Consider the following 115,343-nt stretch of genomic DNA (forward strand, 5'->3'; position numbering starts at 1 on the left):
TGTTACAGAAAAATCTTCTGGGGAAAGTATTCCAAATGAATCTTTAATTGGTAGTGATAGATATGAAACTGCCATTAAAGTTAGTCAAAATGGCTTTAGTTCTTCAGAAAATGTAGTTTTAGTAAATGGAAGTTCAATAGTGGATGCATTGGCAGCAACTCCTTTTACATCTGCTATCAATTCACCAATACTATTAACACAAAAGGAAGCTTTGAATTCAAAAACTAAAGCTGAAATACAGAGATTAGGTGCAAAAAAAGTATACTTAATAGGTGGAGAAAATTCCATAAGTAAAGAAACTGAACAACAATTAAAAAACTTAAATATATCAACTGAAAGAATATCAGGAAGTGACAGATATAAGACAAGCTTGCTATTAGCTCAAAAACTAAATAGTATAAAAAATGTTTCTCAAATAGCTGTTGTAAATGGTGTAAAAGGTTTGGCTGATGCAATTAGTGTAGGTGCAGCCGCAGCAGAAAATAATATTCCAATTATACTTGCAAATGAAAAAAGCGAATTACAAGGAGCAGATGAATTTTTAAACTCACTAAATATAGAGAAGTCTTATATTATTGGCGGTACAGTATCTTTATCAACTAGTTTGGAAAGTAAACTTAAAAATCCCACTAGATTATCTGGTAGTAGCAGAGACGAAACAAATTCAAAGATAATAGATAATTTTTATAAAAAAGATACTTTGAAAAATGCATATGTAGTTAAAAATGGAATCAAGAGTCAAAATGATTTAATAGATGGATTAGCAGTTGGCCCTTTAGGAGCAAAAAATGCGTCACCAGTAATTTTGGTTGGTGATAAATTAGCTGATAGTCAAAAAGATGTTCTTAAAAATAAAACTTTAGAAAAAGCAACTCAAGTTGGTGGAGGTGCAAATCAAAACGCCTTTAAGGAGTTAGTAAAATTAAAAAGTGCTAAATAAGATAGATACTAGTAGATTAATATATTTCTAGTAGAGAGTGTCAAATGTAAGCTGTAAATAGTTATTTTAATTATTGATAACTGAAACAATCAATAATTATAAGATTCTATTTACAGCTTTAAATATATGTATTAATATTTTAAGTGTATAAATAGAAAAGGGTTATTTTTATATAGAAAGTCTTACATCCTATATAAAAACAACCTGTATTTAATTAACTTTTTTATATAGTTCTAATAGCTATTATAGAGCTAAGTGGTAAATATAGTGTGTAAGTCTCGTTTAAAGATGGATTAGATTCGTCTATATATCTTGAACAAAGTGTAATTGATAAGCTGTCTGCTTCTATAATTTCCCCATATAAAGGGCAACTGCTAAAATAAGAATTTACTTCAACATATTTATTTAAGTTTTCTTGAACAAAATCATAAAAACGATTTTTTGTAGTAGTAGTCATAAAATCAACTCCTTCATTTTTTATTAAAAATGGAACTTTTAAAAAGATAAATATGATTACTGCTATTAGAAACTAAGTTAAAAAATAAGCAAATAGATATGAAAATAGAATAATATATTATTTATACTTTAATTATAACATTATAGCATAAAAAAAGCTATATAAAATTCAGAATTTTCGAAGATTTTTAATGGAATTAAGAAATTTATTGACATTAAAGTGGAAATGAATTATATTGACTGTAAAGATTAATTTAGTCAAATAGGAGGTGAAAGGATGCCTAAATCATATTCTGATAAAGAAAGAGAATACATAGTTAAAAGACTTAAAGAAGAAGCTAGTTTGTGCATTGAGCAATATGGCATTAGAAAAACTACTGTTGATGAGCTTGTAAGACGAGCAAATATTCCAAAAGGAACTTTTTATCTGTTTTTTAAATCTAAAGAATTACTTTTTTTTGAAGTATTGAGAGATATACATGATTCAATACAAAATCAAATGTTATATGAATTAAAAAAACTTGATGACAGTGTTACATATGAGCAGTTGACAGATATATTTATGAAATTTTATAAGTTAGTTGATGATACTTCAATTTTAAATCTGTTAATTAATGGAGAATTTGAAATACTAATGCGAAAATTACCAGATTCTATAATTGAAGAACATTTTAAACATGATGATTTTGAAATTAGTAAGATGATATCTTATATTCCAAATGCAAAAAATAAAAGTGTAGAAAACTTTAGTGGTGCGTTTAGAGCAGTATTTCTTACTATGTTATACAAACATGAAGTTGGTGAGAATTGCTTTGATGATGCTTTAAGATTGATGATAAGAGGTCTAGTTATACAACTTATGGAATAAATTCTTAAACTTGTTTGCTAATATTTTTACTAAAAAGTATTAACAAACAAAAAAATTGATTTTTATTGACTATATAGTTAAAATAGTCAAATATATAAAAAGGTGGGATAAAAATGATTAAAGTTGATAATTTATCATTTAGTTATACAAATAAAAAATTTTTACAAAATATTAATTTTGAAGTAGGGAAAGGAGAAATACTAGGATTTTTAGGACCATCTGGAGCAGGTAAATCAACGTTACAAAAAATTCTAATTGGTATGATAACCAATTATGAAGGAAGTGTATTTGTAAATGGAATAGAAAGCAAAAAACATTCAAATAAATTTTATGAGAATATAGGCGTTGATTTTGAATTTCCTAGTTTATATGAAAAATTAACTGCAATAGAAAATTTAAAATACTTTGGATCTTTATATTCTAAAAAATTCTTACCAATTGATGAACTACTAAAATCAGTAGGATTAGAAAGTGAAGCAAATAAAAAAATATCAGAATATTCAAAGGGTATGAAATCAAGACTAAATTTTATAAAAGCTTTATTACATAATCCAGATATATTGTTTTTAGATGAACCAACAAGTGGACTTGACCCATCAAATAGTAAGATTATGAAAAATATGATTTTGTCAGAAAAATCTAAAGGTAAAACTATTATTTTAACAACTCATAATATGTTGGATGCAACAGAACTTTGTGATAGGGTAGCATTCATTGTAAATGGGAAAATATCTGCATTAGATACACCACATAATCTTATTATGTCAAAAGGTGCTGTTAAAATTAGATATACATATTTTGATAATGAAGATTTTGATAATGAAGAAAAAACTTCTGAATGTTTTTTAAATGATACTAGTAATGACAAAAAATTAAATATGCTTATTAAGGAAAATAAGCTCTTATCAATACATAGCAGTGAACCGACATTAAATGATATTTTTATTGAGATAACAGGGAGGAATTTACAATGAGATTAAAAAATCTTATCTTAGGAGATGTAAAGTTTCAATTTAAATATGGATTTTATTTTTTATATGTTACTTTAAGTATTGTATATATTTGTTTGCTTAATGCCTTTCCACCATTATTGAGAGAAAAGGTAGCTATAATTATGATTTATTCTGACCCAGCAGCAATGGGACTATTTTTTATGGGAGCAATTGTACTTCTTGAGAAGAGTCAAAGAGTTTTAAATTCCCTAGCTGTATCTCCCACAAAAATATCAGAATATATTTTATCAAAAGTGATTTCATTGTCAATAATATCTAGTATTGTATCTATGGTAATTGCAATTACAGCAAATTTAAATAATATTTTGATAGTAATTATGGGAACTTTCTTTGCATCCATAATATTTTCATTACTTGGGCTTATACTTGCAAGTAGAGCATCAAGTTTAAATCAATTTATTGTTTTAACTATTTCTATTGAGATTGTCTGCTTTGTGCCACCAATAATTAATGTATTGATGGATTTAAGTGTATTCACCAACTTGTATCCTTTTAATATATGTATTTCTCTTATTAGTGGAGATAAAAATTCTTTAGTAACTAATATATTAATTTTAATATTGATGACTATAATAGTTTACTTTATAACATATTATTTTGTTTGTAGTATTTGGAAAAAGGTAGGTGGTATAAAGTTATGATAAAAATTATTAATGCTTTTAGACAAGAATTTGAGCAAATAAAAGGTGATGCTATGCTTTTTGTAGTATGTATTTCTCCAATATTATGTGGAGGACTTATAAAATTTGGAATACCATTAATTCAAAATATATTAATTGATAGTTCTTATTATAAATTAACTTTAGAACCATATTTTTTAGTATTTGACTTGCTTTTAGCTTTTATAACACCTTTTATGTTCTTTTTTGTTTCTACTATGGTTATGTTAGGAGAAATTGATGATAATATTTCAAAGTATTTGATAATCACTCCTATTGGAAAAAGTGGTTATCTTATTTCAAGACTTGGAATACCAGCTATATTAGCCTTTGCCATTACAGTAATTTTATTATTAACTTTTTCGCTAACTAAAATTTCTTTTTTATTAAATTTGGCAATTTCTTTAGTATCTTTGACTCAGGGAATTATTATATCAATATTAATAATTTCTTTATCATCAAATAAATTAGAAGGTATGGCACTTACAAAGTTATCAGGACTTTTTATGTTAGGTATTCCAGCACCATTTTTTATTTTAAATAAAATACAATATATTTTACTTTTCTTACCATCATTTTGGTTAGCAAAGGCATTTAAAGATAGTAACTACATATATATTTTTATCTCATTTATTGTATCATTAATTTGGATTGTTTTATTACTTAAAAAATTCAATAAAAAAATATCTAGTTAAATAGATTATCAAAATAAATGTAAGGTTGACTTGACATAAAAATTAGAAAATGTTACAGTTTAAATGTAAGGTTAACATTACATGAATGGAGTATATATGAAAAATAAAATCAAGGTATTAAGAGAAAAATTGGGGTTAACACAAGAACAACTAGGAGAATTAGTTGGAACATCTAGGCAGGCTATAAATGCTATAGAGACTGGAAAAAATGAACCTTCAATATGGTTAGCATATGATATTTCAAGAGTTTTTAATGAACCAATAGAAAGTATATTTTTATTTGAACAAAGTGAGAGAAAATCAAGAGCTCAGATAAGTAGGGGGGAATATTATGGCTCTAAGAGAGATTAGAACTTTTGACGATGAAATTTTAAGAAAAAAGAGTAAGAATGTAGAAAAAGTAGATAATAAGATAAGAGACCTATTAAACGATATGGCAGAAACCATGTACAATACACCAAATGGTGGGGGTTTAGCTGGATGCCAAGTGGGAATATTAAAACGTTTAGTTGTTATAGATTTAGGAGAGGGACTTATTAAACTTGTCAATCCTGAAATTATTAAAGAAGAAGGAGAGCAAATTGTTGTTGAAGGTTGTTTAAGTTTTCCTGATGTATGGGGAAAATTAAAAAGACCTAAAAAAGTTACAGTTCAAGCTTTAAATGAGAATGGTGAGAAAATAATAATTAAAGGTTCAGGACTTATGGCAAAATGTCTTTGTCATGAAATAGACCATTTGGATGGCATAGTTTTTACAGATAAAATTATTGAACGTGTAAAACTATAAGGTAATTTAAGTACTAAATTTAGATAATATTTTATAGTGAGGAGTTAGATTATGAGATTATGGCATAAAGATTTGATTGATGTATTACCAAAAAATCAATTAGTAAGTCAATGGAGAGAACTATTCGCTATAAAAGGTTCTATAGAGAAAAAAGGTACTCCAAATCATCTATTAGTAAATAAAGTATTAAATTATAGTATTGATGAATTTAAGTTTTATGCTAAAGTTGTACATGATGAAATGGTAAAAAGGGCTTATAGACCTAATGAAACTAAGTTTATAGAAATGCTAAAATGGAACAATAACAATTTCTCAATGGATGTATCTGTAGTATATAATCTAAATTTAGAAAATTTATATAGAGATTGGCATAATGAAATATATTTAAAGCAATGTCTATATAATTTAGAAGAAAAAGCAGTGTGTGGAGGAATATCCATGAATGAATGGGATATATTACTTTGTAAATACGGTGATGACTATGAATTATGGCATGGTAATAACTTACTTTAATTACTATAATTTAATATTATGATATTATTAGATGTAAAGAGGTGATTGTTTGTATAATAAAGTAAAATATATTCCAATAAATTGTGAAACTGCTTGCAATAAACTAAAAAGAAGTATTCCATATAAATGGGATTTAAATATTTATCGTGGATGTGAACATGCATGTAAATATTGTTATGCTATCTATTCACATAAGTATATTAATTCTAATAATTATTTTGAAGATATCTATGTAAAAACAAATATAGTAGAAATGCTTGAGAAACAATTGAGTAGCAATAAGTGGAAGCGAGAAGTAATTAATATAGGTGGAGTGACAGATAGTTATCAACCTATAGAAGCTGAGTATAAAATTATGCCAGAAATATTCAATCTATTAATCAAATATAAAACCCCAGCAATTATTTCTACAAAATCGGATTTAATTTTAAGAGATTATGATTTGGTTGATAAATTATCTAGAATTACATATATTAACATAGCATCTACAATTACGACTGTAGATGAAAAGACACAAAAGCTCATTGAGCCAAATGGAGTAGATTCAATGAGAAGATTTGAAATGTTAAAAGAATTTAGAAAAACTAACGCTTCAGTTGGTCTTCATATTATGCCAATCATACCTTATATTACAGATAATTTTGATAACATAAATTCATTATTTAGATATGCAAAAGAAAGTAATGTACACTATGTGCTACCTGGAACTCTGTATTTAAGAGGTATAACTAGAGGTGTTTTTTTTGAATTCATTAAAAAAGAATTTCCTGATTTATTTGATAAATTATCAGTATTGTACAGTACAGGTTCAGCTAATAAAGAGTATAAAAACCAACTTTATAAAATGGTCAATCAACTTAGAAATAAGTATTCTTTATCAAGTAGTTATGACAAAGTAATGAAAGAAAAATTAAAACATTCAAGCGATATTCAGTTGTCTTTTTTTGATTAATTTTAGATACAATAGTGTACTTTTTAATTTAATATTATAAATTATTTAAACTGAAATTTATTGACAAATAGAGATAGTAAGTATACAATAAATCTATAAAATAAAAATATGAAAGGATGATGTTGTTCGGGGTACTTGATATCATAAAATCGTTGATGTAAGTATTGCTGGAAAAGAGTAAATAAAATCAAATTTAATAAGTAAACAAAATAAAGCGATAGTTTTATTGTTGTGCTTAAAAATATTTGATTCTATTTTACTCTTATTTAAACTCATCTTTTTGAAGTTAAACCACAGAGTAAAATCTGTGGTTTTTTTTATTTTATAAATAAATTTTAAGGAGTGGTATGTTTTGTTAAACAAATTATGCATGTATTTAGAAAAACCAGAACTTTATAAGGAAAGTAAAGTTAATTTTTGGGATGATGAATATATCTCAAAACAGTTATTAAAAGCACATTTAGATGTTGATTTTGAAGGAGCAAGTAGAAGTCTAGACTTTATTAATGATTCTGTAGATTGGATAGTTAAAGTTGCATCTCCAGATAAGTATCCAAATTTAATCGATTTAGGATGTGGTCCAGGATTATACTCAGAAAGATTTGCACAGAAAGGTTATAAAGTAACTGGAATTGATTTTTCAAAACGTTCTATTAATTATGCACAAAGTAGAAATGAAAAGAAAAATCTAAATATAACATATTTATTTCAAAGTTATTTAAATATGAATTACAGTGAAGAATTTGATATAGCTACTTTAATTTATTGTGATTATGGAGCTTTATCAACTAAAAACAGAAGTCTATTGATGGAGAATATTTACAAGAGTTTAAAACCTGGAGGAAAGTTGATATTAGATGTATTTACAATAAATAAATACGATGATTTTAAAGAAGTTAAAACATGGGAAATAAATGAAAATGGAGGCTTTTGGAGTAGTGAAAGATATATGTGTATACAAGATAATTGCAAATATAGTGATTACAATACATTAGAACAAACTCTTGTTATAACAGAAGGAAGTGAAAATGTATTTTATATTTGGAATAAATACTTTTCAAAAGAGAGTTTTTTTACAGAAATTAAAGATATTGGCTTTAAATCTATTGAAATTTTTAATAATGTCAAAGGTGAAGCATATTCTGATGATAGTATGACTATGGGATTGGTTTTACAAAAATAGTAAAAAAATAATGAATATATTTAAATGAATAAAAACTTGAAATCTACAATGATATCACATAAGAAAAGTATATATATTGAAAGATGGACATTTTTATGTTATTTTTAATACATTATAAATTTGATTATATAAAAATAAAAGCAATATTTTTGTTATTATTTTTTATATAAAATTTATTTGAATATATTTTTTTAACAGAATATGATATTAAAATTAATATATAGTTTAGAAAGATGTGGTATTAGTGCTAGAGATTCAAGGAAAATACAATAAAGCAAAAATATTTACAGATAATGTAGATAGTACAACAATAAGTCAAATAATAGAATTATGTAATCAGGAATTTACAACAAAATCTAAGATAAGAATAATGCCAGATTGTCATGCAGGTTCTGGCTGTGTAATAGGTACTGTAATGACAATACAAGATAAAATAGTCCCAAATCTTGTTGGAGTAGATATAGGGTGTGGGGTTATATGTGTAAATCTGGGTAAAGTTGATTTGAATTTGAAACAGATAGATGATTTTATAAGAAAAAAAATACCTCATGGATTTAATATAAATAAATATAGTAAAGCAAACTATAAAAAAGAGATAGAATCATTATATTGTATAAAAGGTATAGGAAAAGCTACAGAGGAATATAATCGAGCTATTGGAAGCCTTGGAGGGGGAAATCATTTTATTGAGTTAAATGAAGATAGTGAAAAAAATAAATATTTAATAATACACTATGGTAGTAGAAATCTTGGCAATAGGGTAGCAAAATACTACCAAAAAAAAGCTTATGATTACTATGTCAGAATTAGCAATAGCTTTGATGAAGACAGTAAAAGACTTGTTGAGCAGTACAAAAAGGAAAATAGAGAAGAAGAAATTCAGGATGCATTGATAACGCTTAAAGAAGAACATAATTTTACCCCTAAAATACCAAAAGATTTATGCTATTTAGAAGGAAAATTGATGGAAGATTATCTTCATGATATGGATATTATACAAAAATATGCTGAATTAAACAGAAATACAATGGCTAAAAGAATAATTGAAGAATGTATAGGTCTTAAGTTCAATGATTTAGACCATTTTCAAACTATACATAATTATATAGAAATTGAAAACAGAATACTAAGAAAAGGAGCTATAGCATCGTATGAAGGAAGAAAGTTATTGATTCCTATAAATATGAGAGATGGTGTTATCTTGGGAGTAGGAAAAGGAAATTTAGATTGGGTTAATTCTGCACCTCATGGAGCAGGACGTATACTTTCAAGAGGAGAAGCCAAAAGAAGTATAAATATGAAAGATTATGAAGATTCTATGAAAAATGTATTTACAACGAGTGTAAATATTAAAACCATTGATGAAGCACCTCAAGCGTATAAGCCAATTGATGAGATTGTAGAAAATATAAGAGAAACAGTTGACATAATTAATATATTGAAACCAATTTATAATTTTAAGTCAAATTAACAATTTGGAAGATTAAGATAATATAGTAATCTTAATCTATATAAAAAATAAAATTTATAAAAAAGGAGTACAAAAAATAGTACTCCTTTTTTATATGGAGGTTCAGAAATAAGGATTCATTCAATTATGAAAATAAATCCTTGGATATTTCTTAAAGAGAAACTTGACAATTGATAAGTAAAGATATAATATGTATAGTAACTAAACAGTAATGAAACTAAACAAATAGAGGTGAAAGTATGAGAGATTATTCTAAACTAATTACATTGATGGAACGTATTATTCACAAATACAATCAGTGGGAAGATAAAAAGCGAACTTATGGAACAGAGATTCTATTATCAAAATCAGAAATTCATACAATATCAGCTGTTGGTGATAATCCTGGAATAAACATTACATCTCTTGCAGATGTTTTGGGTATTACAAAAGGAGCAGCTTCTCAGATGATTTATAAACTAGTAGATAAAGGAACTGTAGTAAAAAAAGTATCTCCTGATTCTGATACAGAAGTAGTTTTGAGCCTTACAGATGATGGAATGAAAAATTATAAAGCTCATCAAGAATATCATAAGCAAACTAATGATGAATCACTCAAACTGTTAGATGATATGCCAGAGCCTTTTTATGAGTATATGTTGAGTTATTTTTCTGCTTTTGAAGAAAGTATTGATAAAAAATTAGAAGAAAAGTAATGGCTGTGTGTGAAAAAATTGCTATCGTAGAGGGTAGCAATTATTTTTAAAAATATGTTTAGTAACTATACTGTATTGAAACAAAACATTTGAAAGGATGATTGATATGAATGGAAATCAAAAAAGAATCTATCTTTTAGAAAAAGAAGATGTAAGGAAATCACTGTTAAAATTAGGAATGCCTACTATGATGGGGATGATAGTATCAGCATTATATAATATTGTTGATGCTTTCTTTGTAGGTCGTTTGGGGACACTGCAAACTGCTGCAGTATCCTTAGTATATCCATTAACTATGGTTGGTACTGGAATAGGATTGCTTTTTGGAAGTGGTGCAGGTTCTTATATTTCAAGGCTTCTTGGTAAAAAAGAATATGAGGAAGTAAAGGCTTGTAGTAGTATAGCTTTCTTTTCAGGTATATTTTTAATCACTGTTTTGGTTACAATTATGCTATTATTTTTTAATCCTCTTATGAATATTTTAGGGGCAACAGATAGCACACTTTATTATGTAAGAGAATATGGTTTGATATATATTTTGGGGCTTATATTCAATGTTTTAAATATAATGATGAATAATATGATAGTTGCAGAAGGGAGTTCTTCATTTAGTATGACTGCTATGTTGCTTGGTGGATTAACAAACTTCATATTAGACCCAGTTTTAATATTTGGATGTCATATGGGAGTTTCTGGTGCAGCTATTGCAACATTAATTTCACAACTTGTCTCTACCTCATTTTATGGATTTTATATTTTAAAAGGGCATACATTTTTGAAAATTTCTTTTAGTTATTTTAAAATCAAGCGTACTATTTACACAGAGATTTTCAAAATCGGTCTACCAGTTTGCTTCTTCCAATTTTTGACTGGTGGGGCAGTGAGTTTAACTAATATTGTTGCTAAACCATTTGGAGAAGCTGCTATTGCAGCTATGGGAATTGTTAACCGCCTTATGTCTTTGGAATCAAATGCTTTATATGGTTTTTTAAAAGGTTATTCTCCTCTGATTGGATATAACTATGGTGCAGGAAAAATAGATAGAGTTGAAAGAGCTACTAAGACAGCAATATATTGGAGTACTGTTGTAAATTTATTGTTTGGAGCTTTGTGCATTTTATTTTCAAAGCAATTTATTTATATATTTAATCAAGAATCAGTTAAAGTATTGGAAATTGGAAGAACTGCTTTAATTGTTGATGCTATTTCATTTATGACATTAGGGGTTCAAATTGTCATAGGAAATTACTTTTTAGCAATTGGAAAAGCAAAACAAGGTGGTATGCTAAGTATATGTCGTCAAGGTTTGCTGTTCATTCCATTTTTGTTGATCTTCACAAATTTATGGGGTATGAAAGGTCTTATTGCAACTCAATTGGTAGCAGATGTATGTGCAACAATTATTACTGGCATAATGTGGTTTAAAGAAAAGTCACTACAATTAGTATAGAAGAGATTTATAGAAGAGATTTTATCAGAAAAGAAAATATTATTGAAATATTGATAAAGAAGTATTCTAGTTTTGTATTTCAATAAATACTTGTCGAGAGTAAGATATTGAATTATATAAATTCATAAGAAATAGTAATTTGTTTTGATTATTTAAATATGGGATAATATAATATGAATGTATTCCTAACTTTAAATTAGAAAGAAGGTGTGAATAATGAAATATTATGTAGTTGATTCATTTACAAATAGATTATTTAAAGGAAATCCTGCTGGTGTTTGTGTTCCTGAAAAGAGATTATCACTAGAATTAATGCAGAAAATAGCAACAGAGAATAATCTTCCAGAAACAGCTTTTGTAGTTAAAAATAATGGAAATTATGACTTACGATGGTTTACACCTAAAGAAGAAATTGATTTATGTGGTCATGCAACTTTAGCTGCAGCTTATGTTATATCCAATTTTATTGATATAGATATTAAGAAACTTTGTTTTTTTACTCAAAGTGGAACTCTTGAAGTTACACTAAATGGGAATCTATATGAAATGATATTTCCAAACAGAGAACCTATTGAAATTGAATTATCAGTACAACAACGTAGTTTACTGGGTTGTACACCAGTGGCTATCTACTCTTCAAGAGATTTAATATTGTTACTAAGTAATGAACAAGAAGTTATAGACTATACACCTAATTATCAAGATTTACGTAAATTAACAGGTTGGCTAGGTGTTATAATTACATCACAAGGAACTGATACAGATTTTGTATCTCGATATTTTTGTCCAGAATTAGACTCAGAAGATTCTGTTACAGGTTCATCTCATTGTAGTCTTATACCATATTGGGCTGAAAAGTTGGGAAAAGATAAAATGATAGCATCACAACTTTCTAATCGTGGTGGCATTATTCAGTGTGAATTATTAAAAGATAATGATGTAAAAATTTCTGGAGAAGCAGCTTTGTTTATGCATGGAGAAATAATGGATAATATTTAAAGTTGTTAATAGCAATAGTAAGGAAGATAAATTTATGTCAACATTGACAAATTAAAATAAAAAAGTTAATATTTAACTGATGAAGATAAAAACACAGTCTGGTTGGTAGTCCAGACGCAGCAATTGCTGTCAGTAACCTGCCTCCTTGGTTGTCCATTCTTTAGAAATAAAGCAAATAAATAGGAGGAACTAGCAATGGATAATGTTAGTGGAAAATTAACAGTCTTATTTGAAGAACCGTTTTGGATAGGTATATTCGAAAGACAAGATGGTAAAAAATATGAGGTGTGTAGGGTAGTTTTTGGAGCAGAACCTAAGGATGTAGAAGTATATGAATTCATACTTGAAAAGTTCTTTTCATTAAATTTTGGAAGTATCAAATTGGATAAAAATGTATCTAAAGACAATATTGGATACAAAAGAATGCAGAGAAAAGTAAAAAAAGAACAGTCTAAAGAAACTATAGGAACTAAAGCGCAAAATGCTCTTAAGCTTCAACATGAAGAAAGAAAACAAGATAAAAAAATACTAGCTAAGTCTAGAAAAGAAGAAGAAAAAGAAAGACTTTTTACTTTGAAACAAGAAAAAAGAAAAGCCAAACATAAAGGTCATTAATTTAATTGGTTAGATTTTTATGAATTGCTAGATAAGAGGTGTATAAAATTAAAAAATTTATACACCTTAAATTATTAATAAAAATAGAATTATTATATTTAAAAATCACTTTAAAGCATATAAAAATAGAATAATAACAATTGTAGTAATATTATAAATGGTATCCCAAGTGTAAATTTAATATGTTTAGTTTTATGTCTAAAAGAATACATTCCAATGATAGAACCGATGCTACCTCCAATTATTGCTATGGCAAGAAGGGTAGCTTCTTTTATTCTCCATTTATTTTTTATTGCTTTTTTCTTATCAATATACATTGAAGATAAACCAATAATATTAATAATTATAAAATATATAGAAATCAAATTTTTCACAATATTACCTCCATAATATGTATAATAAAAATATATTATACATTATAAAGCAAGAATATTTTTTTTAAAAGCCTAATCTATAATTACTATATATAAAAAAATATTTCATAAGAACTAATATTGTATTAATTGGAAAATTTAAAAAAATTAAACAATTGCTAAAATAGGGGGTATATTTATAAGACATAAAGTGATAAAATTTACTTAGAAAATAATGTAAAATAACAGGAGGACAAGGCAAAATGAAATTCATAGTAGAAAAAGAAGTATTTGATAAATTAGAAAATGTATGTTTTGGTGTAGTAGTTGCAAAAGGAATAGACAATACTAAAGAAATTGAAAGAATAAATAATCTTTTAGATATAAGCATAGACAGAGTAGAAGAGTACTTTAAAGATAAAAAGGTAAAAGAAGCAGAAGAAATTATACCATACAGAGAAGCATTTAGAAGTTTAGGGATGAATCCAAATAAATTTATGAGTTCGATAGAAGCGATGACAACAAGAGTTGCTAAAAATAAAAAGCTTCCACATATAAATCCTATTGTAGACTTAGGAAACTCTGTTTCTTTAAAATATCTACTTCCAATGGGTGCACATGATATGGATTTTAGAGATGATGATGTATTTGTTAGATTTTCAAAAAAAGGGGATAAATTTATTCCATTTGGAGAAACTGAAGTTGAGTTGATGGAAGAAGGAGAATTAATTTATTCTGTTGGAGATATGGTAAAAACTAGAAGATGGATATGGAGACAAGGTGAAGAAGGAAAAATTACAAGTAGTTCAAAAAATATATTTTTCCCTATAGATGGTTTTACTAATGCAAATTTAGATCAAGTAATGAGTGCAAGAGAAGAGTTAGCAAAATTATTAAAAGAAATATTTGATTGTGAAATTAAAGTAGGGTTCATAGATAAAGATAACTTAGAAATGGAGATATAAGAAACTGTATCCAATACTTATTTTAAAGTATTATGTCTATAATTACTTAAGGATATTTAAATAAAGAGAGGTCGTAGTAAATTTGAAAAAAACTATAATAAAGAATATAAATCCATTGGTTGAAAGTAAGTTTATGGGACTTTTTGAAATTGAGTATAAAAATAAGCTAGATGAAGATAAGATATGGATGGTAGCATCAAGAAAAAGCAGTGAACAACTAAAAAGTATTTATCTTGAAAATAAAGAAGATAGTGCAGATGCAGTTGCAATAGTAGGTCTTCATAAAAGTAGTAAAAAATTAATTTTAATAAAACAATTTAGAGTACCCATTAATGGATATATATATGAATTGCCAGCAGGTCTTATCGATAAGGGTGAATCTATAGATATTTCTGTTGAAAGAGAACTTAGAGAAGAAACTGGGCTTACTCTTTTAGAAATTCAAAAAAATAAGAGTAATGAGAAAGTATATCTATCTCCTGGTATGAGTGATGAATCGATTGCATTTGTTTACTGTATATGCGATGGTAATATAACTGATGAATTCTTAGAACCAGATGAAGATATTGAAGCTATTTTAGTTTCACAAGATGAAGCAAAAAAAATTTTACAGAGTAATCATAAGATAGATACAAAAGCATTTTTAATTTTACAAATGTTTGTAAGTTTAGGAACTAAATTATTTGAATAATTATACAGAAAAGAGATTGTATTATGTAAGTGAGTAAAGTATAAAAATTTATTTTATTCATATAATGATATAATCTCTTTTTTGTTTTATTTTTTAAGATGTAAATTAATCAATACAAAAATTTAAGGGTTATTTTTAGGTAATCTTTAGATGTTTTTGTATTGAGAGATAATCTTTTAATGCATATTGTATTTTCAAATATAGATATAGTTTAAAAATTCAAAAAAATAGTGGTGAAATATGTCCCAAGGGACATTGGGCAAAATACGTCCCTCCAGCCTCTTTATATTAAAAAGTATATACTAAATAAGGGTTAAAAGAGATAAAAATGATACACTAATTGTCTTTTGATAATAAAAAAACACAGAATTTAATTATTTAATCTAGAAAAAGTATTGAACAAATGAATTATTTAGTGTACAATAATCATGTAAAAACATAGTAATGGAGGGAGACATTTCATAATGAAAATTAAGGTAGGAATGAACGGATTTGGAAGAATAGGAAGAGCTGTGTTGAGAATAGCTCAAGAAGAATTAGGAGATAATATAGAAATTGTAGCCATAAATGCAAGAGCAACAACAGAGTCTTTGGCACATTTATTTACATATGATTCATGTTACGGAATTTTTAGAGGTGAGGTAGAAGCAAAGGATGAAGATACACTAATAGTAAACTCTAAAGAAATAAAAATACTGAGATACAATGACCCGGAAGAATTACCATGGAAAGAGTTAGGGGTTGATATAGTTATAGAATCAACAGGATTATTTACACAAAGAGAAAAGGCAGAAAAACACATTAAAGCAGGTGCAAAAAAAGTAATAATAACAGCTCCAGGAAAAAATGAAGATATAACTATAGTTGTTGGAGTTAATGAAGAACAATATGATAATGAAAAGCATAATATAATCTCAAATGCATCTTGTACTACAAATTGCCTAGCGCCATTTGCTAAAGTATTGGACGAAAAATTTGGTATAGTAAAAGGTTTAATGACTACTGTACATTCATATACTAACGATCAAAGAATATTAGATAAGAGCCACAAAGACCTGAGAAGAGCGAGAGCAGCGGCTGAATCTATAATACCTACCACTACAGGAGCAGCAAAAGCTGTGTCAAGAGTATTACCACAATTAGAAGGAAAATTAAATGGTTTTTCACTTAGAGTGCCAACACCAACAGTTTCACTTGTTGATTTAGTATGTGAACTTAAAGAAAACGTTACAATTGAGCAAGTGAATTCTGTATTAAAAGAAGCTGCTGAAGGAGAATTAAAGGGTGTTTTAGGATACTGTGACAAACCACTTGTTTCTATAGATTATAGAGGAGATTCAAGATCATCTATCATAGATGCTCTGTCCACAATGGTTATAGAGGATAATATGGTCAAAGTTGTTTCATGGTATGACAATGAATGGGGATATTCCTCAAGAACTGTTGATTTAGTAAAATATATAGCTGAAAAATTAAAATAATACATAACTAAAAAAAAATTTTTGAAAAAAATTTATAAAAATAGAAAAAAAGATTATGAAAAATATTGAAGGAAAAAATTTTTCATAATCTTTTTTGATTAATATAAAAGTTATAAGTTACAACTTGTTATTAGATATTAGGTCGTTAGAGGAGGTTATATCTATTTAGTAAGAAATTGTATCATTTTATATATGAAAGATAATATGTCGAAAACTTGCAGAAATCTGAAAAATTTTTATTATTGGAATACTGGTTTTCATTTTATTTATGATAAAAAAATGACAAATAAAGTTGCAAAGAGTAATATTTATAAGTATAATTAAAAAAGAGAAAAGGTTTTGTTAAGCTTTACAACAAAAGAAAAGAAGGGATGATTCAAAATGGAGAAGTTAACAGACAGGAGACAGGTTAAGGCAGTAAGCATGGAGACATTTGTTTTCATAATATTACTAATAGTTGGATTTGGATATGTTGGTAGTATTATGGGCGCAGGAATGATGTTTAAAGTAATAATGAGTACAGCACATGCTTTACTATTAGAGACAGTTTTCTTAATTATGGCTATGGCAGTTCTTGCAGGCGCATTAAGCGCACTACTTTCAGAGTTTGGAGTAATAGCATTAATTAATAAAATTTTCGCTATATTTATGAAGCCTTTATACGGATTACCTGGTGCTAGTATAGCAGGGGCTATAACAACTTATTTATCAGATAATCCAGCTATTATACCTTTTGCTAAAGATAAAACATTCACACAGTATTTTAAACAATATCAAGTTCCAGCACTATGTAATTTAGGAACAGCTTTTGGTATGGGACTTATCTTAACAACGTTTATGATATCTCAAGGTACAGAATATGTATTGCCAGCATTGATTGGTAACTTAGGTGCAGTAATAGGTAGTGTTGTAAGTGTTAGAATAATGTTGACATTTACTAAGAAGTTCTATAACTATAATCCAGAAGAAGATAAAGCAGCAGGAACATTAGAGAAAAAAGCTGAATTTAGAGAAATAAGAGAAGGAAATGTATTCCAAAGAGGTCTAGATGCTATTCTTGAAGGTGGTAAGATGGGTGTAGATATGGGAATGGCTATAATCCCTGGTGTCCTAGTAGTATGTACATTGGTTATGTTATTAACTTTTGGACCATCTACAGACCCTGCTACAGGTCAAGAGGTTTATACAGGAGCTGCATATGAAGGAATAAAATTACTTCCAGTTCTTGGGGATAAGCTTGGATTTATATTAGAGCCATTATTTGGATTTACATCACCAGAAGCAATAGCATTCCCTATAACTTCATTAGGAGCTGTTGGAGCAGCAATGTCTTTAGTTCCAGAATTTATAAAATCAGGAGCTATAACTCCTAATGATATAGCAGTATTTACAGCAATGGGTATGTGTTGGAGTGGATATTTAAGTACACATATTGGTATGATGGATGCATTAAATGCTAGACAATTAGCTGGAAAAGCAATTCTTTCTCATACAATAGGTGGTTTATGTGCAGGAGCAGCAGCTCACTTTATATTTATGCTCGTATCATAAATATGATAAATAGAAGTAATTAAAATAAAAATAATATACAAAAAAATGGTTGTCTATATGCAATAAGGAATTGTGTACTGACAACCATTTTTTTTGAATGAAGATATTTTATAATATATGAACATTAAATTGGTATTAGAGTTAAGTTATATTTATGTAAAAAGTAACAAAAATCTGTAGAAATTTATGACAAAATTTAGTACACTAACTATATGTTCTTATTTAAAATTTAAAGGTATTATTAGAAATTACCTAGTAGAGTAAGCTTGGTTAATAAAAGAATCATAAAATAAAAATATTAATCATAAAAATTATAAAATAACTTACTTAAAATAAAGCCATAGAACTTACAAAAATTAAAAAAGCATATAAGTATGGAGGGGTACAATGGATGAATTATTTCATATAGGAATTGATGTAGGTTCTACAACAGTAAAGGTTGTGGTACTTAATAATAACAATATAGTTCATAAAGAATATAAAAGACATTATTCTGATGTGAAGAAATCAGTTAAAGAAGTACTAAATGGAATATACGAAAAATTGGGAGATATAAATGCAACCATTATAATAACTGGTTCAGGAGGAATTGGAATCTCAAAAAAACTTGGGGTAAAATTTGTCCAAGAAGTTATATCTAGTACAAAATCAATAGAATATTTCCATCCGGAAACTGATGTTGTTATAGAACTTGGAGGAGAAGATGCAAAAATAACCTATTTAAGTGGAGGAATAGATCAAAGAATGAATGGTATATGTGCAGGTGGCACTGGAGCATTCATAGACCAAATGGCTTCCCTTTTAAAGACAGATGCTAGTGGTTTAAATGAATTAGCTAAAGGCTACAATGTTATTTACCCAATAGCCTCAAGATGTGGTGTTTTTGCTAAAACAGATATTCAACCTCTTATAAATGATGGAGCTAAGCAGACTGATATAGCAATGAGTATTTTTAATGCAGTTGTCGTACAAACAGTAAGTGTTCTTTCTTGTGGAAGAAAAATAGAAGGCAATGTTGCATTTTTAGGTGGACCATTGTATTTTTTATCTGAACTTAGAGAAGCTTTTAAAAGAGTACTAAATTTAAAAGATGAAAATGTAATTTTCCCAGAAGATGCACAGCTTTATATTGCTATTGGAGCAGGATTATTATCAGTAGATGAAGATAGTATAAAACTTAAATCTCTAATAGAAAAACTAGACAATATAAAAAATATTGAAGATGGAGAAGTAAATTTATTAGAACCTTTATTCAAAGATAAAAACGAGTATGAAGAATTTTTAAGAAGACATGAAAAAGAAAAAATAGATTATGTAGATATAAATTCAATTAAGAAAAATTGTTATCTAGGAATTGATGCAGGTTCTACTACTACTAAGGCTGCGCTTATTGATGAAGATGGGAATCTAGTATATTCTTACTATAATAGTAATGAAGGGAATCCACTAAAAACAACAATCAAGGTCATAAATGAAATATATGATATATTACCAAAAGACGTTAAAATCTTAAGTTCAACTGTAACTGGATATGGAGAGGGACTTATTAAAAAAGCATTAAAAATAGATAATGGAGAAATAGAGACTATAGCACATTATAAAGCTGCTAAATTTTTTAATAAAGATGTAGACTTTATACTTGATATTGGTGGTCAAGATATGAAGTGTTTAAAAATAAAAGAGGGTGTAATTGATAATATAATATTAAATGAGGCTTGTTCATCAGGTTGTGGTTCATTTTTAGAGACATTTGCAAGTTCTTTATCTATGACAATCGAAGAATTTGCACATGAAGGTATCTATTCTCAAAGCCCTGTCGATTTAGGTTCAAGATGTACTGTGTTTATGAATTCGAGAGTAAAACAATCTCAAAAAGAAGGGGCAAGTGTTGGAGATATATCAGCAGGCTTATCTTATTCTGTAATAAAGAATGCTTTATTTAAAGTAATAAAAATCAGAGATTTAAATGAGATTGGAAATAATATTGTTGTACAAGGTGGAACATTTTACAATGATTTAGTACTTAGAAGTTTTGAAAGGCTAATTGGCAAAAATGTAATTAGACCTAATATTTCTGGAATTATGGGTGCTTTTGGTTCAGCTCTTATAGCTAGAGAGAAGTATGAAAGTGGATATCAAACATCTTTATTATCCAAAGAAGAATTGAATAGTATAAAATTAGAATCAAGTGTAATTAGATGTAAAGGATGCTCAAATCATTGTCTTCTTACAATAAACAAATTTTCTGATAATGAAATTTTTATTTCAGGAAACAGATGTGAGAAGGGAGAAGCCATTTATGGCGATAAAAAGATAGGTTTAGAAAAGAAAAACCCCATAAATCTATTTAAGTATAAATATGATAGGATTTTTAAATACAAACCATTAGAAAAAGATAAGGCAAAAAAAGGAGAGATAGGAATACCAAGAGTATTAAATATGTATGAAGATTATCCATTTTGGTTTACATTTTTCAATGATATGGGATTTAGAGTTGTACTTTCAGATAGGTCATCAAAACAATTATATGAAACTGGTATAACTAGCATTGCTTCTGAAACAGTGTGTTATCCTGGAAAATTAGTTCATGGTCATATAGAAAATTTAATTTCAAAAGGAATAAAGAATATATTTTATCCTAGTGTAACCAATGAAAATAAAGAAGATTTAAGTGCAGATAATTATTATAATTGTCCTGTCGTAATATCCTATTCTGAAGTAATAAAAAATAATGTGGAAAATATAAGAAACAAAAATATAAATTACATAAATCCATTTATAAGTCTAAATGATAAGGAAAAGTTGAAAAAGAGACTTCATGAGGAATTATCAAGACGTTTTAATGGTATAAATATAACTAAGGAAGAAATTAATCATGCAGTTGATAAAGCGACTGATGAACAAAATTCATTTAAGATGGAGATGCAAGCAGCAGGTGAAAGAGCACTTAAGGAGATAAAAGAGAGAAACTTAAAGGGAATTGTATTATGTGGTAGACCATATCATATAGATCCAGAAATAAATCATGGAATGCCAGAGCTTATAAATTCTTTAGATATGGCAGTACTTACTGAAGATTCTATATGTCACTTAGCAAATATGCAAAGACCACTTAGAGTTGTAGACCAATGGGTCTATCATTCAAGATTATACAAAGCAGCTAGTTTTGTAAGAGATAAAAATTATTTAGAATTAGTTCAACTTAATTCATTTGGGTGTGGTTTGGATGCAGTAACTACAGACCAAGTTCAAGAAATACTTAATGAAAAATCTAAAATATATACTATTATAAAAATTGATGAAGGTAATAATTTGGGAGCTGCAAAGATAAGAATGAGGTCTTTAAAAGCAGCTATGTTTGAGAGAGAAAGTAAAAATATAGATGTAAAAAATATGAAAGTAGATAGAATACAGTATGCAAAGAATAATCAAATAACGAACAAACATACTATATTAGCACCACAAATGTCACCTATACATTTTCAATTCCTTGAAGAAGCTGTAAATCTGAGTGGATATAAGATAGAAATTTTAAAAGATACAGATAGTAGTGTTATTGAGGAAGGTTTGAGGTATGTAAATAATGATGCTTGTTATCCAGCTATAATAGTAGTAGGTCAATTAATAACAGCATTAAAGTCTGGAAAATATGATTTAAATAATACATCTGTTGCAATAACTCAAACTGGTGGCGGTTGTAGAGCTACAAATTATATTGGATTTTTAAGAAAAGCTATGTATGATGCAGGGTTTAAAGATGTTCCAGTTATTGCACTTAGTGTAAATGGAATAGAAGATAGTGGGATAATGGATAATGTATCTCTAAAATTAATCAATAGACTTTTTATGTCTGTTGTATATGGAGATTTATTGATGAAAGTACTCTATAGAGTGAGACCATATGAGAAAGTTATTGGAAGTACAAATACTCTATATGAAAAATGGGTTGATATATGTAAAAAATCTCTAGTCAAAGCTAAAATTTCTGTATTTACTAAAAACATAAAAGAGATAGTAAATGAGTTTGATAACCTAGAGATATTAGATATTAAAAAACCTAAAGTAGGTTTAGTTGGAGAAATATTAGTTAAATTTCATCCAATTGCAAACAATAATCTAGTGAATATATTAGAGCGAGAAGGTGCTGAAGCAGTTGTACCAGACCTTACAAATTTCTTTTTAAGTTGTGCGTTTAATACTATTTATAAACACACTCATTTAGAAGGAAGTAGAAAAAGTAGAATGATAGGAGAAGCCTTTATATACATAACAAGTATATACCAAAGAGTATATAAAAAAGCACTTGATAAAAGTAAAAGATTTTACGCTCCAGGAAATATAAAAACAGTTGCGAAAAATACAGAACCAGTAGTATCATTAGGAAATCAAACTGGAGAAGGATGGCTTTTAACAGGTGAGATGGTTGAATTGTTGAATGAAGGTGTGGAAAATATCATTTGTATGCAACCTTTTGGATGTTTACCTAATCATATAATTGGTAAAGGTTCTATAAAAGAATTAAAAAGATTATATAAGAATGCAAATATAATTCCTATTGATTATGACCCTTCTGCAAGCGAGGTGAATCAGCTTAACAGGATAAAACTTATGCTTTCTAAAGCTTTTAAAAATATAGAAGATTAATGTTTCACATATTGAAAATTTATAGCTATCTAAATAAATTACTATTGTATTAACAATTATAAAAAGAGTTACTCTATTTTTTAGGGTAACTCTTTATTACTTGAAAAATTATATGTATACTAATATAAAAGGGGGGACGTTATATGAATTTAGTATATGATGTTTATGAGTCTAAAATAGGAAATTTGTACATATTGAGTGAAGATGGTTTTGTAGTTAGTTTAGATATAGGAGATGAAAAATTTAATAATTTAAAAGAAGAATATATTAAAAAAGGAATAGATATAAAAAGAAGTGAAGAAGATTTAAAAGAGGCAATAAATCAGATAGATGATTATTTTAATGGAAAAAGAAAAACATTTGATTTGAAAATACGTGTTGATGGTACTGAATTTCAAAAGTCCGTCTATGAAGAAATGTTAAAAATACCTTATGGAAAAACACTCTCATACTCAGAAATAGCAAAAAATATAAATAATCCAAAGTCTGTTAGAGCAATTGGACAAGCAAGTAAAAGCAACAAAATTCCAATAATAATACCTTGTCACAGAGTTGTTGGTAAAAATAATATTGGTGGATATATGGGGAATCATTCTGACTTAAAAAAAATACTATTAGATTTAGAAGAAAATAGTTAAATTGGTTAAAAGTGATTTTTTTGTTAATATTTGATATAATTATGTTAGAAGAGATTTTTAATTTACATTGATAAGGGGGAGTTTTAATGTGCAATAAAGTTATAGCATCAAAATACCATGAAAAAGGGTTTAATTGTGCAGAGTCAGTTATAAAAGCATATAATGAAGAGTTTAATACAGATATACCAGTTTGTTTAGGTAGTGGATTAGGTTCAGGTTGTGGAGTTGCTAGTTTATGTGGTGCAGTAAATGCCTCAAATATAATAATTGGATATGTAAGAGGTAGAAACCATGAGGGTGAAAGTACTAAAGCTAAAGCATATGCTAAAGATTTGACAACAACAGTAAGAAATGAGTATGGTTCAGAGTTATGTATAGACTTAAAGAAAGATTTAGTTGCTTGTAGAGAAATAATGGATTTTGCATATGATACTTTAAAAGAAACTTTAAAAAAGGAACTATAATAAATATAAGTTATATAATATATTTATTAAGTCTATTTATTATATAACTTATTAATTACAAATAAAACGCAATGAACTTTAAAAGAATATTAGATTTTTATATTATGAAGACGCTCAGAAAGGAGCGTCTTTTTGCTAGTATAATTTAGAAAAAAATTATATTACTTATTAACAGAATTTAAATGACAATTGAGTATTAACATGCATTGATGTAAATCAGATTGATTAACAGATAATATTTATATAGGTATCGCAATTATTTCTATTTATTTTTTGTTATGTTATACTCAGCTTAAATAAATATTTGTTACAAAGGAGATGAAAATATTGGAAAATATTGATTTACTTATTAAAGAATTATGTTCAAAAAATCATAATGAAGCATATAAAACTTTTTTATTTCTAGAAAATGAAAGTAAAAAATCAAACATTACATACTGTTTTTTTGATTATTTTCTAGAAATGATTAATAATGAAAGTTCATATATTCGTACAAGAGGATTGTTGTTAATAGTTGCAAATGCTAAGTGGGATACTGATAATAAAATTGAAATGAATATAGATAGTATACTAAGTCACATTGTGGATAAAAAGCCTTCTGTATCGAGAAATTTTATTCAGTCATTACCTAATATCATAAAGTATAAGAAACAACTTATTCATCGTATAAGAGCGGAATTAAGTAATGCAGATATAAATATTTATAATGATAATATGAAGTCATTAGTAGAAAAGGACATAAGAAATACCTTATCTAACCTTGAGTAAAGATATATTATCCAAATTTTACGGGTTGCCATCATTATTAGTGATTAATTTTTTTTGACAATAGCAAGAAATGTGAAAATAGCTAAGACAGAATTAGGTACAATCAGACTAGAAGGTTACTAATTTTTACAGATAAGCCAATTATGGAAATTTCACTATTTGCTGGATATGAAACACAACAATCATTTACAATTGGATTTAAGGCTATGCTTAAATGTAGCCCACAATCATTTAGAAAAAAAGGAGATTTTCATCCTGTACAATTAAAGTTTACTGTTGATGGAAAAGAAACTTTGAGAGGTGATAGAATAATGGAAGTTAAAATGGTTGAAAATGACAAAATTCTTTTAGTAGGCTATAAAGGAAATACACGACTAGGTTTTTCTGTTATAGGTGAATGTGCAAAATATAGTTTTTACCTTTAAAGCAAAGAGAGAAGATAGCTTACAACCTGTTGTAGATTATGCTTATAAAGAATGGTTACCTCAGTCAACATGCCAGTTAAATGAAAATGCTAAATATGATTTTGTGAGATATGGAGAATTAGTTGATAAGGATGGTAAAAGTTTGATTGAATTTTGGGTTCCAATTTTATGAGTGCCATAATATTTTGAATATATAGACTAAATAAACGTAGTAAAAATCGTTGTAATGAGTAAAAGCTTTATATGTTAAAAGAAAATATACATAATCTAATGGTAGTTTTGAAATAACAAATTAAAGCTACCATTTTTATTTTGAAAAATCATTTAATGAAATAGATTCAGTTTATTAAATAGATTATTTATAAGATTATAATAATATATTGTTAAAGAAAATATTTAATAAATTAAATGTTTTCTTTGACAATGTACATATATGAATGATAATATCTAAATGAATAAAAGCTATGGTAATAAAATGATTTCTTAAAATCTATTTTAGGTATTATTAATAAATAAAAAATTATAAAATACATAATGTCTCTAACAAACGATGATACTAGAATGATACTGTTTTTATAAGAAATTATAAAATACATAATTAATAAAAATAATATATTGAATTATATAATAGATTGGGTTTTACTAAATAAAAAAGAAATGAAATCCCCATGTTATTATACAAAAGCAAAGGTGGGAATAAAAATGAAAGAAATTGATGATTCTATAACATCAGAATATTTAAGCTATGGTATCAATGAAGATATTAGTATCTATGAAGGTAGATTTTGTATATATTTAGATAAGAAATATAGATGTAATGGAAAAGTTTATTATAAAATGACACCTCCAATATCCATAAGTTTTAAAGCAGATATAGGTTGCATTGAAGATATAGAAAATGAAGATGAGAACTTAGTTTTGGACTATGATAATGCTATTCTTGAAGTCTATGGTTATAAGATTATTTCTATAACAATAAACACTCTAAGTGATTTTGTGATAGAGGGATATATCAATGATGATTGTATAAAATCTAAAAACTCTTATGTTGAACATGTAGATTTTAATATAATAAACTTAGATAAAATACCTGGAAAACTTATAAAATACAATGATAAGGTATATGCAGGTAGAATTGAATTTGATATAAATGATTATGTTGTTACTATAGATAAACGGTATGATTATAGAAAAGAATTGAAGTCAGATTTAAAGTCTAAATCTGGTGCAATAATAACTCATATAGGTAGGATTAGAAGAAAAGATGGTAAAATTTTTAGAACTAATAATACAATAAATCTTTTAGATAGAATATCAACAGCCTTGAGTTTTATGTGTGGCAGATATGTTGGATTTTGTTTGGCAAAAGGATATAGAAATGGGAATGAAGTTTATAGAATTTGGAATGAAAATCAAATAACACCTTTTAGATATGTACCAACATGGTCAGATACGCTGTCGAACTATCATAATATAGAAAAATATATAAGTCTCATGTGTAAAAAATTAGAAGATTTTTATTATGGCTCCGCGATAAAGAGTGTCGTTGATTGGTATATAGAGTCTCTTGGAAGTGTGACTATGGAAAATAATATAATATCTGTACAGATTGCACTTGAAACTTTGTCATATGTAGTGCTGGTAGAGCAAAATAAGGTGCTTACAGATGAAACTTTTGACCATAATTTGGCATCTAAAAATATCAGACTTCTACTTGATATATGTAAGATACCATATGGTAAATATGAGTTAGACATATTTGATAGCATGATAAAAAAGAAGTTTGATGATGGAATAGATTTAGTTATTTATTTAAGAAATAGTATAGTTCATCCAAGTAGAAAAGCTCATAGAGCTACATTAGAAGTTGAAGACATTTGGAATATCATTTCAATAGGAACAAGATATATTGAGCTTGTTTTGCTTTTTATTTTGGGATATAAAGGAGAGTATTCTAATAGATTGGTAGAACGATGCTATGGTGAGGTAGAAGTTGTACCTTGGAATTAGATTTTTATATTTATTTTAAAATATATATTGACAGATATTGCCTTATGATATAAAATCAATATCATAAATAAGAATTCAAAACAACATTAAATGCGATGAAAAGAAATAGTAAAAGTAGGTAATCTTAAACAGAGAGTTTCCGATTGGTGAGAGGAGCAATAGATTTTACTTTGAACACATCTTTGAGCAGGACTCTGAAAGAGTAAAAATACTTTACTAGGAGTTTCCCGGTATCCTTGCATCCGTTATAGTGCTAGAGTATAATTTTTATTGTACTTAAAGAGGTTAGTGTCGTGAGGCATTAATGAACAGAGGTGGAACCACGAGATTTAACTCCCGTCCTCTAGCAATAGCTAGAGACGGGAGTTTTTTAATATAATTTTTTAAGCGCGCAGAGAATTATATTGCAATAGATACATTTTTTCTGAAATAATCAAAATATTTAAAATTTAAAAATTTAAAAGACGAGGGAGAATATTATGAAAAATATATTAAAAAAATTAGGATTATTTACAATTATGTTAGGTTTAGTAAGTGGAATGGCAGGTTGCTCAAAATCAGATAATGAAAAGGATAAAGATGCTTCAAATGCATCAAAAAAAGAGGTAATTGTAGGATTTGATAATACATTTGTACCAATGGGATTTTTAGATGAAAAAGGAGAAACAGTGGGATTTGATGTTGATTTAGCAAAAGAGACATTTAAGAGACTTGGAATGGAAGTTAAATTTCAACCAATAGATTGGTCAATGAAAGAAACAGAGTTAAATGATTCAAAAACTGTAGATGTATTATGGAATGGATATTCTATAACAGATGAGAGAAAGAAAATAGTATCATATACAGAACCTTATTTACAAAATAAACAAATAATAGTTACTTTAAGTGATTCAAAAGTAAATACAAAAGCTGATTTAAAAGATAAAGAAGTTGGAACTCAACAAGGTTCAACAGCTCTTGATGCAGTAGAAAAAGATAAAGATTTTATGAATAGCTTAAAGGGTGGAGCACCAGTTCTTTATGATACTTATGATAAAGCACTTAGAGACTTAGAGATAGGTAGAACTAGCGCAGTTGTTGGTGATGAAGTTTTAATTAGATACTATATGGGACAAAAAGGTGAAGATAAATATAAAGTATTAAAAGAAGATTTTGGATTAGAAGATTATGTTGTAGCAACATCTAAGGAAAATCCAGAACTTTGTAAAAAAATAAATGAAACATTAAAAGAAATGAAAAAAGATGGAGCTTTTGACAAAATTTATGATAAGTGGTTTAAATAAGAGATAAGTTAGCTGTTAAGAAGGGGGCACTAAAGGCATGTTACAAGGTTTAGAAATAGTTATAGCAATGTTTTGTATAACATTAATAGTATCAATTCCATTGGGGATTGGAGTTGCATTTTTAAGATTATCAAAAAATAAATTAATAAGTGGTATTACACAATGTTATATATTAATAATGAGAGGAACACCTTTACTTTTACAAATGATAGTTATATTTTATGGTTTACCTCTTATAGGAATTGTATTTGACAGGTTTACAGCTGGAATAGTAGCTTTCTTCTTAAATTATGCAGCATACTTTGCAGAAATATTTAGAGGTGGAATACAATCAATAGATAGAGGTCAATATGAAGCTTCAAAAGTACTAGGGTTTGACAAATTTACGATGTACAAGAGAATAATATTTCCACAAGTTTTTAAAAGAATACTAGCACCTATTTCAAATGAAGTAATTACATTAGTAAAAGATACATCTTTAGTATATATATTAGGATTAAATGATATTTTAAGAATATCTCAAATAGCAATGAATAGAGAAGCAAGTTTGTTACCACTATTTGAGGCAGGAGCAATATATCTTATATTTGTAGCTATACTTACTAAGGGATTTGAATTACTTGAAAAAAAATATTCTTATTACAGATAAAGCTACAATAATTATAGGAGGAGGTTTTTTATATGTTGAAAATCAGGAATTTAAATAAATCATTTAAAAAAAATAAAGTGCTTAAAGATATTTCTTTTGAACTAGAAGAAGGTCAGATTGGAGTTTTGCTTGGTAAATCTGGTGCAGGGAAGACCACAATATTAAGATGTATAAATGGTCTTGAAGAATTTGATAGTGGAGAAATTATAATAGATAATGAAATAATAAAAAGCAAGAAAGACATGGCAAAAATACGTGGTAAAATAGGTATGGTTTTTCAAAACTTTAATCTATTTCCTCATATGACTGTCCTTGAAAATATAATTGAATCTCCAGTTAATGTTTTTAAAGTCCCTAGAGAGGAAGCTGAAAATAGAGCTAAAGAACTTTTGAGACTAGTTGATTTGGAAGAAAAATTGAACTCATATCCATTTGAGTTGTCAGGAGGACAGCAACAAAGAGTTGCAATAGCTAGGTCTTGTGCATTAATGCCAAAAGTTCTTTGTTTTGATGAACCTACTTCTGCACTTGATATTGATACTATTCAAAAAGTAGTAAATATAATGAATAGGCTTAAAGATAAAGGCATGACTATACTGATAATTACACATGATGTTGTATTTTCAAATAGTGTTGCTGATAAGATTATAAGTATAAAAGATGGTATAGTTGAGGATATTCAAATAAAAGAAAAAATTGTTTAAATTTTTAAAAACGAAATTTATATTGAAATTTTATAAAAAAATAAGAATTGTTTGTCTGACTTTTACAATGAAAAATATAAATTTTGATATATTAGAGCAGTTAAAATTTAATTTAACTGTGTGGTAAAAAAGTCGTGATATCAAACTGTCACGGCTTTTACATGTATACAAATTCAAAAAATGTATAATGTAAGATTAAAATTATAAAAATGCCATACTTCACACCAAAATAGCTAAAGAAAAAGTATGAGGAGGAAGAATTTATCATCAACAGTAGCAATTATAAATTTAATGAAAGCAAATATGGAGATTTTAATATAACTAAGACTGTATCTATTGATGCTAGAAAATTTGAACTGTTCTATCGTATTTATGATAAAACTTGATTATAATATACATATTATGGGTATAAAAATGTAAATATAGAGATAAAAAATTAGAAAGGAAGTTTTACTATAATGATTAAATTATATGGATATACAAAATGTTCTACAGTTAAAAAAGCAAAAAAATGGCTTAAAGAAAATAATTTGGAATTTGAGGATATAGATATGGTTCAAAATCCACCAACTAAAAATGAATTAGAATTAATTTATAATATTAGTGGATATGATATAAAAAAGTTTTTTAACACAAGTGGAATGAAATATAGAGAATTAGGTCTTAAAGATGTAGTAAAGACTGAGTCAGATGATAAACTGCTAGAAATATTAGTAAGTGATGGTATGCTTATTAAAAGACCACTACTATTTGATGGTAAAAATGTACTATTAGGGTTTAAAGAAGATGTATGGAAAGATATTTTATTAAAGGAAGAATAGAAATCAATGGGTGTATTAGTTAAAATTTTTAATTGGTACACCTATAAATTTATGTATTAAATTTACTTTTGTTATACATAAATAATAAGAAATACACATGAATATACAACTCTAATAAATTTTACAGGTATATTATTCTACTATTTTCTCAATGCAGTTAAAATTTATACATAGTAATTATTGTTAATTACAAGTTAGAAAAGTACATTTCTAGTCGCTATGTAAGTGTTTTTAGTATTGGGATTAAAAGCACATCAATAGAATTATTAGCTATTAGATAGTAGAATCTTGTACTTTCTGAATTTAATATATTAAATAAATACATATCTTTTCACATAAAAGTACTATTAAATCTAAATCTTGATTTTAACCTATTAATTCTTGCAAACATGCATGTGATTTATTAGAATTTATACTATACATAAAGTCTAATATTATTTATTATTTTGGGGATATTTGTTACTATTAAAAAAATTCACATTGACCTTGTCTCAAATAAATTTAATGTGAATAAATATACCCTTTCTTATACAAATTATATCATTTATTTTATTTAAAATAACATAATATTACAACGAATTATTACAAAATTACTTATTATTAACCATGAACATTTGTTTTGTGATATTATATTTATATGAGGATATTGTCATAAAAACGTTATATTTATACAAAAAATTAAATGAAAATTTATTTAATATGAATGTTTTTTATAAATTATACCTCTACTTATAGTTTTACAAATAATAATAGTATTTAAAAATTTGACAACAAAAAAAGAAAACTTTCAAAAGAATTAAATCTAAAAAGAATAGGAGATAAATATGGGTATTGAAGATTTATATGGTTTTGAATGTGTTCCTGTGAACAATGAGATTGATATTGACAATTTATTGGAGACAATGATAGAAGATGGAAAAGAAAAAGGATATACACCAATTATAATTATCGATGAAAAGGTAGGATTGCTAAAAGAAAACATTGATATTGTCAATAAAGAGTATGGTTCTCTTGAGAACTACAAAGAGCATTGTCTGAAAAAATATAATGAAATTGATGTAAATGAATTTTTCAAGTGTAGGAAGAGTGAAATTTCAGAGGTGGTAAAGGAACTCATAGAGTCAGAAGATATTTTTTGTGATTATAAAAGTTTTAACCCAATTACAAATATAGATATATTTCAAGAAAATAACAAAGTTTACATAGCTAAAGTTCCAACAACTAAACCTTATGAAGTATTTGCATATATACCAATTGGTGGATTTAACGATTGTCCTAGTGATGAAGAGCATATAGCAGTTGCAAAATATTGGTACGAAAATTATGGAGCATACCCAATAGCAATTGGATGTGACACAGTCCAATATTTTTCAAAAAATATACCTAGTGACAATACAATGTTCAATAACCTATGCATAGAGTTAATCTTGTACTGTGAAGATATTATTGTACAAGGATATGAGACATTAAGAGCTCTAAAAGAGGTAATACAAGATTCTACCATATGGCTTTTTTGGTGGGATTGATATAGAGCTCTGTAAACTATAAGTATTAAGTTTTTAAAACATTTTTAATGATAGTATCTTTTTGTAATTTACAATTATATCGATAAGAAGAGTAATTATATGAGAATAAAATCGTGAACTTAGCCATGAAGATAGGCTATTTAGGCTTCATGGCTTTTAAGTATATTACTGTATTACACTGTTTTGTTTTTATATAGTGTAATACAGCAATATGCTTAAATTGTAAAGATATAAATAAAAGTACTTTAATATTATAATTAATATATTTAAAAGTTATTCTAATTTTTTAAATATATACTTTATATGTTATAATCATTAAGTATGTAAAAAATAAGAATAGTTTTAGAGTTCATATTTCATTGATATGGAGGTAGATTTAGTGAAGGAAAGAGAAAAGTTAGAAAAATTAAGAGAAAAATTGATTGGATTAGAAAGTGTGGCAGTTGCTTATTCAGGTGGAGTTGACAGTAATTTCTTACTTAAAGTAGCAAGAGATACATTAGGAGATAATGTTATAGCTGTAACTATTCATGCAATGATGCACTCAAATAGAGAAATAGAAGAAGCAAAACAATATACTAAAAATTTTGGAGTTAAACATATTATATTAAAAATAGAAGATTTTGATTTAAAGGAATTCAAAGAAAATGGTGTTGAAAGATGTTATTATTGTAAAAAATATATATTTACTAAAATAAAAGAGGTCGCAAAGGAACATAATATAAAGTACATAGTGGATGGAACCAATGTAGATGATTTAGGAGACTATAGACCAGGTCTTAAAGCACTAAATGAACTAGAAGTAATTAGTCCATTGAAAGAAAGTGGATTAAAGAAAAATGAAATTAGGTTACTTTCAAGAGATATGAAGTTAGAAACTTTTAACAAACCATCATTTGCATGTCTGGCAAGCAGAATTCCTTATGGTGTTGAAATTACAGATGAAAAGCTTAGGATAATAGAAAAAAGTGAAGAATATTTATCTGATTTGGGCTTTTCTCAATTTAGAGTAAGAATGCATGGAGATATAGCTAGAATAGAAGTTAATCAGGAAGAATTAGGTAAATTTTTTGAAAATAACAATTTTAGTAAAGTTGACACTAAATTAAAAAAATTTGGCTTTAAATATGTTACACTAGATATGTCAGGATATCAAATGGGAAGTATGAATTTAAACATGTAAATAGGTTAAAAAATAAATAATCGTTGTAATTAATATAGGAAACAGGAGGTTTTATGAAAAACTATACATTAATATCGCCATGTTTTTTTGGAATGGAAAAAATGTTGGCTAGAGAAATTACTAATTTGGGATATGAAATAATAAAAACAGAAGATGGAAGAATAACATATAAGACTGATGAATTTGGGATAGCAAAATCAAACATGTGGTTAAGATGTGCAGAAAGAGTACATCTTAAGATTGCTGAGTTTGAAGCAAAAAGCTTTGATGAATTATTTGAAAATACAAAAAGGATAAATTGGTCTAAATATATACCTTATGGAGCTCAATTTCCTATTTCAAAAGCTTCTTCTATAAAATCAAAATTATACAGTACACCAGATGTACAAGCTATAGTAAAAAAAGCTATTGTAGAAAGCTTGAAGAAAAGTTATTTAGAGGATGGTTTGCTTAAAGAAGATAAAGAAAAATACCCTATATTTGTATTTATACACAAAGATAAAGTAACTCTTTCAATAGACACAACAGGAGATGCTTTACATAAAAGAGGATATAGAGAAAAAGCAAATAAAGCTCCGATAAGAGAAACTTTAGCTTCTGGACTTATCTACTTAACTCCTTGGAAAGCAGGTAGGACTTTAGTAGACCCTATGTGTGGTTCTGGTACTATATTAATTGAAGCAGCTATGATAGGTATAAATATGGCACCTGGATTAAATAGAGAATTTATATCAGAAAAATGGAGAACGCTTGATAAAAAGATTTGGTGGGATGTAAGAAAAGATGCTTTTAATAAAATAGACAATGAATCTAAATTTAAAATTTATGGATATGATATAGATGCAGAATGTATAGATATAGCTCGAGAAAATGCAGAAATAGCAGGTGTAGATGAATATATAGAATTCAATGTAGGAGATGCAACTGAGTTTGAGAGTGAAGAAGAATTTGGATTTATAGTTACCAATCCTCCTTATGGAGAACGATTGGAAGATAAGGATAGTGTTAAACAATTATATAAAGAGCTTGGTTATGCATTTAGAAAGTTAAAAAATTGGTCATATTATCTGATAACTTCCTATGAAGAATTTGAATATGAATTTGGACAAAAAGCAGCTAAAAAGAGAAAATTATATAATGGTATGCTAAAAACTAACTTTTTCCAATATCCAGGGCCTAAACCTCCTAGAAATAATAATTAGATTTTATATTTATCATAAGTTTTATCAAAATATAAAGTTTTGTTAAAATAAGTAAAACCTTATGAGGATTTGAAACGTCTAACTATTGTGAGGAGATTTTTGCGAGAAAAAAGAAAAATTTAAGATTGTAGGATTAGGAGGGGTTAAATGAAGTTATTAAAGCTTATTATTGTATCAGGCTTAATGATGTTATTTGTTACTGGATGTAATGTTAAAACTGAATCTCCAGAACAATTGGCAAAGATACCTAACTATGATGATACAAAAAAAGTATTGTACGATGGTATAGATCAGCTACTAAAACCAGACTCATCTATGATATTGCCTTCTAATACAAAAGAGGTAGGAAAAATAAATAAGGTAGATTTAAATAGTGATGGAGTTGATGAATTAGTAGTATTTGAGCAAAAAGAAGATTTAAGTAATAATGTTAATAAAGTAGGTTTTGTAACTTTAAGTTACAATGGTGAAAAATATGTACTAGGAGACCATTATTTAGAAAATGGAGAATCAATAGAATATGCTAATTTCTATGATTTGGATTCAGATGGATATAAGGAAGTTATTTTACTTGTTAAATCCAAAGATAAAACTAATATGCATATATACAAAGTAAGGGATAATGAAATCACAAAAGTATACGATTTAGATGCTTCTTGGATTCAAAATAAAGAAGATTTTAACGATATGAAGGTAAAGATTGGTTATATAGATGGAGATGACAAGATAGATATATTAATGCTTCATTTGAATAATAAAACTAATGAGATGTTTGCAACTGTTGCAAATTTTGATGGAACTATGAAGGTTAAGGATTATGTCAAATTTGAAAATGTAAAAAATCTAAATGAGTTATATATAACTCTAGGTAATGTTGCTTCATCTGTTGGAAATTCAGCTGCATCCATCAAAGGTGTTGTACTAGATATTCCCATGTTAAAAGAAAATAATTATATCACACAGATATTATATATGAAAAATGATAAAATTCAAAAAGTGTTTAGTGATTATGATAAAACTATTACTAAACCTTATTACATACCTGTTGATGATGTTGATAAAGATAAAATTATAGAGATACCTATAGTTGCTGGAGGGAATAGAAATACTTATACCTCTAAAGCATCTGCTAATATAAGTTGGTACAGATGGAATGGGAAAGAAGATTCTAATTCAAAATTAATATTTATAAGCCAGATATACTATAATTATAAATACAATTTTAGATTATTTATGCAAAATAATTTAGTAGATAAAATAATTGTTGAACAAGAATTTGTTGGGGAAAAAGCTGTATTTAAATTTTACTATTTTGATTATTCAGAACGTAAGAATTTATTTAATATAATAGTAGAGAGTAAAAATAAACTTGAAGATAGAAAAAGTGCAAATACACAAAATTCTATTGTACTTCAAGAAAGCGATGAATATACTTTTTTACTAACTATAAATGATGCAAATGAAATGGATAAGTTAGATATTACGATAGACGCATTAAAAGAGTATTTCTCATTAATATATGGTTAATATTACACTCAATTGGAGGTTTTATTTTATGAAGGAAAAAATACTTATACTAGAAGATGAAATTGGAATTAGAAGTTTTGTCAGTATAAACTTAAAAAGAGAAGGCTATGAAATAGTTGAAGCAGGTACTGGTAGAGAAGCTATAGAAAAAATGACAACAGAAAGTGATATTACAATAGCTCTTTTAGATGTAATGCTTCCAGATATAAGTGGGATAGAGGTTTGTAAGTTTATAAGGGAAAATTTTGATCAAGTTGGGATAATAATGCTTACTGCAAAAGCTCAAGAAGATGATAAAATAGAAGGATTTATTTCAGGAGCAGATGATTACATCATAAAACCATTTAGTATAAAGGAACTTTTAGTTAGGGTTTCTGCTCTTATCAGAAGAGTTGCAAAAGATGATTCAAATGTTAAGTCAAGTGAGATAGTCTCGCCACCATTTATACTTGATATAGATAAAAGAAAATTATTTAAGAATGGTAAAGAGATTGAACTTACTCCAACAGAATTTTCAATAGTAAAATATTTGATATCAAATGCTAAACAATCATTAAGTAGAGATCAGATATTAGATGAGGTATGGGGAACTAATTATTTGTATGATTTTAAAATAGTAGATGTAAATATAAGAAGGATAAGAAATAAAATAGAAGATGACCCATCAAAACCAAAATATATACAAACTATTTGGGGTTATGGATACTGTTTTAGAAAGGAAGAATAATAGTGTTACATTTTGAAGGTCTGAGAAAAAAAGTAATAAAAAACTATTTTATAATAATTATTATAATGGTAACTCTGTTTGAAGGGCTATTCATGTTTTATATACAAAACTATTACTATGATTCTGTTAAACAGTTACTTGAATCTGAAATAAAATACGCTGATGAATATAATGCTATTACAATGGAAACTACAAGCTTTGAGAAAAAAGTTAAAAATATTTTTGATAAACAGCCATTAACAAAGAATTCAGAATTTGGGATTTCGATAATAGATAAGAATAAAAATGTTATATTGGACCAATATGGATTTAAAAGTAAAGAAAAAGCAAATTATGAAGATGTAGATAATGCATTAAGAGATGTAAAGACTAAAAATTTAACACCATATACTTATAAAATACCAGATACAGGAGAGCATGTCATGAGCATCTCCTTACCACTCAAAGTAAATAATATTATAGAAGGTGTTGTTAGATATACTGTTTCATTAGATGGAATTGATAACGCCATATTAAAGCAAGCTACATGGCTTATATTGGCGGGAATATTTATACTTATTATAGCTATATTAATAAGTCTCAAATTTGCTGAGACTCTTATAAAACCATTGAGAGAGCTAAAGAAGTTTGCAAACGAATTAGCTGTAGGAAACTACAATATAAAATTGGAAAATATGAAGATTGTAGATGATGAAATTGGTGATTTAGCACAGACATTTGAACATATGGCACATGAAATTGATAAGAGTGAAAAATTGAAAGAAGAATTTATATCTTCTGTATCTCATGAGTTGAGAACCCCTCTTACATCTATAAAGGGATGGAGTGAAACATTAGGATATGAAAGTATAACTAGAGAAGAGTTAGATTTAGGTCTAGGTATTATACAAGATGAGACAGAAAGACTTATAAAGTTGGTAGAAGAATTATTGGATTTCTCAAGGCTTTCTTCTGATAGGATAAAGCTTCATATTGATATAGTTGATGTTGAAGGATTAGTTGTTGGGGTTGTAAATCAGTTGAAAGTTAAAGCAGCTGAAAAAGATATATCACTTTTATTTGAATTTGAAAATGAATTCATAGAAAATATCCAAGGAGATAAAAATAGACTAAGACAAGTTCTTATAAATTTAATACAAAATTCATTTAAATTCACTAGTCAGGGTGGTTACATAAAAGTTGTAGCTTCTCAGGATGAAGATATAACAACTATATCAGTTGAAGATAATGGTTCAGGTATAGAAAAGCAAAATTTAAATAAAGTTTTAGATAAATTTTTCCAAGAGGATTACAACAAGGCTGGCAGTGGATTAGGTCTTGCAATTAGTAATGAAATTGTAAAACTTCATGGTGGAGTAATGAAAATAGAAAGTGAAAAGAATGTTGGAACAAAAATAACTTTTAATATAAAAAATAAATTTGCTAAACAGGCATAAATTCTTAGAAAGAGGATTAAGATGAGAAATATAAAAATGATAGTAGCATATGATGGTTCAAGATACAAAGGTTATCAAAAATTAGGCGATAATGACATGACTATACAAGAAAAGCTTGAGTCTGTCTTAAGTAAAATGGCCAATGAAACTATTGAGATAATTGGTTCTGGGAGAACTGATATGGGAGCACATGCAAGAGGTCAAGTTATAAACTTTAAAACAAATTGTATGGATTCAGTAGATAAAATTCAAAAATATCTATATGAATATTTGCCAGAGGATATAGTTGTAAAAACTGTTGAGGAAGTTGATGAAAGATTTCATTCAAGATACAATGTAAAATCAAAAACTTATTTATATAAGATTGATAATAATAAATATCACAGTCCTTTTATGAGAAAGTATGCTGCACACATAAGTAAAAAATTAGATTTAGATAGAATGAGAAAAGCAAGTGAGTATTTAATAGGAGAACATGATTTTACTAGCTTTGCTTCTTCTAAGTCTAAGAAAAAATCTAATGTAAGAGAAATTTACTCAATAAATATAAAAGAAAATGATGATATTGTAGAAATATATATAGAGGGAAATGGATTTTTATATAATATGGTAAGAATAATAGTAGGAGCATTAATAGATGTTGGCCTTAAAAGAAAAGCACCACAAGATGTTAAGCATATGCTTGAGTCGAAAGACAGAAGTAAGTCATCAGACACCGCACCAGCTAAAGGACTATGCCTTTGGAAAGTAAAATATGAGTAAGCTTAAAGAGAAAATATTTTAAAAAGAAAATAAATTATATAGTTGACATAAATGGAAAAATAAACTATTATATATTCTATAAGAGATGTCTAAAAAATTTGATATTTAAATCCGATGAAAAAGAGAGTAACTTTTATGTATTTTATAGAGAGCTGAGGATGGTGGAAGCTTAGCAAATAAGTATTAGTGAAAAGAACTTTGGAGGATGCTAATTGAATTTAGTATGTTAGTAGGTAATCTCGCCTTAAGAGAAAGAGTGGATAAGTTTATCTTATCAATTAGAGTGGTAACGCGGATATATTTCGTCTCTTGGTTTTTCCAAGAGGCGTTTTTTAATATATTTATTTACTAATATGTATTTAGTAGTTATACATTTACTGATTGATTAGCTAAGTTTATCAATAAGAGTGGTACCGCGGATATTTCGCCTCTTAGTATTTAAAAATACTGAGGGGTTTTTTTAGTATTAAAATGATTTTATAAGAATCTATATTTTTAAAGTCATTAAATATTAAGAGTTTCTATTAAAAAATAAAAAATATAAAATTATAATTTAAAATTGGGAGGAATTAACAATGAAGGAAAAAGTAGTATTAGCATATTCAGGAGGACTTGATACATCAATTATAATACCTTGGTTAAAGGAAAATTATGAAGATATAGAAGTTATAGCTGTTTGTGGAAATGTAGGTCAAGAAGATAAAATGGAAGATGTTTATGAAAAAGCTTTACAAAGTGGAGCATCAAAAGCCTATGTAGATGATATAAGTGAAGAGTTTGTGACGGAAACTATATTTAAAGCTGTAAAAGCAGAAGCAAAATATGAAGGAAAATACTTATTAGGAACTTCTTTAGCAAGACCTATAATAGCTAAAAAATTAGTTGAAGTTGCTCATAAAGAAGGAGCAAAATATATATGCCATGGATGTACAGGAAAAGGTAATGACCAAGTTAGATTTGAAGCTACAATTGCAGCCCTTGACCCAACTATAAAAGTTATAGCTCCTTGGAGAATATGGGATATAAAATCAAGAGAAGATGCTATAGATTATGCTGAGAAACACAACATAAAAGTAACAGCAACTAAAGCTAAAATATATTCAGTAGATGCTAACCTTTGGCATGTATCAACAGAAGGTGGAGACATAGAACATTTACAAAATGAACATAAAAAGGATGTATATAAACAATGTGTAGACCCTGAGGATGCATGTGATGTAGCTGAATATGTAGAGGTTTATTTTGAAAAAGGTGAGCCTAAAAAGATAAATGGTGAAGAATTATCTCCAGTGGCATTAATTCATAAATTAAATGAGTTAGGTTGTAAGCATGGAATTGGAGTTATAGATATAGTTGAGAATAGACTTGTTGGTATGAAATCAAGAGGTATATATGAAACTCCAGGAGGAACAATTCTTTATGAAGCACACAATATTTTAGAAAGTGCTACTTTAGATAAAGACACACTACACTTTAAGCAAATGATATCTTACAAATATGGAGAGCTTATTTATAATGGATTATGGTACTGTAAATTAAGAGAATCTATAGATGCATTTATGGAACAAACTCAAGATAATGTTACAGGGACAGTAAAAGTTAAACTTTACAAAGGTAATATAAAACCTGCTGGAATATTTACTGAAAATGCACTTTATGATGAAGGAATATCTTCTTTTGGAGATAGTGAACTTTATGACCATAAAGATGCAGAAGGATTTATTAATTTATTTACTTTACCACTAAAAATTAGAGCTATGAAGGCTGGGAAATAATAGAATATAGTAAATTAAAATTATTAGAGTATATAAGAAACGTTTTTTAGTTTTTTATATACTCTTTTTTATATAAAATTATTATATTATTTGTAATAATTTATTTGATTACAATACAAGAAATTTTAAAACTTATTTTTCTCAAGATTTTCTACTTATTTACAAGCATTAAAAGTCTAATTTTATTATAAGTTACACAATATGAATACTTATTTTTGAATTTTGCCATTGACTCTCACATTATAGGAGGGTTTATACTAGGTTTAATTAAAAATATACATGAAAAAGCTACTAATCGTAGAAGGCAATAACCATATCATTTGAAATTATAAAGATATAATTTATGAAAACACTATTAATTCCATAATGAAATTATTTATAAATGGAGGTAAATTAAATGAGGAAAATAATTGAAATAAAGCACCATTTACATGATTATGAATGTATGTGGAATGGTATAGAAGATATATATATGAATAAAATGGGTGAATCTCTGCCAAATGATTTTTTCTTTTTATTATCAGGTTTTGGCTCGTTTTGTTATCTAAAAACAAATAAAAAAGAATTAAAGAGAATGGTTGCTTTGGGGGATGGAAGAACCAAAAAAATGTATGAATTTTTAGCACCTATTGTTGGTTTTGAATATAAACACTATGAGTTTAAAAAGTATGAACAAGCTTTAAAAAAAGCAAAATCAGAAATTGATTCTGGTTATCCAGTTGTTTTAGGAGCCTTAGATATGTATTATCTGCCATATTATGAAAAATTATATCATAAAGAGCATATTCCTTTTCATTATGTGCTTATGGTAGGGTATGATGATATAGAAGAAAGAATATATTTATATGATTGTGGGATAACTGATTTAATCTCTATTTCTTATGATGAACTATGTGAATGTATGAATTGTAGTTATCCTGGATTAAGCAAAGCGAATACAATTTGTACAGTTAGAATGAATAGTTCAAAGAATAAATATCAGATTGCTCAAGAAGCACTCGCTATAAAGCGTGATATGTTTTTAAATCCACCTACAGGGTTTTTAGGATATAAAGGTTTTGAAAAGTTTATCAAAGAATTGTCACAATGGAAACATGAACTGGAAAAAGATGACTATGATAGGATTTTAGCTAATATGGTTATGTTTTTTGGAACAGTACCAACTATTCCAAATGCAATCAAAGGAATTGAAGAACCAGATAGTGTCGAATTTAAAGGTGGTTTTGATAAAATGAGCAAGATGCTTAAATCTATTGGAACTGAATACAAAAATGACTGTTGGGTACAAGTAGCAGAGATTTTTGAAGAAAGCGCAATTATAATTGAAAAAATATCTAATATAATAATAGATTATTTATTGAATAAGGATGATGAAACTGAAAAACTTCCTTTACTATTTTCCGAAATTTTGAAACAAATGAAATCTGGATACTTAATGTTAGGTATATGAATATAGAACAAGATTTCTTTTTAATAATGTTAGGAAAAAGTATATTAACTAGATAATCAAAATTTAAATATGAAATGAGTTCAAAAAATCAAATTATATATTTATAAAGTGTTGACTCTAACACCACGTTATATTGTAATATGAAAACATAGTTTGAAAATATTAATAAATACTGATAGATATATAAATATTTATTAATATTCGTAGCTGTAAAATAAAATTTTGAGGTGAGGCAATGAGAACAGTAAAACAAGTTTCAGATTTGACAGGAATAAGTGTGCGCACATTACATTACTATGACGAGATAGGTTTATTAAAACCAAGTGAAATTACAGAAGCAGGGTACAGGTTTTATGATGATGAAGCTATTAAAACGCTTCAACAAATTTTATTTTTTAAAGAGCTTGAGATACCTTTAAAAGAAGTTAAAGATATAATGTTAAGCCCATACTTTGATAAAATGCATGCTCTAGAAAGTCAAAGAAAGCTACTTATTATAAAACGTAAAAGATTGGATAGTCTAATAGAAATTATAGACAAAACGTTAAAAGGAGAAAATGTAGTAAACTTCAAAGAATTTGATATGAGTGAATATTTTAAAGTATTAGAGGAATTTAAAATAGAGCATGAAGATAAAGTAATTAAAATTTATGGTAGTGTAGAGAAATATAATGAACATATTGAGAAGTTTAAATCTAAAGAAGATGAAATTGCTAAAATGGCTATAAAAATATATGGAAGTATTGAGAAATATTCTGAGGCTATAAAGAAAAATTTTAATAGTGATATATTGACTTTAGCAGAACAATTTGATGAATTTAAAAAAGACTGTTTGGAAGATAATCATCCAAAATTAAGTGAACTATATAAAATACTTGTAGCAGATTTAAATAAAAATCCTTTATCAAAGGAACTTCAAAAAATTGCTAAAGAGATAACAGATACATCTAAGAAAGATTATGAACTTTTTAATATGGAGTATGGAGATGATAATTGGTATAGCATGGTGCAAAATTATTTACTAAATCCTATATGGATAAAAGAAGTTGATAAAAAGTATGGTAATGGAGCGTGTAAATTTATTGGAGAAGTTTTGAAGAGTTATTTAGGTAATAAACAACCCAAAATAAACATATTATATGAAAAGCTTGTGGCAGACTTAAGTAAAAATCCTTCTTCAGAAGAGATTCAAGATATTGTTGGAGATATAGTATATGAAACTAACCGAATGAATGAATTTTACAAGATAGATGAAGGAGAGAATCATTTAGATTATTTGTCAGAACTTTATTTACAAAATTCTAGCTATATACAGGTGACTGATAAGAAATATGGTAAAGGAGCATCCAAATTCATTGGAGAAGCTCTAAAAATTTATTCTGATAGTAGTAAATTGTAAATAAACAAATAAGGATATAGAATCATTACTTTATCTATATCCTTATTTGTGACTGTTAAAATATATAATTTATATCAAACTTAACACTTTCAACAATATTTCCTAAATATGTTTTTATGCTTTCAACTTCTTCTAAGGATTTTAATTTATTTTCAGTATAAATTGCTTTATCAAGAATATTAAATTTTAGACCTATTTCGTCAAAGTATTCATGATTTAAAACTTTATACCAATGATTTCTTTCTTTAGACCATCTAGTAGATATAGAATCAGCTTCTTTTTGAGCTTTTTCCCATTCTTCATTTTCTATAGATTTCTCTAATATAGACATATTGTTTTTGTAATCTTCCGTAAAATCATATAGTTTATTATTAACATAAAATCCAAATAGCATAAATAAAACAGCCCATAGTATAACAAATGTTGTAGATTTCAATATTAATCACCCTTCTTATTTTGAATAAATATTTTGTCATTTTCATCTAAAACACAAATAAGAACATCTTTAAAAGTTTCTATGTGGTTAGACTTTAAGATACCCATTAACCAGTTAGTATCTTTTTCAGCCATATCAAGATTTTTATTTATTATTTTACCATCCAAAATAAGTGGAATTGGTAAATGGTTAAAAGCTCTTGGAGGAGTACTATTATAACTTGATGCTGGAACCACACTTAAATTACCATCAGTCTCTAAAATAGCATATTGTACATCTTTTATGTTGAAGTAACCTTGAATTCTCAATTGTTCTAACAACTCATCTATACTAACTCTTTCTTTTTTAAGTTCATTATATACAATCTTTCCTTTGTCAATTAAGACAGAAGGTTTACCTGATAAAAATGAACTTAATTTTCTGCTTTTTAAGGATAAAAATGAAATTAGAGTCTGCATAATTACAAGGCCAGTTATTGCTGCAACACCATTTATAATTGGTATATTATTATTTTCCATTGGGACGGATGCAACTTCTGCAATTAAAAGTGTTATGACCAAGTCAAAACAGTTCATTTCAGCGATTTCACCTTTTCCCATGACTCTAAGTGCAATCAACACTGTTATGTATAATATAATACTTCTTATTAATACCACTGTCATATCTATCAATTACTCCTTTAAAAAATATTTATACTAAGTTAGTATATCCTATATAAAAAAAATAATTCAGATTATAAAAAATACCTTAAACAATTGAATTCAATCATTTAAGGTACTCTTGATAATCTCAATATTAAATTTTTTATGGATTTTCTATTACTTTTATTTATCTTAACTACAGATTCAACAAAATTCTTTTTATCACCTAATTTCAATACAAAATCAGGATATTCTTCAAATTCATTGAGCTTTATTAATTTAAAAGAAGAAGATAAGTTTTTGAAGTTGATAATTTTAGAATTATTTACTAATACACTTCTTTTTTTAAAATAAATGTCTTTTTTACTTATATTTAATATATTGAATATTTGTTTAAGATACATTATTATATCTTCTGGAGTCTTATCAAATTTAAGTTCAAAATTTTCATCCTCAAAATAGGGAATATAATATAAAGGATTTTTAATAGGAGGCAGTTTATTGTATAATTCTTCAAGTGTATTAGTATCTTTAGGATAGTTAAGGTAAAAGCATTTACATACATTCATTAAATCCAGAGCATCTGAAAGTGAATTATGTTTAATTTCTCCCTCTACAGAAAAAATCTTTTTCATATTTAGTAAAGATAGTTGCTTAGATAAGACTCTATTTTTATATGTAATATGCTGAGATATAAAAGGTTGAATATCAATCATCATATTGAATAACTCTAAGCAGGTACCCGCATATTTATATACTCTAAAGGAATTTAGAAGACCAGCAATATCAAAATCACCCCAATTATATATTGTAACATCGCTAAATTTTTTAAACCATTTGAAAAAATCATCCATAACATATAAAAGATTAGGAGCATTATTAATTTCTAACTGGTTTAATTTAGTGAGTTTTTTACACTTAAATGAAAGTATTTCATTGTATTTTGGTTTAACTAAAGAATAATAATCATCAACTATATTAAAGTCATTATCTACCAAAACACAACCTATTGAAATCAATTCAGCTCCACTATATTCTAGCTTGTATTTATTATCATCTAATATATTAAATTCAAAGTCTATAAATAACTTGTATTTCATAAATTAAAAGCACATCCTCATAGATATTTATTTAATGAGATTAAGCGTCATAAGAATCAATTGATATAATGATTCTGAACATCAAAGGCTCATTACAACTTTTATTTATTTCGTAATTTAAATCAAAGGAATCTTTTAAGATAGAATTTATAAGTATTCTTTCCCAACCTATTTTTAGATTAACCTTAGCTTCTAACAATTTAGTTTCTATCTTTTTAAATATTTCTATATTCGCGGGTATTATACTGAGTTCAATATTACTTTTAAATGGGTTAGATTTTAAATCAGTTATAAGAATGTTCTTTAATTCTTCTGTAAGTTCAGAGATTAAATTATTGCCTATATATTCTTTAATTATTTCTTCTCTAATTTCTCTTAAATTTAGCAACATTAACACCTACTACTTGTATTATAATATGCAAAGTATAGTAAAATTTGATTAAGTTTTTTTATTATACTTGCAATAGTAGCTTTTTCCTTTCTGTTTATTTTTATATGATTAATCCATATTAGAAAACTACTAATATGCTTATAAAGAATAGTTTGTTGTATGTTAAAAATAAAAACTGTTAGTCTTTCAGAGAATAAAAGCTATGTAAAAGTGAAGATTATAAAATAGAATCATAAATATAAGATGTTTTATTCTCTGAATTTTTTGGTACTAAATTCTTAATTTGTTATTTGCCAATTCCTTTTTCTGATAATTTTTCTAGCATATCCTTAGTCATTTTATCTAAATCATAATTAGCTTTAAAACTCCATTCATTTACAGCACTGCTACTATCTAATGAATTAGGCCAAGAATCAGCTATACTTTGTCTTACAGGGTCTACATCATACTCTATTGTAAAATCGGGTATGTATTTTTTTATAGAATCAGCTATTTCTTCAGGAGCAAAACTCATAGCAGTGATATTAAAAGCATTTCTATGAATAAGTTTTTCAGCTGGAGTTTCTATTAAATCTACTATAGATTGAAGAGCATCAGGCATGTACATCATATCCATTTTTGTACCTTCTGCTATGTAAGACTTATATTTTTTATTTTTTAATGCTTCATAATATATGTCAACTGCATAGTCTGTAGTTCCACCACCAGGAGGAGTAACGTAAGAAATAAGACCAGGAAATCTAACTCCTCTAGTATCCACTCCAAATTTTGAATGATAATAATCACATAGTAATTCACCAGATACTTTAGTTACACCATACATAGTATTAGGTCTTTGTAGTGTATCTTGAGGAGTCATGTTTTTTGGAGAATTTTCACCAAATGCAGCTATTGAACTAGGTGTAAAAAACTTACAATTCAATTCTCTAGCTATTTCAAGACCATTTATCAATCCATCCATATTTAAATTCCAAGCTTCTAAAGGTTTACTTTCTGCAACTGCTGAAAGCAGAGAAGCTAGATGAATTATAGTATCCACATCATATTTTTTTGCGATTTCAAAGAATCGATTTTTATCTGTGACGTCTAATATTTCAAATATACCAGATTCACATACAGGATTTCCTTCTTTTGTTCTTCTTGAGCTAGCAATTACATTTTGTTCTCCATATTCATTTCTTAGCTTGAGTGTTAATTCTGAGCCTATTTGTCCTAATGCACCTGTTATAAGTATTTTTTTCAATTTGCTAACCTCCTTAGAGTTTAATTTGTGTATTATTGCTTATTTTTATTTTAGCAAATCTTTTGTTTAAATACAAAGAATTAAACTACTTAATGCATTACTTAATTTAATAAATTATAATAAATGTTTCAGAGTTTAATGTAATAAATATCAAAATTAAGTATATAGCATATAGGTAAGACATAGTAATAGTAACGTTTATATATATTATTTATGAAATTGTTTTTAAAGATAGGTAAAGTACAAAGAGAGTCAAAGTGGACAGTGGATTAAGTTTAAAAAGTAATATTTATAAGATTACTTTTGTTTAAATTCTAAATTTATTCTAATGTACTTCACATATATCACATATATAAAGTTTAAAATTACTACAAAGATAAGTATTAAGTAAGATTAAAAATTAAATTAATTTGTATAAAAGTTTAAAGGAGATAAATTTATATGTTATATAGAGTTGATAGAGATAAAATATCTAATATTGGAATACTGGAATGTGCTACATTAATAAGAAAATTAGCACAAAAAATAGCTAAGGAAAAGGGTATAAAGGAACAAGAAGCATGGAATGATGCTGTTAGTGTATATAAACAAAAGTATAGGTATTTAGTTTAAAGAATAACTTTGATATATCCTTCCCATAAAATCTGAGAATAAAAATTATATGTTTTTATAAGCGTATTTCTTATTAAATTAAATCTTAATGAGGTATAAATATAGAGTATGTGACTAAGTCACAGAAATCAAAGTAAATTTAGGATATAATATTAAGATATAACAAAGATGTTTCTACAAATAAAAAAGTATCATAAGTATTGAACTGAGTATAAATGTTGTTTTTAGTTTAGTTGTAACTTATTGTAGTTTTTTGTTAAACATTGTTTTGTAATATTTGAAGTATTAGACAATCAAATGAATAAAATTATGAATTTTTTGAAGTAAATACAATTCTAAGTTTATAGTCATAATAAATATTATATAAAAAGGTTAATAATATTTTATTTAGACACTATGAGAACACGTAAACTAAAATAAAAATTGAAAGGAAGTATAAAAATGACAAGACCATCAATATATCATAGCCAAGGATACACTTGTGCAGAAGCATTAATAAAATCTTATAATGAAGAACATGAGACAGACATACCAATTTCAATAGGAAGTGGTATGGGAGTTGGAATTACTGTAGGGAGTGTCTGTGGAGCTGTAAATGCAGCAGTTGTTATAATAGGATATTTAAATGGACGAAATAATAACTTAGATGAAAATATGGCAAGAAAGTATTCAAGAGAATTAATGAATAAAGTAAGGGCTAAATACAGTACAGAAATATGTGCTTCATTGAAAAAAAATAAAGTAAGCTGTGGTGAAATAATAAATTTCACATATGATGCCTTAAATGATATACTAGAAGATCAAAAATAATCTTGAAAAATGAGCATTTCCCATTTAGGGGAGTGCTATTTTTTATTAGATAAATATTATTTTCTTTTAATATAATTTTTAAATCAATTTGATTATATTTTAGCCAATATAATTTAATATAGAAAATATTAATTGACAAGAAAAAATATACTATGCTAAATAAAAATAAATTATTTAACATAAAGAGAGTAGATATAATTATGTCTATAAGATTGTAGAAACTAATAAAAAAATATATTAATTATAAAAAAATATATTAATTATAAAAAAATATATAAGAAAATAAAAGAATTAATGAATATAATATAAAGTATAAAAGTATAAAATTATATAATACTCTTATAAAATAAAGAAAAAATAGAAATTTCCTATAAAATACATAGATTATGACATAATATGGTATAATTAGTAAAAATATAGAGATTGGAGGAATTAATTTGTTTATAGAGGAAGAATTAGAAGGATATATAATAAAATGTAAAATATCTGAAGACTTTAAAGATAGACCTGAATATAGTGATGAAGAATTTTATGTTACAATCTATAAAGATGAAAGTTCTGACTCTGGGTATTATGCTTTGTTAGAAAATAAGGATGAAAAAGTAACATGGGATGGAAAAGTTGTTGCTAATAATATTTTAAATAGACTTTGGGTTGTAGTAGATAAGGTTAGAGCTGGTTAATCATGTAATTATATAGTATTTATGATATTTTAAATAAATTTTCAGATATAGAGGACTAATATGTAATAAATAAGAAAAGTTATTCAATTGTGGAGGGTTAATTAAATGGAATATAGTTATAGTAAGATGCATCTGCAAAAAGGGGATATTGTAGAAGTAAACTTGGAGAAACAAGCTAATGTGATATTATTAGATCATATAAATTATGTTAAATTTAAAAATCAAAGAAACTATGATTATTATGGTGGATTTGCTAAGAAAACTCTATGTAGAATGAAAGTTCCTAATACAGGAACTTGGTATTTGGTTGTAAATGAAAATGGAAATAGTGGTATAGTAAACTTTTCAATTAATACAATTCAAAATTAATTTAATACTAAAAGGCTTGGATTAATATCTAGGTCTTTTTATTGTATCATGGTTTATATATAAAATTATCTTAATAAATATTAAAAAGAGTGTTGATATATAATTAGAATAAAATAAGTATACAGTTTTGATAAAGAAAGGATTTATAAAGATGCATTAAAAATTTATCTTTATAAATCCTTTGTGTCTATATCTATCTGGCATATAATTACTATATTATTTTTATATAGATTATTTATATACGCTAAATATACTCTTAAAATTTAAATTAAAAATACTCTTATTAACACTGAGCTCCACCTTTAAGATGTAAAGGAGCATCAAGTATAGCTTGCTTTCTTTCCAATACAGAATCTGATAAAAGCATTTCTATAAATTTATCAACACCAATTCGATCAATCGTAATTCCAAAGCGTTCACCTGTTTTACCTTGTTCTCTAAATAAAAGAAGAGTTTTTTCAATTAAAGTCATAAGTTCTTCTTTTGAAAATAGTTTATCAATTTGTGTTCCAGGGCGAACAGATTTGCCCCATTTTCCTCCTATGTATATTTTGTAGCCAGATTCTTTTTCTTCAATACTATCAAAATTACAACTTTCTATACATTTACCACAGTTATTGCACAAATTATTATCTATTTCAAGCTTTCCTTTATTTGTTAATTTAGCGGCTTTGACAGGACAGACTTCCATAACAGAACATTTTTTGCATCCAACACATATTTCAGGGTCATAATCAGGTACACGTTGACCAACAATTCCAAGGTCATTTAAGTCAGGTTTAATACAATTATTAGGGCATCCACCAACACCGATTTTAAATTTATGAGGTAACTTTACATCGTACCATCCTTTATAAAATTCTTGATGAATTTCAGCAGCTAGTGCTTGTGTATCAATCAATCCATGAACACAAACAGTTCCCTTACATGCTACAACAGGACGAACTCTTGAACCTGTTCCACCTGTGATTAAATTTTCACTGGCAATGAATTCACTTAAAGCTTCAATATCTTCAAATTTTACACCAGGTAATTCTACTGTTAATCTAGTAGTAAATGCTACTTGACCATTTCCAAATTTTTCAGCAGCCTCAGCAATCTTTTTCGTTTGTGAGGTATTGATTACTCCATTTACAGTTATTATACGTGCAGCAAAATGTTCTCCATCTCTACTTGGTAAAAAGCCTCTACCTTTTAATTCCTTTTTTTGTTCTGTTGTAATCTTATTCATAATTAATCCTCCATTGCTTTAAGATTTGGATAAAATAGTATTCCACCTTCAAGGACTTTTGTATTTGTATAACCAAATCGTCTTAAACGATTTTGAGCCATGTAGCTGTTTTTACCTTTTGCACATAGAAGAAGAATCTTTTCATCTTTAGAAAGACCTTCAATTTCTCCATTAATTTCACCAACAGGTAAATAACGTAGGTTAGGAATAGAAGGGGCTTTTGAAACATCAAGTTTAGTCCAGCTATCAAAATCTTCAATTTCATCAAGTAAAACACTATCGAGTTCTCCATCAAGTTTATTTTGTAACACGTTTACTGCCACTACAAAAGGATGAATAGCTGTTGAGAAAGGTGGTGCATATGCAAGGTCCATACTTTCTAATGAATAAAGGTCTGCTCCCAAAGTTATTGCAGTGGCAGCTATATCTACTATCTTATCAGTTGCACCAGGGCCCATAACTTGAACACCTAATAACTTTCTAGTATGTTTTTCAGCAACCATTCTTATTATAAAATTAGATGCATCAGGATAATAGTGAGCCTTATCATCAGTAGCTATAGTAACAGAACAAACATCATAACCTTCTTTTTTAGCTGACTCTTTACTTAAACCTGTTTTTCCTACATTAAGTTCTGGCAATTTGACTACAGTTGTTCCAAGAACTCCTTTATAAGTTTTAGATTTTCCAGCTATATTTTGAGCACAAATTCTACCTTCATGATTTGCAGATGAACCCATAGGTGACCATGTAGGTTTATTTGTCAAAGCATTTTTTACACAAGCACAATCTCCAACTACATATATATTTTCATCAGCTGTAAGCATAAATTCATCAGCTATAAGTGTTTTGTTTGGAGCAAATTCTAAATCTGTATCATTTAAAAAGGCTGTATTAGGATGAATTCCAACTGACATAACCACTAAATCTGTTTTAATAACTCTATTTTTGGTACGAAGTTTTTCTACTTTATTTTCACCTTCAATTCCTATAACTTGGTCGCCTGTGAAAATCATAATACCTTTATCAGCTAGGTGATTTTCAACATATTCAGCGAAATCGGTATCAAATCCAGGCATAACATGTTCGGCCATGTCAATAACACTTACACGTATACCCATAGCAGAAAGATTTTCAGCAATTTCAAGACCAATAAAGCCTCCACCAATGACAACAGCTCTCTTGACTCCATTTTCGACAGTATCTCTTAATGCTATTGCATCATTTGGAGTACGCATGAAGAATACTCCAGATAAATCGATTCCAGGTATTGGTGGTTTTATTGGGTCTGCTCCTGTGGCAATTACAAGTTTATCATAACTAATAGTTTCTTCTTCTCCTGTTGAAATTCTTTTCAAAACTACTTGTTTTGATTTTCTATCAATAGATGTAACTTCAACTCCACATCGAACTTCTGCTCCTGTTAGTTTAGAAAAGCTCTCAGGTGTATTTACAATTAGAGATGATTTATCTTCAATAACCTTACCAACATAATATGGTAAGCCACAGCCTGCATAAGAAATATGTTCGCCTTTATTGAGGATTGTAACAGAACAATTGTCACCCATTTCACGTTTTATTTTTGCAGCAGTTTTTGTTCCAGCAGCAACTCCACCTATAATTAATACTTTCACAATATCACACTCCAATCCTTTTTATAACTCTATGCTAAAATTATAGTTCTTGACAATGTATTTGTAAAATACTAAAATGTTAATAAAATCATAAGTATTTACTAATATTTGGTAAGGTCGTGATAATATGACTATTCGTAGCCTTGAGATATTTGTAAGGGTTGCTGAATGTGGCAAAATGAGTGAAGTTGCAAGAAATATGTATATTACACAGTCGTCAGTTAGTCAAGCTATTTCGGAAATAGAAAGAGAGTATGGAGTTAAATTATTTGATAGAATTTCAAAAAAACTATACCTAACTGAAGCAGGAAAAAAGCTTCTAGGATATGGAAAGCATCTTTTATCTATAAATGAAGAGATGATTGATTGTATGAAACATTGTGCTAAAAATATTAGAATAAGAGTTGGAGCAACAGTAACTGTTGGTACTTGTGTGATAAGCCCAATAATATTAGAGTTATATAAAAGAAACCCTTTAGTGGAACCTGAAGTGTTTGTTGAAGATACAAGTCTAATTGTAAAAAAATTACTTAATAGTGAATTAGATATTGCAATTGTAGAAGGAAAGATTAATCATCCAGATATTGTGATAAAAAGCATTATTAAGGACCACCTTGTACTTGTATGTTCCAATAAGCATAAATTTTACAATCGAGATTCAGTAAAAGTTTCAGAACTTTCAAACCAGCCATTAATTATGCGTGAACTGGGAAGTGGAACAAGAGCGCAATTAGAAAATCAATTGAAAGAATTAAAAATACCAATGAATATTAGATGGTCATGTTATAACTCTGAAGCTATTCTAAGAGCAGTTACAGATAATTTTGGTATTGCTGTTATATCTGAACTTCTTGTTGAAGATTACGTAAAGAAAAATCTTTTATGGTCTTGTGATATTGAAGGCATTGACTTATGCAGGACATTTGATATTGCATATCATAAAAATAAGTTTTTTACTGAGAATATAGCATCATTTTTTGATATTTCAGTAGAGTTTGGGAAAAAAGAAATGAGAAAAAAGATTAGTAGGTAGCAACTAAGTATAGTTGTTACCTTCTTTTTCATATCTAAAGTATATTCATAACTACAAAGTTTTGAATTTAGAAGTTGAGTGGTTATTATGTCATATTTATTGTTTTACTATTATTTATTTGCAGCAACTAAATAAATAACTGCATAAGAGGGCTAAACCAAAATGCTAGTAAAGTGTAAAGACTAGTATTTAAAGTATTTTTAGTCGAAACTCTATTACAAGCGATTAATAGTATTATAGACAAAATATGAGCAATAATTTCTAATATGTTTGAACTAAAGTCTTTAAAAAAGACTAAAAAAGAAAAAATATAAGAGATACTCATACATATAAAAAAACAATAATTCAGTATTTTAAATTTTAATAGTTGTTTTTTATTATCATTGATTGTCATAAGTATTCCTAAAATTATAGACAGAATGATAAATGTGTTTGATTCTTGCAAATAAGAAAAGACAGTCATAAATTTATTCTCCTAATATTAACTATAAATTGTAAAAAAATAATCTAAATACCTAATAATTGAATAAGCAATGAAATATGTAAATAAATAAAAAAGAAACTTTTTAAATCCATTTAATTTGAAACTTTTTTCTATCTTTTGACAAATGAAATTTATCAGAATGAAAACAAAAATCGCAATTAAAAAAGTTATTAAATACTTTAACATAGGATAATAGTCCATAAATAATTACCTCATAAATTAGTATAACTCTAGAGTAATATGAGTTGTTAATAATAGCAATCAATTTTGCAGAACTGTAAATAAATTGAAATAAATTATTCAAAAGGAAAAGGAGATATGGATTATGGATGAAAATTTAAGTAAAGAAATTAAAATGCTATGAACTATAGAAGTAGAAAAAATAAGATTATTAAATAATTCAGTTATCAATAGTAAGATTATTAATATGTTATATCTCAAAATAAAGGAATTTGAATTACCCATTTTTTCATGAAAAGCTTGAAAATGAGACTATTTAGAAACTATCCTGAGATTTTTTATTGATGATTATGTAAGATAATAATATTGTGGAAATGAAGAATTTTACTATCAAAACTAAATATATACTAGGCTAGAATTAAGAGATTACTCTAGCTTATTGAACTGACTAGGCAGGGTGTGAGGATGCTGTTATTTATTAAAAGAAGCAATGAAGTTAAAGTTAATACCACATAATAAAATTGTATCATTTGAAGATGATTTATCAATAGGTAATATTTCAGATGTAAATAATCAGGAATTAAGAGAAAATAATCCTAAATTATTATTTAACCTAAATTTACTAGAAGATAGAAAATTAGTAAAACATAGAGATATAATAATATGGTATGCAAATAATCCAAGATTTTTCTCTAAAGTCTCAAAGAAATGTTCTGATTTATGTTTAGGTTGTTGTGAAATATTTAGAACTTACATAAAAGATGATACCAATAAGAAGTGGTGTAAAGGTAAAAAATAGATTAAGTCAAAAGGTCATCTTGATAGATGGTCTTTTTTATATAATAAATTAAAAGAAGATGTTAGGGAGATTAAGTTTTTGAACTTATGAAACGAGCAACAAAACTTAATAGGAATTAGCTTTATTCCTTATTGTATGGTATAATATAAAATAGAGATAAGGAAGTGGTTAGTATAGGAATATTAAAAAATGCTGAATTAGTTAGAAAGATAGCACAGAGAATTGCTAGAGAAAAGGGAATAAGAGAGCAAGAGGCATGAAATGATGCTGTTACAGAGTATAAACAAAAACATAGATACTTAGTCTAGAGAATCATCTTGATAGATGGTCTTTTTTTATATAAGAAGTTTGTGTAATAAATTAAAAGTAAATGTAAAAAATATTATACAACTATAATAAGATAAAGTAATGTTTTTAAGGAGAAAAAGATATGCTCAATCAGTTTAATGAATTTCTTGGTAATTATGTAAATATAATTTCTGTAATTGCATCATTTGCAGCAATAGCAGCCTTAATTATATCAATTATGGCTTTTATGGAATCTAATAAACAAGCCAAATTGATATTAAAATATAGAAGAAATAATGAGAATAATATGGCGGGTGATTATTATGAGAATGGTAATGGATATATTAGACTTGATTCAAATAAGTTAGATGATAAAGCTAATATTTATGCTGAAATTCATAGTAATAACTTAGTTGATTTTGTAATAGAAAATAAAAGTACTATTGTTGCAAAAAGCCCCATATTAAGTTTGAAATTTATTAATATGGAAGTAGATATTGGAGAAAATAACAATTTTGAACAGATAAATAAAGAACTTAGATGGCACCCAAAAGATAATACTACAATTCATAAAGGAATAAATTTTAGAATAGAACAATTTAATTTTAAAAATTGTATTATGCTTAAAAAAGAAGCTTATATAGAAGTAGTATTATCAGCTGATAACATGGAAACAAAAGAATTTAGGATACCAATAAAGGCGTATTAAAGAACTCAATAACAGGAGTTCTTTTTTTAATTTAATTAATCTTAGTGGTTCTTATAGAGTTATATATTTCTTCCTAACTAAATAATAAGATACTAGTGTTATAATAGATACTAATATCACTGATATTATTGCAGTATCAAATTTTTTTATTAATAAACCCATTATTATGTATTCTAAACTTATTAAATAGTTAAAAAATAGTTCTAGTTTAATAGCTTTTTCTCTGTCTATATTTCCATATTTCAATTCTAACTTATCTAAATATTTTTTCTTGCAATAATTAGCTTTACCTTTAATTAAGTATCTTATTGTAGTTCCTATTGAGAATATTACTCCTATACTTAAAAGTGTATTGTTCCAAAAATCCATATATCATTATCTCCTTTATAATATACTCTATTAATGCTTTCTGTTTTGTCTTAAATATAAAAATATTATACGTATTAGAGTACCTATAAGCACTCCAGCAAGTAAAAAAATAAATAGTCTAATTGTATAAAAGCTTATTTCTTTTTTAGAAATAAATTCATAAGATATACATATTAACGCACCAATACAAAACCCTAGTATAGTACGGAAAGAATTCTTTAAAATATCTTTCATAAATAATCACCAACTCATATTATATTTACTTTTCTTAATCAAAGTATATCAGTAACATAAGTATAAAGAGTGTCTAAAATATTACAAATATTAACAAAGCACATAAAACTATAGTATAAATTGTAATAAAATGAATGAAAATTATCATCCTAAAACATAAGATATTTTATGGTGGTATTAGAATGAGAGAAAATTGAGTTGTATTTGTTTGGCTTAGCCGAACAATGCACACAGTAGATTATTTATATTTTCCAATATATGAAAGGTAGGCAATATGGAAACAAACCAATACAATAGACCACTATAACAATTACAATAGGGATAGTTGGCTTGTATTAAAGTATGGTTCAGTGAGTTTCTAACTACAATGCATTATATTGAGAAGCATATAATATTCAGGAAATAAGATATATATTTATTATTATCTTTCAAAACTATAGGAGAAAGAATAATTTAAGGGCGATAAAATGGAAGCATTAGAAGAATGAATAAAAAGTCAGCAAGAATAAGAGGAGTAGATTGAAAGGTAGCACTTAAAATAGTAGCTACCTTTTTATTTTAAACTACTTATTAACCTATATTAACACCAAAATTTCCACATAATCCTGCAAGCCCATCTTCAAAACCAGAACCTAAGGCATTGAATTTCCATTCTTCATTATGTTTATATAACTCTGCAACCACTATTGCTGTTTCTATACTAAAATCTTCACCTAACTCATATTTGATAAGCTCTTCACTAGTTTCTTCATTATAAATTCTTATATATGAATTTTCAACTTGTCCAAAGTTTTGTCTTCTTGTAACAGCTTCATTTATAGTAACAGTGAATGATATCTTTGCAATGTTTTGTGGTATTTTAGATAAGTCAACGCTTATTTGCTCATCATCACCATCTCCAACTCCTGTTCTATTATCTCCCATGTATTCAACTGCTCCAGAAGCATGTTTTAAATTATTGTAGAATATGAAATCCCCATCATTTGTTACCTTACCATCAGCTCCAGTTAAAAATGCAGAAGCATCTAAATCAAAATCAAAACCACCATCATATTTATTAGTATCCCATCCTAATCCTACCATTACTTTCTTAAGACCTGGGTTAGTTTTTGTTAAACTTACTTTTTGTCCTTTTGCTAAAGTTATACCCATTTAAAACAACTCCTTTTATAATTTTTTTGTTATAGTTAGTATTAACGATATATATCAGTTAATTCATGAAGCTCTTCATTTTGACCAATTCCTAGGGCATTAAATTTCCATTCGTTATTTCTACGATAAATTTCGCCAGCCAAAACGGTTACTTTACCAGAAAAGTCTTCTTGAAGGTTATATTTAAATAATTCTTGTCTAGAATTTGAATCAACTAGCCTTATAAAAGAATTATTCATCTGGCCAAAATCTTGATTTCTTTTTTTAGCTCTGTATATAGAAACTCCAAAAACTATTTTATGTACATATTCAGGTATATCACATAAATTGACATTTATTTGTTCATCGTCTCCTTCACCTCTTCCAGTTAAGTTATCACCAGTATGTATGATAGATTTAGAAGGATGTTTAAGGTGTCCAAAATAAACTAAATCTTTTGATGATTTCATTTTATCTTCACTAGTTAATGCTATTGCAAATGCATCTAAATCATAGTTTTTTTTACCTAATTTGTTCATATCCCATCCTAATCCTACAATTAAATTTTTTACAGGATTAGCATCTTTTACTAAACTTACTCTTTGTCCTTTTTGTAAATTAACACTCATTTTAAGTTCTCCTTTTAATATTTTTAGTTTTATTGACAGTGTTAAATATAATCATCATATTATTTTTATTATATACATATTTAGAGCAATTTGGCTATATTTATGAATCATTTTTATATAAATATCTTATAATCTATAAATATAGGTCTTGTGTAATTTTAAAACACTTTATAGTTAGTAATTACATAGGTGTTTAAGTTTATATTTGCTTTAATTGTTAAAAAAATCAATAAATGATATAATGGAGAATAATAATTATAAAAACTTCTAGTTTGCAGATAAGATTATATGCATAGGAATTTATACAAAGTTGGGAGATAATTATAATGTAATTATAGATATTAAACTAATAAATAATGTGAACTTAGAATAATGAGATAAATCTTAAAATAAATCTAAGTAGTGTATTTTTTGACTGTTTATTGTATGAAAAACAGCAAGCACAATTTTCAAATATAAAAATATAAGTTTTTTATATTTGAAATTTATGCTTGCTGTTTGTTTTTGTGATTATTCTATTTTTTTAAATCCATTTCCTAAAGCTTCATGTATATCTGTAATTATTATAAACGCATTAGGGTCGACACTTTTCACTAATTTTTTTAGTTCGACAACTTCTTTTTTTTCAACTACAACTAAAAGCACATTTTTATTTTCTCCAGTATAAGCACCTTCACCTTTTAGAATAGTTGCGCCTCTATCTAAATCTTCCATTATTCTTCTACTTATATCTTTTGACAGGTCAGATATAATAGTAAATGATTTTGAATAATTAAATCCTTCAATAAGTAAGTCACTAATCTTTACTAAAATGTATAGTGCCACAGTTGAATAAAGTGCAATCTCAACTTGCTTATTTACTATTCCCGATAGTACTACTACAACACAGTCAACAATACCCATCAAAACAGGAATACTAAGTGTAGGGAAATATTTATTCAATAGGAGTGCCATCAAATCGGTTCCACCTGTAGAGCCATTTATTCTAAAAATAAGGCCTTGACCAACTCCCATTAAAATAGAACCAGATATAATTGCAAGATACATATCATTTGTAATATCTAGTGTAGTCATATTTGCAGTAACTTTAAGTGCTATAGTAAGAAAAATTATTCCTAAGACTGTTTTAAAACAATCTTTCTTTGAAAGTATTCTGTAAGCAAATATGAATAGAGGTATATTTAAAAGTAAATTGACAATCCAAAGTTGTACACCAAATAATGAATTTAAAACAACTCCAAGACCTGTTATACCACCAGCAGCAATTGCATGTGGATTAAAAAACATGTTAAGAGAAATTGCCATTAATATACAGCCTACAATTAATATTAAAATTTCTGAAAAAGTTATTCTATCTTTTTTCAATAACATCACTCCTTATATATAGATTATAATATATATTATATAGTTTTTCCAATTTTTAATAAAAAAAATAAAAACATATTATAAAAATAATTTGATTGGAATTTTCTGAAAATTAATGCTATAATTAAAAATAAATTTAAAGGGAGGTTATAAAATGGCTAAACTGACTTTAGAGAAGATAAAAGGAAATACATATTATATTCCACTTCCTACAATAGTAGGTGTATATGTAGATGGAAATAATGCAATTTTAATTGACAGTGGAAATAACAAAGATACTGCTAGACAAATTCTTAGACTATTAGAGGAGCATAATTTAAATCCTAAATTAATAATAAACACTCATTCAAATGCAGACCATATAGGAGGGAATGCATATTTGAAAAATCAAACAAAATGTAAGATTGCTACAACTAAAATAGAAGGATACTTTACAGAAAATCCAATATTAGAATCGGCATTTTTGTATGGAGGGTATCCAAGTAAAGCACTAAAAAATAAATTTTTATTAGCAAAAGAGAGTGAAGTTGATTATATTATACCTTCAAATGGAAAAATTTTAGATACAGAACTTGAAGCGATTTCTCTTCCTGGTCATTATTTTGAAATGATTGGTGTTAGAACTCCAGATAATGTTTTGTTTGTTGCAGACAGTCTTACACCAGAAAATATAATTAGTAAATATCATTTCTTCTTTTTGTTAGATATAGATTCACAATTTAAAACGTTAGAAAAAATGAAAACTCTTAATGCAGATTTTTTTGTTCCAAGTCACTCTGTCAAGACTACAAGTATACAAGATTTAATTGATGTAAATAAAGACAAGATGGAAGAAATAATATCTAATATTAAAAAGGTTTGCTGTGAACCAATTATGATTGATGAAGTCATTGAAAAAATGTGTGATGTGTACAATATTAAATTAGATGCTAATCAATACGTTCTAGTTGGTAGTACAATACGTTCTTATATAACATATTTATATGAACATAATATGGTTGAGTATGTATTTGATGGTGGCAAGATGATGATAAAAGCTGTATAAATATTGAAAAATATCAAACTATGCAATAAAAATATTTTAATATAAGTATATTCTAAAAAATGGGATAGAAATAAAATTTGCTACCAAATTGCCACAATAACAAACAATGGTAGCAAATAATTTTATAATATATTTAAAAGTCTAAGAAACTTAATTTTTTATTAACTTATAATTGTTTTCTATATTTATCTTAATTTATCTTACATATAGTTTATTGCTTTTATAGAAAAAAGCTGTGCTGGAGGTTTTAAATGCAAGAAAAAATAAAATCTTTATACATTTTAGCAAGTGTATCTGTTATTGCTTTTATATTAGTTTTAGCATGCTTAATTTTTGGTTTAACTGGTACAATTGATTTTTGGCAAGGATGGATATTTCTGACTGCCTTTTGTATTCCAACTTGTATAATTACAATTTACCTGATGATTAATGACCCAGTATTACTTGAACGTCGCATCAAATCAAAGGAAACACGTCCACAACAAATACTTGGTCAAAGTATCGCTGGATTTCTTTTCTTATTTGGATTGCTAGGAGTACCAGCTCTAGACAACCGCTTTGCTTGGTCTAGTATTCCAATTATTTTGACAATAATATCAGATGTACTTATTTTAATTGGATTTATAATTGTATTCTTTGTTTTTCGCTACAATTCTTTTACATCAAAAGTTATAGTTGTTATGAGTAATCAAAAAGTAATTACTGATGGACCATATTCAGTTGTGCGACACCCTATGTATCTAGGTGCTATATTAATTATACTTTTTACACCTCTAGCACTGAATTCATGGTGGGGAATGATTGCTGTAATTCCTTTATGCATAATAGTTGTGTTTCGTATATTAGATGAAGAAAAGTTGCTTAGTGCTGAACTTGATGGGTATAAAGAATATTGTCAAAAAACAAAATATCGTATTATACCTTATATTTGGTAGAGTGCAAATTTTTAGTTTATTAATCGGATTAAATAACTTTGGTAAAAAGTCGAACATTTTAAGCTGTATTTCTATTTATTAATTAATAGTCAAGTAATTAATAAATAGAAATACAGCTTTTTTATATTAAATAATTTTAGGTGAATAGATATTTAATTATAAAATTATGCTATAATTTGTAAGTAAAGAGGTAAATTTATAAAAATTAAAAAAATAATTAATTATAATAAGGGGGAAATATTAGGAATTATGAATAAAAAGTTCAAAAAATTCAGTAAAAAAATAGGTATATCAACTTTGGCTTTGACTCTAATTCTTTTTAATAGTTTAACTGCAAGTGCACAAATCAAAGAAGATTCTATAATAGGAACTGATAGATATGAAACAGCAGGGCTTATAGCAGATAGGCAGACTTATGACACTGTAATATTGGTTAATGGAGATAAAAATTTATCTGATGGACTTTCATCAAGTGGACTAGCTGGGGCTATTAACGCGCCAATACTTTTGACTAAAAAGGATGAAATACCAAAAGCCACTTCAAATAGACTAGATAACAAGAATTTGAACGTTGTAAAAAAAGTGTACATAATTGGTGGTTATAATACTATTGAAAGTTCCGTGGAAAAAGATATAAAAAGAAAAGGTATTGAAGTAGAAAGGATAAGTGGAAATAATAGAATTGAAACTAGTTACAATGTAGCAAAAAAAATAAATGAAGTTAGTAAGGTAAAAGATGTCATGTTGACAAATGGGTTTGTAGGAGAGGCTGATGCTATGAGCATAGCACCTGTAGCTGCAAAAAACAAAGGAGCCATAATACTTACAGATGGTAAATCAATTCCATTTAAGATTGAAGGATTAAATATTTATGCTATAGGTGGCAAATCTGCAATAAATGAGGATTTGGTAAGGGAGACTAATGCAACTAGAGTTGGTGGAAATGATAGATTTGAAACCAATAAAAAAGTAATAGAAAAGTTTTATAATGAATCAACTGACTTTTACATAACAAGAGGATATCAATTAGTAGATTCATTAACACTATCTCCTCTAGCAAAAGAAAAGCCAATTGTTTTAGTTGCTGATGGAAGTAATAAAAGTATTTTAAAAGGAGCTAAAAGTATAACAAAAGTTGGAGGAATTGATGCCAATATATATAAACAATGTTTAGATATGGTGGAATATAATAGTATGAATATAACTCCAAATATTGTAAAACACTTAACTTCAATTGAAGGAAATGAAGTTTCTGAAGTATATATAGAAACTGATAATTTAGGTGTAGTTGTTGAAAAGACGAATACTGATAAATTTGAGTTTGATTATGTAAGTGTAACTAATGAAAAAAATTGTACTTTTTCTGTGAATAAAGAGACTGCTTCTAATAATGGAAAAAATGGAAAGTTGGTTGTAAGTGCTAAGAAAACAATAGAGAAGAAAGATGGTCCCTTGCAAGATATGAATGGCGATAATATGATAAATGCAAATAAAGATAAGAGAGTAAATGTAATAAAGATTGGAATTCCAGATAAAGTGTATTCTAATTTTAAAGTAGATGTTGAACGAGGCTCAGTAGAACTTTATAATATTAAGGGGGGAGCTACAGTTGATGTCAATGATGGAATTGCGAAAGTTATCGACAAAAGTGTAACATATCCTTTTAATATAAATACTAATAGTGGGATTTCAGGTGTAACAGCCGAAACTATATCATCTGAGATAAAGTTTAGAGGAAACAATGGAATTGTAAATGTAACAGCTACAAATATAAGTGGCAATATAAGTTTGTTTGGAAAGGACAGCAAAGATACCTTTGATGGCATATTCAAATTAAACTTGAAAAAAGAACCATCAAATTTACACTTGAAGTTGATTGGAAATGGTCTGAATAAATTACCAGAAGGTTGGTCTAAAGATTATATCTTAGGAAATGGACAACCAATTGTCGAAGTTAAAAACAGTGGCATAAATAATATATCAATTGGAGAATAAAAACATATAAAAATAGAGCTTATATAATTTTAAAATTATTATAAGCTCTATTTATATTACCAATACTTTCCATGTAGCATTATGTACTTAACAGTTATCTGCTTTAAATGAATTCTCTAAAATATCATAAATTTGTTTTGCAAATTGACGAGAATGTTCTTCTTTTTCTGTATCCATAAAATTAGGCTTACCTAAATCACGTTCAACAAGCATTCCTATATATTTTAACTGTGAATGTTTGCAATAACGCTTTATACCATCTTCCCAGATATCAGCTCCTTTTTCAGGTCTATATCCACAAGTTGTAATAAGTGCTACTGATTTTCCTGACCATAGTGCTGGTCCTTTTTCATCACCATAGTATTTATTCATACCATATACCAATCTATCGAGTAATGCTTTCATTGGAGAAGTGCAATACCAAGAATAAATTGGAGTTGCAAGAATAATTAAATCACACATAAGAACCTTTTTGAAAATTTTATGAACATCATCTTGACGACAACATCCAAAAGAAGATAAATTTTCTTGACATTTTTTACAGGCAATACAAGGTTCTATTTGATAATCATACAACCATAACATTTCAAGATTTGCATTATAGTTTTCTAGTTCTTCTATAAATGGTTCTAAAATAGAAGCAGTATTACCATTTTTCTTAGGGCTTCCCATAAGAATACATACTTTCATATTAACACCTCCATATTATTTTAAAATAATGTTTAATGATATAGTAATATTTAAATTTTATAAAAACTTTTTAAATATATATTCTATAAAATGAGTTTCATTTCATTTAGTAGTTTAAAACCAACAGCCTAAAGAAGTGATTTTAGAAAACTAGCAATATTAGTAACTATGTAGAATGCTAATAAAATTAAAATCATCCATGTAAAAATATGATTTTTGTATGGATATATCTTATTAATTCTTTTTCCAATACGTACCAGTAAAATATACATTAAAAAATATGCTAAAAAGACCATTAAAAATTTCATATATAACCTCACAATTTTAAAGTTTCATATAAATTTAGGATACTACGAGAATACATTAACAACAATACACTTTTTTAATCTGTAATAAAGTTGAAATAAATCATTCAAAAAATTAGGCAAAAACAATTAAGATTGGATATAAAATATATTCAATATAATAATTTTAAGTTATATTTTTTTATTAGATAGATGAATTTATGGCATAAAAACTTATAAATATTATTATTGAATGTTTACTATATAAAATACTTGAAATACATACTTTAAGCATATGTATATAGTTAACTATACCAATCTATAGTAAAATATATTATAAACAGTATAGGAACTTAATTAATAAAATCATCTATAACTTTGGAGGTATAAAATATGTATTTAAATCAAGAATATAGTTTTATAAAAGAACATGCACCATGTTATATATATGATGAGATTAATATAATCGAAAGGTGTATGGAGTTAAAAAATAGTATTTTAGGTTTTGATTTTTTATATTCCATCAAAACAAATCCATATAATAAAATTGTAAAAAGCATTGCTAAACAAGGGTTTGGAACAGATGCAGCATCCATGAAAGAAGTATTGATTTCAAAAGAATGTGGAGTGGATAGAGATAATATTTACTATTCTGCACCAGGAAAGCTAGAAGAGGAGCTAGAAGCTGTTTTAGATAAGTGTATAATTATTGCAGATAGTATAACAGAAATAGAACTTATAAATAAAATATCAGAAAAACAAAATAAAAAAATTAAAATAGGCATAAGAATAAATCCTGCTTTTACTATGGATGATGATAGCTCTATATCAAGCAAGTTTGGTATTGATATAGAAGATATAGATAATGTTTTTAAAATACTAAATCTTTGTAACTATATATCTGTGGTTGGAATTCATATACATATTAAATCTCAAGTGTTAGATTTTGAAAAGTTAGGATGTTATTATGAAAAATGTTTTCTCATAGCACTAAATTTAAATAAAAGTGAACATATAAATATTGAATTTATAAATTTTGGTAGTGGTATTGGAGTAGTATATGACAATCTTAAAGAAAGTCCAGTTAATCTTAAAAAGCTTTCAATATTAACTGAAAAGATGGTTTCTACTAATGCAAATACATTAAAGGCTAGACTCTTTATTGAATCAGGTCGTTTTGTAGTTTGCACATCAGGTAATTACTATACTAAAATTGTCGATATTAAGGTATCAAGAGGGATAAAGTATCTTGTTGTAAGAAATGGTCTTAATGGATTTATGAGACCTATTATTTCTAATTTAATTGAGAAAGTAACTTGTGGTGTAGAATTAGAAGGGCAAGAACCATTATATACATCAAATCATGCATTTTATTTTTCAGTATTAAGTAGTTCAGAAGAAGAAGAATATGTAACAATAGTTGGAAATCTTTGTACATCATTAGATGTGTTAGCTAATAATGTTAAATTAAAAAAGGCAGTTATAGGAGATGTGATTTCAATTAATAATGCAGGTAGTTACTCATATTCTCTATCTCCATTAATGTTTTCAAGCTATGAATTTCCTAAACAATACTATAGAAGAAAAGATGGATGGATTGATTAGTTAGGATCTAAATATATATAATAAATATGATTTTAAGTTTATAATGACTTTTTTAATTATTTAATAACTTTTAAAATTGATTTAAAGTATGCATCATTTGCTTAAAAATTATAAAATTTAATACTAAAGCTATAAGTATAAGGTATATAGGGATTAGTAATAACTCTTTATACTTTATTTATTTTAAGGAGTTACTATTTCAATAATAGTTTATTGTGGAGAAGATAAACTATTAGCAAAGATAATAGAATTATATTATAAAAGATTAAAGGAAAGCCATGTGGTAGTAATTGTAAAAGATTATAAACCATATCAAACAGAAAATATGTATGTTATGGGGGAGGAATTTGGAACAAAATTCAAAGAAACAAGTAAGGCTATATGAGAAAAATTCACTTCAATATATGATGATGACCTATAGTCAACAATGTACAAAGCAGAAACTTTGTAAAAGAAAAATACAGGTTAATGTCCTTGTCTTAATATCCTATATGTTTTTTAATAAATTTATTGTACTAAATTTTTATAAACAAAAATATTCTTTTATTTTATTTCAATATAGATATTATATTTAAGGTGACCTTGATGTTTATTTAAGGCTATAAATATGATACTATTTAGATAATACTATTATTAATATATGGGGGTATATTATGAGTTTTAAGAAATATGTAAAATCATTATTAATAGTTTCTAGTCTAATATTGATAATGAGTAAAGCTGGTTTTGTAGCAAATGCATTAGATTTAGGTATTGATAGTGATATTCAATATAATAATAGAAAGAATATGAATGAATTAGATATAACAAGTAGTTTTCCAGATGATTCTTTTAGAAGAGATATTGTAGAAATGGTATTGGAAAACAGAAACGATCCAACAACAAATGAAATTGCATCAAAAGATAATTACAAGATATATAAAAGCGATTTAAATAAAATTGAGAATTGTTTAGAATTAAATTTACATAAAAATCCAGATGTTCCTAATCCAAAAAAAATAGATAACTTAGATGGAATAGAAAATTTTAAAAGTCTAGAAAAACTTGATTGTAGTTCAAACAATTTAGAAAATATAGATTTAAGTGAAAATATAAAATTAAAGTATATAGACATTAGTGGAAATAAGATATTAAATATAGATTTAAAAAATAATAGTCTTATTAATGAATTAAATTGTGATGCAAATAAATTAACCAGTTTAGACCTTAAAAATAATAAAAACTTGGTAAGTTTATTTTTTACGAGTAATGAATTAACAGAAATAAATTTAAGTAATAATAAAAATTTAAAAAGTTTGCAATTTCTTAATAACAATTTAAAAAGTATAGATTTAAGCCATAATCCAAAATTACAATCTTTAAATTGTACTAACAATAAACTTGAATCTCTCAACTTAAGTAATAATGTTATTTTAAAAAATTTAAGCTGTTCAGGTAATAATCTAAGAGAATTAAACATAAAAGGGCTTGTAAATCTTGAGTACTTAGGGTGTGCTAAGAATAAATTACAAGATTTAAATGTGTCTACAAATATAAATTTACGTTCTTTACTTTGTGGTAATAATAGTTTAACTAAAATAGATATCAGTAAAAATAAAGAATTAAATTCACTAGAGTGTAGTAGCCAATATATAGAAAAAAGTATTATAAAAATAGGTGAAAACATAGTTGTGGACATAGGAAAAGAAAATTTAAAATTAAAAGAATTATATCCACGAAATTATGACACATCAACTGGTTTTTTAACATGGAAGAATGCTTCTGATTTTCCAAGTAATGTAAATTATAGTTTGCAATATAAGTATGGTCCAGTAGATGACACACAATATATGGACGTAAATATATCAGTAGATAAATTAGTAAAATGTAGAATTAGATATATAGATTATGATGGGAGTATAATTAATGAAAAAGAGATATTAGACAATTCAAGTATGAATGAAATTCAAGCTAATCCTCAAAGAGAAAACTATGAATTCAGTGGTTGGAGAAATAACAAAGATGAAAAAGTATATACATCAGAACAGGTAAGTAGATTAGTTTTTAATGATAGTATTGACTTTATAGCAACTTATAAAAAAGAATCAACGGGCTCAAGTGGTTCTTCTGGTGGAACTTCAAGTAAAGAGGACTTTAATACAATACTATCTAAGGAAAAAATAACAGGTACAGATAGAAATGATACCTCTGTGAAGATAAGCCAAAAAGGTTGGAGAAAAGCTGATAATATAGTATTAATAAATGATTCTAGTATATCAGATGCTTTATCAGCAACACCATTTGCTAAGTCAAAAGATGCACCAATACTACTTACTCAAAATAATAACTTAAATAAGTTAACAGAAAAAGAAATAAATAGATTAGAAGTAAAAAATGTGTATATAGTAGGTGGATTAAAGTCTGTAGGTGAAAAAGTAGTATCTGATTTAAAGACAAAGGGATTAAATGTAATTAGGATATCTGGAAATGATAGATACGAAACATCAATAAAACTTGCAAAAGAATTAGATAAAAACTCCAAGTTGTCAAAAGTGGTAGTGGTTAATGGAGAAAAAGGACTAGCTGATGCAGTAAGCATGGGAGCTATATCAGCAAAAGAGGAAATGCCAATTCTTCTTACCAATCAAAATGATGATATGAAAGATATAAAAGACTTAATAGCTAATAAAGACATATCAAAGTCATATGTAATAGGTGGAGAATCTTTATTTAATACTAAAGAAGTGAGTAATACATTACCATCTGTAACTAAAATAGCGGGTTCTGATAGAACAGAAACTAATTCAAAAGTAATAAATCATTTCTATAGCAAAGAGATACTTAATGACTTATATGTAGCTAAGAATGGAATGAATAAACAAGATGATTTAGTAGATGCTTTATCAGTAGGAGTACTTGCAGGTAAAACTGAATCTCCAGTAGTCTTAGTTGGAAGTGGATTAGATAATAGTCAAAAAGAGTTAATTAAGAATAAGAAATTTAAAAATATAACTCAAATTGGTGGGAATGGAAATGAGAAAGCTTTTGAGGAAATAGAAAAAATAGTTAAGTAGATTAGAGGGTAGCAACTATAATTAGTTGTTACCTTCTGTTTTGTTTTTACTATAAATTCAATACCTTTTATTCTATATTCATCAAATCAAAATAGGCATATACTATTGCTTGAACACATACCTGTTTGCTTATAAAAACTTATTATTTTCTTTTACATATAATTATATACAAAGTTTGTTTTTCCATTTGAGTCATCTATTTTGTAATCCCTCATGTTGTTCAGAATTATTGAAAGTACCTATTAAAACATTCATAAAAGTATTTAATTTGATCATACAACATCCTCCTATATTATTGATTAACTAGTACTGATCGATTATGATAAGTATACTTTATTTTTAGAAGGGTGGAAGTATAGAAGTACTGGAAATCTACTATATAATAAAATCTTCACTTGATTATACAAAGTAAAAAATACATTGGAATGAGTGACCTTGAAGAGAATGTGAAAAATAAGAAATATTACTAGAACAATTATTAAGAACAGAAATTATATTAATAAATTATCTATAAAATAATATCTTTTGATGGTTAAAAAAGAGATAAATGTAAATTTTATAAAATGTTAGCAAAAGAAATATCAAAAATTTGAAATAAAAAGATTTATAAAGAACATACATAAAATTTAACTTAAGATTTTAATTTCAGTTTTAATAAATAGAAAAGATGAAAAATTAGATGTAAATAAATTAAATGAATTTGAATAGTATTTCATAAATCTAAAATACGATTAAGAATAAATTTGCTGGCAAAATAAATTTGGTAATAAATTTATTTTGCCATTAATTAAAAATTATTGTATAGTGTAGTAGTTTGCTTTAGGATAAACATACTTATAGTATAAAGTTTTATGTAGTTTTGTGAATTATAAACAGTCTACAATTGTTCCTTCAGGAAATAATCTCCTAAAAACAAATCTCACTAAAGGGCCTGCAATTAGTAGTTGCAACGGCAATGCAATGATAAAGTTGTTGAGTATATTAACAGCCCATACAAATAAGGTTGTGCTAGAGAAACCAACTGATTCAATGGCTCCAAATAAAGACATACATATAACCATCCCACATACCATACAACTTGATATAACAATGGCCTTTGCAATTTGTTTACTTTGTGGATTTACAATGCAAAATGCAATTTTTTTAGCAATTTTAGAAACAATAAACCAATCAAAAATCATACCTACTACATAGGCTAGCGGAAACCCCATCCAAGCATTTTTTACAGTTTCTGATGAAAGACCTTCATGTAAAGAGATATTATAGATACTCATAAAAAATACCATAAAAGCACACATAAGCACTGTGAATATCAAACTTTCTTTTTTATTTTGTGGCATACTTATTTACCTCCCAATTTAATTTATTTATATTAGGATTATACATTAAGAAAAATTTTAGTGTAAGTAATTTTTTTTATTTTTCATTTTTTTATTTAATTGAAAATTATTTTGATATAATGAAAAATTAAATTTAAATATAGGATATGATTTTAAGAGGATAAGTAATTAGAATAGTTATTATAAATTAAGTTACAGTTTATGAAAATTACTATTTTATATTGTCTAAAATAAGATAGAATAAATCAAAGATTTAAAAAAAACTTTAACTTAAAAATAGACATATTATTGAAATCTAAATTAATCTTAAGAAGAATATTCCCAAAAATTAAATACAAATACACTTTTAGTTTTTTGAAATCATTTCTCTACAAAAATAGGAAATATAAACATGTCTATGATATATATGGTCTCTAATATATGAATCAATAAGAAAATTTAAATTTTTATTTCTTTGATAATCTATATCTTATTTATGTACTTAAATTTATTATGTAGAATAATCATTACTTATGTAATTTGTTATAGAATTATAGCAAGAAATAAATTATGGAAAAAATTGGAAAATATTATTATCGACAAAATCTTTGACTTAAAAACTATATTGCGATAGTATTAATTTAATAAAAGTTTGAGAGGGGCGTAAGGCTATGACAATTTCAAAAATACCACAAGCAGAGTTAAAAGTTATGAAGTTTATTTGGGAGAAAAATGATACAGTAACATCAAAAGAAACTATTGAAGCTATGGAACAAAAATATGGATGGAAACAAACAACAACATTGACACTTTTATCAAGACTTGTTAAAAAGCATTTCTTGAATGCAGAAAAAATAGATAGATATACTCATTATACGATAGTTGTTGGTCACAAAGAATATTTGAATGTTGAGACAAAAGATTTTTTAAGTAATATACATGATAATTCTTTACAAAGTTTACTTTCAGCATTACATGAAGATGAAGTGATTGACAAAGATGCATTAGATTTATTTGAAAATCATTTTAAAAATTTAAAGGATGAATAAATATATGTATTTATATGTTTAAGTTTTTAATAGATAGATATATACAAAAATCTATATTGGTATTATTTAATAAGTTACCAACTATTTATAAATTGATGATTAATAGGCGTAAATTCAATAAAATACCTATTAATAATTAAAGTAAGTGGTATCAAGTTAAATGATACCACCTATTTTAGTTCTCCATGCTTTTAGCTTTAAAAATAATTTTTTAATTCATTACTTTTCCTTAATTCAAGCCGTTATTTTATTTAATCATATCAAACTTCCTTAATTGTTTCTAATTGTTCTTAGAGTCAACTTATATTTTTGAGCATAATTAAAATAAAATGAGGAAATAATTTTTATATTTTCTAATTGTAATGTTAACAATTTAGTGGTTAATATTTCGTTAGTTGATTTTATACTATTATTAAAATCATTAAGTGATAATATCAAATTTAAGTGCCATTTTATGTTATAATTAGTATGTATTTTTAATGGTATATTTTATTGTGAAGATATAAATTAATTATTTTTGGGGAGTTATTATGTTAGACACGTTTATAACAATTGTTTCTTCTATTATAGAGATATGGGCATGCAAGAAAGTTTTTGATTATACAAGTAAAGTAAAAACTAATTTAATGAAACTAAATATATCTTTCTTATTTTCTATTTTTCTTATTATCGGTTCTTTTTATATAAATGTAGGAGCTAATGATAGAATATGGATATGTATTCTTATAACTTTTATTTTTTATAAGTCTAATTATAAGGTCAATATATATAAATGTTTAGTGGTTTTGTTTTTTTATTGGATGGTGTTAATAGGTATAAATGCATTGAGTATGCTATTAGTAGTTTCAATGAACAATTTAGATAATATGAATATTTTACTTAGTGGAAATTTATACAGGTATGAAGCTATCTTTTTTGGCAAATTGATTTTAATTATATTATTATACATTTATAAAATTTCTTGTACTAATTTTAAAATTAGTAAAAAAGAATTGTATATATGTGTTCCAATGATAGCAAATTTATTATCATTTTTTATACTTTACGATTATATTATTAATCTTATAAAGATTTCTCCTGAAAGAAGAGTTGTCTTTCTAGCAATAGTTTTACTATTGATATTATCCAATATCTCAATATTTGCATTAATACGTATAATACTTAAAATTAAAGAGAAAAAAGATAATATAATAAATTAATTAATACATATAAAAATAGCTTAGTATATATTTCTAATTGATATATTATAGCTTATTTGTTTTAAAAGATTGAAAATTGAATTATCTGGTGAAGTAGATAAAGTTGATTATGCTAAGACTTTCTAAAATGAGCGTATTAGTGACATAAGTAAGATTACATAAATGTATTCTCAAGTTGTATGGTAGAAGAACTGATAATATTTAAAAAATTATCAAGTTTTAGTTTATAGAGCAGTTTATTTTAACATATAGACTGTTTTTTTATGTCTATAACTATACCATGTAACATTTGTAAAATTACTTATAGATTTTTTAATAACTTCAAGAAATGCCTATTTTGTAAGGAGAGATATTAGTAAATATAAAAAAATGTAATATTAACATCCTAGCTATGTATCAACCAAAATCACTTTTATGCGTTTTTTATATCTAGACATATGTGTAACAACTATATTGCAACACATGTACTCAAGTGAAAAACACTCTGAACAGACTCCAGTTACTCTGCAAGGTGTTTTACGTTTTCCATTTGCTTCTAGTTCAGAACAAGCAAATGTTCGAATTCTTTCAACAGAAATTAAAAAAATTTACAAATATGAACTTCATTGTTTTTTTGAAAAAATGAAATGTATGTGTAAAATATATGGGAACACTTTTATCAAGTTTTTATAGTAAAAAGATTATATTATTAAATTTGCTTAGATATAACTTGAGGGAGTAACAGAATATCAAAAAAGAAATACATAAATATACATATATATTTATAATATGTCTATTGAGATTTTAATTGATAATTAAGAAGTATAAAATTATTTTAACAAATTCATAATTAAATCTTAATTTTTTAAATTATACATATAAAAGTCAATATTTACTTTTATATGTATAATTTTACACAATTTTATTGAAAAGTTATTTTATTAAAGAAATATGTATTTATAATTACTGATGTTATTTATAATAAGCTATTTTAACTTTAAAAATTAATGTTAAAAAAAGAGTCTGTAGGTCAGTATCAAAAATAACTTTATAAATATCTCAAATAGACTAATCTTACATATATTTCCGATAGATTATATTGATAAAAAACACTAAAATTAAATTAATAAGAATACTTGGAGGGATGGTAATGAAAGAGGAATGTTTTATTAATATTGAATACGAAGATAAACGTTTTTCAATTAACATTAAAGAAATTTTGTACATAGAAAAGCAAGAGTATGAATCAAAAATTTATACAGAAAATGGAACTTATTATATTGGAGAAAATTCTTCTAGTGTAAGAAAACTACTGAAAGAAGAAAATTTTTTCAAATGCAGTAACAGTTATATTGTAAATTTAGATAAGTGTGAATTTTATCTCAGCAATAATTGTATTTTTGTAGGAAATAATTTTATAAGAGTTTTAGGTTTAGATAGAAAAAAGAAATTAGAAAAGAAGTTAGAAAAATTATATGATTATAAATATTAACTTTGAGAGGCTGTATTTTATACAGCCTCTTTATTTATTTTATTGTATTATTAATAAACTTTAAATTATGATAAAATATAAGACAAGCATTGCTTTTAATAAATAAAATATAGGATAAGTTTTATATAACTATATGATTTTATATAACTACATAATAAGAAAAGTAGAATATATTTATATAAATAAAAATTAAATTCATAAACAACTAAATATATTATATGATGTGTAAAAATATTAGACAAATTATAATATATAATTTGAATATTAAAAATTGCTGTATTTTGAAAAAGTTTAAATAACTTAGTTTGTAAATTTATTTTAAAATAAAAAATAATAAGATAAAGCATATTTTTTAAAAAATACATATAGGAGAGGATAGTAAAATGGATAAACCAAAAAATAGTCTAAACATTGATGAAAGAAAATTAAAATGTCCTTGTATTTATAAGCATTTTAAAGGAAAATATTATGCTACAATGGGATTGAGCAAAGCCATTGATAATAATGATATAGAAAAAATCTGTGAAACATACAATGAAAAAGGTTCAACTAAAAACAAAATTAGGTATAAGCTAGATGTTAAGCATACTGAGCTAGATGAAAATATTTATATATATATAGACATGAATGGAAGTTTTTATCATAAAAAAGAAAAAGATAATAATAATTTGGTTTTATATAAAACTCTATATGATGATACAGGAATATTTGCAAGGCCATTAGATATGTTTTTATCAAAAGTAGATAGAGATAGGTATTTTAATCCAATTCAAGAATATAGATTTGAAGAATTTTATAAATAAAATATGATGATTATTTTTTATAAGTTGAGAAAAAACCTGTTATTATATAATAAATTGTGGTAAATATAAATAGTATGAGCTAAGAAGGATATATTAGATTAAGTTATAAAATAGAAACATAGTAAACTATTATATGGTATAATTAAAGTTTGAGAAGTGACAATTTATATTTAATAAAAAATAGACAGATATATTAGGAGGAAATATGGGAAATACTTTTTATATAGTAAGACATGGACAAACAGACTGGAACTTATTAGGAAAAACACAAGGTCATGGTAACTCTGACCTTACACCACAAGGGATAGAACAAGCAAGAGAACTTTCTGAAGATATTGGTAAGTATTCGATTGATTATATTTTTAGTAGTGATTTAGGAAGAGCAATGCAAACAGCTCAAATTTTAGGTGATAAGCTCAATATTGAAGTACAAAAAACTGAAGCACTTAGAGAAATGGGATTTGGAGTTTGGGAAGGTCTTTTAATAAAAGAAATTCAAAAAGACTATTCAGATATATATTCAACATGGAGAAATGAGCCACATTTAGTAAATATACCAGAAGGAGAAACTCTTAAAATTATAAAAGAAAGAGTGGATACTTTTATAAAGGAATTAAATGAAAAATACAATGATAAAAATATAGTTCTTGTTACACATTCAATTACATTGAGGGTTATGTTACTATCATTCTTAGAGTCAGGTATGGAAAATATATACAGAATTAAGCAAGATAATACTGCTTTAAATATAGTAGAGTTTAAAGATTATGGTCCAGTAGTAATAAAGATGAATGATACAAGTCATATAAAAAATCATGTAAAAATAAATAATTCTGCACTTGAGTAAGTATCAAATTATAAGGAGAAGTTTATGAGTAAAGTTATAGTGGTTGGTGGAGGTCCATCTGGCATGATGGCAGCCTTGTCAGCTTCGAAAAATAATAATGAAGTAATATTGATTGAAAGAAATGGAGAGTTAGGGAGAAAGTTAAGAGCAACTGGTGGAGGTAGATGTAACTTTACCAACAATAGAGAGATAGAAGATTTTTTTGATAAGGTTGTGAACAATAAAAAATTTCTATACAGTAGCTTTTATACATTTACAAATAAAAATCTTATATCGTACCTTGAAAGTAAAAATTTAGAATATAAGATTGAAGAAGAAAATGACCACAAAGTCTATACTAAGAATGATAAATCTATAGAAGTAATAGAATTATTAAATAAGGACTTAATTAATCATAATGTAAAGATAATGTATAATAAAAAAGTTGTGGATATTATAACTGAAGAAATTACTGAACAAGATGACCATAACAATAATAAAACAAATTATTCAATAAAAGGTGTCATTTTAGATAATGGGGATAAGATATTAGGAGATAAAGTCATTATATCAACTGGAGGAGTTAGTTATTCAAAAACAGGTTCAGATGGTTCAATGTATAAGGTTCTTCAAAATCATGGACATACATTAAATAAACTATATCCTGCTTTAGCACCACTTACAATAGAAGAAAAATGGATTAAAGCTTTGCAAGGAATATCTATGAGAAATGTAGAAATATCTTGTAAGATTAAGAAAAAGAAAATATCAAAATCAGGAGACATGCTATTTGCACATTTTGGGATAACAGGTCCTTGTGTACTTATAATCTCTTCTTATATCAACAAGATTATTGAAAAAGATAAGATAGAATTAAATATAGATTTTTTACCAAACTTAGATGTCAATGAAATTTCTAATATAATTAGAGAATTTCCAAATAAAAATATCTTAAATAATCTTAAACAGATATTACCTCAAAACTTCTTAAAAGAAATTCTTTCTATATTATCTTTAAGTGATAAAAAAGCAAATGATTTATCTAAGGCTGATGAGATTAAAATTATTGAGTATATAAAAAATATGAAACTAACTTGTAATGGAACTACAGGGATAAACACTGGAATGGTTACTTCTGGTGGTATTTCAGTTAAAGAAATTAATTCTTCTACAATGGAGTCTAAGTTAATAAAGGATTTATTTTTTACAGGTGAGGTGATAGATGTAGATGCAGAAACTGGTGGATATAATTTACAAATAGCATTTTCAACTGGATATCTTGCAGGGATTAGTGTATAAGTTTTTGATAAGTCGATTATTAAATATAAATAAAATAGAGGTGTAGGTATGAGTAATTTGATTATAGCTGTGGATGGACCAGCAGGGGCTGGTAAAAGTACAATAGCTAAGATAGTATCAGAAAAACTAAATATAAATTATATAGATACAGGTGCTATGTATAGAGCTGTTACTTATAAGTGTTTAAAAAATAATATTGATGTTAATAATGAAAAAGAGGTTATTAAAATAGCTAAAAATTCAGATATAGATTTTGAAAATAATAACATATACTTAGACCAAAAAATTATAAATAATGAAATAAGAACAATAGAAGTAAGCAATAATGTTTCCAATGTAGCTAAGATAAAAGAAGTAAGAAAGTTGATGGTTGAAGTTCAACGAAAAATTGGAACAAAAAGTTCAGTAATATTAGATGGTAGAGATATAGGTTCATATGTTTTTCCAAATGCAGATTATAAATTCTTTTTAGTAGCTACACCAGAAGAAAGAGGAAGTAGACGTTATAAAGAACTTTGCAATAAAGGATATAATACTACTTTAAAAGAAGTAATTGAGGATATAGTAAAGAGAGATGAAATTGATTCAAATAGAGAATTTGCACCACTAGTAAAAGCTGAGGATGCACTAGAAATAGATACAACAGGAAAGACTATAGATCAGGTTGTACAAGAAGTTGTATCTAAGATAAGTTTTTAAGCTCAATTTATCTAAAATGAAAATATAATGTAGTATTGAAGGGAGATAAACGTGAATTTTTATAGATTTGCAATAAATATTTTTAGATGTTTTTCTAAAGTGTTTTTTAAATATGAAGTTATAGGTGCCGAAAATATACCAGACAGAGGAAATATAGTGGTGGCTTCAAATCATAAATCAAATCTTGACCCTGTATTTTTAGCTGCAGCTATAAAGAATAGAGAGATAGCAGCTATTGCAAAACAAGAATTATTTAAAGTGAAACCACTAGGTTTTATATTAAAAAAATTGCATGTTATGCCTATAAATAGAGAAAAGCCAGATGTATCCACTATAAAAACTATTTTAAGGTCAATTAGAGATGGTTATATATTAGGAATATTTCCAGAAGGAACAAGAATTAAAGGAGACAACTTTGGCAAAGCTAAGGCAGGTCTTTCTCTATTTACAATAAAGAGTAAATCTAAGGTTGTACCAGTATCGATAATATCTAAGTATAAACCTTTTAGTAAAGTAATTGTGTACTTTGGAGAGCCAATATCATTTGAAGAACATTTTAAAGAAAAGTTAAGTAATGATGACCATGAAAGAATGTCGCAAGAAGTTTTAGAAATAATAAAACAGAATTACTTTAAATATTCAAAATAAGGGGGGGGATTTTGTGAATGTTAAAATAGCAAAAAATGCAGGATTTTGCTTTGGAGTAAAGAGAGCAATGAAAATGGCATGGGATGAAGTAGAGAAAAATGATTCTGGAATATATGCTTTAGGACCTCTTATTCATAACAAGCAAGCAGTAGCAAGATATGAACAAAAAGGTCTTAAAACTGTAGATGAAATCGATATAATACCAGATTATGAAAATATGATAATAAGATCTCATGGAGTTCCTGAGAAAGTATACAAAGAAGCTAAAAATAAAAAACTTAAAATTGTAGATACTACATGTCCATTTGTAAAGAAAATACATACAGTAGTGAGTGAGTATCATAATAAGGGTTATGAAATAATAGTTATTGGAGATATGAAACATCCAGAAGTGATAGGTATAAATGGATGGTGCGAAAACTCAGCAATAATAATAAAAGCTGTAGAGCAAATGGAGAATATGGAATTTGATAATTCAAAACAATATTGTGTTGTTGCACAGACAACAATAAATCCAGATTTATATTCAAATATAGTTAATAAATTAGCTGATAAACTAGAAAATATAGTATTTAATGATACAATCTGTTCAGCCACAAAAACTAGACAAGAAGCAGCTAAAGCATTAGCAGGAGAAGTTGATTGTATGATAGTTATAGGTGGAAAACACAGCTCTAATACTCAAAAGTTAGTAAAAGTTTGTGAAGATTTAGTTCCAACTTTTGCAATAGAAACTAAAGACGAATTGGATGTAAATATGCTTAAGAAGTATAAAACTTTAGGAGTGACAGCAGGAGCATCTACACCAGATTGGATTATAGAGGAAGTAATAACATTTATTGAAAATTTATAAATATAGTAAACGATGAAAAAATGTGTAATATCGGTATAATATATAAAATTTGTTGTAATATCTATATGTAATTTTATATTATAATATAAAATTACATATGGCAACTAGATAACCTAATATCAGAAAGTGTGTATCTTAATATGCAAGAAATTAACAATATAAGATATGCACTTTTTAATATTAGAAATTTAAAAGATATAATGATATTGATTATCAATAATAAATGAAATATAATATAATTATTGCGAAATTAATATAGGAGGTAAATTAATGGAAATGTTAATATCTGCTTCTGAAGAAGCATTTTTACATGTGGGTTCTATGATTGGATTTTTTATTTTGCTATTTGGATATATAAACTATAAAACTAGTGGTAATTTTACTAATATTATATCAAAAAATAGAAAATATCAACCTTTAATAGGAGCTTTGATAGGAGCTATACCAGGTTGTGGTGGGAGTTTGGCAATAATGCCATTATATATAAGTGGAAAACTAAGCTTTGGAGCAATCATTGCAAGCTTAATAGCAAGTATGGGAGATGCTGCATTTATACTTATTTCATCAAATATTAAAATGTATTTTTTTGTGACTATAGTTAGTACAATTACAGGAGTAATAACAGGACAACTAGTAGATTATTTTAAGTTAGAAGAAAAATTGAAATTAAATAAATATGGAAAATCAGAAAAACATAATACAGATAAAAATTACCATAAAGATAATGAAGAATCGCATAATCATGATGATATAATTTTGGATAATTTAGCTAAATCTCATGGAAATACAAATAGACTTGCATTTATAATAACACATGGTAAAGGGTACAAAATTTATATAGGAATTGTATTAATAGGTTTTATATTTATGTCTCTTGCTCATTCTGGAATAAATCTTCCTATTATTGAAAAATTACATTCACTAGAAGAAGCAATAGCAGTTATAGGAATACTATTCTCAATAGTTTATATGTGGTGTTTTAAAAAGGTATTTAAAAATTCTAATCAAAAAGAGGAAGAAAATAAGAAAATTTCCCTAAGAGAAATGCTTATACATTCTGTAGGTGAAATTTCATTTGTTATTACATGGATTTTTATTGCATATCTTATTTACGATTTGATAATATTGGTTTTAGGTGGAGATGAATACTTAGTTAATTTAGTTTTATCAACAGGTGTAATTAGTGTATTTATAGGTGCAGGTCTTGGACTTATTCCAGGGTGCGGTATACAAATTGTACTTATGTCATTTTACTTGAAAGGAACTATACCACTTGGTGCAGTAATAGCTAATTCAATATCTCAAGATGGAGATGCACTTTTTCCGCTTTTAGCAATGGATAAAAAATCTTCCTTATGGGCTATGATTATTACTACTATACCAGCTATAATCGTAGGAATTATAGTTTATGCTTTTTTAGGTTAATTGAAAGTAGATTTTAATATAAATGATAAAAATACATAAATCTATACTATGGATATAGTAACAAGTATTAAAAATATAAAAAATAAAATTTAATATAATTAAAATATTTATAAATAACATGAGAAATAATATTATTGTTTCTTATGTTATTTTTGTTTAATTTAATAAGCTATGGAATAAATTTCAATCAATACTTTTTATTGAAACTCATATATAATATATATTAATAAATCAAACTATAATATATGATACAACAAGTATATTGATATAAAAAATTTAAGAGGAGTTGTAAAAATGAGCAATTTGAAAAAAAAGTGTGATGTTGCAAGTGGAAGAGATAAAGCTGATATTGTACTTAAAAATGGAACAATTATAAATGTATTCACAGAAGAATTAATAGTAGGAGATGTAGCAATAGTAGATGATACAATTGTTGGAATCGGCGAATATAGTGGTAAAATAGAGATTGATTGTAGTGGTAAATACTTATCACCTGGTTTTATTGATGCACATATGCATATTGAATCTACAATGGTAATGCCAATTGAATTATCAAAAAAATTACTAAAGTCAGGTACAACAACTGTTATAGCTGACCCTCATGAACTAGTCAATGTAAAAGGAGCAAGTGCAATAGACTTTTTACTAGAATCAACAAAAGAAATACCCTTAAATGTATATATTATGCTACCATCATCTGTCCCTGCAACAAGATTTGAAACTAATGGAATAGGAAATTTTAGTGCAAAAGATATGGATGCTTACATAAATAATCCTAGAATCTTAGGATTAGGAGAGGTAATGTGTTTTAATGATGTTATATCTGCGGAAGAGGAAATTTTAGATAAATTAGAGGCTTTTAAAGATAAAATTGCAGATGGGCATGCACCAAATATAAGTGGGAAGTCACTTCAAGCATATGTATGTGCAGGAATAAAAAATGACCATGAATGTATAACTTTTAATGAAGTGTATGAAAAATTAAGAGCAGGTTTAAAAATTTTTATAAGAGAAGGAAGTGCAGCAAAAAACTTAGAAGCCATAATAAAGGGATTATTGAAACACAACTTACCAATTGAAGAATTTATGTTTTGTACAGATGATAAACATTTGGATGATATAGAAAAACAAGGTCATATAAGATGGAATATAAAGTGTGCAATCGATTTGGGTATGGAGCCAATTAAAGCTATTAAAATTGCAACTTACAATTCAGCAAGAGCATATGGTCTAAATAGAATTGGAGCAATAGGTGCTGGGTATAAAGCGGATATTGTTGTTTTAAACAATTTAGAAAACATGGAGGTAGGTAGTGTTTATAAAGATGGTAAATTGATAGATGAGGGAATTTTTTCTGATTATAATTATGAAATTAAGGATAAAGATTTACTCAATACAGTCAAATTTAAAGACGTTGATAGAGAAAAAATACAATTAAAGTCAAATGAAAAAAATTATGTAATGGAAATTGTACCATATCAAATTCTGACAAATAAATTATTTGAATCTATACCAAACAAAAATGGATATTTCAATCCAAATGAAGAATATTCAAAGCTTTGTGTTGTTGAGAGACACAGAATGACTGGAAACATATCAGTTGCACCATTAAAAGGGTTTGGCATAAAAAATGGAGCAATAGCAACTACTGTAGCTCATGATTCACATAATATCATAGTTGCAGGAGATAATGATGATGATATTATAGTTGCAGTAAATTACTTGAGAGATATACAGGGTGGCTATGTAATTGTATCAAATGGAAAAGTACTTGCTCACTTAAGTCTTAAAGTAGCTGGATTAATTAGTACTCTTCCAGCAGATGAAGTGCAAGAAACAACTGATAATATGTTAAAAATAGCAAGAAAAATGGGAGTTCCAAAGTATGTAGACCCTTTTATTACACTTTCATTTATGGCTCTTCCTGTTATTCCAAAAATAAGACTTACTGATTTAGGTCTGTTTGATGTAGAAGAATTTAAATTTATATAGATTAGAGTATTAGAAGAATAAAAATAAATAGGCAGGATTTAATACATAAATTAAATCCTGCTTATTTTAATTACTTAACATAAATTCCAGTTTAAATGTTCTAATCAAATAAAGCTTGAAATTTTCAGTATATAAGATTTACATATTCATGAAAATTTCTATATAAAAAGTAAAATATTTTATTTATATACAGAAATATAGGGTAGTAATATAAATATAGTATAAATTATTGATTAAAAACAAAAGGAGAGATATTTATGTTAAGTATAGGTACAAAAGCACCAGAATTTACATTAGAAGATAAAGATGGAAATAAAGTCAGTATGTCTGATTTTAAGGGGAAAAAAGTGGTAATATATTTTTATCCTAAAGATAATACACCAGGATGCACACGTCAGGCATGTGCATTTAGGAACGCATATGAAGGATTTAGAAATAATGATATACCAGTTATTGGGATAAGTAAAGATAGTATTAAATCACATCAAAAATTTGCAGAAAAGCATGAGCTTCCTTTTATTTTACTTTCTGACCCAGATTTAACTACTATTAAGGCTTTTGATGTGTGGAAAGAGAAAAAAATGTATGGGAAAACTGCTTTAGGAGTTGTTCGTGCAACTTATATTGTAGATGAAAGTGGAATTATTGAAAAAGTTTTTGAAAAAGCAAAACCAGATACAAATGCACAAGAGATTCTTGAATATTTGGAAAAATAGGAGTAGTAGAAATTTATGATCATAATGTTATCACCAGCTAAAAATATGAAGAATGTACAAGAATTTGATAGAGATTTAAGCTTGCCCTGTTTCATAGATAAAGCAAAAGAAATATCAAAGAATATAAAAACCTTTAGTGTAGAGGATTTCAAAAGTAAAATGAAAATCAACGAAAAATTAGCTATATTAAACAAGAGTAGATTTGATAATTTTAAATTTGACAGTTTAGGTACTCCTGCAATCTTAACTTATGCTGGAATACAATATAAAAATATAGAAGCAGAGAATTTTACAAAGCAAGATGAGGAATTTGCAAATAGTTGTATTAGAATCATAAGTGGATTGTATGGGGTCGTAAAACCCTATGATAGTATATATGAATACAGATTAGAAATGCAGACAAAGTTACAGATAAGAGAATTTAAAAATTTATATGAATATTGGGGAGACAGTATATATAACGAATTAAACAAAGAAAATACAGCTATTGTCAATCTTGCATCAAGTGAATACAGCAAAACTGTGGAAAAATTTATTGATGACAATCATACATATGTAACATGTAATTTTAAAATAAATAAAAATAATATGTTAAAAGTCGAATCTACACAAGCAAAGAAAGCTAGAGGAATGATGGTAAAATATATTGTTAAAAATAAAATAGAAGATATTAACGACTTAAAAAAGTTTAACTTAGAAGGGTATAAATATCAAGAAGATTTATCTAATAATAAGGAGTATGTGTTTGTAAAAGAGTAGATATTTTTATATAGACTTTAAATTGAATTGTTAAATTTAGGTAAAATATAATTACTGAGTATTGAATTGAATTGGATTTTAAAATATAATTATTCTTAAATCAAAAAAAGAAAGGAGTGATCTTCCAAAATGGAAAATCACAAACAGATGCCTTGGCATTCGATGGCAACACATGAAGTATTAGAGAGTTTAGACTCATCAGAGGAGGGGCTCACCGATACCGAGGCGGAAAACAGGATTAAAGAGTATGGTTTAAATGAACTGAGAAAAAGACCACCTAGAACAGTTTTACAAATGCTTTGGACCCAAGTTACAGATGCTATGGTATTGATACTAATAGGTGCATCAGTATTATCTTTAGCATTTGGAGAATTTACAGAAGCTTTTGTAATTCTAATAATTGTAACAGTAAATGCAGTTATTGGTATTGTTCAAGAAAAAAAAGCAGAATCATCATTGGAAGCACTAAAAAATATGAATTCACCTACAGCACGTGTTATACGTGATGGTGAAGAAAATGTTATTCAAGCAAGTAATCTTGTAATAGGAGATATTGTTTTTTTAGAAGATGGAGCGATGATTCCAGCAGACATTCGTTTAATAGATACATCTAGTTTAAAAATTCAAGAAGCTTCTTTAACAGGAGAGTCTGTCCCATCAGAAAAAGATTCAGATGGCATTTTACCTGAAGAATGTGTATTAGGAGACCGTAGTAATATGGCCTATACGTCTTCAATTGTCACATATGGTAGAGGTGTAGGTGTTGTAGTTGCAACTGGGATGGACACAGAAGTAGGTAATATAGCACATCTTTTAGATTCACAAAATGATTTTGATACTCCTATAAAACGTAAACTTAATACTGTTGGAAAAACATTAAGTGTTATAGGTATTATTGTATGCGTTATTATATTTGCAATAGGTGCATTTTATCAGAGACCTCTCTTACCAATGTTTATGATTGCAATTTCACTTGCTATATCAATCATTCCAGAGGGATTACCTGCAACAGCAACCATTGTAATGGCTCTAGGTGTGCAACGTATGGCTAAAAGAAACGCTTTGATTAGAAAGTTGCCAGCAGTTGAAACATTAGGAGGAGCTACAGTAATATGTTGTGATAAAACTGGTACATTAACCTTAAATAAAATGACTGTTACACATATTGCTGTAAATGGCGATTTTGAATCTGGAAAAGTAACATCAATAGATACTGCGTCTGAGAAACATCCACTAGTATATAAAGAGCTTGTTTATGCTGGTGCACTTTGTAACGATGCATGTATAAATCCAGATAAAAAAGATGAAATATTAGGTGATCCAACAGAAGGTTCATTGATTTTTATGGCTAATAAATTTGGAATAGATCAAGAAGCTCTTGAAGAGAAATATCCACGTGTATTTGAGCAACCTTTTGATTCTGACAGAAAATGTATGACAACTGTTCATGATATAGATGGAAAAATCACAGCATATACTAAAGGTGCAGTGGATGAACTTCTCCATTTATGTACCAAAATATTAACATCAAAAGGTGAAAGAAACATTACAGAGATGGACAAAAAAAACATACACGAATTATGTCTTACTATGTCTAAAGATGCATTACGTGTACTTGGTTTTGCTAAGCGTGAAATTCTATCGATACCAAAGGAAGATAGTGAAAACATAGAATATGATTTGACATTTATTGGTATGGTTGGTATGATTGACCCACCAAGAACCGAGGTAACTGATGCAGTAAAAACTTGTAAAGAAGCGGGCATAAGAACCATAATGATAACAGGTGACCATAAAGTCACTGCCACAACAATAGCTCATGAACTTGGAATTTGGAATGAAGGAAATACTGTTATATCTGGTGATGAACTTGATAATTTAAGTGATGATGAACTTGATAAAGCTGTTAAAAATGTGACAGTATTTGCTCGTGTATCACCATTTGATAAACTTAGAATTATACAGTCTCTAAAAAGAATTGGAGAAGTACCAGCAATGACTGGAGATGGGGTAAATGACTCCCCTGCATTAAAGTCTGCTGATATTGGTATAGCTATGGGTATAAGTGGTACAGATGTGGCAAAAGATTCTTCAGATATGATTTTAATGGATGATAGTTTTACCACAATTGCATATGCAATAAAAGAAGGTAGACGTGTATATAGAAATATACAAAAGGTTATACAATTCTTGCTTGTTGGAAATATAGCAGAGATACTTACACTATTTGTTGCAATATTGTTAAACTGGGATACTCCACTTCTTGCTGTGCATATTCTATGGGTAAACCTTGCAACAGCAACTCTTCCAGCTCTTGCTCTTGGAGTTGACCCACCAAGTAGAAATATAATGAAGCATCAGCCTGTTAAATCAGAAAGTTTGTTTGAAAAAAACCTTGTACAAAGAGTTATTACTCAGGGGATATTTGTAGCAATAATGACCATTTTAGCATATAAAATTGGTCTTAATATAGGAAACCATACTGTAGGTCAAACAATGGCATTCTGTGTATTAGCATTTTCACAAATGTTGCGTGCATTTAGCCAGCGTTCAAATACAGATTCTATGTTTACTAGAAATAGTGCTAAAAACCCATTTCTTTTAATCTCATTTTTAACTTCTGCTTTGCTTATGGCAGTTATATTATTTGTCCCTAATTTTAGAGATGCATTTAATTTAACTGTTTTAAATAGCTTACAGTGGCTTGTAACAGTGATTTTAGCTATAATGTCTGTAGTGCAAGTAGAGGTTGGAAAATTTCTTAAAAGAAAATTATATGAAAAATAGTTGACAAAATTAGGAAAAAAATATAAGATATAAAACATAGAAAAATTAAATAAATCTTATCCAGAGAGGTGGAGGGACTGGCCCTATGAAACCCGGCAACCAGTATATTTATATACATTGGTGCTAAATCCTGCGGCGAAAGCTGAGAGATGAGTATAATTAAGCTTATACAGAGCCTGAGTTATATACTCAGGCTTTATTTATTTTAAATCTCATCTGACAAATAGTTTAATTTTCTTAATTAAAATCTAAGGGGGATACAAAAATGTATAACAAAGAAACAATATGTGTGCAAGGAAATTATAAGCCAGGAAATGGAGAACCAAGAGTTTTACCTTTATATCAAAGTACAACTTTTAAATATAGTAGTATAGACCAACTTGCTGACTTATTTGATTTAAAAGCTGATGGTCATATGTATTCCAGAATAAGTAATCCTACAGTTCAAGCTTTTGAAGAAAAGATAAGTTTGTTAGAGGGAGGAGTATCATCTGTTGCTGTATCATCAGGTCAATCTGCAAATATGTTAGCAGTTTTAAATATATGTAAATCTGGAGATAGTATACTTTGTTCTTCAAAAGTATATGGAGGAACATTTAATTTATTAGGGCCTAGTCTTAAAAAATTTGGAATAGATTTAATATCATTTGATTTAGATGCAAGCGAAGATGAAATAGTAGAACTTGCAAATGAAAATACTAAAGTTGTATTTGCAGAAACACTTGCAAATCCAACTCTTGAAGTTATAGATTTTGAAAAAATAGCAAATGTAGCTAAAAGAATTAATGTTCCATTTATAGTTGATAACTCATTAGCATCACCAGTACTTTGTAATCCGCTAAAATATGGAGCAAACATAGTCACTCATTCTACTACAAAATACTTAGATGGCCATGCTTCAAGTGTTGGTGGAATTATAGTAGATGGTGGAAATTTTAACTGGGACAATGGGAAATTTCCAGAATTAGTTGAGCCAGACCCAACATATCATGGAATAAGTTATACTGAGAAGTTTGGCAATGCTGCATATGCTACTAAAACAAGAGTTCAATTACTTAGAGACTATGGAAATTGCCTGAGTCCATTTAACGCATATCTTACTAATTTAAATATTGAAACACTACATCTTAGAATGGAGAGACATAGTGAAAATGCACTTAAGATAGCTGAGTTTTTAGAAAAACATAAAAATGTAGATTGGATTAACTATCCAGGGCTTGAAAATAATAAGTATTATGGAAATGCCAAGAAATATCTATCAAAAGGATGTAGTGGAGTTTTATCATTTGGAGTAAAAGGAGGACTTGAAAATGCTAAAAAATTTGTGGAAAAACTACAAATAGCAGCATTAGTAACTCATGTATCAGATGTAAGAACTTGTGTTATACATCCAGCTTCAACTACTCACAGACAATTAACAGAAGAACAATTAATTGCGTCTGGAGTATTACCTTCCCTAATAAGATTATCTGTTGGAATAGAAAATGTAGAGGATTTAATAGCTGATTTAAATCAAGCTTTAAATTTCTAATAGTATAAGAGAAAGAGAAGTGAAAAGATATGGCTTTAATACTACCAAAGGGACTACCTGTTATTAATAAATTATTAGATGAAGGAATAGATGTAATTTGTAAAGAAGACTTTAATAAAGATTTAGAATACAAAGAAAATATAGATACTAAAATAGCTATATTAAATCTAATGCCAATAAAAATAGATACAGAGTTAGATTTACTTAGAAGAATAGACAAGACAGGTTTTAATGTATCTGTAGAATTTATTAAAATCTCAACAAGAGAGAGTAAAAGAAGTTGTAATGAATATGTTAAGAATTTTTATAAAACATTTGATGAAGCAAAAAAAGAATCTTTTGATGGTTTTATAATAACAGGAGCTCCAGTTGAACAAATGGAGTTTGAAGAAGTTGATTATTGGGATGAACTAAAAGATATTATGGATTATTCTAAAAGAAAGGCTAAATCTACATTATATATATGTTGGGCAGCTCAAGCAGGTCTTTACAAATACTACAATGTAAAAAAACTTCCATTAAGTCAAAAATGTTTTGGAGTATTTAAGCATGAAGTGGATAAAAATAGTAAGATAGTAGATGGATTTGAAAAAGAGTTTTTTGCTCCACATTCAAGACACACTACTGTAAATATTGAAACTTTGAAAAATAATGATGAATTGAGCATTGTAAGCCATTCTAAAGAAGCTGGTCCTTATATAATTACAAATTCAAGAGATGTATTTGTAATGGGTCACAGTGAGTATGATAAATACACTTTAGATAAAGAATATAAAAGAGATGTAGATAGAGGTGATAAAATCTCAATACCTAAAAATTATTATATAAATGATGATCCTTCAAAAGAACCAACTGTTAAATGGAAAAAGCATTCAGAACTTTTGTTTAGAAATTGGATAAAAAACTATCTAATAATATAAAACGCAACTAAAAAATATGAGAATCTATAAGGTATAAAAGTAATTATCATACTTCTTTATACCTTATTTTTATTTTATAAAATTGACATTATAAAAGTAGTTTTATATAATAAAACTAAACCGACTGTTGGTCTATTGAAAGGAGAAAGTATATGAGAATTATAAAAGACCCTGAAGAACGTAAAAATGAAATACTTGATACAGCTGAAATGCTTTTTTGTACTAAAGGTTATACAAAAACTACTGTAAATGATATTTTAAATGAGATTGGAATTGCAAAAGGAACATTTTATTACTATTTTAAATCTAAAGAAGAGGTAATGGATGAAATTATAACTAGAATTATAGATAATGATATAAAGATGTTGAAAGAAATTGCTTCAAATCCAGATATTCCAGTTATTGAAAAGTTCTTTCAGATATTAATATCTCAAAGACCTAAAGTTGGAGGAAGTAAAGAAAAAGTGATTAACCAATTTCAACAACCCAACAATGCTGAGATGCATCAAAAGACAATAGTCAAAACTATTTTAAATTTTACACCTATATTAACAGAGGTAGTAGAACAAGGTATAAGAGAAGGTGTATTCAATACAAAATATCCAAAAGAGACAATAGAGTTTTTACTTGTTTCTTCTGAGTGTATATTTGATAAAGGCATGTTTGATTGGGACAATGATGAAATACTGCAAAAAGCAAAGGCATTTGTTTGTATTATGGAAACGACCTTGGGAGCACATAAAGGAAGTTTTGATTTTGTATATAATATGTTAACAGAAGATTAAATTTATTGTAATAGTAAATAACTTTAGATTTTTATTTTTGAATAAGATTAAAATGAGAGGAATCGGTGTAAAATAAATACATCGATTTTTTATTAAAAATATCTTATTCAAAAATTTCAATAAGATAAGATAAACTATTTATAACTGAAGTTACAATATTGTTATTGACAATAAATCCTTAATACTATAATATTTAATACATTAAATATTTATAGTGTTAAGGATTATTTATAAAATATTTTTGAATTTAAAGTTAAAAATATTAGTAAAATAAAGTATTTTTACAGGGAGAATTTATATGGATGAGATAAGTTTTAAAAAAGCACTGCTAGAATTAACTAGAGATATAAATATCAAATTTACAACTTCATTAAGTCAGTTCTATCAACCACTTGGGATTACAGCAGTACAAGCTTTGATTTTATCAGAACTATGTGAACATGGAGAGAAAAAAATAAGTGATTTAGGTAAAAATTTGAATATGACAAATAGCAATGTGTCAGTAATATGTCAAAGACTCGAAAAAAATGGATTTTTAAATCGTATAAGAGATAAAGAAGACCAACGAATTGTAAAAGTTAAAGTTACAGAAAAATCGCTGGATATACAAGAAAATATTTCAAGTAGTATTTTTGATGACTATTTTGAAAATATGACTAGTGAAAAATTGCAAGATATGGAAGATATAATAGAGGGCTTAGAAAAATTAAATAAGCTTTTAACTCATATTGATTGCAAATAACATAAAATTAATTTAAAGGAGAACAAAATTATGGATGAACACAAACCACAAAAGAGGTCAATACTCTATTATTATACAATAATAATAATAGTAGTAATGTTTTTAAATGCTTTAATATTTCCAAGTCTAATGGATAAAAAAATGGTTGAGATTGATTATGGAAAATTTCTTACAATGTTAGATTCAGGAAAGGTTAAATCTGTTGAAATAGAAAGTAATAAAATTGCAATAAGCCCATCTAGTAGTAAGGATAAAAATATATACATAACTGGTAGAATGGATGACCCAGAACTAGTTGATAGATTAAAAGATGCAAAAGTAGAATTTACTAAGATTATTCCTAAAGAAAATTCACCTCTTTTGAGTATTTTACTTACATGGATAGTACCTATAGGTATTCTTATGCTATTTGGTAATTTAATGATGAAATCAATGCAAAAACGAATGGGTGGCAATAGTATGCAATTTGGAAAGAGTAATGCCAAAATGTATGTATCTGCTCAAAGTGGAAAAAGATTTAATGATGTAGCTGGTCAAGATGAGGCAAAAGAAGCTCTAAGCGAGATAGTAGATTTCTTACACAATCCAGAAAAATACAAAAAAATAGGAGCACAAATGCCAAAAGGTGCACTTTTAGTAGGGCCTCCAGGAACAGGAAAGACACTACTTGCAAAAGCTGTGGCAGGTGAAGCAGATGTACCATTTTTCTCAATATCTGGTTCTGAATTTGTTGAGATGTTTGTAGGTATGGGAGCATCTAGAATACGTGATTTATTTAAACAAGCTAAAGAAAAAGCTCCATGTATAGTGTTTATAGATGAAATTGATACTATAGGTAAAAAGCGTGATAATGGAAGTGGAATAGGCGGAAATGATGAACGTGAACAAACTTTAAATCAATTATTAAGTGAAATGGATGGATTTGATGGTGGAATAGGTGTAGTAATACTAGCTGCAACGAATAGACCTGATAGTCTTGATAAAGCATTACTTCGCCCAGGACGATTTGATAGACGTATACCAGTTGAACTTCCAGACCTTGGAGGACGAGAAGCTATCTTAAAGGTACATGCTAAAAATGTAAATGTAGACTCAAATATAGATTATAATGCAATTGCTAGGTCTACATCAGGTGCATCTGGAGCAGAACTTGCAAATATTGTAAATGAAGCAGCACTTTTAGCAGTTAAGTCTGGCAGAGATGTAGTAGAGCAACAAGATTTTGAGGAATCTGTTGAGACTGTAATTGCAGGATATCAACGTAAAGGAGCTGTGATTTCTGATAAAGAAAAGAAAATCATAGCTTACCATGAAATAGGTCATGCACTTGTTGCTGCAATGCAGAAACATTCTGCACCTGTCCATAAAATTACAATAATACCTAGGACTTCAGGTGCATTGGGTTATACTATGCAAGTTGCAGAAGATGAAAGTGTACTTATGTCCAAAGAGGAAGCCATTGATAAAATAACTACTTTTACAGGTGGTCGTGCTGCTGAAGAAGTTATTTTTGATACTTGTACATCAGGTGCATCAAATGATATAGAGCAAGCTACTAAGATTGCAAGAGCTATGGTTACTCGTCTTGGTATGAGTGAGGAATTTGATATGGTTGCTCTTGAAACAGTAAGTAATCAGTACCTAGGAGGAGACTCTTCTCTTGCTTGTTCTTCAGATACTGCAGCTAAAATTGATGAAGAAGTATTTAGAATAGTAAAGACTTGTCATAAAAAAGCAATTGAGATTTTAGCGAATAATATTGATAAACTACATGAACTTGCTGAATATCTATTAGAAAAAGAGACAATTACAGGTGATGAGTTCATGGAAATACTGAATTTAAAGTAACCATGTTGAAATAAAGATTGTAGTAATAGTTTTATTTAAAGATATATTTGTATATTTAAAAATGTTAATGTATTTTCAATAAAATATAAATAAATATCTATATAAATCAAAACAAGAGAATCGATAAAAATGACTGTGTAAAAAATAAAAATGCCTAAATAATAGGCATTTTTATTTTACAATTAAACTACATACTTGTATCTTTACATAATCTTAATCATTAAAAATACATCTTAACTACATTTTTATACTAGAATTGATATTATAATAGTAATGAAATGTACAAGGAGGTTGTTTGATGGACAGACCAAATCCTGATATTCTATTAAAAAAAATAAAGAATGAAGAAAAAAAACTAAATAGAGGTCAGTTAAAAATATTTTTTGGGTATGCAGCAGGTGTAGGTAAAACTTATTCTATGTTGGAGTCTGCACAAAATTTAAAAAAAGTAGGGGTTGATGTAGTTGTTGGATATATTGAACCACATACTAGACCAGAAACATTAGCATTACTTGACAGATTAGAGACTCTTCCTGTAAAAGAAATAGAATATAAATCTATAAAATTAAAAGAGTTTGATTTAGATGCAGCATTAGCAAGAAAGCCAGAAGTTATATTAGTTGATGAGTTTGCTCACTCTAATGTCACTGGGTTAAGGCATACTAAAAGATGGCAGGATATAGAAGAATTATTACTAGCAGGTATAAATGTATATACTACTGTAAATGTACAACATCTAGAAAGTTTAAATGATATTGTGGAGATAATTACAAATGTATCAGTCAAAGAAACTATACCAGATAAATTTTTAGATACAAGTACACAATTAGAGCTTATAGATGTTGAACCTGACGTACTTCTTGAAAGATTTAATGAAGGTAAAATATATAAAAAGGAACAGGCAATTAGAGCAAAAGATAATTTTTTTATAAAAGACAATCTAGTTGCACTTAGGGAAATTGCACTTAGAAAAACAGCCGAAAGAGTAAATAAAGAAGTTCAAATGACTAGATTATCAAAGGGTGATGTAACAGTAATACCTACATCAGATACACTTCTTGCATGTATAAGCCCATCTCCATCTTCAGCCAAGGTTATTAGAACTGCATCTAGGATAGCAGATAGTACGTTTGCTAAGTGGATAGCTTTATATGTTGAAACTCCAAATACAGCAAAATTGCCTTTTGAGGAGCAAAAACAATTACAAAACAATTTAAAACTAGCTAAGAAGTTGGGTGCTGAGATAATTGTTTTACATGGTGAAAATGTAATAGAACAGATACTTAGAATTGCCAAGATAAGAAATGTAACAAAAATTGTAATAGGCAGAAATCATTCAAATACTAAAAAATTGAGTAAAAAACTGAAAAAAGATATAGTTGACAAATTAATAGATGAAGTTGATTATATAGATATACATATAATCCCTTATAAATTTGCTTCAGAGGTTAAATATAGACCTAAAAAAGATAACTCATCAATAAAATCAAAATTTAAAATTAGTAAAACTGATTTTATAAAACTTATAATTATTACTTCAGTGATAAGCATTTTGGCATATATAGTACAAAGTATGGGATTTATAAGAGAAAATATATTACTAATATATATGTTAGGTGTAGTTTTGGTTTCTATGTGGACTAAAGGGTATAGTACAGGTATAATAAGTTCTGTATTTAACATAGTACTGTTAAATTATTTTTTTACAGCACCTTTATATACACTGTCAATAGCTGATTCAAATTATATAGTAACATTAGTTGTATTCTCAATAGTTGGTATAATAACTAGTACTCTTACATCTAAGATACAACATGAAGCAGATACAGCTGCTAAAAGAGAAGAAAATACAAAAATGATATATCAAATCATTAAGGGATTTTTAAGATTGTCGAATAAAGATGATATAGTAAATAAGGGTATAGAACTTTTATGTCTTAGTCTAAGTAGAGATATAGTTTGTTATTTAAATGTGGATAAGGATAAGAAATCAAAGTTCTATAAAAAAAATACTGCTAATAAGGACAAAAATGATTTAGATATAGAAGATGAAAAGGCTGTTGCAAGTTGGGTATTGTCTAATTCAACAGTAGCAGGTAGTGATACAGATACACTTCCTGGTTCAAAAGGATATTATATACCAATTATAGGTATGAATTCAACTTTGGGAGTCATTGGTATATCATGTGTTGATTCAAAATTAGATACAGAAGATATAAGTTTAATTGAAACAATAACTGCTCAAATGGCAATAGCTCTTGATAGAGAAATTCTATCAGAAGCAAAAGAAAACACTAATCTTGAGATAGAAAGAGAGAGGCTTAGAAGCAATCTTTTAAGAGCAGTTTCACATGACCTCAGAACACCATTAGCAGGAATATCTGGAGCAGTTAGTACAATTATAAAAAATAAGGATACTATAGGTCAGGATATAATAGACGAATTACTTAGTGGTGTATATGAAGATACTCAGTGGTTAATAAGACTTGTTGAAAATTTGCTTAGCATGACTAAGATAGATGAAGGAAAGTTAGAAGTCAAAAAACGTTCTGAACTTGTTGAGGAAATTATATCAGAGTCATTGCAAAATATAAAAAAAAGAATTGAAAATGCAATTATAGATATTAATATACCAGAGCAAATATTATTTGTTCCTATGGATGCCAAATTAATAGAACAGGTTTTAATTAATCTAATAGATAATGCTTTAAAATATTCAAAAGAGGATTGTAAGATAAATATAATTGTATATGAAAAAGAAGATTATGTTTGGTTTGAAGTGTCTGACAATGGTCCTGGAATATCAAAAGAATTGAAAGAGCATATATTTGATAGATTTTTTACTGGAGAAGAAGGTACTAAGGATTCTAGAAAAGGTGTTGGACTTGGATTATCAATTTGTAAATCTATAATTCAAGCTCATAAAGGTGAAATTTTAGTAGTAAACAATAAAGATAAAGGTTCAACTTTTAAATTTAGTTTGCCAAAAGAAAATGAATAGTATGAAATTTTGAAATTTAGTTTTGGAGGAAGAAATGAGTAAAAAACTTATATTGTTAGTAGAGGATGATAAAACAATAAGAAAATTTATATCTACTGCACTTGCAACACAAGATTATGATGTTAAAGAGGCTATAACTGGTAAAGAAGGAATATCAATTGCTGTATCATATTCTCCAGATGTCGTTCTATTAGATTTAGGGTTAGAAGATATGGATGGAATAGAGGTAATAAAAGCTATTAGGCAGTTTTCAAATATACCAATAATTGTAGTTTCAGCGAGAGAACAAGACAGAGAAAAGGTAGAAGTGTTTGATGCAGGTGCAGATGATTACTTAACAAAACCATTTTCTATAGTAGAGTTATTAGCTAGGGTCAGAGTAGCGTTTAGACACTCACAAGTAGAATTACAACAAAAAGAAGAGATTAGGTCTACGTTTGAAGTAGGTGAATTATTTATTGATTTTGATAAAAGAAAAGTTATTGTTGACAATAATGAAGTACATTTGACACCAATTGAATATAATATTCTTTCATTACTTGCAAAGCATCATGGAAAAGTACTTACTCATAATTTTATAATAAAAGAAATATGGGGTAGTATTATAGGCAATGAAACTAAGTCTTTAAGGGTTTTTATGGCAACATTAAGACGAAAAATAGAGAAGCAACCTGCTGACCCTAGGTATATAATTACAGAAGTTGGTGTTGGATATAGACTAAATGATGAATAGGCAAAATGGATGCTAAAATTGTATAATTTAGATTAAGTTAAAATGAAGTGTGTATGCTATTATTAATTTAAGTATATGCATTTCATTTTTTAGTACTTTTTTAACATTGATAATATTAAACACATTTTAAAATAAAAGTATGGTATAATTTGTAAGAAAAGTCTAAGTTAAAAAATAAAAGATTTAATATTTATTTTCTAATAAATTTAATATAAATAAATATTAAATAATAATTACTGAAATAGTGAAAAATAATTACAGTAATAAATATATATAATTTTAAAAATGTAAATTGAGGTTTAGGAGTAGATTTATGTATATATTGAATTTAAATACAAGAGAGATTGCAAAAGATTTTAGAACAAAATTTTATATACCAGAAAATTCATATCTTATATTAAGTGCTCCAAAAAATTTAAAATTACTCAAGGAAACTTTGGATATAGATGAAATAACATTTAATGATTGTCTTAAATTTGATGAAATAACAAAGCTTGATTTATTTGATAATTATGATTTTTTGAGCCTAAATACTTTTGAATTGAGAAATGGAGAAGCTGTTATAGAAGAAGTAAATATGTATTTATCAGATAATTTTATATTAGTTGTTGTAAATGAAGAGCATTTTCTATTTGAATTTGTAAAGAATCTTATTTTAAAAAACTCTCAACTTGAAAAAAATCCTGTCATAAACCTTTTTAAGATAAATTATTTAATTTTTAGAGAAGTTATAAAAAATGGTTTTGAATCTTTAGAAAAAGTTGAAGAATTAATTCTTGAAATAGAAGATGAGATGATGGACAATATTCATAAAAATCATGTTTCTAGAATAAGTGATGTAAGAGGATTGACTAGAACTATAGTTAAAAACACCAGACCACTTTTATATATTGGAGATAGAATAGTTAAAGAAAATATACGATATTTAAAATACTCGAATGTAAAAAAATATAATCTTGAAAATTTTCAAGGGATAGATTTTGGTATTGATAAATTATATAATTTTGCACTATCAACACGTGAGTTAGCAGATAAACTCCTAGATATTTATTCTTCTAGAGTAGGTGAAAAAACGAATCACTTAATTACAAAATTGACCCTACTTACGGCTATCTCTGCACCACTTACAATTATAACGGGAATATATGGAATGAACTTTAGGTATATGCCAGAACTAAACTGGCTTTATGGATATCCAGCAACATTACTTTTGATGTTAGGCATAGTTTTTGTTGGAATTATAATATTTAAAATAAAAAAATTATTGTAAAAATAAGATGCTTTTTAAACGATTTTAGAAAAATATATTAAAAGAAAAAGTGTATTAAGAAAATAAAAAAATATTTTAAATTGAAAATATTTATAGAAAATATTGACAATTATATTTTCTTTGCTATAATTATTAAACAAGAAGATTAATAAATTATAAAAATGGAGGATAATACTATGAAAGGGATTTTAAAAGAACTAGTGGCAAAACTTTATAGCTTTTTTTATTTTATGTTCTGGGGCTTTTATTTTAGCGCTGGCTATTTCTTTTACAAAAATACATGTAATTCCTTTCTGGTGAGGCCTTGATTTTAATAACCTTGGGCATAGGTCAATTTTATAAAAATGATTATTTTATATGGTCATGTAAGATTTGATGCTTAATAGATTATTTTAGAGAACTCATTAATGAGTTCTCTTTTTTATTTTAAACTCAAGTATAAAAATATAACATTAGGGGGTAGTAAAGATGATAGTGGTATTAAAAGTAGGAGCAGATAAGAGAGAAGTTAAGAAATTAATAGAAGCTATTTGTAAAGAAGGTGTAGAGGTGAATCCTATAGATGGAAAAGAATTAACTGTTTTGGGGTTAGTTGGAGATACTAGTAAAATAGATGCCAAAAGAATAGAAGCAAATAAGGTGGTTGAAAAAGTTATGCATGTAGTAGAACCTTTTAAAAAAGCAAATAGAAAATTTCATCCAGAACCTTCAATTATAAATGTAGATGGTATGGAAATTGGGTCAAAAAAACTTACTATGATAGCTGGTCCTTGTTCTGTTGAAACAGAGGAACAAATAGTTTCTATAGCTGAAGATGTAAAAAAATCAGGAGCAGGATTTTTAAGAGGAGGAGCATTCAAGCCAAGAACATCTCCATACGCTTTCCAAGGATTAAGATATGATGGATTAGATTTATTAAAAAAAGCAAAAGAAAAAACAGGTCTTCCTATAGTTACAGAAATAATGTCAACACAAGATATAGATGTATTTGAAGAAAATGTAGATGTAATTCAAGTTGGAGCAAGAAACATGCAAAACTTCGATTTATTGAAAGAATTAGGAAAAACAAATAAAACAATACTTTTAAAAAGAGGATTATCTGCTACAATTGAAGAGTGGCTAATGTCAGCTGAATATATAATGGCTGGAGGAAATGAAAGTGTGGTCCTTTGTGAAAGAGGTATAAGAACTTTTGAAACATACACTAGAAATACTTTGGATTTAAGTGCAATCTTAGCTGTAAAAAAACTTAGCCATTTACCAGTCATAGTTGACCCAAGTCATGCAGCAGGAAAATCATGGATGGTTGACTCTCTATCTAAAGCAGCAATTGCTGTTGGAGCAGATGGTTTAATAATAGAAGTTCATAATGACCCAGCTCATGCACTTTGTGATGGTAAACAATCAATTAAACCAGATGAGTATGAAGGATTAATAAATGAACTAAAAACTATCGCATCAGCAGTTGGAAGAGAAATATAATCTATAGAAGGATGGTTAAACGTGGAAGAAAAATTATTAGTTAATCTAAAAGAGAATAGTTACAATATATTTATAAAAAAAAGTATATTAAAAAATATAGGTAAAGAAATTAAAAAAATATATTCTGGAAATAAGATTTTTATTGTTACAGATGAAAATGTAGCAAAATTATATTTATATGAAGTTAAAAATAATTTGATTGAATATGGATTTGAAACTAAAGCTATAATATTAGAAGCTGGTGAAGAGACAAAGTCATTTAATACTCTACCTAAAATATATGAAAGTTTACTTGACTTTAAGTTAACTAGAAAAGATTTGATTATCACATTGGGAGGTGGGGTAATTGGAGATTTAGGAGGATTTATAGCAGCAACTTTTTTAAGAGGTGTAAATTTTATTCAAATTCCAACATCTCTATTAGCTCAAGTGGACAGTTCTGTAGGTGGAAAAGTTGGAGTTGACCTTGAAAGGGGAAAAAACTTAGTAGGGAGTTTTTATCAGCCGAAAGCAGTATTTATTGACCCAGATGTATTATCATCTCTTCCAGAAAAATTTTATAGAGATGGAATGGCAGAGGTTATAAAGTATGGATGTATAAAAGATAAAACTTTTTTTTATAAGCTTGAAAACTTAAAAAATAGGGAAGAAGTGATGCAACATATAGAATACATTATACATAAATGTTGCCTTATCAAAAAAACTGTAGTTGAAGCTGATGAGAGAGATTTAGGAGATAGGATGCTTTTAAATTTTGGACACACACTAGGTCATGCTATTGAGAAACACTATAACTTTACAGGTTATACTCATGGAGAAGCTGTTGGTGTAGGCATGTATAAGATAACATTAGAGAGTGAAAAAAAAGGGATTACAAAACAAGGTACATCAGAGCTTATAAAATCAATTTTAATAAATTATGATTTACCTTATGATGTTGAATTAGGAGATAATAAATCTATAATAGATACTATATCTCTTGATAAAAAAAATCTAGGTGATACACTAAAAATAATACTTTTAAAGGATATTGGAGAAAGTATTATATATGATACTACTTCTAAATTTTTTCAGGAGGTAAAATGATGGGAAGCTTAAAAATATATCCAAGCAAATTATCAGGAGATGTGAAAATTCCTCCATCAAAAAGTATGGCACATAGAGCAGTTATTTGTGCTGCTTTAAGTGATGGAAAAAGTAGAATTTCTAATATAGATTTTTCTGATGATATCATAGCTACTATAAGAGCAATGATATCATTAGGAGCAACCATAGAAAAAAAAGAAGACATTTTAGAAATTACAGGAATCTACTCTAAAGAAGCAATTTTAAATAAAGAGAATCAATTGAATCAACCTAAATTGACTATAGATTGTAATGAATCAGGTTCTACTTTAAGGTTTCTGGTACCTATATCTTTATCCTTTGATGGAGTAAAAAGATTTATAGGAAGAGGTAATCTTGGAAAAAGGCCACTTGATACTTATTATGAGATATTTGACAGACAAGGCATAGAATACAACTACAAAGAAAATAAACTGGATTTAATTGTATCAGGAAAACTTAAACCAGACGAATTTAGAGTAAAAGGAAATATAAGTTCTCAATTTATAACAGGATTATTATTTATATTACCTACATTAGATAGTGACTCAAAGATAATAATTACCACTGAACTGGAATCTAAAGGGTATTTAGATTTAACTATTTCAACTATGAAAGATTTTGGAGTAGAAATTGTAAATAATAATTATAAAGAATTTATCATAAAAGGAAATCAAACTTATAAATCTATAGATTATAAAGTTGAAGGAGATTATTCTCAAGGTGCATTTTATTTATCAGCAGATGCTATTGGAGAAGATATTAACATACTTGACCTTAAAGAAAATTCTCTTCAAGGAGATAGTGAAGTTATTGAGATTTTATCAAGGATGGGTGTGGAAATTTTAAGAGAAGACAACAAAATCAAAGGAATAACAAATTGTCTAAATAGTACTTTGATAGATGCATCTCAATGCCCAGATATAATACCCGTTTTATCTGTGGTAGCAGCTTTAAGTATAGGGAAGACGACTATAATCAATGCTGGAAGACTTAGAATTAAGGAGTGTGATAGACTTCATGCAATAAATGTTGAGTTAAGTAAGCTTGGGGCAAATATAGAAGAAAAAGAGGATAGTTTGATAATTGAGGGAGTAAGCAAATTAAATGGAGGTGTAGCGGTATGGAGTCACAAAGACCACAGGATTGCCATGACACTTGCAATTGCTTCTTGTAGATGTGATAAACCAATCATATTGAAAGATTTTGAGTGTGTATCAAAGTCTTATCCACATTTTTTTAAAGATTTTGAGATGTTAGGAGGAAGAATTGATGAGTGGAATATGGGGAAATAATTTAAAAATATCCATCTTTGGAGAATCTCATGGAAATGCTATAGGTATAAATATAGATGGTCTTCCAGCTGGCATTGAGTTAGACTTTGATAAAATTGATAAAGAAATGAAGAGAAGAGCACCAGGAAAAAATTCTATATCAACTTCAAGAAATGAAAGTGATATACCAGAAATTTTAAGTGGATATTTTGATGGAAAAACTACAGGAGCTCCATTATGTGCAATTATAAGAAATAGTGATACTCGCTCAAAAGATTATGGAGAAGTTAAAAACTTGATGAGACCAGGTCATGCAGACTATACAGGTCATATAAAATATTCTGGGTTTAATGACTATAGAGGAGGAGGACATTTCTCAGGAAGAATAACTGCTCCATTAGTATTTTGTGGTTCTATATGTAAACAAATTTTATCACAAGAAGGTATAGAGATAGGAGCCCACATAAAAAAAATCAAGAATATAGAGGATAAGGGTTTTAATTATATAGACATCTCAAGACAAGAATTATTAAATTTACAAAATTTAGAATTACCTTTGCTTGATTTATCAAAAGAAGAAGCTATAAAAAATACTATTCTAGATGCAAAAAATCAGGGAGATTCAGTTGGTGGTATAATTGAATGTGCAGTGGTAGGTGTTAATGTAGGTGTTGGAAATCCGTTTTTTGATTCTGTTGAATCTACTCTATCACATTTACTATTTTCTGTTCCATCTATAAAAGGTGTAGAATTTGGATTAGGATTTGATATTACAGACATGTATGGTTCTCAAAGTAATGATGAAATGTACTATGATGGAGATACAGTAAAAAGTAAAACTAATAATAATGGTGGGATTGTTGGAGGGATTACAACTGGAATGCCAATAATTTTTAAAGTAGCAATTAAGCCAACTCCATCAATTAGTAAACAACAAAATACTGTTAATATAAAAGATAAAAAAGATGATGTTTTAGGTATTAAAGGTAGACACGACCCTTGTATAGTTCAAAGAGCTGTACCTGTAATAGAAGCAGTAACAGCTATTGGAATTTTTGATTTGATGAAAGGACGATAATAATGGAGGATTTAACGATATATAGAAATAAAATTGATGATATAGATAAGGAACTTGTCCAACTATTTGAAAAAAGGATGAATATAGTTCTCGAAATTGCTAGGTATAAAATGAAAAATAATACTACTATACTTCAAAAAGATAGAGAAGAAAAAGTATTGAGTAAAGCAGTAGATAATCTAGAAGATAAAAAATATTCACAAGAGACTGTACAATTTTTCAATTCAGTAATGGAAGTTAGTAGAAATTTGCAAAAAAGATTAATAGATAATGATGTAGAGGAAAAAAATGAAAACAGTTCAAATTCATCAAATGAAAATTTTGATTTGTTAAATCTATATAAATATAAATCATTAAAAAGTGAACTTAATAAAAAAAATCTCCTAGTAGGGTTTCCTGGTATATCAGGTTCATTCACAGAAGAAGCACTAACAAAATTTTTTAATACTCAAATCACAAAAAAACAATTTAAAGAATTTGAAGATGTCTTTATAGCACTTCAAAATAAAGACATAAATTATGGAATAATACCTATAGAAAACTCCTCTACAGGAGCAATTTCTGAAACTTACGACCTTTTAGGAAAATATGGATTCTATATAGTTGGGGAAGAGTGTATAAAAATAAATCAAAATTTAATTGGAATAAAGGGCACAAACCTTGAAGATATTAAAGAAATATATTCACATCCACAAGGAATAGGTCAGAGTAGTGAATTTTTAAAACAAAATAGTCAATGGAAATTGATACCTTTTAATAATACAGCAACTAGTGCTGAACTTGTTAAAAGGCTTCAAGATAAAACAAAGGCAGCAATTGCTAGTAAAAAAGCCGCAACGATTTATGGATTAGAAATAATAAGTCCTTGTATAAATGATATAACAGATAATTATACTAGATTTGTGGTAATTAGTAATGAGATACACATTGAAGAAGAGTCAAATAAGATGAGTATTGTATTTTCTGTTGAGCATGAAGCTGGAAAGCTTTATAAAATACTTGGATACTTTGCTGAAAACAATATAAATATGACAAAAATAGAATCAAGACCAATGAAAAATGCTTCTTGGAGATATTTCTTTTATATAGATTTTGAATGTTCTATATATGATTCAAAAGTATGTAGTTTGTTAGACATGATAAAATGTAATACAGCATACTTCAAATTTATCGGTGTATATAGAAATAAAATTGAATAGATAAATGTAATTTTTTCTTTAAACAGAATGATTGGAGGTGGAAAGATGAATTTTTTTGGTCTAATAGGTGAAAAGCTATCTCATAGCGTTTCACCTCAAATTCATAAGAGGTTATTTGAAGTATTGAATATTGAAGGTGCTTATAAGAACTTTGAGATTTCAAAAGAAAATATACCAATGTTGGATGATGCTATAAAATTATTAAGAATCAAAGGTGTAAATGTTACTGTCCCATATAAAGAAAGAGTCATGGAGTTTTTAGATTTTATATCTCCAGAAGCAAAGCGTATAGGGGCAGTTAACACCATTTTACTTAAAGAGAATAAATTATATGGCTATAATACAGATTATTTTGGACTTGACATTATGTTCAAAATAGCTAATATTGATATTCAAGGAAAGACAGCTGTTATATTAGGTACTGGAGGTGCATCTAAAGCAGCCATAACATACCTTCTTGATTCTGGAATAGATAAAGTTTATGTTTCAAGTAGAAAAAAAGATAATAAAAAGCTATCAAATAATTCAGCTATATTAATAGATTATGAAGAACTTAAGAATATAAAAGGAGATATAATATTAAATGCAACTCCAGTAGGAATGTACCCTAATATAGGATTATCACCTGTCTCAAAATCTATTATACAAAATTTTGATATATTAGTAGATTTGATTTACAATCCTAAAAAAACTTCTTTTCTAGAAATTGGTCAGAATCTAGGTAAAAAAACGTGTAATGGATTATATATGTTGGTTGGGCAAGCAATAAAATCTCAAGAAATATGGCAGAATACTAAAATAGATAATGGTGTTTTAAATATTATATATGAAGAAATAAAATTAAACTTTTTATAGGGGGATTGATTATGATAAACAAAGAAAAAGTAATATTAATAGGTATGCCAGGTAGTGGAAAAACTACAATTGGAAAACTTTTAGCACAGGAATATAATTGTAGTTTTTGTGATATGGATGATTATATAAATAAAATATCTCAAAAAAGTATAGCAGAATTATTTTTAGAAGGAGAAGATGTTTTTAGAAATTATGAAACTCAAGCATGTAGAGAACTTTCTACTAGTGATAAAACAGTAGTCTCTACTGGTGGTGGTGTAATAAAAAAAGATATTAATATAGAAATACTCAAAGAAGCAGGAATAATACTTTTTATTAATAGACCTATAGAAAAAATTTTAGAAGATATAAATATTAATTCAAGACCCTTATTACAAGATGGAAAAGAGAAATTATACAATCTTTATAATGAAAGAATAAATCTTTATAAAAATGCTGCGGATATAGAAATTTTAAATGATAAATCATTAAATGATGCTGTATATAATATCAAAAATGCAATTAATAAAAATTTTAAATTTGAATTTAATGAAAAAATAATCTAGGGGGAAATAAGAATAATGAATATTGTTGTTGTAGGATTAGGAGTTATAGGAGGTTCTTTTGCTAAGGCATTGAAAAAAGCTGGATATGAAGATGTGTTTGGAGTAGATATAGATTCTGAAACTCTGAAAAAAGCAGAAGAGTTAGAAATCATCAAAAAAGGATGTACTACAGGGAAGGAATTTTTCAAACAAGCTGATTTGATTATATTATCTATATATCCTAGATTAATTGTAACTTTTTTAGAAAATAATAAAGAGTATTTTAAAAGAGGAACTATAATTACTGATACCACAGGAATAAAAGAAGTTCTTATAAATGATGTCTTAAAAATTATTCCAGATGATATAGATTTTATATTTGGTCATCCAATGGCAGGTAGAGAAAAAAAGGGAATTGATTTTGCGAGTGATGAGGTATTTAAAGAAGCAAATTATATAATTACTCCAACTGGCAGAAATAATATAAAAAACTTGGAGTTTGTTGAGAATTTAATTTTAGAGATAGGATTTAAAAGAGTAAAAAAATTAACTGCACAAAAACATGATGAAATGATAGCTTTTACATCTCAATTACCTCATGTAATGGCAGTTGCTCTTATAAATAGTGATGAAGAAGGTAGAGATACAGGCAAATTTATTGGAGATAGCTATAGGGATTTAACTCGTATTGCAAATATGAATGAAGACCTATGGAGTGAACTTTTTTTAGGAAATAGAGATAATTTATTAAAATCTATAGAAAATTTTGAGATGGAAGTGAATTTAATAAAAGATGCTATCTTTAATAATGATAAAAATAAACTTGTTGAATATTTTAAAACATCTTCAGTCAGAAGAGAGTATTTAGAAAAATAGACTCTTATTTAAATTATATAAATTTAAAATTACATGTAAGTGGGTATAAATATAAACAATAACATATTTAATCATATTAGTTTTATTGTTACTAATGTAATTAAATATGCTATTGCTGTATTTATACCCTTAATTTTATTATCCTATAAATAATACTTATTTAATATGTTCTTTATTAACAATTTATAAAACTCAATTGTAAAAAAGAGTTTTTAATAGTAAAATAAAGTGAATCAACTAAATATAACTAGTGGAGAGGGTGAGGTGTAGCTACTTGAAATATAGTAGGCAGATATTAAAAAGTATATTAATAGCATTTATGGTACTATTCTTTTTTAGTGTATTTGCGTTTTTTTATATAAGTAATATGGATAATGTATTAGAATATGAGACAAAAAATTACTTATCAGAAATTAGTGAAGAGAGTAAGATTGCAATTAATAGTAAGTTGAAAAGTAATTTAAATGAATTAGAAAGTATTTCTAAGTTTTTAGAAATAGAAGATAATTTTAATTTAGAAAAAACTTTGAAAATTTTGGAATCATATAATAAAAATAGTAACTATAATAACATTGGTATGATTTTACCTAATGGCAAAGGCTATGCTAAAGGTATTTTTGGAACAGATTTTTCAGATAGGGATTATTTTAAGTTGGCCATTAAAGGTACAGCTAATATATCAAAGCCTTTAATAGATAAAGATACTGGAAAATTGACTAAAACATATGCAGTCCCATTATACAATAATGGTAAAATTGTTGCTGTTATTGCAGCTGATTATGATGTTGAGTTTGTATCTGAGTTTTTGTCTATTTCAACTTTTAATGGTGAAAGTTTTTCACTTATATGTGATAGTAATGGTGAAATAATTATACCATCTTATCACAAAAATTCAAATTCAAATATTACAAATCTTTCACAAGTTAATTTTAAAAAAGCATTTACTTTTAAAAATATGAAAATATCAGATAAAGGAGTAGTAGAGGCTAAAGAATCAGGAAAAGAAATTTATATGGCATATACTTCTTTAGGAATAAATGACTGGTTTATAATATCAATCGTTCCAAAGATAGTTGTATCTAAAAAGCTAAACAATTTAATGATGATTACAATTATTGGATGGATTATACTTTCATTTTTGTTTTTAGGTGTTATACTGTACATATTATATTCAAAAGCAAAGAGTCAAAAGACTATAGAAAAAATAGCATATACAGATCTTGTAACTGGTTATTCAAATTGGCGAAAATTTGAATCAGATGCTATAAATTTACTAAAGAAAGCATCACAAAATGATAAACATGCAATGGTAACATTTGATATTGATAAATTCAAAGCAATTAATGATATATATGGCCATAAAAAAGGCAACTTAATTTTAAAAGATATTGCAGATACATTAAATAATATGACTCATGATAATGAGACTTTTGCTCGTGTTAGTTCTGATAATTTTAATATCTTATTAAAATATAATACAAAAGAAGATATAGTAAATACTATTAAAAAAATCATTATTAGTAATGACTTTGTAAATTTGTCTTTTGGAATCTATGAAATTAAGGATAAGAACTTATCTATAAGTGCATATAGTGATAGAGCTTCACTTGCGAAATTATCAATAAAAAACAATAGAGATATAAATTTTGCTTTTTTTAACGATAAGTTAAGGGATAAGTTATTACTTGAAGATAAAATAGAGAAAGAGATGGAATATGCACTTGAAAATAATCAATTTATAATGTATTTACAACCAAAATACAATATTAAATCAGATAAATTTTGTGGAAGTGAGGCACTGGTTAGATGGCAATACACAGAAAAAGAATTTATATATCCAAGTGATTTTATTCCTATATTTGAAAAGAATGGTTTTATTACAAAAATTGATATGTACATACTAGAACAAGCTTGCAAAGAAATTAGAACTTTATTTGACAAAGGTATTTTACCTTTACCTATATCTGTGAACTTTTCAAGAGTTGATTTTTTAAAAAAAGATTTTATCACAAAAATAGTTAATATATGTGATAAATATAAAATACCATATAGTTTAATAGAAATTGAAATTACTGAATCTAGTATGTTTGGTGATACGGACACTCTATTTGATGTAAGTAGAAGACTTCAAGATATTGGATTTATAATTTCAATGGATGATTTTGGGTCAGGATATTCTTCTGTAAATATGCTTAAAAATATACCTTTAAATGTAATCAAATTAGATAGAGGCTTTTTTATTGATGATAAGAATATTGATAAAAGTCAAATTGTTATAAAAAGTATAGTTTCGCTTATTAAACAATTGGGAATAAGAGTCGTTGCTGAAGGAATTGAAACAAAAAGTCAGGTGGAAATGTTAAGGGAAGCAAATTGTGACATTATTCAGGGTTATTATTTTTCAAAACCATTACCAGTTAAAGAGTTTGAGAAATTAGTCTATAAAATATAGGTCAATAAATTTTAATTTGGAGGTGGTAAGTAAGTGATAAGAGCAAAATCGTTGAAAAGCGTAATGAGTATTATATTAATATTTTTATTCACAATAATTTCTTTTTCTGATTTTGCATTTAAAACTAATGTTCAAGAAGAAGAAAACAATAAAGTTAGTTTAAAAGAAATATCTTTACAAAGTTCTAATGCTATAAAAATAAAGCTAGACAGTTCATTATCATTTGTTAAGAGTATAGCGAATATGGTTTCATATTTTGATACTATAGATAATCCTGAGATAATCCCGTTATTAGCTAAAATATCAAAAGAATCTGATTTTCAAAGAATATCAATTGCTTCTCCTAATGGAATAAGTCGTACTAGCGATGGGAAAGTTGTTGATATATCAAATTACCAATATTTTAAGAAAGCTATTAGTGGAGACAGTAACATATCTGAAGTAGTAAAATCTCCTATTGATGGAAAAGATACTTTTGTTATAGCTACACCTGTATACAAAGAAAATAAAGTGATTGGTGTTTTATATGGTTCATACTATAATGATAAATTAGCTGAATTCATTGACATAACAAGTTTCAACAGTGAAGGATATATAGATATATTTGAATCTAGCGGACAATTTGTTTTGAAATCTTCACATACAAATGCTATAGTTGGAGCAAGTAGTAATATATACGATATATTCAAGGAAGCTTCTTTTGATGCTGGTTATAGCTATAAAAAAGTATATGAAGATACAAAACATAAAAAGAGTGGATTTATTTCATATAAATACAAAGGTAAAGAACGTTATGCAACATACACACCAATAGGTGTAAATGACTGGTATGTTCTCTCAGTAATACCACAATATACTGTAAGAAAAAATATTGATAAAATAAATCAATTAGCATTTTCTTTAATTTGTAAGGTGTTCTTATTATTTATTGCACTAATAATATATATCTTCTATAAAAATAATAAATCACAAAAGCATATTCTAAAAGCCAATAAGGAAATATCATCTATTACAAATAGCATTCCTGGAGGAGTTCAAAAATGTACTGTTGATGAAAAATTTGAGTTTGAATTTTTAAGTGATGGATTTGTTGATTTGTTTGGTTACACAAGAGAAGAAATAAAAATGCAATTTAATAATAGTTTTTATAAAATAATACACAAAGATGATGTTGAAAGAGTAAAAAAAGAAATCTCTGAACAACTTTATAAAAATAAAACTATTGAATTGGAATACAGAGTTAGAACTAAAAGTGGTGATATAGTCTGGATATCTGATAAGGGGGAACTTATAGTAGAACCTGATGGTAAAAAATATCTTTATTGTGTTACAGTAGATATTACCAAAACAAAACAATTAGAAAAAGAAATGGAACAAAAGAATTTAGAACTTGAAATGGTATCAGAAAATATATTAGGCGGAATACTTATAACAGAATTTGATGAAGATTTTACTATACAATATGCTAACTCTGGTTATCTATCAATGATTGGATATACACGTAAACAGTTAGAAGATGAACTCCAATATAAATCATGTAATCTTGTTTTTTATGATGATAGAAAAAAGATTCTTGAAAATTTAAGACATCAGTTGATTATTGGAAATATCGCTGTAGGTGAATATAGAATAAAGAAATGTGATGGCAAGATGATATGGGTTTCTTTAAAAGGAAGGCTTATTACTGATAGTGATGATAGCAAAAAAGGAATTTGGATTTTAACTGATATAACTGATTTAAAAAATGCAGAACAAAAACTTAGAATTAATGAAGAAAGATTTAGAATTGCATTAAATCAAACATCAAATATTATATTTGAGTATGATATAAATACAAAATCTCTTGTAAATACTAATAAGAGTATGGAAAATTATAATATTGATAAAATAAATGAAAATGTTCCTTATTCCTTAGTTGAAGCAGGAATTATTTATAAAGACTTTAGTGAAGATTTTATAAAAATGTATGAGAAGATAATAAGTGGAGAAAAAGCTGCAAGTTGTGTTGTTAAAATAAGAGTTCCAGATCAAGGCTACATATGGAACAAAATTACATTAACTACTATTTTTGATGAAGATGGTAAACCTATAAGAGCTATTGGGATACAAGAAGATATAAGTGAACAAAAAGAAGCAGAAATAAGATATAATCAAGCATACAAATATCATTCCGCTATATTATCAGAAGCAATAATAACCTATGAAATAAATGTATCAAAGGATATTTTTATAAGGGGTAATGAAAATTGGTATCGACAATTTGGAATTAAACCAAGCAATGACTACTCTGAAATGGTAAAATCTATATCAGAGACTGTTATTTATAAAGATGATAAAGAAGTCTTTTTAAATACATTTTTATGTAGACATTTATTAGAAGCCTATAAAAATAATATAAGTGAAATAAAGTTGGAATATAGAAGAATGAATCAAGATGATAAAATGATTTGGGTACTTTGTACAATGCATTTAATAAAAGACTCTATTACGAATGATATAAAAGCACTTGCTTATATTAAAGATATCGACGAACAGAAAAATGAAGAAATTAAATTAAAATTAAAAGCTGAAAGAGATACTTTAACAGGATTATATAATAAGGGTACTACAGAAAATCTTATTAATGATTTTCTAAATTCAGAAGAATCAAATTCAGGAATTCATGCCTTTTTAATTATTGATATAGATAATTTTAAATCAATAAATGATAATTTAGGACATGTTTTTGGAGATAAAGTTTTGTATGAAGTTTCTAAACAACTAAAGCCTATATTTAGAAATAATGATATAGTGGGGCGTATTGGTGGTGATGAATTTATAGTATTCTTAAAGAATATTCAATCTTTTGAAAATGCTAAAAGTAAAGCAGAAAAAATATGTAATATATTTAGAAATTCTTATACTGGAAATAAAAAAACGTATAAGATATCTGGTACAGTTGGAATTTCATTCGTACCAGAACATGGAGCTGTATTTGAAGAACTTTATAAAAAAGCAGACATGGCACTTTATTATGCAAAGAATAAAGGAAAAGATAAGTATTCACTTTATAATGATTGTATATGTGAAAATAAACTTGAAACCGATATAAGTAATGGTAGTGTGAAAGAAGAAAGTCTAAAAGGTGAAATTGAATATGAAGATTCTAATCTATCACTAAAAGAAGTTCTTGATTCTATTGATAATTATATATATATAGTAAATCCGAATACTTATGACCTTATTTTTATTAATAATAAGGTCTCAAATTTAGACTTAGAAATAAAAATAGGAGATAAATGTTATAAATCATTATTAAAATCTAATATTCCTTGTAATAACTGCCCGATTAATGGATTAAAAGAAAATAGAGATTCAAAATTTAAAACAGAGACAAATATATTTGGAGAAAATGTATCAATTGCAAGTTGGATTAATTGGATAGATGGAGAATATAACTGTCTTATAGAGTGCATAGATATTTCTTTATATAAAAACAAATAAAAAGGATTATATAAATATGATTAATTTAATATTGGGTTTAATATTTATAATTTACTATTTTTATCTTAAAATAGTTTTTGGTGGTATTTCATTTAGTGGATTTTTCTTAGTTATAGGAATACTATTAATTGTTTATCGAATCTTAAAAAAGAAAATTAAAGAAAAGAAGGTTTTTTATAAAGTGCTAAAAATACTAATTAGTGTTTTCTTAATAGTATTCATGATTACTGAAAGCTTAATAATCTTTTATCCTAAAAATAGTTTTGAGACAAAAAGTGATTATCTTTTGATTTTAGGAGCTTCTGTAAAAAAGACTACACCAAGTACTACATTGAAGGGAAGATTAAACACTGCTTTAAAATATTTAAAAGTTAATAGTGAATGCTATGTAGTAGTATCAGGTGGTAAGGGTAATGGAGAAAATATAACTGAGGCAAAAGCTATGAAAGATTATCTTGTTAGAAATGGTATAGATAGCAATAGAATAATAGAAGAAGATAAATCTACAAATACTTATGAAAACTTTAAATATTCAAAGCTAAAGATAGAAGAGCATAGTAGAAAAAGAATAAAAAATATAAAAGTAAAAATTGTAACAACTGATTTTCATGTTCTTAGGAGTAAAATACTAGCATCTAGAAATGAATATAAAAATATTTCTTTTTACGCTAGTAAGTCAAAGCTTTCATTTGTTCCAACATATTATACAAGAGAATTTTTTGCAATATGGAAAACAATTGTTTTTGATAGGTGAAAGTGATATGTGACAAATAAAAATACTAGATATAAATCATAAATTTATATCTAGTATTTTTTATGTAAAAATCCAGTGCAGATTTCAAAGTATGAATTGACCTTGAAGAAAGGCGATAACTGAAAGATAGTAAGGTAAATCATAAAAGCGTGCATTTCTATATAAGATTTGCATACTTTTAATTTGACAATAAAACTTTGCAAAAGTTATTGACAAGTAAACTTGGTAGTGTTATATTATAAATGACAAGTAAACTTGGCAATAAAAGGGGAATATAGATGAATAAAGAAGAAATTTTAGAAAGAAGTAGACAAGAAAAATCAGATGAGGGATATTTATTCGTATTAAATAAAGGTCAACGATATGGAACTTTATTATTTGTAGGTATAATAGTACCGCTCATTATCTTAAATCTTATAAAATTAAGAACAACTGATTTATCCTTATTATTAACTATATTATGGGGCTGGTTAACTGGGAACTATTATGGGAGTTTTAAGGCATTAAATAAAAAGAGTGGCTTTATTATCCTTCTCTCTTCTATTATAACATTGAGTAGTTTTATCTATTACATTACACAAGTATTTTAAGAAAGGGGAATTGATATGAATAAAGAAGCTGTTTTAAACAAGGCAAAATTGGAAAAAAACGAAGAATTTGAAAACACAGTAAGTCAAAAAGCTACTGCAATTGGTTCAATTGCTTTAGCGATTATTTGTGGTGTTGTTTTCGCAGTCAAAGTAGTTGTATCTGACATGAGAGGTCTTGAAAAAGTAACACCATTCTATGATATTTTAGCTGTATTAACTGGCTATGTATCAGTTGTTTATTTTGTTGTTTACAGAAAGATAAATGAGAAAAAATATTTGCTGATAAGTATAGGGGCTTTAATTATTTTTGCACTATGTATTTTTAAATTCATTTATACATTATAGGTAGAAGTGATATGGAAAAAGAAGAATTGATATTAAAAAATAGTTTGAAAGAAGCAAGGTCAGAAGCAAAATTATCTCAATCAGCATTAGCAAAAATGGTTGGAGTATCACGTAATACTATTAGTTCAATAGAAACAGGACAATTCAATCCTACTGCTAAACTTGCATTGATTTTATGCATTGCATTAGATAAAAAGTTTGAAGATTTATTTTTCTTTTAGGATGGATTAATTTATGAGAATAATAGTATGCCTATTCATAACTATAACTGCGAAAGTATTATTAACTCAACAAAGAAGAAAAGAAGTGAAAAGAGAAGCACTAATCTAAATAGATTGTAATGCTTCCCTTTTTTCTTTAAAGTACTACTGGTAAATATTCATAATATTAAGATAAATTACTATGAAAATAATTTCAAGTTTATCTTGATTATTTAAAAATATAAATGAAGCTTTCAAAAATCAATTTAGTTTACATAATATAAATATAGTTAACTTTTTAGGTTCGCTTGTAGCTTAAACATCAAATTACGCATTTAAATAGATTTTAAGGAAGTTTGTATGGAATATGTATAAAACATCGCGTGGTTTTATAGAGTGCATTTAAAATCCAAAATGCGGAGAGATAAATTTTGGCTGAAATTTATAAAAATGAAATTTATGAATTTAATTAAAAAAATAAAAGAAAAGTTTGCTAAAATAAAAAATAGAAACACAAGTATTTTTAATGGAAATTTATGCGATACAACGAGTCTTTAATTTGAAAAGGATTTGAATGAAAATAAAATTCGATAAATTCTTTGTGGTAGAAATATGGTATAGCTAAAACAAAAAATATAAAGTTTAAATAATTTAATGTAAAAACTATTTAGAGTGGTAAATTAATATACTTGATTTCTATAAATTTTAAAAATATAAATACAAATATAATGTTTATGAGAATCC

102 protein-coding genes, 2 pseudogenes, 1 riboswitch and 2 other annotated features (1 of these 107 only partly in view) are annotated in these 115,343 nt (G+C 26.8%); of the genes and pseudogenes, 89 read left to right on the forward strand and 15 right to left on the reverse strand.

The genetic code is table 11. From position 1 onward, the window contains the following. Positions 1 to 940 carry the 3' end of a cell wall-binding repeat-containing protein gene (locus tag IC219_RS01675; protein ID WP_227433253.1) on the forward strand. The gene continues 1,448 nt to the left of window position 1, outside the view, so only the last 940 of its 2,388 coding nucleotides appear in the window; its start codon lies off the left edge, out of view; it ends in the stop codon at positions 938 to 940. A 223-nt stretch (positions 941 to 1,163) separates the two neighbouring features. Here IC219_RS01675 and IC219_RS01680 read toward each other — a convergent pair whose 3' ends face one another. After that, positions 1,164 to 1,397: an ATPase gene (locus IC219_RS01680; RefSeq protein WP_227433254.1), complete on the reverse strand. Its 234-nt coding sequence runs from the start codon at positions 1,395 to 1,397 to the stop codon at positions 1,164 to 1,166. Positions 1,398 to 1,673: 276 nt separating this feature from the next. Between IC219_RS01680 and IC219_RS01685 the strand changes: the two genes are divergently transcribed. The 14 genes from IC219_RS01685 to IC219_RS01750 all read left to right on the forward strand — a co-directional run bounded on the left by IC219_RS01685 (position 1,674) and on the right by IC219_RS01750 (position 13,296). After that, the gene (locus IC219_RS01685) at positions 1,674 to 2,264 is read left to right on the forward strand and encodes a TetR/AcrR family transcriptional regulator (RefSeq protein ID WP_227823843.1); all 591 of its coding nucleotides are present in this window, start codon (positions 1,674 to 1,676) and stop codon (positions 2,262 to 2,264) included. A gap of 113 nt (positions 2,265 to 2,377) precedes the next feature. After that, entirely contained in the window at positions 2,378 to 3,238 is an 861-nt protein-coding gene (locus IC219_RS01690; RefSeq protein WP_227853312.1) for an ABC transporter ATP-binding protein, read from the forward strand. After that, the gene (locus IC219_RS01695) at positions 3,235 to 3,918 is read left to right on the forward strand and encodes an ABC transporter permease (RefSeq protein ID WP_227831012.1); all 684 of its coding nucleotides are present in this window, start codon (positions 3,235 to 3,237) and stop codon (positions 3,916 to 3,918) included. The genes IC219_RS01690 and IC219_RS01695 overlap by 4 nt, the downstream gene beginning before the upstream one ends. Then, positions 3,915 to 4,631: an ABC transporter permease gene (locus tag IC219_RS01700; protein ID WP_227831011.1), complete on the forward strand. Its 717-nt coding sequence runs from the start codon at positions 3,915 to 3,917 to the stop codon at positions 4,629 to 4,631. The genes IC219_RS01695 and IC219_RS01700 overlap by 4 nt, the downstream gene beginning before the upstream one ends. A gap of 96 nt (positions 4,632 to 4,727) precedes the next feature. Then, positions 4,728 to 4,982 carry a helix-turn-helix transcriptional regulator gene (locus IC219_RS01705; RefSeq protein WP_227483153.1) on the forward strand — a complete coding sequence of 85 codons (255 nt, stop codon included), beginning with the start codon at positions 4,728 to 4,730 and terminating at the stop codon, positions 4,980 to 4,982. Then, positions 4,963 to 5,418: a peptide deformylase gene (gene def, locus IC219_RS01710; protein WP_227435871.1), complete on the forward strand. Its 456-nt coding sequence runs from the start codon at positions 4,963 to 4,965 to the stop codon at positions 5,416 to 5,418. Before IC219_RS01705 ends, def begins: the two co-directional genes overlap by 20 nt. Before the next feature lie 51 nt (positions 5,419 to 5,469). Then, complete coding sequence (locus IC219_RS01715) at positions 5,470 to 5,931, forward strand: pyrimidine dimer DNA glycosylase/endonuclease V (protein ID WP_227435873.1); 462 nt, start codon at positions 5,470 to 5,472, stop codon at positions 5,929 to 5,931. A gap of 49 nt (positions 5,932 to 5,980) precedes the next feature. Beyond that, on the forward strand, positions 5,981 to 6,883 hold the full coding sequence (locus IC219_RS01720) for a radical SAM protein (protein ID WP_227831010.1): 903 nt from the start codon (positions 5,981 to 5,983) through the stop codon (positions 6,881 to 6,883). A 352-nt stretch (positions 6,884 to 7,235) separates the two neighbouring features. Beyond that, entirely contained in the window at positions 7,236 to 8,066 is an 831-nt protein-coding gene (locus tag IC219_RS01725) for a class I SAM-dependent methyltransferase (protein ID WP_227831009.1), read from the forward strand. A 244-nt stretch (positions 8,067 to 8,310) separates the two neighbouring features. Continuing rightward, a complete protein-coding gene (locus IC219_RS01730) occupies positions 8,311 to 9,537 on the forward strand; it encodes an RtcB family protein (protein ID WP_227831008.1) in 1,227 nt (408 codons plus the stop codon). Between the two features lie 239 nt (positions 9,538 to 9,776). Further along, complete coding sequence (locus IC219_RS01735) at positions 9,777 to 10,232, forward strand: MarR family winged helix-turn-helix transcriptional regulator (protein ID WP_227435888.1); 456 nt, start codon at positions 9,777 to 9,779, stop codon at positions 10,230 to 10,232. Between the two features lie 106 nt (positions 10,233 to 10,338). Further along, a complete protein-coding gene (locus IC219_RS01740; RefSeq protein WP_227831007.1) occupies positions 10,339 to 11,682 on the forward strand; it encodes an MATE family efflux transporter in 1,344 nt (447 codons plus the stop codon). Between the two features lie 216 nt (positions 11,683 to 11,898). After that, entirely contained in the window at positions 11,899 to 12,681 is a 783-nt protein-coding gene (locus tag IC219_RS01745; RefSeq protein ID WP_227831006.1) for a PhzF family phenazine biosynthesis protein, read from the forward strand. A 195-nt stretch (positions 12,682 to 12,876) separates the two neighbouring features. Further along, positions 12,877 to 13,296: a YjdF family protein gene (locus IC219_RS01750; protein ID WP_227483147.1), complete on the forward strand. Its 420-nt coding sequence runs from the start codon at positions 12,877 to 12,879 to the stop codon at positions 13,294 to 13,296. A 110-nt stretch (positions 13,297 to 13,406) separates the two neighbouring features. Here the strand turns inward: IC219_RS01750 and IC219_RS01755 are convergent, their stop codons facing one another. Further along, positions 13,407 to 13,670, reverse strand: coding sequence for a DUF1294 domain-containing protein (locus IC219_RS01755; RefSeq protein WP_227831005.1), 264 nt, complete (start codon positions 13,668 to 13,670; stop codon positions 13,407 to 13,409). 242 nt (positions 13,671 to 13,912) lie between these two features. Between IC219_RS01755 and IC219_RS01760 the strand changes: the two genes are divergently transcribed. The 25 genes from IC219_RS01760 to IC219_RS01880 all read left to right on the forward strand — a co-directional run bounded on the left by IC219_RS01760 (position 13,913) and on the right by IC219_RS01880 (position 43,730). Beyond that, a complete protein-coding gene (locus tag IC219_RS01760) occupies positions 13,913 to 14,614 on the forward strand; it encodes a phenylalanine--tRNA ligase beta subunit-related protein (protein WP_227831004.1) in 702 nt (233 codons plus the stop codon). Between the two features lie 82 nt (positions 14,615 to 14,696). Next, the gene (locus IC219_RS01765) at positions 14,697 to 15,305 is read left to right on the forward strand and encodes an NUDIX hydrolase (protein ID WP_227831003.1); all 609 of its coding nucleotides are present in this window, start codon (positions 14,697 to 14,699) and stop codon (positions 15,303 to 15,305) included. 464 nt (positions 15,306 to 15,769) lie between these two features. Then, positions 15,770 to 16,786 carry a type I glyceraldehyde-3-phosphate dehydrogenase gene (gene gap / locus IC219_RS01770; protein WP_227831002.1) on the forward strand — a complete coding sequence of 339 codons (1,017 nt, stop codon included), beginning with the start codon at positions 15,770 to 15,772 and terminating at the stop codon, positions 16,784 to 16,786. 381 nt (positions 16,787 to 17,167) lie between these two features. Continuing rightward, complete coding sequence (locus IC219_RS01775) at positions 17,168 to 18,337, forward strand: hypothetical protein (protein ID WP_227483144.1); 1,170 nt, start codon at positions 17,168 to 17,170, stop codon at positions 18,335 to 18,337. 387 nt (positions 18,338 to 18,724) lie between these two features. Then, complete coding sequence (locus IC219_RS01780; protein WP_227483143.1) at positions 18,725 to 22,981, forward strand: 2-hydroxyacyl-CoA dehydratase; 4,257 nt, start codon at positions 18,725 to 18,727, stop codon at positions 22,979 to 22,981. Between the two features lie 143 nt (positions 22,982 to 23,124). Beyond that, positions 23,125 to 23,619, forward strand: a complete 495-nt coding sequence (locus IC219_RS01785) for a methylated-DNA--[protein]-cysteine S-methyltransferase (RefSeq protein WP_227435913.1) — start codon at positions 23,125 to 23,127, stop codon at positions 23,617 to 23,619. Between the two features lie 86 nt (positions 23,620 to 23,705). Further along, positions 23,706 to 24,083 (forward strand): C-GCAxxG-C-C family (seleno)protein, encoded by a 378-nt coding sequence (locus tag IC219_RS01790; protein WP_227435923.1) that lies wholly within the window; start codon positions 23,706 to 23,708, stop codon positions 24,081 to 24,083. 327 nt (positions 24,084 to 24,410) lie between these two features. Next, the gene (locus tag IC219_RS01795; RefSeq protein WP_227831001.1) at positions 24,411 to 24,851 is read left to right on the forward strand and encodes a SufBD protein; all 441 of its coding nucleotides are present in this window, start codon (positions 24,411 to 24,413) and stop codon (positions 24,849 to 24,851) included. 92 nt (positions 24,852 to 24,943) lie between these two features. Beyond that, positions 24,944 to 25,276, forward strand: coding sequence for a helix-turn-helix domain-containing protein (locus IC219_RS01800; protein ID WP_413926924.1), 333 nt, complete (start codon positions 24,944 to 24,946; stop codon positions 25,274 to 25,276). Then, positions 25,251 to 25,448, forward strand: a complete 198-nt coding sequence (locus IC219_RS01805; RefSeq protein WP_227831000.1) for a GyrI-like domain-containing protein — start codon at positions 25,251 to 25,253, stop codon at positions 25,446 to 25,448. Before IC219_RS01800 ends, IC219_RS01805 begins: the two co-directional genes overlap by 26 nt. A 530-nt stretch (positions 25,449 to 25,978) precedes the next feature. Continuing rightward, complete coding sequence (locus IC219_RS01810) at positions 25,979 to 27,286, forward strand: hypothetical protein (protein WP_227830999.1); 1,308 nt, start codon at positions 25,979 to 25,981, stop codon at positions 27,284 to 27,286. An 86-nt stretch (positions 27,287 to 27,372) separates the two neighbouring features. Then, positions 27,373 to 27,633 (forward strand) — a binding site (T-box leader). Positions 27,634 to 27,765: 132 nt separating this feature from the next. Further along, positions 27,766 to 28,569, forward strand: a complete 804-nt coding sequence (locus IC219_RS01815) for an amino acid ABC transporter substrate-binding protein (protein ID WP_227435931.1) — start codon at positions 27,766 to 27,768, stop codon at positions 28,567 to 28,569. Positions 28,570 to 28,606: 37 nt separating this feature from the next. Next, on the forward strand, positions 28,607 to 29,218 hold the full coding sequence (locus tag IC219_RS01820; RefSeq protein WP_227435933.1) for an amino acid ABC transporter permease: 612 nt from the start codon (positions 28,607 to 28,609) through the stop codon (positions 29,216 to 29,218). Positions 29,219 to 29,250: 32 nt separating this feature from the next. Continuing rightward, the gene (locus tag IC219_RS01825; protein ID WP_227435935.1) at positions 29,251 to 29,922 is read left to right on the forward strand and encodes an amino acid ABC transporter ATP-binding protein; all 672 of its coding nucleotides are present in this window, start codon (positions 29,251 to 29,253) and stop codon (positions 29,920 to 29,922) included. Positions 29,923 to 30,380: 458 nt separating this feature from the next. Then, the gene (locus tag IC219_RS01830) at positions 30,381 to 30,743 is read left to right on the forward strand and encodes an arsenate reductase family protein (RefSeq protein WP_227435937.1); all 363 of its coding nucleotides are present in this window, start codon (positions 30,381 to 30,383) and stop codon (positions 30,741 to 30,743) included. 824 nt (positions 30,744 to 31,567) lie between these two features. Continuing rightward, positions 31,568 to 32,269: a DUF4253 domain-containing protein gene (locus tag IC219_RS01835; protein WP_227435938.1), complete on the forward strand. Its 702-nt coding sequence runs from the start codon at positions 31,568 to 31,570 to the stop codon at positions 32,267 to 32,269. 364 nt (positions 32,270 to 32,633) lie between these two features. Beyond that, positions 32,634 to 33,452, forward strand: coding sequence for an ATP-dependent sacrificial sulfur transferase LarE (gene larE / locus IC219_RS01840; RefSeq protein ID WP_227435940.1), 819 nt, complete (start codon positions 32,634 to 32,636; stop codon positions 33,450 to 33,452). A 53-nt stretch (positions 33,453 to 33,505) separates the two neighbouring features. Beyond that, positions 33,506 to 34,654, forward strand: coding sequence for a THUMP domain-containing class I SAM-dependent RNA methyltransferase (locus IC219_RS01845; protein WP_227483138.1), 1,149 nt, complete (start codon positions 33,506 to 33,508; stop codon positions 34,652 to 34,654). A 147-nt stretch (positions 34,655 to 34,801) separates the two neighbouring features. After that, a complete protein-coding gene (locus IC219_RS01850; protein WP_227435946.1) occupies positions 34,802 to 36,181 on the forward strand; it encodes a hypothetical protein in 1,380 nt (459 codons plus the stop codon). A gap of 28 nt (positions 36,182 to 36,209) precedes the next feature. Beyond that, positions 36,210 to 36,908, forward strand: coding sequence for a cell wall metabolism DNA-binding response regulator WalR (gene walR / locus IC219_RS01855; protein WP_227435949.1), 699 nt, complete (start codon positions 36,210 to 36,212; stop codon positions 36,906 to 36,908). A gap of 2 nt (positions 36,909 to 36,910) precedes the next feature. Continuing rightward, a complete protein-coding gene (walK, locus tag IC219_RS01860) occupies positions 36,911 to 38,344 on the forward strand; it encodes a cell wall metabolism sensor histidine kinase WalK (protein ID WP_227435951.1) in 1,434 nt (477 codons plus the stop codon). Between the two features lie 21 nt (positions 38,345 to 38,365). Further along, complete coding sequence (gene truA, locus IC219_RS01865; RefSeq protein WP_227483137.1) at positions 38,366 to 39,106, forward strand: tRNA pseudouridine(38-40) synthase TruA; 741 nt, start codon at positions 38,366 to 38,368, stop codon at positions 39,104 to 39,106. A 105-nt stretch (positions 39,107 to 39,211) separates the two neighbouring features. Next, positions 39,212 to 39,419: a binding site (T-box leader), on the forward strand. A 262-nt stretch (positions 39,420 to 39,681) separates the two neighbouring features. Then, entirely contained in the window at positions 39,682 to 40,881 is a 1,200-nt protein-coding gene (locus IC219_RS01870) for an argininosuccinate synthase (protein ID WP_227435954.1), read from the forward strand. Between the two features lie 397 nt (positions 40,882 to 41,278). Then, positions 41,279 to 42,331 carry a BtrH N-terminal domain-containing protein gene (locus IC219_RS01875; protein ID WP_227830998.1) on the forward strand — a complete coding sequence of 351 codons (1,053 nt, stop codon included), beginning with the start codon at positions 41,279 to 41,281 and terminating at the stop codon, positions 42,329 to 42,331. 235 nt (positions 42,332 to 42,566) lie between these two features. After that, entirely contained in the window at positions 42,567 to 43,730 is a 1,164-nt protein-coding gene (locus IC219_RS01880; RefSeq protein WP_227435959.1) for a MerR family transcriptional regulator, read from the forward strand. Between the two features lie 55 nt (positions 43,731 to 43,785). Here IC219_RS01880 and IC219_RS01885 read toward each other — a convergent pair whose 3' ends face one another. The 5 genes from IC219_RS01885 to IC219_RS01905 all read right to left on the reverse strand — a co-directional run bounded on the left by IC219_RS01885 (position 43,786) and on the right by IC219_RS01905 (position 47,541). Next, on the reverse strand, positions 43,786 to 44,166 hold the full coding sequence (locus IC219_RS01885; RefSeq protein ID WP_227435961.1) for a DUF4363 family protein: 381 nt from the start codon (positions 44,164 to 44,166) through the stop codon (positions 43,786 to 43,788). A gap of 2 nt (positions 44,167 to 44,168) precedes the next feature. Then, on the reverse strand, positions 44,169 to 44,828 hold the full coding sequence (locus IC219_RS01890; RefSeq protein ID WP_227435963.1) for a DUF421 domain-containing protein: 660 nt from the start codon (positions 44,826 to 44,828) through the stop codon (positions 44,169 to 44,171). A 107-nt stretch (positions 44,829 to 44,935) separates the two neighbouring features. Continuing rightward, positions 44,936 to 45,907: a 3'-5' exonuclease gene (locus tag IC219_RS01895; protein ID WP_227435965.1), complete on the reverse strand. Its 972-nt coding sequence runs from the start codon at positions 45,905 to 45,907 to the stop codon at positions 44,936 to 44,938. 40 nt (positions 45,908 to 45,947) lie between these two features. Beyond that, the gene (locus tag IC219_RS01900) at positions 45,948 to 46,298 is read right to left on the reverse strand and encodes a hypothetical protein (RefSeq protein WP_227435968.1); all 351 of its coding nucleotides are present in this window, start codon (positions 46,296 to 46,298) and stop codon (positions 45,948 to 45,950) included. A gap of 286 nt (positions 46,299 to 46,584) precedes the next feature. After that, positions 46,585 to 47,541, reverse strand: a complete 957-nt coding sequence (locus IC219_RS01905; protein ID WP_227483133.1) for an L-threonine 3-dehydrogenase — start codon at positions 47,539 to 47,541, stop codon at positions 46,585 to 46,587. A gap of 441 nt (positions 47,542 to 47,982) precedes the next feature. On the opposite strand from IC219_RS01905, the gene IC219_RS01910 reads away from it, so the two are divergent. From IC219_RS01910 to IC219_RS01925, 4 genes are all read left to right on the forward strand, one after another. Further along, the gene (locus IC219_RS01910) at positions 47,983 to 48,153 is read left to right on the forward strand and encodes a hypothetical protein (protein WP_227435972.1); all 171 of its coding nucleotides are present in this window, start codon (positions 47,983 to 47,985) and stop codon (positions 48,151 to 48,153) included. A gap of 441 nt (positions 48,154 to 48,594) precedes the next feature. Further along, positions 48,595 to 48,963: a C-GCAxxG-C-C family (seleno)protein gene (locus IC219_RS01915; RefSeq protein WP_227435975.1), complete on the forward strand. Its 369-nt coding sequence runs from the start codon at positions 48,595 to 48,597 to the stop codon at positions 48,961 to 48,963. Between the two features lie 437 nt (positions 48,964 to 49,400). Then, the gene (locus tag IC219_RS01920; protein ID WP_227435977.1) at positions 49,401 to 49,646 is read left to right on the forward strand and encodes a hypothetical protein; all 246 of its coding nucleotides are present in this window, start codon (positions 49,401 to 49,403) and stop codon (positions 49,644 to 49,646) included. Positions 49,647 to 49,751: 105 nt separating this feature from the next. Then, a complete protein-coding gene (locus IC219_RS01925) occupies positions 49,752 to 50,015 on the forward strand; it encodes a DUF1883 domain-containing protein (protein WP_227435979.1) in 264 nt (87 codons plus the stop codon). 283 nt (positions 50,016 to 50,298) lie between these two features. On the opposite strand, the gene IC219_RS01930 is transcribed toward IC219_RS01925, so the two are convergent. Together IC219_RS01930 and IC219_RS01935 are read right to left on the reverse strand one after the other, a co-directional pair. After that, positions 50,299 to 51,246, reverse strand: coding sequence for a 4Fe-4S dicluster domain-containing protein (locus IC219_RS01930; RefSeq protein ID WP_227483132.1), 948 nt, complete (start codon positions 51,244 to 51,246; stop codon positions 50,299 to 50,301). Between the two features lie 2 nt (positions 51,247 to 51,248). Then, positions 51,249 to 52,880, reverse strand: coding sequence for an FAD-dependent oxidoreductase (locus tag IC219_RS01935; protein WP_227483131.1), 1,632 nt, complete (start codon positions 52,878 to 52,880; stop codon positions 51,249 to 51,251). Positions 52,881 to 53,007: 127 nt separating this feature from the next. Between IC219_RS01935 and IC219_RS01940 the strand changes: the two genes are divergently transcribed. The 3 genes and pseudogenes from IC219_RS01940 to IC219_RS01950 all read left to right on the forward strand — a co-directional run bounded on the left by IC219_RS01940 (position 53,008) and on the right by IC219_RS01950 (position 56,373). Then, a complete protein-coding gene (locus tag IC219_RS01940) occupies positions 53,008 to 53,913 on the forward strand; it encodes a LysR family transcriptional regulator (protein ID WP_227830997.1) in 906 nt (301 codons plus the stop codon). Positions 53,914 to 55,064: 1,151 nt separating this feature from the next. Further along, positions 55,065 to 55,376 (forward strand): annotated as a pseudogene (locus IC219_RS01945) (DUF1835 domain-containing protein); the annotation flags it as partial. A 430-nt stretch (positions 55,377 to 55,806) separates the two neighbouring features. Next, complete coding sequence (locus IC219_RS01950) at positions 55,807 to 56,373, forward strand: hypothetical protein (RefSeq protein ID WP_227435989.1); 567 nt, start codon at positions 55,807 to 55,809, stop codon at positions 56,371 to 56,373. A gap of 51 nt (positions 56,374 to 56,424) precedes the next feature. Here IC219_RS01950 and IC219_RS01955 read toward each other — a convergent pair whose 3' ends face one another. The 4 genes from IC219_RS01955 to IC219_RS01970 all read right to left on the reverse strand — a co-directional run bounded on the left by IC219_RS01955 (position 56,425) and on the right by IC219_RS01970 (position 60,107). Beyond that, positions 56,425 to 56,742: a hypothetical protein gene (locus tag IC219_RS01955; protein ID WP_227435991.1), complete on the reverse strand. Its 318-nt coding sequence runs from the start codon at positions 56,740 to 56,742 to the stop codon at positions 56,425 to 56,427. A gap of 804 nt (positions 56,743 to 57,546) precedes the next feature. Beyond that, positions 57,547 to 58,128: a TerD family protein gene (locus IC219_RS01960; RefSeq protein WP_227435993.1), complete on the reverse strand. Its 582-nt coding sequence runs from the start codon at positions 58,126 to 58,128 to the stop codon at positions 57,547 to 57,549. Between the two features lie 41 nt (positions 58,129 to 58,169). Further along, a complete protein-coding gene (locus IC219_RS01965; protein ID WP_227435995.1) occupies positions 58,170 to 58,736 on the reverse strand; it encodes a TerD family protein in 567 nt (188 codons plus the stop codon). A gap of 510 nt (positions 58,737 to 59,246) precedes the next feature. Further along, the gene (locus tag IC219_RS01970) at positions 59,247 to 60,107 is read right to left on the reverse strand and encodes a YitT family protein (RefSeq protein WP_227483129.1); all 861 of its coding nucleotides are present in this window, start codon (positions 60,105 to 60,107) and stop codon (positions 59,247 to 59,249) included. A 148-nt stretch (positions 60,108 to 60,255) separates the two neighbouring features. On the opposite strand from IC219_RS01970, the gene IC219_RS01975 reads away from it, so the two are divergent. The 3 genes from IC219_RS01975 to IC219_RS01985 all read left to right on the forward strand — a co-directional run bounded on the left by IC219_RS01975 (position 60,256) and on the right by IC219_RS01985 (position 64,076). Continuing rightward, positions 60,256 to 61,146, forward strand: coding sequence for an MBL fold metallo-hydrolase (locus IC219_RS01975; protein WP_227830995.1), 891 nt, complete (start codon positions 60,256 to 60,258; stop codon positions 61,144 to 61,146). Between the two features lie 251 nt (positions 61,147 to 61,397). Continuing rightward, positions 61,398 to 62,081, forward strand: coding sequence for a methyltransferase family protein (locus IC219_RS01980; protein WP_227483128.1), 684 nt, complete (start codon positions 61,398 to 61,400; stop codon positions 62,079 to 62,081). Between the two features lie 249 nt (positions 62,082 to 62,330). Further along, complete coding sequence (locus IC219_RS01985) at positions 62,331 to 64,076, forward strand: cell wall-binding repeat-containing protein (protein WP_227830994.1); 1,746 nt, start codon at positions 62,331 to 62,333, stop codon at positions 64,074 to 64,076. Positions 64,077 to 64,163: 87 nt separating this feature from the next. Here IC219_RS01985 and IC219_RS01990 read toward each other — a convergent pair whose 3' ends face one another. After that, positions 64,164 to 64,766 (reverse strand): flavodoxin family protein, encoded by a 603-nt coding sequence (locus IC219_RS01990; RefSeq protein ID WP_227483126.1) that lies wholly within the window; start codon positions 64,764 to 64,766, stop codon positions 64,164 to 64,166. A gap of 677 nt (positions 64,767 to 65,443) precedes the next feature. Between IC219_RS01990 and IC219_RS01995 the strand changes: the two genes are divergently transcribed. After that, entirely contained in the window at positions 65,444 to 66,655 is a 1,212-nt protein-coding gene (locus IC219_RS01995; RefSeq protein WP_227830993.1) for a pyridoxal-dependent decarboxylase, read from the forward strand. 653 nt (positions 66,656 to 67,308) lie between these two features. Continuing rightward, positions 67,309 to 69,708, forward strand: coding sequence for a cell wall-binding repeat-containing protein (locus IC219_RS02000; RefSeq protein WP_227853311.1), 2,400 nt, complete (start codon positions 67,309 to 67,311; stop codon positions 69,706 to 69,708). Between the two features lie 866 nt (positions 69,709 to 70,574). Here the strand turns inward: IC219_RS02000 and IC219_RS02005 are convergent. Then, complete coding sequence (locus tag IC219_RS02005) at positions 70,575 to 71,048, reverse strand: DUF2798 domain-containing protein (protein WP_227436019.1); 474 nt, start codon at positions 71,046 to 71,048, stop codon at positions 70,575 to 70,577. Between the two features lie 650 nt (positions 71,049 to 71,698). Between IC219_RS02005 and IC219_RS02010 the strand changes: the two genes are divergently transcribed. The 37 genes and pseudogenes from IC219_RS02010 to IC219_RS02185 all read left to right on the forward strand — a co-directional run bounded on the left by IC219_RS02010 (position 71,699) and on the right by IC219_RS02185 (position 114,620). Beyond that, entirely contained in the window at positions 71,699 to 72,076 is a 378-nt protein-coding gene (locus IC219_RS02010) for a BlaI/MecI/CopY family transcriptional regulator (protein WP_227436021.1), read from the forward strand. Between the two features lie 530 nt (positions 72,077 to 72,606). Next, the gene (locus IC219_RS02015; protein WP_227483123.1) at positions 72,607 to 73,275 is read left to right on the forward strand and encodes a histidine kinase; all 669 of its coding nucleotides are present in this window, start codon (positions 72,607 to 72,609) and stop codon (positions 73,273 to 73,275) included. Positions 73,276 to 74,404: 1,129 nt separating this feature from the next. Then, the gene (locus IC219_RS02020) at positions 74,405 to 74,746 is read left to right on the forward strand and encodes a LytTR family transcriptional regulator DNA-binding domain-containing protein (protein ID WP_227436024.1); all 342 of its coding nucleotides are present in this window, start codon (positions 74,405 to 74,407) and stop codon (positions 74,744 to 74,746) included. Between the two features lie 383 nt (positions 74,747 to 75,129). Further along, positions 75,130 to 75,549, forward strand: coding sequence for a DUF1653 domain-containing protein (locus tag IC219_RS02025; protein WP_227483122.1), 420 nt, complete (start codon positions 75,130 to 75,132; stop codon positions 75,547 to 75,549). A gap of 205 nt (positions 75,550 to 75,754) precedes the next feature. Then, positions 75,755 to 76,396, forward strand: coding sequence for a histidine phosphatase family protein (locus IC219_RS02030; RefSeq protein ID WP_227436028.1), 642 nt, complete (start codon positions 75,755 to 75,757; stop codon positions 76,394 to 76,396). 24 nt (positions 76,397 to 76,420) lie between these two features. Beyond that, complete coding sequence (locus IC219_RS02035) at positions 76,421 to 77,674, forward strand: NAD(P)/FAD-dependent oxidoreductase (protein ID WP_227436030.1); 1,254 nt, start codon at positions 76,421 to 76,423, stop codon at positions 77,672 to 77,674. 48 nt (positions 77,675 to 77,722) lie between these two features. Continuing rightward, positions 77,723 to 78,373, forward strand: a complete 651-nt coding sequence (gene cmk, locus IC219_RS02040; protein ID WP_227436041.1) for a (d)CMP kinase — start codon at positions 77,723 to 77,725, stop codon at positions 78,371 to 78,373. 51 nt (positions 78,374 to 78,424) lie between these two features. Next, positions 78,425 to 79,021, forward strand: a complete 597-nt coding sequence (locus IC219_RS02045; RefSeq protein ID WP_227436043.1) for a lysophospholipid acyltransferase family protein — start codon at positions 78,425 to 78,427, stop codon at positions 79,019 to 79,021. A 13-nt stretch (positions 79,022 to 79,034) separates the two neighbouring features. Further along, entirely contained in the window at positions 79,035 to 79,874 is an 840-nt protein-coding gene (locus IC219_RS02050; RefSeq protein ID WP_227436045.1) for a 4-hydroxy-3-methylbut-2-enyl diphosphate reductase, read from the forward strand. A gap of 270 nt (positions 79,875 to 80,144) precedes the next feature. Then, the gene (locus IC219_RS02055; RefSeq protein WP_227483118.1) at positions 80,145 to 81,299 is read left to right on the forward strand and encodes a putative manganese transporter; all 1,155 of its coding nucleotides are present in this window, start codon (positions 80,145 to 80,147) and stop codon (positions 81,297 to 81,299) included. Between the two features lie 294 nt (positions 81,300 to 81,593). Beyond that, the gene (gene ade / locus IC219_RS02060) at positions 81,594 to 83,291 is read left to right on the forward strand and encodes an adenine deaminase (protein WP_227831901.1); all 1,698 of its coding nucleotides are present in this window, start codon (positions 81,594 to 81,596) and stop codon (positions 83,289 to 83,291) included. Positions 83,292 to 83,548: 257 nt separating this feature from the next. Beyond that, positions 83,549 to 84,007 carry a thioredoxin-dependent thiol peroxidase gene (gene bcp / locus IC219_RS02065; protein WP_227483116.1) on the forward strand — a complete coding sequence of 153 codons (459 nt, stop codon included), beginning with the start codon at positions 83,549 to 83,551 and terminating at the stop codon, positions 84,005 to 84,007. Between the two features lie 15 nt (positions 84,008 to 84,022). Next, a complete protein-coding gene (gene yaaA / locus IC219_RS02070; protein ID WP_227483115.1) occupies positions 84,023 to 84,766 on the forward strand; it encodes a peroxide stress protein YaaA in 744 nt (247 codons plus the stop codon). A 129-nt stretch (positions 84,767 to 84,895) separates the two neighbouring features. Continuing rightward, on the forward strand, positions 84,896 to 87,553 hold the full coding sequence (locus IC219_RS02075) for a calcium-translocating P-type ATPase, PMCA-type (protein WP_227831900.1): 2,658 nt from the start codon (positions 84,896 to 84,898) through the stop codon (positions 87,551 to 87,553). Positions 87,554 to 87,606: 53 nt separating this feature from the next. After that, positions 87,607 to 87,709, forward strand: a riboswitch (SAM riboswitch). A 109-nt stretch (positions 87,710 to 87,818) separates the two neighbouring features. Beyond that, positions 87,819 to 89,084 (forward strand): O-acetylhomoserine aminocarboxypropyltransferase/cysteine synthase family protein, encoded by a 1,266-nt coding sequence (locus IC219_RS02080; protein WP_227436055.1) that lies wholly within the window; start codon positions 87,819 to 87,821, stop codon positions 89,082 to 89,084. 29 nt (positions 89,085 to 89,113) lie between these two features. After that, positions 89,114 to 90,004 (forward strand): homoserine O-succinyltransferase, encoded by an 891-nt coding sequence (locus tag IC219_RS02085; protein ID WP_227483113.1) that lies wholly within the window; start codon positions 89,114 to 89,116, stop codon positions 90,002 to 90,004. 152 nt (positions 90,005 to 90,156) lie between these two features. Beyond that, complete coding sequence (locus IC219_RS02090; protein ID WP_227436059.1) at positions 90,157 to 90,789, forward strand: TetR/AcrR family transcriptional regulator; 633 nt, start codon at positions 90,157 to 90,159, stop codon at positions 90,787 to 90,789. Positions 90,790 to 91,087: 298 nt separating this feature from the next. Continuing rightward, positions 91,088 to 91,531 carry a MarR family winged helix-turn-helix transcriptional regulator gene (locus IC219_RS02095; RefSeq protein WP_227823867.1) on the forward strand — a complete coding sequence of 148 codons (444 nt, stop codon included), beginning with the start codon at positions 91,088 to 91,090 and terminating at the stop codon, positions 91,529 to 91,531. 30 nt (positions 91,532 to 91,561) lie between these two features. After that, positions 91,562 to 93,379, forward strand: a complete 1,818-nt coding sequence (ftsH, locus tag IC219_RS02100) for an ATP-dependent zinc metalloprotease FtsH (RefSeq protein ID WP_227831899.1) — start codon at positions 91,562 to 91,564, stop codon at positions 93,377 to 93,379. A 298-nt stretch (positions 93,380 to 93,677) separates the two neighbouring features. Then, a complete protein-coding gene (locus tag IC219_RS02105; protein WP_227831898.1) occupies positions 93,678 to 96,380 on the forward strand; it encodes a sensor histidine kinase in 2,703 nt (900 codons plus the stop codon). Between the two features lie 34 nt (positions 96,381 to 96,414). Beyond that, positions 96,415 to 97,113, forward strand: coding sequence for a response regulator (locus IC219_RS02110; protein ID WP_227436066.1), 699 nt, complete (start codon positions 96,415 to 96,417; stop codon positions 97,111 to 97,113). 313 nt (positions 97,114 to 97,426) lie between these two features. Continuing rightward, complete coding sequence (locus IC219_RS02115; protein WP_227436068.1) at positions 97,427 to 98,383, forward strand: CorA family divalent cation transporter; 957 nt, start codon at positions 97,427 to 97,429, stop codon at positions 98,381 to 98,383. Positions 98,384 to 98,851: 468 nt separating this feature from the next. After that, positions 98,852 to 99,865: a 3-deoxy-7-phosphoheptulonate synthase gene (gene aroF, locus IC219_RS02120; protein WP_227436070.1), complete on the forward strand. Its 1,014-nt coding sequence runs from the start codon at positions 98,852 to 98,854 to the stop codon at positions 99,863 to 99,865. A gap of 21 nt (positions 99,866 to 99,886) precedes the next feature. After that, positions 99,887 to 100,951 carry a 3-dehydroquinate synthase gene (gene aroB / locus IC219_RS02125; protein ID WP_227853310.1) on the forward strand — a complete coding sequence of 355 codons (1,065 nt, stop codon included), beginning with the start codon at positions 99,887 to 99,889 and terminating at the stop codon, positions 100,949 to 100,951. Next, positions 100,951 to 102,264: a 3-phosphoshikimate 1-carboxyvinyltransferase gene (gene aroA, locus IC219_RS02130; protein ID WP_227831896.1), complete on the forward strand. Its 1,314-nt coding sequence runs from the start codon at positions 100,951 to 100,953 to the stop codon at positions 102,262 to 102,264. The genes aroB and aroA overlap by 1 nt, the downstream gene beginning before the upstream one ends. Further along, complete coding sequence (gene aroC / locus IC219_RS02135; protein ID WP_227831895.1) at positions 102,242 to 103,321, forward strand: chorismate synthase; 1,080 nt, start codon at positions 102,242 to 102,244, stop codon at positions 103,319 to 103,321. The genes aroA and aroC overlap by 23 nt, the downstream gene beginning before the upstream one ends. A 2-nt stretch (positions 103,322 to 103,323) precedes the next feature. After that, positions 103,324 to 104,520 carry a prephenate dehydratase gene (pheA, locus tag IC219_RS02140; protein ID WP_227831894.1) on the forward strand — a complete coding sequence of 399 codons (1,197 nt, stop codon included), beginning with the start codon at positions 103,324 to 103,326 and terminating at the stop codon, positions 104,518 to 104,520. Between the two features lie 45 nt (positions 104,521 to 104,565). Beyond that, on the forward strand, positions 104,566 to 105,375 hold the full coding sequence (gene aroE / locus IC219_RS02145) for a shikimate dehydrogenase (RefSeq protein WP_227436087.1): 810 nt from the start codon (positions 104,566 to 104,568) through the stop codon (positions 105,373 to 105,375). Positions 105,376 to 105,386: 11 nt separating this feature from the next. Further along, positions 105,387 to 105,920 carry a shikimate kinase gene (locus IC219_RS02150; protein WP_227436091.1) on the forward strand — a complete coding sequence of 178 codons (534 nt, stop codon included), beginning with the start codon at positions 105,387 to 105,389 and terminating at the stop codon, positions 105,918 to 105,920. A gap of 15 nt (positions 105,921 to 105,935) precedes the next feature. Continuing rightward, complete coding sequence (locus IC219_RS02155; RefSeq protein WP_227483105.1) at positions 105,936 to 106,775, forward strand: prephenate dehydrogenase; 840 nt, start codon at positions 105,936 to 105,938, stop codon at positions 106,773 to 106,775. Positions 106,776 to 107,142: 367 nt separating this feature from the next. Next, positions 107,143 to 107,820: pseudogene (locus IC219_RS21940) on the forward strand (cache domain-containing protein); the annotation flags it as partial. A gap of 54 nt (positions 107,821 to 107,874) precedes the next feature. Next, positions 107,875 to 109,227, forward strand: coding sequence for a putative bifunctional diguanylate cyclase/phosphodiesterase (locus tag IC219_RS21945; protein WP_413926923.1), 1,353 nt, complete (start codon positions 107,875 to 107,877; stop codon positions 109,225 to 109,227). Between the two features lie 33 nt (positions 109,228 to 109,260). Then, positions 109,261 to 112,710 carry a PAS domain-containing protein gene (locus tag IC219_RS02165; protein ID WP_227831892.1) on the forward strand — a complete coding sequence of 1,150 codons (3,450 nt, stop codon included), beginning with the start codon at positions 109,261 to 109,263 and terminating at the stop codon, positions 112,708 to 112,710. A 16-nt stretch (positions 112,711 to 112,726) separates the two neighbouring features. Continuing rightward, positions 112,727 to 113,464 carry a YdcF family protein gene (locus tag IC219_RS02170; protein WP_227823876.1) on the forward strand — a complete coding sequence of 246 codons (738 nt, stop codon included), beginning with the start codon at positions 112,727 to 112,729 and terminating at the stop codon, positions 113,462 to 113,464. 278 nt (positions 113,465 to 113,742) lie between these two features. After that, positions 113,743 to 114,054: a DUF6442 family protein gene (locus tag IC219_RS02175; protein ID WP_227436109.1), complete on the forward strand. Its 312-nt coding sequence runs from the start codon at positions 113,743 to 113,745 to the stop codon at positions 114,052 to 114,054. Positions 114,055 to 114,069: 15 nt separating this feature from the next. Next, a complete protein-coding gene (locus IC219_RS02180; protein ID WP_227436111.1) occupies positions 114,070 to 114,399 on the forward strand; it encodes a DUF6442 family protein in 330 nt (109 codons plus the stop codon). A gap of 11 nt (positions 114,400 to 114,410) precedes the next feature. Continuing rightward, entirely contained in the window at positions 114,411 to 114,620 is a 210-nt protein-coding gene (locus IC219_RS02185; protein ID WP_227436112.1) for a helix-turn-helix transcriptional regulator, read from the forward strand. Positions 114,621 to 115,343: the final 723 nt, after the last annotated feature.

Origin of the sequence: Clostridioides sp. ES-W-0018-02 (assembly GCF_020658175.1) — a bacterium.
GTDB lineage: Bacteria > Bacillota > Clostridia > Peptostreptococcales > Peptostreptococcaceae > Clostridioides.

What these genes read in the sequence shown, in the direction of transcription:
- IC219_RS01680 (WP_227433254.1), bottom strand. Translation starts at nt 1,397, where the DNA reads ATGACTACTACTACAAAAAATCGTTTTTATGATTTTGTTCAAGAAAAC.
- IC219_RS01685 (WP_227823843.1), top strand. Translation starts at nt 1,674, where the DNA reads ATGCCTAAATCATATTCTGATAAAGAAAGAGAATACATAGTTAAAAGA.
- IC219_RS01690 (WP_227853312.1), top strand. Translation starts at nt 2,378, where the DNA reads ATGATTAAAGTTGATAATTTATCATTTAGTTATACAAATAAAAAATTT.
- IC219_RS01695 (WP_227831012.1), top strand. Translation starts at nt 3,235, where the DNA reads ATGAGATTAAAAAATCTTATCTTAGGAGATGTAAAGTTTCAATTTAAA.
- IC219_RS01700 (WP_227831011.1), top strand. Translation starts at nt 3,915, where the DNA reads ATGATAAAAATTATTAATGCTTTTAGACAAGAATTTGAGCAAATAAAA.
- IC219_RS01705 (WP_227483153.1), top strand. Translation starts at nt 4,728, where the DNA reads ATGAAAAATAAAATCAAGGTATTAAGAGAAAAATTGGGGTTAACACAA.
- def (WP_227435871.1), top strand. Translation starts at nt 4,963, where the DNA reads ATGGCTCTAAGAGAGATTAGAACTTTTGACGATGAAATTTTAAGAAAA.
- IC219_RS01715 (WP_227435873.1), top strand. Translation starts at nt 5,470, where the DNA reads ATGAGATTATGGCATAAAGATTTGATTGATGTATTACCAAAAAATCAA.
- IC219_RS01735 (WP_227435888.1), top strand. Translation starts at nt 9,777, where the DNA reads ATGAGAGATTATTCTAAACTAATTACATTGATGGAACGTATTATTCAC.
- IC219_RS01740 (WP_227831007.1), top strand. Translation starts at nt 10,339, where the DNA reads ATGAATGGAAATCAAAAAAGAATCTATCTTTTAGAAAAAGAAGATGTA.
- IC219_RS01745 (WP_227831006.1), top strand. Translation starts at nt 11,899, where the DNA reads ATGAAATATTATGTAGTTGATTCATTTACAAATAGATTATTTAAAGGA.
- IC219_RS01750 (WP_227483147.1), top strand. Translation starts at nt 12,877, where the DNA reads ATGGATAATGTTAGTGGAAAATTAACAGTCTTATTTGAAGAACCGTTT.
- IC219_RS01760 (WP_227831004.1), top strand. Translation starts at nt 13,913, where the DNA reads ATGAAATTCATAGTAGAAAAAGAAGTATTTGATAAATTAGAAAATGTA.
- gap (WP_227831002.1), top strand. Translation starts at nt 15,770, where the DNA reads ATGAAAATTAAGGTAGGAATGAACGGATTTGGAAGAATAGGAAGAGCT.
- IC219_RS01775 (WP_227483144.1), top strand. Translation starts at nt 17,168, where the DNA reads ATGGAGAAGTTAACAGACAGGAGACAGGTTAAGGCAGTAAGCATGGAG.
- IC219_RS01780 (WP_227483143.1), top strand. Translation starts at nt 18,725, where the DNA reads ATGGATGAATTATTTCATATAGGAATTGATGTAGGTTCTACAACAGTA.
- IC219_RS01785 (WP_227435913.1), top strand. Translation starts at nt 23,125, where the DNA reads ATGAATTTAGTATATGATGTTTATGAGTCTAAAATAGGAAATTTGTAC.
- IC219_RS01790 (WP_227435923.1), top strand. Translation starts at nt 23,706, where the DNA reads ATGTGCAATAAAGTTATAGCATCAAAATACCATGAAAAAGGGTTTAAT.
- IC219_RS01810 (WP_227830999.1), top strand. Translation starts at nt 25,979, where the DNA reads ATGAAAGAAATTGATGATTCTATAACATCAGAATATTTAAGCTATGGT.
- IC219_RS01815 (WP_227435931.1), top strand. Translation starts at nt 27,766, where the DNA reads ATGAAAAATATATTAAAAAAATTAGGATTATTTACAATTATGTTAGGT.
- IC219_RS01820 (WP_227435933.1), top strand. Translation starts at nt 28,607, where the DNA reads ATGTTACAAGGTTTAGAAATAGTTATAGCAATGTTTTGTATAACATTA.
- IC219_RS01825 (WP_227435935.1), top strand. Translation starts at nt 29,251, where the DNA reads ATGTTGAAAATCAGGAATTTAAATAAATCATTTAAAAAAAATAAAGTG.
- IC219_RS01830 (WP_227435937.1), top strand. Translation starts at nt 30,381, where the DNA reads ATGATTAAATTATATGGATATACAAAATGTTCTACAGTTAAAAAAGCA.
- IC219_RS01835 (WP_227435938.1), top strand. Translation starts at nt 31,568, where the DNA reads ATGGGTATTGAAGATTTATATGGTTTTGAATGTGTTCCTGTGAACAAT.
- larE (WP_227435940.1), top strand. Translation starts at nt 32,634, where the DNA reads ATGGAGGTAGATTTAGTGAAGGAAAGAGAAAAGTTAGAAAAATTAAGA.
- IC219_RS01845 (WP_227483138.1), top strand. Translation starts at nt 33,506, where the DNA reads ATGAAAAACTATACATTAATATCGCCATGTTTTTTTGGAATGGAAAAA.
- IC219_RS01850 (WP_227435946.1), top strand. Translation starts at nt 34,802, where the DNA reads ATGAAGTTATTAAAGCTTATTATTGTATCAGGCTTAATGATGTTATTT.
- walR (WP_227435949.1), top strand. Translation starts at nt 36,210, where the DNA reads ATGAAGGAAAAAATACTTATACTAGAAGATGAAATTGGAATTAGAAGT.
- truA (WP_227483137.1), top strand. Translation starts at nt 38,366, where the DNA reads ATGAGAAATATAAAAATGATAGTAGCATATGATGGTTCAAGATACAAA.
- IC219_RS01870 (WP_227435954.1), top strand. Translation starts at nt 39,682, where the DNA reads ATGAAGGAAAAAGTAGTATTAGCATATTCAGGAGGACTTGATACATCA.
- IC219_RS01875 (WP_227830998.1), top strand. Translation starts at nt 41,279, where the DNA reads ATGAGGAAAATAATTGAAATAAAGCACCATTTACATGATTATGAATGT.
- IC219_RS01880 (WP_227435959.1), top strand. Translation starts at nt 42,567, where the DNA reads ATGAGAACAGTAAAACAAGTTTCAGATTTGACAGGAATAAGTGTGCGC.
- IC219_RS01890 (WP_227435963.1), bottom strand. Translation starts at nt 44,828, where the DNA reads ATGACAGTGGTATTAATAAGAAGTATTATATTATACATAACAGTGTTG.
- IC219_RS01895 (WP_227435965.1), bottom strand. Translation starts at nt 45,907, where the DNA reads ATGAAATACAAGTTATTTATAGACTTTGAATTTAATATATTAGATGAT.
- IC219_RS01900 (WP_227435968.1), bottom strand. Translation starts at nt 46,298, where the DNA reads ATGTTGCTAAATTTAAGAGAAATTAGAGAAGAAATAATTAAAGAATAT.
- IC219_RS01910 (WP_227435972.1), top strand. Translation starts at nt 47,983, where the DNA reads ATGTTATATAGAGTTGATAGAGATAAAATATCTAATATTGGAATACTG.
- IC219_RS01915 (WP_227435975.1), top strand. Translation starts at nt 48,595, where the DNA reads ATGACAAGACCATCAATATATCATAGCCAAGGATACACTTGTGCAGAA.
- IC219_RS01925 (WP_227435979.1), top strand. Translation starts at nt 49,752, where the DNA reads ATGGAATATAGTTATAGTAAGATGCATCTGCAAAAAGGGGATATTGTA.
- IC219_RS01930 (WP_227483132.1), bottom strand. Translation starts at nt 51,246, where the DNA reads ATGAATAAGATTACAACAGAACAAAAAAAGGAATTAAAAGGTAGAGGC.
- IC219_RS01940 (WP_227830997.1), top strand. Translation starts at nt 53,008, where the DNA reads ATGACTATTCGTAGCCTTGAGATATTTGTAAGGGTTGCTGAATGTGGC.
- IC219_RS01950 (WP_227435989.1), top strand. Translation starts at nt 55,807, where the DNA reads ATGCTCAATCAGTTTAATGAATTTCTTGGTAATTATGTAAATATAATT.
- IC219_RS01955 (WP_227435991.1), bottom strand. Translation starts at nt 56,742, where the DNA reads ATGGATTTTTGGAACAATACACTTTTAAGTATAGGAGTAATATTCTCA.
- IC219_RS01960 (WP_227435993.1), bottom strand. Translation starts at nt 58,128, where the DNA reads ATGGGTATAACTTTAGCAAAAGGACAAAAAGTAAGTTTAACAAAAACT.
- IC219_RS01965 (WP_227435995.1), bottom strand. Translation starts at nt 58,736, where the DNA reads ATGAGTGTTAATTTACAAAAAGGACAAAGAGTAAGTTTAGTAAAAGAT.
- IC219_RS01970 (WP_227483129.1), bottom strand. Translation starts at nt 60,107, where the DNA reads ATGTTATTGAAAAAAGATAGAATAACTTTTTCAGAAATTTTAATATTA.
- IC219_RS01975 (WP_227830995.1), top strand. Translation starts at nt 60,256, where the DNA reads ATGGCTAAACTGACTTTAGAGAAGATAAAAGGAAATACATATTATATT.
- IC219_RS01980 (WP_227483128.1), top strand. Translation starts at nt 61,398, where the DNA reads ATGCAAGAAAAAATAAAATCTTTATACATTTTAGCAAGTGTATCTGTT.
- IC219_RS01985 (WP_227830994.1), top strand. Translation starts at nt 62,331, where the DNA reads ATGAATAAAAAGTTCAAAAAATTCAGTAAAAAAATAGGTATATCAACT.
- IC219_RS01990 (WP_227483126.1), bottom strand. Translation starts at nt 64,766, where the DNA reads ATGAAAGTATGTATTCTTATGGGAAGCCCTAAGAAAAATGGTAATACT.
- IC219_RS01995 (WP_227830993.1), top strand. Translation starts at nt 65,444, where the DNA reads ATGTATTTAAATCAAGAATATAGTTTTATAAAAGAACATGCACCATGT.
- IC219_RS02000 (WP_227853311.1), top strand. Translation starts at nt 67,309, where the DNA reads ATGAGTTTTAAGAAATATGTAAAATCATTATTAATAGTTTCTAGTCTA.
- IC219_RS02005 (WP_227436019.1), bottom strand. Translation starts at nt 71,048, where the DNA reads ATGCCACAAAATAAAAAAGAAAGTTTGATATTCACAGTGCTTATGTGT.
- IC219_RS02010 (WP_227436021.1), top strand. Translation starts at nt 71,699, where the DNA reads ATGACAATTTCAAAAATACCACAAGCAGAGTTAAAAGTTATGAAGTTT.
- IC219_RS02015 (WP_227483123.1), top strand. Translation starts at nt 72,607, where the DNA reads ATGTTAGACACGTTTATAACAATTGTTTCTTCTATTATAGAGATATGG.
- IC219_RS02020 (WP_227436024.1), top strand. Translation starts at nt 74,405, where the DNA reads ATGAAAGAGGAATGTTTTATTAATATTGAATACGAAGATAAACGTTTT.
- IC219_RS02025 (WP_227483122.1), top strand. Translation starts at nt 75,130, where the DNA reads ATGGATAAACCAAAAAATAGTCTAAACATTGATGAAAGAAAATTAAAA.
- IC219_RS02030 (WP_227436028.1), top strand. Translation starts at nt 75,755, where the DNA reads ATGGGAAATACTTTTTATATAGTAAGACATGGACAAACAGACTGGAAC.
- IC219_RS02035 (WP_227436030.1), top strand. Translation starts at nt 76,421, where the DNA reads ATGAGTAAAGTTATAGTGGTTGGTGGAGGTCCATCTGGCATGATGGCA.
- cmk (WP_227436041.1), top strand. Translation starts at nt 77,723, where the DNA reads ATGAGTAATTTGATTATAGCTGTGGATGGACCAGCAGGGGCTGGTAAA.
- IC219_RS02055 (WP_227483118.1), top strand. Translation starts at nt 80,145, where the DNA reads ATGGAAATGTTAATATCTGCTTCTGAAGAAGCATTTTTACATGTGGGT.
- ade (WP_227831901.1), top strand. Translation starts at nt 81,594, where the DNA reads ATGAGCAATTTGAAAAAAAAGTGTGATGTTGCAAGTGGAAGAGATAAA.
- bcp (WP_227483116.1), top strand. Translation starts at nt 83,549, where the DNA reads ATGTTAAGTATAGGTACAAAAGCACCAGAATTTACATTAGAAGATAAA.
- yaaA (WP_227483115.1), top strand. Translation starts at nt 84,023, where the DNA reads ATGATCATAATGTTATCACCAGCTAAAAATATGAAGAATGTACAAGAA.
- IC219_RS02075 (WP_227831900.1), top strand. Translation starts at nt 84,896, where the DNA reads ATGGAAAATCACAAACAGATGCCTTGGCATTCGATGGCAACACATGAA.
- IC219_RS02080 (WP_227436055.1), top strand. Translation starts at nt 87,819, where the DNA reads ATGTATAACAAAGAAACAATATGTGTGCAAGGAAATTATAAGCCAGGA.
- IC219_RS02085 (WP_227483113.1), top strand. Translation starts at nt 89,114, where the DNA reads ATGGCTTTAATACTACCAAAGGGACTACCTGTTATTAATAAATTATTA.
- IC219_RS02090 (WP_227436059.1), top strand. Translation starts at nt 90,157, where the DNA reads ATGAGAATTATAAAAGACCCTGAAGAACGTAAAAATGAAATACTTGAT.
- IC219_RS02095 (WP_227823867.1), top strand. Translation starts at nt 91,088, where the DNA reads ATGGATGAGATAAGTTTTAAAAAAGCACTGCTAGAATTAACTAGAGAT.
- ftsH (WP_227831899.1), top strand. Translation starts at nt 91,562, where the DNA reads ATGGATGAACACAAACCACAAAAGAGGTCAATACTCTATTATTATACA.
- IC219_RS02105 (WP_227831898.1), top strand. Translation starts at nt 93,678, where the DNA reads ATGGACAGACCAAATCCTGATATTCTATTAAAAAAAATAAAGAATGAA.
- IC219_RS02110 (WP_227436066.1), top strand. Translation starts at nt 96,415, where the DNA reads ATGAGTAAAAAACTTATATTGTTAGTAGAGGATGATAAAACAATAAGA.
- IC219_RS02115 (WP_227436068.1), top strand. Translation starts at nt 97,427, where the DNA reads ATGTATATATTGAATTTAAATACAAGAGAGATTGCAAAAGATTTTAGA.
- aroF (WP_227436070.1), top strand. Translation starts at nt 98,852, where the DNA reads ATGATAGTGGTATTAAAAGTAGGAGCAGATAAGAGAGAAGTTAAGAAA.
- aroA (WP_227831896.1), top strand. Translation starts at nt 100,951, where the DNA reads ATGGGAAGCTTAAAAATATATCCAAGCAAATTATCAGGAGATGTGAAA.
- aroC (WP_227831895.1), top strand. Translation starts at nt 102,242, where the DNA reads ATGAGTGGAATATGGGGAAATAATTTAAAAATATCCATCTTTGGAGAA.
- pheA (WP_227831894.1), top strand. Translation starts at nt 103,324, where the DNA reads ATGGAGGATTTAACGATATATAGAAATAAAATTGATGATATAGATAAG.
- aroE (WP_227436087.1), top strand. Translation starts at nt 104,566, where the DNA reads ATGAATTTTTTTGGTCTAATAGGTGAAAAGCTATCTCATAGCGTTTCA.
- IC219_RS02150 (WP_227436091.1), top strand. Translation starts at nt 105,387, where the DNA reads ATGATAAACAAAGAAAAAGTAATATTAATAGGTATGCCAGGTAGTGGA.
- IC219_RS02155 (WP_227483105.1), top strand. Translation starts at nt 105,936, where the DNA reads ATGAATATTGTTGTTGTAGGATTAGGAGTTATAGGAGGTTCTTTTGCT.
- IC219_RS21945 (WP_413926923.1), top strand. Translation starts at nt 107,875, where the DNA reads ATGATGATTACAATTATTGGATGGATTATACTTTCATTTTTGTTTTTA.
- IC219_RS02170 (WP_227823876.1), top strand. Translation starts at nt 112,727, where the DNA reads ATGATTAATTTAATATTGGGTTTAATATTTATAATTTACTATTTTTAT.
- IC219_RS02175 (WP_227436109.1), top strand. Translation starts at nt 113,743, where the DNA reads ATGAATAAAGAAGAAATTTTAGAAAGAAGTAGACAAGAAAAATCAGAT.
- IC219_RS02180 (WP_227436111.1), top strand. Translation starts at nt 114,070, where the DNA reads ATGAATAAAGAAGCTGTTTTAAACAAGGCAAAATTGGAAAAAAACGAA.
- IC219_RS02185 (WP_227436112.1), top strand. Translation starts at nt 114,411, where the DNA reads ATGGAAAAAGAAGAATTGATATTAAAAAATAGTTTGAAAGAAGCAAGG.